This is a genomic window from Pseudomonas sp. KCJK9000 (genome assembly GCF_046230725.1).
In the GTDB taxonomy this organism is placed as follows: Bacteria; Pseudomonadota; Gammaproteobacteria; order Pseudomonadales; family Pseudomonadaceae; genus Aquipseudomonas; species Aquipseudomonas promysalinigenes.
In genome coordinates this window covers 173,015-285,284 of record NZ_JBJJLN010000001.1, presented here as the reverse complement: position 1 = coordinate 285,284, position 112,270 = coordinate 173,015, and the positions used below count along the sequence as shown (strand labels likewise).

102 protein-coding genes, 2 tRNA genes and 3 pseudogenes (1 of these 107 only partly in view) are annotated in these 112,270 nt (G+C 61.8%); 55 read left to right on the top strand and 52 right to left on the bottom strand.

The window, feature by feature from the left end:
- Nucleotides 1-36: 36 nt before the first annotated feature.
- The 4 genes from speA to ACK59H_RS01245 form a co-directional block, all read right to left on the bottom strand.
- Nucleotides 37-1,950 (bottom strand): arginine decarboxylase, encoded by a 1,914-nt coding sequence (gene speA / locus ACK59H_RS01260; RefSeq protein ID WP_060480529.1) that lies wholly within the window; start codon nucleotides 1,948-1,950, stop codon nucleotides 37-39.
- Between the two features lie 151 nt (nucleotides 1,951-2,101).
- Nucleotides 2,102-2,473: a translation initiation factor Sui1 gene (locus ACK59H_RS01255; RefSeq protein ID WP_060480530.1), complete on the bottom strand. Its 372-nt coding sequence runs from the start codon at nucleotides 2,471-2,473 to the stop codon at nucleotides 2,102-2,104.
- 262 nt (nucleotides 2,474-2,735) lie between these two features.
- Nucleotides 2,736-3,272: an NUDIX hydrolase gene (locus ACK59H_RS01250; RefSeq protein ID WP_060480531.1), complete on the bottom strand. Its 537-nt coding sequence runs from the start codon at nucleotides 3,270-3,272 to the stop codon at nucleotides 2,736-2,738.
- Nucleotides 3,273-3,274: 2 nt separating this feature from the next.
- On the bottom strand, nucleotides 3,275-4,342 hold the full coding sequence (locus ACK59H_RS01245; protein WP_060480532.1) for a DUF2333 family protein: 1,068 nt from the start codon (nucleotides 4,340-4,342) through the stop codon (nucleotides 3,275-3,277).
- 246 nt (nucleotides 4,343-4,588) lie between these two features.
- Between ACK59H_RS01245 and ACK59H_RS01240 the strand changes: the two genes are divergently transcribed.
- The 6 genes from ACK59H_RS01240 (at nucleotide 4,589) to accC (ending at nucleotide 12,554) form a co-directional block, all read left to right on the top strand.
- A complete protein-coding gene (locus ACK59H_RS01240; protein WP_060480533.1) occupies nucleotides 4,589-5,968 on the top strand; it encodes a diguanylate cyclase in 1,380 nt (459 codons plus the stop codon).
- A 98-nt stretch (nucleotides 5,969-6,066) separates the two neighbouring features.
- Nucleotides 6,067-8,028 carry a methyl-accepting chemotaxis protein gene (locus ACK59H_RS01235; RefSeq protein WP_060480534.1) on the top strand — a complete coding sequence of 654 codons (1,962 nt, stop codon included), beginning with the start codon at nucleotides 6,067-6,069 and terminating at the stop codon, nucleotides 8,026-8,028.
- Nucleotides 8,029-8,210: 182 nt separating this feature from the next.
- A complete protein-coding gene (locus tag ACK59H_RS01230) occupies nucleotides 8,211-9,986 on the top strand; it encodes a protein-disulfide reductase DsbD (RefSeq protein ID WP_409264173.1) in 1,776 nt (591 codons plus the stop codon).
- 179 nt (nucleotides 9,987-10,165) lie between these two features.
- Complete coding sequence (gene aroQ / locus ACK59H_RS01225; RefSeq protein ID WP_027920816.1) at nucleotides 10,166-10,618, top strand: type II 3-dehydroquinate dehydratase; 453 nt, start codon at nucleotides 10,166-10,168, stop codon at nucleotides 10,616-10,618.
- Nucleotides 10,619-10,719: 101 nt separating this feature from the next.
- Nucleotides 10,720-11,181: an acetyl-CoA carboxylase biotin carboxyl carrier protein gene (accB, locus tag ACK59H_RS01220; RefSeq protein ID WP_060480536.1), complete on the top strand. Its 462-nt coding sequence runs from the start codon at nucleotides 10,720-10,722 to the stop codon at nucleotides 11,179-11,181.
- A gap of 17 nt (nucleotides 11,182-11,198) precedes the next feature.
- On the top strand, nucleotides 11,199-12,554 hold the full coding sequence (gene accC, locus ACK59H_RS01215) for an acetyl-CoA carboxylase biotin carboxylase subunit (RefSeq protein ID WP_009685761.1): 1,356 nt from the start codon (nucleotides 11,199-11,201) through the stop codon (nucleotides 12,552-12,554).
- A gap of 348 nt (nucleotides 12,555-12,902) precedes the next feature.
- On the opposite strand, the gene ACK59H_RS01210 is transcribed toward accC, so the two are convergent.
- Nucleotides 12,903-14,756 (bottom strand): sigma-54-dependent Fis family transcriptional regulator, encoded by a 1,854-nt coding sequence (locus ACK59H_RS01210; protein ID WP_409264172.1) that lies wholly within the window; start codon nucleotides 14,754-14,756, stop codon nucleotides 12,903-12,905.
- A gap of 279 nt (nucleotides 14,757-15,035) precedes the next feature.
- On the opposite strand from ACK59H_RS01210, the gene ACK59H_RS01205 reads away from it, so the two are divergent.
- From ACK59H_RS01205 to ACK59H_RS01145, 13 genes are all read left to right on the top strand, one after another.
- The gene (locus ACK59H_RS01205; RefSeq protein WP_060477886.1) at nucleotides 15,036-16,091 is read left to right on the top strand and encodes an NAD(+)/NADH kinase; all 1,056 of its coding nucleotides are present in this window, start codon (nucleotides 15,036-15,038) and stop codon (nucleotides 16,089-16,091) included.
- 22 nt (nucleotides 16,092-16,113) lie between these two features.
- Nucleotides 16,114-17,091 (top strand): thiamine pyrophosphate-dependent dehydrogenase E1 component subunit alpha, encoded by a 978-nt coding sequence (locus ACK59H_RS01200; protein WP_060477887.1) that lies wholly within the window; start codon nucleotides 16,114-16,116, stop codon nucleotides 17,089-17,091.
- 32 nt (nucleotides 17,092-17,123) lie between these two features.
- Complete coding sequence (locus ACK59H_RS01195; protein ID WP_060477888.1) at nucleotides 17,124-18,146, top strand: alpha-ketoacid dehydrogenase subunit beta; 1,023 nt, start codon at nucleotides 17,124-17,126, stop codon at nucleotides 18,144-18,146.
- On the top strand, nucleotides 18,143-19,249 hold the full coding sequence (locus tag ACK59H_RS01190; protein ID WP_409264171.1) for an acetoin dehydrogenase dihydrolipoyllysine-residue acetyltransferase subunit: 1,107 nt from the start codon (nucleotides 18,143-18,145) through the stop codon (nucleotides 19,247-19,249). The genes ACK59H_RS01195 and ACK59H_RS01190 overlap by 4 nt, the downstream gene beginning before the upstream one ends.
- A 55-nt stretch (nucleotides 19,250-19,304) precedes the next feature.
- A complete protein-coding gene (locus tag ACK59H_RS01185; RefSeq protein ID WP_230849749.1) occupies nucleotides 19,305-20,366 on the top strand; it encodes a 2,3-butanediol dehydrogenase in 1,062 nt (353 codons plus the stop codon).
- A 143-nt stretch (nucleotides 20,367-20,509) separates the two neighbouring features.
- A complete protein-coding gene (gene prmA, locus ACK59H_RS01180) occupies nucleotides 20,510-21,388 on the top strand; it encodes a 50S ribosomal protein L11 methyltransferase (protein ID WP_060477890.1) in 879 nt (292 codons plus the stop codon).
- A 42-nt stretch (nucleotides 21,389-21,430) separates the two neighbouring features.
- A complete protein-coding gene (locus ACK59H_RS01175; RefSeq protein WP_060477891.1) occupies nucleotides 21,431-22,723 on the top strand; it encodes a DUF3426 domain-containing protein in 1,293 nt (430 codons plus the stop codon).
- Between the two features lie 206 nt (nucleotides 22,724-22,929).
- On the top strand, nucleotides 22,930-23,943 hold the full coding sequence (dusB, locus tag ACK59H_RS01170) for a tRNA dihydrouridine synthase DusB (RefSeq protein ID WP_060477892.1): 1,014 nt from the start codon (nucleotides 22,930-22,932) through the stop codon (nucleotides 23,941-23,943).
- Nucleotides 23,940-24,260 carry a DNA-binding transcriptional regulator Fis gene (gene fis, locus ACK59H_RS01165; protein ID WP_008093076.1) on the top strand — a complete coding sequence of 107 codons (321 nt, stop codon included), beginning with the start codon at nucleotides 23,940-23,942 and terminating at the stop codon, nucleotides 24,258-24,260. Before dusB ends, fis begins: the two co-directional genes overlap by 4 nt.
- An 80-nt stretch (nucleotides 24,261-24,340) precedes the next feature.
- Nucleotides 24,341-25,948 carry a bifunctional phosphoribosylaminoimidazolecarboxamide formyltransferase/IMP cyclohydrolase gene (gene purH / locus ACK59H_RS01160; RefSeq protein WP_409264170.1) on the top strand — a complete coding sequence of 536 codons (1,608 nt, stop codon included), beginning with the start codon at nucleotides 24,341-24,343 and terminating at the stop codon, nucleotides 25,946-25,948.
- Between the two features lie 182 nt (nucleotides 25,949-26,130).
- Nucleotides 26,131-27,426, top strand: coding sequence for a phosphoribosylamine--glycine ligase (purD, locus tag ACK59H_RS01155; protein WP_060477894.1), 1,296 nt, complete (start codon nucleotides 26,131-26,133; stop codon nucleotides 27,424-27,426).
- Between the two features lie 144 nt (nucleotides 27,427-27,570).
- Nucleotides 27,571-30,339, top strand: a complete 2,769-nt coding sequence (locus tag ACK59H_RS01150) for a hybrid sensor histidine kinase/response regulator (protein WP_060477895.1) — start codon at nucleotides 27,571-27,573, stop codon at nucleotides 30,337-30,339.
- Between the two features lie 51 nt (nucleotides 30,340-30,390).
- Complete coding sequence (locus ACK59H_RS01145; RefSeq protein ID WP_060477896.1) at nucleotides 30,391-30,987, top strand: MarC family protein; 597 nt, start codon at nucleotides 30,391-30,393, stop codon at nucleotides 30,985-30,987.
- A gap of 9 nt (nucleotides 30,988-30,996) precedes the next feature.
- Here ACK59H_RS01145 and cobJ read toward each other — a convergent pair whose 3' ends face one another.
- The 4 genes from cobJ to cobG are packed head-to-tail and all read right to left on the bottom strand — an operon-like array spanning nucleotide 30,997 to nucleotide 35,372.
- Nucleotides 30,997-32,703, bottom strand: a complete 1,707-nt coding sequence (cobJ, locus tag ACK59H_RS01140; protein ID WP_060477897.1) for a precorrin-3B C(17)-methyltransferase — start codon at nucleotides 32,701-32,703, stop codon at nucleotides 30,997-30,999.
- Nucleotides 32,691-33,425: a precorrin-2 C(20)-methyltransferase gene (locus ACK59H_RS01135; RefSeq protein ID WP_060477898.1), complete on the bottom strand. Its 735-nt coding sequence runs from the start codon at nucleotides 33,423-33,425 to the stop codon at nucleotides 32,691-32,693. Before ACK59H_RS01135 ends, cobJ begins: the two co-directional genes overlap by 13 nt.
- A complete protein-coding gene (locus ACK59H_RS01130; protein WP_060477899.1) occupies nucleotides 33,422-34,048 on the bottom strand; it encodes a precorrin-8X methylmutase in 627 nt (208 codons plus the stop codon). Before ACK59H_RS01130 ends, ACK59H_RS01135 begins: the two co-directional genes overlap by 4 nt.
- Nucleotides 34,041-35,372, bottom strand: coding sequence for a precorrin-3B synthase (gene cobG, locus ACK59H_RS01125; RefSeq protein WP_060477900.1), 1,332 nt, complete (start codon nucleotides 35,370-35,372; stop codon nucleotides 34,041-34,043). The genes ACK59H_RS01130 and cobG overlap by 8 nt, the downstream gene beginning before the upstream one ends.
- A 210-nt stretch (nucleotides 35,373-35,582) precedes the next feature.
- On the opposite strand from cobG, the gene ACK59H_RS01120 reads away from it, so the two are divergent.
- The 14 genes from ACK59H_RS01120 to urtA all read left to right on the top strand — a co-directional run bounded on the left by ACK59H_RS01120 (nucleotide 35,583) and on the right by urtA (nucleotide 48,929).
- On the top strand, nucleotides 35,583-36,794 hold the full coding sequence (locus ACK59H_RS01120; protein WP_060477901.1) for a bifunctional cobalt-precorrin-7 (C(5))-methyltransferase/cobalt-precorrin-6B (C(15))-methyltransferase: 1,212 nt from the start codon (nucleotides 35,583-35,585) through the stop codon (nucleotides 36,792-36,794).
- Nucleotides 36,787-37,881 carry a cobalt-precorrin-5B (C(1))-methyltransferase gene (locus tag ACK59H_RS01115; RefSeq protein ID WP_060477902.1) on the top strand — a complete coding sequence of 365 codons (1,095 nt, stop codon included), beginning with the start codon at nucleotides 36,787-36,789 and terminating at the stop codon, nucleotides 37,879-37,881. Before ACK59H_RS01120 ends, ACK59H_RS01115 begins: the two co-directional genes overlap by 8 nt.
- Nucleotides 37,878-38,612: a cobalt-precorrin-6A reductase gene (locus ACK59H_RS01110; protein WP_060477903.1), complete on the top strand. Its 735-nt coding sequence runs from the start codon at nucleotides 37,878-37,880 to the stop codon at nucleotides 38,610-38,612. The genes ACK59H_RS01115 and ACK59H_RS01110 overlap by 4 nt, the downstream gene beginning before the upstream one ends.
- A gap of 76 nt (nucleotides 38,613-38,688) precedes the next feature.
- Nucleotides 38,689-38,919 (top strand): type II toxin-antitoxin system VapB family antitoxin, encoded by a 231-nt coding sequence (vapB, locus tag ACK59H_RS01105; RefSeq protein ID WP_060477904.1) that lies wholly within the window; start codon nucleotides 38,689-38,691, stop codon nucleotides 38,917-38,919.
- Complete coding sequence (gene vapC / locus ACK59H_RS01100) at nucleotides 38,919-39,305, top strand: tRNA(fMet)-specific endonuclease VapC (protein ID WP_060477905.1); 387 nt, start codon at nucleotides 38,919-38,921, stop codon at nucleotides 39,303-39,305. Before vapB ends, vapC begins: the two co-directional genes overlap by 1 nt.
- A gap of 155 nt (nucleotides 39,306-39,460) precedes the next feature.
- Nucleotides 39,461-39,898, top strand: a complete 438-nt coding sequence (locus ACK59H_RS01095) for an NfeD family protein (protein ID WP_060477906.1) — start codon at nucleotides 39,461-39,463, stop codon at nucleotides 39,896-39,898.
- Between the two features lie 27 nt (nucleotides 39,899-39,925).
- Entirely contained in the window at nucleotides 39,926-40,780 is an 855-nt protein-coding gene (locus tag ACK59H_RS01090; protein WP_060477907.1) for an SPFH domain-containing protein, read from the top strand.
- A gap of 112 nt (nucleotides 40,781-40,892) precedes the next feature.
- Nucleotides 40,893-41,282, top strand: coding sequence for a DUF2946 domain-containing protein (locus tag ACK59H_RS01085; RefSeq protein WP_060477908.1), 390 nt, complete (start codon nucleotides 40,893-40,895; stop codon nucleotides 41,280-41,282).
- A 46-nt stretch (nucleotides 41,283-41,328) separates the two neighbouring features.
- A complete protein-coding gene (locus ACK59H_RS01080) occupies nucleotides 41,329-41,808 on the top strand; it encodes a copper chaperone PCu(A)C (RefSeq protein WP_060477909.1) in 480 nt (159 codons plus the stop codon).
- 24 nt (nucleotides 41,809-41,832) lie between these two features.
- On the top strand, nucleotides 41,833-42,264 hold the full coding sequence (locus ACK59H_RS01075) for a DUF2946 domain-containing protein (RefSeq protein ID WP_060477910.1): 432 nt from the start codon (nucleotides 41,833-41,835) through the stop codon (nucleotides 42,262-42,264).
- 66 nt (nucleotides 42,265-42,330) lie between these two features.
- Nucleotides 42,331-44,388 carry a TonB-dependent copper receptor gene (locus ACK59H_RS01070; protein ID WP_060477911.1) on the top strand — a complete coding sequence of 686 codons (2,058 nt, stop codon included), beginning with the start codon at nucleotides 42,331-42,333 and terminating at the stop codon, nucleotides 44,386-44,388.
- 58 nt (nucleotides 44,389-44,446) lie between these two features.
- Nucleotides 44,447-45,814 carry a PepSY-associated TM helix domain-containing protein gene (locus tag ACK59H_RS01065; protein WP_409264168.1) on the top strand — a complete coding sequence of 456 codons (1,368 nt, stop codon included), beginning with the start codon at nucleotides 44,447-44,449 and terminating at the stop codon, nucleotides 45,812-45,814.
- 166 nt (nucleotides 45,815-45,980) lie between these two features.
- Nucleotides 45,981-47,387, top strand: coding sequence for a D-serine/D-alanine/glycine transporter (gene cycA, locus ACK59H_RS01060; RefSeq protein WP_060477912.1), 1,407 nt, complete (start codon nucleotides 45,981-45,983; stop codon nucleotides 47,385-47,387).
- Between the two features lie 276 nt (nucleotides 47,388-47,663).
- Nucleotides 47,664-48,929 (top strand): urea ABC transporter substrate-binding protein, encoded by a 1,266-nt coding sequence (urtA, locus tag ACK59H_RS01055; RefSeq protein ID WP_186476406.1) that lies wholly within the window; start codon nucleotides 47,664-47,666, stop codon nucleotides 48,927-48,929.
- A 13-nt stretch (nucleotides 48,930-48,942) separates the two neighbouring features.
- On the opposite strand, the gene ACK59H_RS01050 is transcribed toward urtA, so the two are convergent.
- A complete protein-coding gene (locus ACK59H_RS01050) occupies nucleotides 48,943-49,068 on the bottom strand; it encodes a hypothetical protein (RefSeq protein ID WP_269057872.1) in 126 nt (41 codons plus the stop codon).
- Here ACK59H_RS01050 and urtB point away from each other — a divergent pair.
- From urtB to ACK59H_RS01025, 5 genes are all read left to right on the top strand, one after another.
- The gene (gene urtB, locus ACK59H_RS01045; RefSeq protein ID WP_060477914.1) at nucleotides 49,067-50,560 is read left to right on the top strand and encodes an urea ABC transporter permease subunit UrtB; all 1,494 of its coding nucleotides are present in this window, start codon (nucleotides 49,067-49,069) and stop codon (nucleotides 50,558-50,560) included. The two genes, ACK59H_RS01050 and urtB, sit on opposite strands and share 2 nt — an antisense overlap.
- Nucleotides 50,560-51,639 (top strand): urea ABC transporter permease subunit UrtC, encoded by a 1,080-nt coding sequence (urtC, locus tag ACK59H_RS01040; RefSeq protein WP_060477915.1) that lies wholly within the window; start codon nucleotides 50,560-50,562, stop codon nucleotides 51,637-51,639. The genes urtB and urtC overlap by 1 nt, the downstream gene beginning before the upstream one ends.
- Nucleotides 51,636-52,493 carry an urea ABC transporter ATP-binding protein UrtD gene (urtD, locus tag ACK59H_RS01035; protein WP_186476404.1) on the top strand — a complete coding sequence of 286 codons (858 nt, stop codon included), beginning with the start codon at nucleotides 51,636-51,638 and terminating at the stop codon, nucleotides 52,491-52,493. Before urtC ends, urtD begins: the two co-directional genes overlap by 4 nt.
- A 123-nt stretch (nucleotides 52,494-52,616) precedes the next feature.
- On the top strand, nucleotides 52,617-53,315 hold the full coding sequence (urtE, locus tag ACK59H_RS01030; protein WP_060477916.1) for an urea ABC transporter ATP-binding subunit UrtE: 699 nt from the start codon (nucleotides 52,617-52,619) through the stop codon (nucleotides 53,313-53,315).
- A 31-nt stretch (nucleotides 53,316-53,346) separates the two neighbouring features.
- Nucleotides 53,347-53,865: a GNAT family N-acetyltransferase gene (locus ACK59H_RS01025; RefSeq protein ID WP_060477917.1), complete on the top strand. Its 519-nt coding sequence runs from the start codon at nucleotides 53,347-53,349 to the stop codon at nucleotides 53,863-53,865.
- 4 nt (nucleotides 53,866-53,869) lie between these two features.
- Here the strand turns inward: ACK59H_RS01025 and ACK59H_RS01020 are convergent, their stop codons facing one another.
- The 3 genes from ACK59H_RS01020 to cbpA form a co-directional block, all read right to left on the bottom strand.
- Entirely contained in the window at nucleotides 53,870-54,202 is a 333-nt protein-coding gene (locus tag ACK59H_RS01020; RefSeq protein ID WP_060477918.1) for a thioredoxin, read from the bottom strand.
- An 86-nt stretch (nucleotides 54,203-54,288) separates the two neighbouring features.
- Nucleotides 54,289-54,594, bottom strand: a complete 306-nt coding sequence (locus ACK59H_RS01015) for a chaperone modulator CbpM (protein WP_060477919.1) — start codon at nucleotides 54,592-54,594, stop codon at nucleotides 54,289-54,291.
- A gap of 2 nt (nucleotides 54,595-54,596) precedes the next feature.
- Nucleotides 54,597-55,565 carry a curved DNA-binding protein gene (gene cbpA / locus ACK59H_RS01010; RefSeq protein WP_060477920.1) on the bottom strand — a complete coding sequence of 323 codons (969 nt, stop codon included), beginning with the start codon at nucleotides 55,563-55,565 and terminating at the stop codon, nucleotides 54,597-54,599.
- Nucleotides 55,566-55,728: 163 nt separating this feature from the next.
- On the opposite strand from cbpA, the gene ACK59H_RS01005 reads away from it, so the two are divergent.
- The gene (locus ACK59H_RS01005) at nucleotides 55,729-57,000 is read left to right on the top strand and encodes an Hsp70 family protein (RefSeq protein WP_060477921.1); all 1,272 of its coding nucleotides are present in this window, start codon (nucleotides 55,729-55,731) and stop codon (nucleotides 56,998-57,000) included.
- 36 nt (nucleotides 57,001-57,036) lie between these two features.
- On the opposite strand, the gene ACK59H_RS01000 is transcribed toward ACK59H_RS01005, so the two are convergent.
- The 3 genes from ACK59H_RS01000 to ACK59H_RS00990 all read right to left on the bottom strand — a co-directional run bounded on the left by ACK59H_RS01000 (nucleotide 57,037) and on the right by ACK59H_RS00990 (nucleotide 59,393).
- Nucleotides 57,037-58,044 carry an AI-2E family transporter gene (locus ACK59H_RS01000; protein ID WP_060477922.1) on the bottom strand — a complete coding sequence of 336 codons (1,008 nt, stop codon included), beginning with the start codon at nucleotides 58,042-58,044 and terminating at the stop codon, nucleotides 57,037-57,039.
- 70 nt (nucleotides 58,045-58,114) lie between these two features.
- Nucleotides 58,115-58,402, bottom strand: a complete 288-nt coding sequence (locus tag ACK59H_RS00995) for a PsiF family protein (protein WP_060477923.1) — start codon at nucleotides 58,400-58,402, stop codon at nucleotides 58,115-58,117.
- Nucleotides 58,403-58,502: 100 nt separating this feature from the next.
- Nucleotides 58,503-59,393 (bottom strand): triacylglycerol lipase, encoded by an 891-nt coding sequence (locus ACK59H_RS00990; RefSeq protein ID WP_060477924.1) that lies wholly within the window; start codon nucleotides 59,391-59,393, stop codon nucleotides 58,503-58,505.
- Between the two features lie 124 nt (nucleotides 59,394-59,517).
- On the opposite strand from ACK59H_RS00990, the gene osmE reads away from it, so the two are divergent.
- Both osmE and ACK59H_RS00980 read left to right on the top strand, forming a co-directional pair.
- On the top strand, nucleotides 59,518-59,859 hold the full coding sequence (osmE, locus tag ACK59H_RS00985) for an osmotically-inducible lipoprotein OsmE (RefSeq protein WP_060477925.1): 342 nt from the start codon (nucleotides 59,518-59,520) through the stop codon (nucleotides 59,857-59,859).
- 48 nt (nucleotides 59,860-59,907) lie between these two features.
- On the top strand, nucleotides 59,908-60,438 hold the full coding sequence (locus ACK59H_RS00980) for a bacterioferritin (protein WP_060477926.1): 531 nt from the start codon (nucleotides 59,908-59,910) through the stop codon (nucleotides 60,436-60,438).
- Nucleotides 60,439-60,658: 220 nt separating this feature from the next.
- Here the strand turns inward: ACK59H_RS00980 and ACK59H_RS00975 are convergent, their stop codons facing one another.
- Complete coding sequence (locus ACK59H_RS00975) at nucleotides 60,659-62,725, bottom strand: AsmA family protein (protein WP_060477927.1); 2,067 nt, start codon at nucleotides 62,723-62,725, stop codon at nucleotides 60,659-60,661.
- A 337-nt stretch (nucleotides 62,726-63,062) separates the two neighbouring features.
- On the opposite strand from ACK59H_RS00975, the pseudogene ACK59H_RS00970 reads away from it, so the two are divergent.
- The 4 genes and pseudogenes from ACK59H_RS00970 to ACK59H_RS00955 form a co-directional block, all read left to right on the top strand.
- Nucleotides 63,063-63,359: pseudogene (locus ACK59H_RS00970) on the top strand (phage infection protein); the annotation flags it as partial.
- 143 nt (nucleotides 63,360-63,502) lie between these two features.
- Nucleotides 63,503-64,138: a TetR family transcriptional regulator gene (locus ACK59H_RS00965; RefSeq protein ID WP_060477929.1), complete on the top strand. Its 636-nt coding sequence runs from the start codon at nucleotides 63,503-63,505 to the stop codon at nucleotides 64,136-64,138.
- 43 nt (nucleotides 64,139-64,181) lie between these two features.
- A complete protein-coding gene (locus tag ACK59H_RS00960; protein WP_060477930.1) occupies nucleotides 64,182-65,279 on the top strand; it encodes an AGE family epimerase/isomerase in 1,098 nt (365 codons plus the stop codon).
- A gap of 73 nt (nucleotides 65,280-65,352) precedes the next feature.
- A complete protein-coding gene (locus ACK59H_RS00955) occupies nucleotides 65,353-65,607 on the top strand; it encodes a hypothetical protein (protein ID WP_060477931.1) in 255 nt (84 codons plus the stop codon).
- Nucleotides 65,608-65,612: 5 nt separating this feature from the next.
- Here the strand turns inward: ACK59H_RS00955 and ACK59H_RS00950 are convergent, their stop codons facing one another.
- The 6 genes from ACK59H_RS00950 to ACK59H_RS00925 all read right to left on the bottom strand — a co-directional run bounded on the left by ACK59H_RS00950 (nucleotide 65,613) and on the right by ACK59H_RS00925 (nucleotide 72,070).
- On the bottom strand, nucleotides 65,613-66,380 hold the full coding sequence (locus ACK59H_RS00950) for an SDR family oxidoreductase (RefSeq protein ID WP_060477932.1): 768 nt from the start codon (nucleotides 66,378-66,380) through the stop codon (nucleotides 65,613-65,615).
- A 595-nt stretch (nucleotides 66,381-66,975) separates the two neighbouring features.
- On the bottom strand, nucleotides 66,976-67,692 hold the full coding sequence (locus ACK59H_RS00945; protein WP_060477933.1) for an ABC transporter ATP-binding protein: 717 nt from the start codon (nucleotides 67,690-67,692) through the stop codon (nucleotides 66,976-66,978).
- Nucleotides 67,689-68,564: an ATP-binding cassette domain-containing protein gene (locus ACK59H_RS00940; RefSeq protein WP_060477934.1), complete on the bottom strand. Its 876-nt coding sequence runs from the start codon at nucleotides 68,562-68,564 to the stop codon at nucleotides 67,689-67,691. The genes ACK59H_RS00945 and ACK59H_RS00940 overlap by 4 nt, the downstream gene beginning before the upstream one ends.
- Complete coding sequence (livM, locus tag ACK59H_RS00935) at nucleotides 68,561-69,862, bottom strand: high-affinity branched-chain amino acid ABC transporter permease LivM (protein ID WP_060477935.1); 1,302 nt, start codon at nucleotides 69,860-69,862, stop codon at nucleotides 68,561-68,563. The genes ACK59H_RS00940 and livM overlap by 4 nt, the downstream gene beginning before the upstream one ends.
- 2 nt (nucleotides 69,863-69,864) lie before the next feature.
- Nucleotides 69,865-70,779 (bottom strand): ABC transporter permease subunit, encoded by a 915-nt coding sequence (locus ACK59H_RS00930; RefSeq protein ID WP_060477936.1) that lies wholly within the window; start codon nucleotides 70,777-70,779, stop codon nucleotides 69,865-69,867.
- Between the two features lie 154 nt (nucleotides 70,780-70,933).
- The gene (locus ACK59H_RS00925; protein WP_060477937.1) at nucleotides 70,934-72,070 is read right to left on the bottom strand and encodes a branched-chain amino acid ABC transporter substrate-binding protein; all 1,137 of its coding nucleotides are present in this window, start codon (nucleotides 72,068-72,070) and stop codon (nucleotides 70,934-70,936) included.
- A 467-nt stretch (nucleotides 72,071-72,537) separates the two neighbouring features.
- Here ACK59H_RS00925 and pncB point away from each other — a divergent pair, with 467 nt between their 5' ends.
- Both pncB and nadE read left to right on the top strand, forming a co-directional pair.
- A complete protein-coding gene (gene pncB / locus ACK59H_RS00920) occupies nucleotides 72,538-73,743 on the top strand; it encodes a nicotinate phosphoribosyltransferase (protein WP_060477938.1) in 1,206 nt (401 codons plus the stop codon).
- A gap of 3 nt (nucleotides 73,744-73,746) precedes the next feature.
- Nucleotides 73,747-74,574, top strand: a complete 828-nt coding sequence (gene nadE / locus ACK59H_RS00915; RefSeq protein ID WP_060477939.1) for an ammonia-dependent NAD(+) synthetase — start codon at nucleotides 73,747-73,749, stop codon at nucleotides 74,572-74,574.
- A 44-nt stretch (nucleotides 74,575-74,618) separates the two neighbouring features.
- Here the strand turns inward: nadE and azu are convergent, their stop codons facing one another.
- Nucleotides 74,619-75,065: an azurin gene (azu, locus tag ACK59H_RS00910; protein WP_060477940.1), complete on the bottom strand. Its 447-nt coding sequence runs from the start codon at nucleotides 75,063-75,065 to the stop codon at nucleotides 74,619-74,621.
- A 347-nt stretch (nucleotides 75,066-75,412) separates the two neighbouring features.
- Here azu and ACK59H_RS00905 point away from each other — a divergent pair, with 347 nt between their 5' ends.
- On the top strand, nucleotides 75,413-76,000 hold the full coding sequence (locus tag ACK59H_RS00905) for a TIGR00730 family Rossman fold protein (RefSeq protein WP_060477941.1): 588 nt from the start codon (nucleotides 75,413-75,415) through the stop codon (nucleotides 75,998-76,000).
- Nucleotides 76,001-76,115: 115 nt separating this feature from the next.
- Here the strand turns inward: ACK59H_RS00905 and ACK59H_RS00900 are convergent, their stop codons facing one another.
- The 8 genes from ACK59H_RS00900 to rnr all read right to left on the bottom strand — a co-directional run bounded on the left by ACK59H_RS00900 (nucleotide 76,116) and on the right by rnr (nucleotide 85,719).
- A complete protein-coding gene (locus ACK59H_RS00900) occupies nucleotides 76,116-78,419 on the bottom strand; it encodes a YgiQ family radical SAM protein (protein WP_060477942.1) in 2,304 nt (767 codons plus the stop codon).
- Nucleotides 78,420-78,526: 107 nt separating this feature from the next.
- Nucleotides 78,527-79,924 carry a replicative DNA helicase gene (dnaB, locus tag ACK59H_RS00895; RefSeq protein ID WP_060477967.1) on the bottom strand — a complete coding sequence of 466 codons (1,398 nt, stop codon included), beginning with the start codon at nucleotides 79,922-79,924 and terminating at the stop codon, nucleotides 78,527-78,529.
- Between the two features lie 111 nt (nucleotides 79,925-80,035).
- Nucleotides 80,036-80,482: a 50S ribosomal protein L9 gene (gene rplI, locus ACK59H_RS00890; protein WP_012316464.1), complete on the bottom strand. Its 447-nt coding sequence runs from the start codon at nucleotides 80,480-80,482 to the stop codon at nucleotides 80,036-80,038.
- 20 nt (nucleotides 80,483-80,502) lie between these two features.
- A complete protein-coding gene (locus ACK59H_RS00885) occupies nucleotides 80,503-81,366 on the bottom strand; it encodes a hypothetical protein (RefSeq protein ID WP_060477943.1) in 864 nt (287 codons plus the stop codon).
- 33 nt (nucleotides 81,367-81,399) lie between these two features.
- Nucleotides 81,400-81,630, bottom strand: coding sequence for a 30S ribosomal protein S18 (gene rpsR, locus ACK59H_RS00880; protein ID WP_003249563.1), 231 nt, complete (start codon nucleotides 81,628-81,630; stop codon nucleotides 81,400-81,402).
- 28 nt (nucleotides 81,631-81,658) lie between these two features.
- Nucleotides 81,659-82,084, bottom strand: a complete 426-nt coding sequence (gene rpsF, locus ACK59H_RS00875; RefSeq protein ID WP_013974420.1) for a 30S ribosomal protein S6 — start codon at nucleotides 82,082-82,084, stop codon at nucleotides 81,659-81,661.
- Between the two features lie 303 nt (nucleotides 82,085-82,387).
- Nucleotides 82,388-83,134 (bottom strand): 23S rRNA (guanosine(2251)-2'-O)-methyltransferase RlmB, encoded by a 747-nt coding sequence (rlmB, locus tag ACK59H_RS00870; RefSeq protein WP_060477944.1) that lies wholly within the window; start codon nucleotides 83,132-83,134, stop codon nucleotides 82,388-82,390.
- Complete coding sequence (gene rnr / locus ACK59H_RS00865) at nucleotides 83,131-85,719, bottom strand: ribonuclease R (protein WP_060477945.1); 2,589 nt, start codon at nucleotides 85,717-85,719, stop codon at nucleotides 83,131-83,133. Before rnr ends, rlmB begins: the two co-directional genes overlap by 4 nt.
- Nucleotides 85,720-85,992: 273 nt before the next feature.
- Between rnr and ACK59H_RS00860 the strand changes: the two genes are divergently transcribed.
- The 4 genes from ACK59H_RS00860 to ACK59H_RS00845 all read left to right on the top strand — a co-directional run bounded on the left by ACK59H_RS00860 (nucleotide 85,993) and on the right by ACK59H_RS00845 (nucleotide 89,011).
- A tRNA-Leu gene (locus ACK59H_RS00860) sits at nucleotides 85,993-86,079 on the top strand.
- 86 nt (nucleotides 86,080-86,165) lie between these two features.
- Nucleotides 86,166-86,252 (top strand) — tRNA-Leu (locus tag ACK59H_RS00855).
- Between the two features lie 180 nt (nucleotides 86,253-86,432).
- Nucleotides 86,433-87,446 (top strand): extracellular solute-binding protein, encoded by a 1,014-nt coding sequence (locus tag ACK59H_RS00850; RefSeq protein ID WP_060477946.1) that lies wholly within the window; start codon nucleotides 86,433-86,435, stop codon nucleotides 87,444-87,446.
- Nucleotides 87,446-89,011 (top strand): iron ABC transporter permease, encoded by a 1,566-nt coding sequence (locus tag ACK59H_RS00845; RefSeq protein WP_060477947.1) that lies wholly within the window; start codon nucleotides 87,446-87,448, stop codon nucleotides 89,009-89,011. The genes ACK59H_RS00850 and ACK59H_RS00845 overlap by 1 nt, the downstream gene beginning before the upstream one ends.
- Nucleotides 89,012-89,267: 256 nt before the next feature.
- On the opposite strand, the gene ACK59H_RS00840 is transcribed toward ACK59H_RS00845, so the two are convergent.
- The 16 genes and pseudogenes from ACK59H_RS00840 to ACK59H_RS00765 all read right to left on the bottom strand — a co-directional run bounded on the left by ACK59H_RS00840 (nucleotide 89,268) and on the right by ACK59H_RS00765 (nucleotide 105,942).
- Entirely contained in the window at nucleotides 89,268-89,642 is a 375-nt protein-coding gene (locus ACK59H_RS00840) for a hypothetical protein (protein ID WP_060477948.1), read from the bottom strand.
- Entirely contained in the window at nucleotides 89,639-90,610 is a 972-nt protein-coding gene (locus tag ACK59H_RS00835) for a hypothetical protein (RefSeq protein WP_060477949.1), read from the bottom strand. The genes ACK59H_RS00840 and ACK59H_RS00835 overlap by 4 nt, the downstream gene beginning before the upstream one ends.
- 9 nt (nucleotides 90,611-90,619) lie before the next feature.
- A pseudogene (locus ACK59H_RS00830) lies at nucleotides 90,620-91,107 on the bottom strand (Hcp family type VI secretion system effector).
- A gap of 430 nt (nucleotides 91,108-91,537) precedes the next feature.
- Nucleotides 91,538-92,242: a methyl-accepting chemotaxis protein gene (locus tag ACK59H_RS00825; protein ID WP_409264178.1), complete on the bottom strand. Its 705-nt coding sequence runs from the start codon at nucleotides 92,240-92,242 to the stop codon at nucleotides 91,538-91,540.
- Nucleotides 92,243-92,443: 201 nt separating this feature from the next.
- Nucleotides 92,444-92,656, bottom strand: a pseudogene (locus ACK59H_RS00820) (methyl-accepting chemotaxis protein); the annotation flags it as partial.
- A gap of 1,002 nt (nucleotides 92,657-93,658) precedes the next feature.
- A complete protein-coding gene (locus ACK59H_RS00815; protein WP_028688256.1) occupies nucleotides 93,659-94,951 on the bottom strand; it encodes an adenylosuccinate synthase in 1,293 nt (430 codons plus the stop codon).
- 56 nt (nucleotides 94,952-95,007) lie between these two features.
- Nucleotides 95,008-96,195, bottom strand: a complete 1,188-nt coding sequence (locus tag ACK59H_RS00810) for an ATP phosphoribosyltransferase regulatory subunit (protein ID WP_060477951.1) — start codon at nucleotides 96,193-96,195, stop codon at nucleotides 95,008-95,010.
- A 301-nt stretch (nucleotides 96,196-96,496) separates the two neighbouring features.
- Nucleotides 96,497-97,366, bottom strand: coding sequence for a protease modulator HflC (gene hflC, locus ACK59H_RS00805; RefSeq protein WP_060477952.1), 870 nt, complete (start codon nucleotides 97,364-97,366; stop codon nucleotides 96,497-96,499).
- Nucleotides 97,366-98,544 carry an FtsH protease activity modulator HflK gene (gene hflK, locus ACK59H_RS00800; RefSeq protein ID WP_060477953.1) on the bottom strand — a complete coding sequence of 393 codons (1,179 nt, stop codon included), beginning with the start codon at nucleotides 98,542-98,544 and terminating at the stop codon, nucleotides 97,366-97,368. The genes hflC and hflK overlap by 1 nt, the downstream gene beginning before the upstream one ends.
- A gap of 96 nt (nucleotides 98,545-98,640) precedes the next feature.
- Nucleotides 98,641-99,942 (bottom strand): ribosome rescue GTPase HflX, encoded by a 1,302-nt coding sequence (gene hflX, locus ACK59H_RS00795; RefSeq protein WP_060477954.1) that lies wholly within the window; start codon nucleotides 99,940-99,942, stop codon nucleotides 98,641-98,643.
- 12 nt (nucleotides 99,943-99,954) lie between these two features.
- Complete coding sequence (gene hfq, locus ACK59H_RS00790; protein ID WP_027920748.1) at nucleotides 99,955-100,215, bottom strand: RNA chaperone Hfq; 261 nt, start codon at nucleotides 100,213-100,215, stop codon at nucleotides 99,955-99,957.
- Nucleotides 100,216-100,310: 95 nt separating this feature from the next.
- Nucleotides 100,311-101,282 (bottom strand): tRNA (adenosine(37)-N6)-dimethylallyltransferase MiaA, encoded by a 972-nt coding sequence (miaA, locus tag ACK59H_RS00785; RefSeq protein ID WP_060477955.1) that lies wholly within the window; start codon nucleotides 101,280-101,282, stop codon nucleotides 100,311-100,313.
- A gap of 1 nt (nucleotide 101,283) precedes the next feature.
- On the bottom strand, nucleotides 101,284-103,182 hold the full coding sequence (gene mutL, locus ACK59H_RS00780) for a DNA mismatch repair endonuclease MutL (RefSeq protein ID WP_261744244.1): 1,899 nt from the start codon (nucleotides 103,180-103,182) through the stop codon (nucleotides 101,284-101,286).
- Nucleotides 103,179-104,609, bottom strand: coding sequence for an N-acetylmuramoyl-L-alanine amidase (locus ACK59H_RS00775; RefSeq protein ID WP_060477957.1), 1,431 nt, complete (start codon nucleotides 104,607-104,609; stop codon nucleotides 103,179-103,181). Before ACK59H_RS00775 ends, mutL begins: the two co-directional genes overlap by 4 nt.
- 11 nt (nucleotides 104,610-104,620) lie before the next feature.
- Nucleotides 104,621-105,079: a tRNA (adenosine(37)-N6)-threonylcarbamoyltransferase complex ATPase subunit type 1 TsaE gene (gene tsaE / locus ACK59H_RS00770; protein ID WP_371326767.1), complete on the bottom strand. Its 459-nt coding sequence runs from the start codon at nucleotides 105,077-105,079 to the stop codon at nucleotides 104,621-104,623.
- Nucleotides 105,080-105,081: 2 nt separating this feature from the next.
- Nucleotides 105,082-105,942, bottom strand: coding sequence for an NAD(P)H-hydrate dehydratase (locus tag ACK59H_RS00765; protein ID WP_060477959.1), 861 nt, complete (start codon nucleotides 105,940-105,942; stop codon nucleotides 105,082-105,084).
- 63 nt (nucleotides 105,943-106,005) lie between these two features.
- Here ACK59H_RS00765 and queG point away from each other — a divergent pair, with 63 nt between their 5' ends.
- The gene (gene queG / locus ACK59H_RS00760) at nucleotides 106,006-107,070 is read left to right on the top strand and encodes a tRNA epoxyqueuosine(34) reductase QueG (RefSeq protein WP_060477960.1); all 1,065 of its coding nucleotides are present in this window, start codon (nucleotides 106,006-106,008) and stop codon (nucleotides 107,068-107,070) included.
- A 104-nt stretch (nucleotides 107,071-107,174) separates the two neighbouring features.
- Here the strand turns inward: queG and ACK59H_RS00755 are convergent, their stop codons facing one another.
- Together ACK59H_RS00755 and orn are read right to left on the bottom strand one after the other, a co-directional pair.
- Nucleotides 107,175-107,786, bottom strand: coding sequence for a trimeric intracellular cation channel family protein (locus ACK59H_RS00755; protein WP_021783871.1), 612 nt, complete (start codon nucleotides 107,784-107,786; stop codon nucleotides 107,175-107,177).
- Between the two features lie 91 nt (nucleotides 107,787-107,877).
- Nucleotides 107,878-108,420: an oligoribonuclease gene (orn, locus tag ACK59H_RS00750; RefSeq protein ID WP_060477961.1), complete on the bottom strand. Its 543-nt coding sequence runs from the start codon at nucleotides 108,418-108,420 to the stop codon at nucleotides 107,878-107,880.
- Nucleotides 108,421-108,561: 141 nt separating this feature from the next.
- On the opposite strand from orn, the gene rsgA reads away from it, so the two are divergent.
- Nucleotides 108,562-109,593, top strand: a complete 1,032-nt coding sequence (gene rsgA, locus ACK59H_RS00745) for a small ribosomal subunit biogenesis GTPase RsgA (protein WP_060477962.1) — start codon at nucleotides 108,562-108,564, stop codon at nucleotides 109,591-109,593.
- A gap of 33 nt (nucleotides 109,594-109,626) precedes the next feature.
- Here the strand turns inward: rsgA and motB are convergent, their stop codons facing one another.
- Both motB and motA read right to left on the bottom strand, forming a co-directional pair.
- Complete coding sequence (motB, locus tag ACK59H_RS00740) at nucleotides 109,627-110,646, bottom strand: flagellar motor protein MotB (protein WP_060477963.1); 1,020 nt, start codon at nucleotides 110,644-110,646, stop codon at nucleotides 109,627-109,629.
- A gap of 3 nt (nucleotides 110,647-110,649) precedes the next feature.
- Entirely contained in the window at nucleotides 110,650-111,501 is an 852-nt protein-coding gene (gene motA / locus ACK59H_RS00735; RefSeq protein WP_060477964.1) for a flagellar motor stator protein MotA, read from the bottom strand.
- 130 nt (nucleotides 111,502-111,631) lie between these two features.
- Between motA and ACK59H_RS00730 the strand changes: the two genes are divergently transcribed.
- Nucleotides 111,632-112,270 carry the 5' end (the start) of an HDOD domain-containing protein gene (locus ACK59H_RS00730; RefSeq protein ID WP_261744247.1) on the top strand. Its footprint extends 897 nt past the window's final position, so the window shows 639 of its 1,536 coding nt (coding positions 1-639); the start codon lies at nucleotides 111,632-111,634; the stop codon falls past the right edge of the window.

Here is a 112,270-nt window from a genome sequence, read left to right as displayed (position 1 = left end):
CCAGGCGCTAAAGGTGCCGCGCCAAACACCCCCCAATCACGAAGAAAGGTAAGAGGACCGGGTCAACCCCAAACGCAGCGCATCCAGAAACTGGGTTCGCTCCCGCGGGCTGATCTTGGCGCTGGCTACCTTGTCGCGGTAGTGGGTCATCAATTCCTCAGGAGACAGGTGCACGTAGCGCAGCATGTCTTCGATGGTGTCGTGGGTTTCGATGCCCGCGTGGTAAACACTACCGTCGGCATTCTGGTAGATATTAACCGAGTCGGTATCACCAAACAGGTTGTGCATGTCACCCAGAATTTCCTGGTAGGCGCCCACCAGGAATACGCCCAGCAGATAGTCCTCGCCTTCGTTGAGCGCATGCACCGGCATGCTGGTTTCGATGCTCTGTTCGTCGACGTACTGGTTGATCTTGCCATCGGAGTCGCAGGTCAGGTCCTGCAGCACTGCACGGCGCATCGGCTCCTCGTCCAGGCGGTGCAACGGGATGATCGGCAGCACCTGGCCGATGGCCCAAGTATCTGGCAGGCTCTGGAACACCGAGAAGTTGCAGATGTACTTGTCGGCCAACTTGTCGTTGAGCTCGTCCAGCACCTGGCGGTGCGAGCGCTGGCGGGCTTTGAGCGAGTTGTGCAGGCGACGGCACACGGCAAAGTAGCACTGCTCTGCCAGGGCCTTCTCAGCCAGGCTGATCTTGCCATCGGCATACTGCGCTGCTACGTCACCCATGTAGTGGGTCGCGCGCCAGTAGGTCTCGGTAACCATCTCGATGTCGGTCGGGCCCAGCAGGTCCACCAGCCATTGCACGGTTTCAGGCAAGGCTTCTTTGTTCTCGATGGTTGGCACTTCGTCGTTGTGCCGCTCCACGTCGGTGACTTGAATCACCAGCATGGCGTGGTGTGCAGTCAGCGAGCGGCCGCTCTCGGAGAAGATGTGCGGGTGCGGCAGGCCCTGCGCGTCGCAGAATTCCTTGAGCATGCCGACCACCACGCCTGCGTAGTCGTCCATGTCGTAGTTGATCGAACTGGCATTGCGCGAATGGGTACCGTCGTAGTCGACGCCCAGGCCACCGCCCACGTCGATATGGTCGACCGGCAAGCCCAATGCGCGCAGTTCGCCATAGTAGCGGATGGCTTCCTTGAAGCCGTGCTGGTAGTCGGCCAGGTTGGCGATCTGCGACCCCATGTGGAAGTGCAGCAAGCGGATACCTTGGTCCAGACCGGCATCGCGGAAGCGCTGCACCACCGAAATCAGCTGAGCGGCGGACAAGCCGAACTTGGACTTCTCACCACCGGTATCGGCCCATTTGCTCGAGGCCAGCGACGACAAACGCACGCGCAGGCCGACCTGCGGCTTGACCTTGAGCTCGGCTGCCTCATCGATCACCAGGGCAACTTCCGACTCTTTTTCGATAACGATGAACACGTTGTGGCCGAGCTTTTGCCCCATCAGCGCCAGGCGGATGAATTCACGGTCCTTGTAGCCATTGCAGACGATGGTGCCGCCCTTGGGTGCCAGGGCCAACACCGCCAGCAATTCGGGCTTGGAACCGGCCTCCAGGCCAATCGAGACGTTCTGCGTGGCAATGATGTTTTCCACCACGGCTTCTTGCTGGTTGACCTTGATCGGGTACAGCGCGGTGTACTGGCTCTGGTAGTCCAGGCGCGCGATGTTGGCGTCGAACGCGCCGGTCAGCTGGCGCACACGGTCTTGCAGAATGTCGGGGAAGCGCACCAGCAATGGCAGCGACAAACCGCTCTTGCGCAACTCATCGACCTGTTCGTACAGGTCGATCGGCGAGCTGTCTGGGCCATTGGGGCGCACTTCGACGCGCCCGGCCTCATTGATGGCGAAATACCCTGCGCCCCAGTGGCGAATGCCATACACACTGCGGCTGTCGGCCACAGTCCACTGGCTACCATCGTCTTTGCGTGTGCGTCGTACGGACATTCAAGTCCCCTATAGATAAGTGCAAGACACTGCCCCACAAGCAGGCGGGCGCAGTGTAAAAGCCAAAAATGACGATTAGTCCGTGCCCCCGGGGTAGACCCTGGTCACGACAACGAGTTTAGAAAGCGTTGGGCAAAAAAGCGTGGGCTGGTCAGCCGCCGGACTTTTTCGCCTTGAAACCCTGCTTGATCAGCTCGGCAATCAGCAGCTCGACGTGGTCGCCCTGGATCTCGATCACACCCTCCTTGAGTGCGCCGCCGGTACCGCAGCGGCGCTTGAGGGTGCTGGCCAGTTCCTTGAGCTGGTCGAGCGGCAGCGGCACCCCGGTGACAGTCGTCACAGTCTTGCCACCACGGCCTTTGCTTTCACGGCGCACGCGGGCGATGCCGTCCCCCTCGGGGATGACCTGCTGCTTGCAGGTGCAGGCGTCCACGGGCTGGCTGCAGTCAGGGCAGTGCCGACCGGCATCGGTGGAGAAAACGAGACCGCCAAGGGCGGCGAAGGAAGAAGCTTTCTTGGCCACTTTTGTTCCTCTGTGCTGAGGACAAAAACTGGTCGGCGGGTGCCGACCGCGAAGCCCCACTCTGGCAGGGGCGGCGCTACTGTCGCAAGATCCTGCGACAGCCCGAAAAGGGCGCGCAGTGTAACGATAAATCAGGCTGTTGTGTAGAAGTGGCTAGACCTGCCAATCAAGCGACGCGATGTATGGCATCGCCAGCGCCGGTATTGGGCTGAAAAGCCGCGCTTACAGGGGCTGCGCACACCCCAGGTATGGGCTTTAGCCGTCAACAAAGGCTGGCTTTGTAGCGCTGCAAGGCCGCCAGCGAGTCCGGGCAATAGGGCTTGGTCAGGCTCTCCTGCTCGGCACGCTCGAGGCTGATGAATTTCGCCTCGCTCACTTCTTCGGGCTGCAACCGCAGCGGCGCATCCGAAACGGCCGAATACACCGCACACCACAGGTGGTTGTCGGGCTGGTTGAAATAGAAGCGCTCGTGAAAACGCAAGGAGACGCCCTCGATGCCTAATTCTTCCGCCAGCTCACGGGCCGCCGAATCGGCATAGGCCTCACCTGCTGCGACCATGCCGCCGGCCGCCACGTCCCAATACCCAGGGTACAGCGCCTTGCTCAAGGTGCGCCGGTGCACGCACAACTCACCGGCACCGTTGAACAGCAGGATGAACGTGCAACGGCCGATCAAGCCGCGCTCACGCAGCTCGGCCCTGGGCAAAGCGCCAAGCACCTGGTCTTGTGCATCCACCCAAGTCACCAGTTCGCGGTCGGAGGCCGCCCGGTGGGCGACCTCGTTGGCGCCGATGGCCATGCTCAACCCTGCGAAAGCAGTTGGCGCAGGTCGATTACCGCAGCGTTGGCCCTGGAAATGTAGTTAGCCATGACCAGCGAGTGGTTTGCCCACATGCCAAACCCACTGCCGTTGAGCACCATCGGGCTCCACAGCGGTTCCTGGGACGCTTCCAGCTCGCGAATGATCTGACGCACGCTGACAGTCGCGTTCTTCTTGGCCAACACGTCGGCGAAATCGACCTCGATGGCGCGCAGCAGGTGCGACAGCGCCCACGCCTGGCCTCGGGCTTCGTAGAACACGTTATCGATCTGCAGCCACGGCGTTTCCACCACCTCTTCATCGACCTGCGGCGCTTGGCCTGCGACGACCGATTCGGTCTTAAGGTTGGTGTTGAGTTTGACACGGCCAACACTGGCCGAAAGGCGCTGCGACAGCGAGCCCAGGCGCGTGGCGACATCGCCCAGCCAGTTGTTCAGGTTGTCGGCACGGGTATAGAAAATCGCCCCCTTGTCACCAGCAGCCAAGCGGGCCTGGTAGCGCGACAGCGACTTGATGCCCTCTTCGAACTCCGATTCGCTCGAAGGCAGAATCCAGCTTTTATTGTCGAAGTTAAAGCGTGGCTCGGCCTTGGCCAAGTCGGCGTCTTCGGTGGACTGCGACTGCGAGCGGGCGAAATCCTTGCGCAGGGCACGGGACAGGTCGCGCACCTGCACCAGCACGCCGTATTCCCAGCTCGGCATGTTGTCCATCCACAGGCCAGGCGGGAAGCGGTCGTTGGAAATGTAGCCGCCCGGTTTGTCCAGCAGCGTACTGGCCACGGTCTTGAGGGTTTCCACGGTGGTGTAACCGATCACCATCTGCTGGCCGTTGCGCTCGGCGGCAGCCTGGGCATTCTGCTGCACCGGGAACAACGCCGGCTCCTCGCTCCAATACCAGCCCAGGCCAATGCAGACCAGCAGATACAGGCCGATCAACGTGCCAAGGGCGCGGCTCCAGAGGCCACCGAAGTAGCTACGGGCTGCAGCGCTACGGCCATCCACACGCTCACGGGGCTCGGCTTTGGCCTCGCGGTTTTTCCAGTCCAGCATGGCTTTGTCCTTAATCAGTCACGACGGTTAGGGGCTTTGACCACAGGCCTGTGCCAGGGTGCCACGACAAGCCCGCATTGCAGCACTATAAAGCAGACACTGCCTTACGCATAAGCGACCAATCGGTCAATAACTGAATATTGATTCTTGAAGCTTTGTTGACCCGGAGCACGTGCAAGAGCAAAAAGGAGTGCTAGCATGGAGCCATCATCGCCCCTGCATAGCCCACTAATAAGTAGTCAGGACATGACCCCAGCAGCCGAGCCGAGCAAGGACCGCCTCCCACGGGAGCTCGAACAGCTATTGCAGCGCCTGTCGCGCACCCGCCTGCGCCACGGCGACCAGCCTGATCGGCTGGACCTGCTGCCTGTGCGCAAACCCATCTATCTGTTGCTGCATGACCATGAACGCGCCGAGCGCCTGGCTCAGCAACTGGAGTTTTTTGGCCTGAGCGCCCAGCCGCTGGCGTGCGCCGATGCATTTCTGGCATCCCTGGCCGAACAACCGCCTGCGGCGATCGTCATGGATGTCGATTACGCAGGCCCCGGCACTGGCCTTGAGCTGGCCGCGCGGGCTCAACTAGGGCAAGAGGCACCCATACCGTTATTGTTCTTCAGCCTGCACGAAGCGGACACACCCACCCGCCTTGCTGCGGTGCGGGCCGGCGGCCAAGCGTTTTTGACCGGTACGCTGGAGGCCTCCAGTCTGCTGGAAAAACTCGAAGCCATCACCTGTCACGCCCAGCAAGATCCGTTGCGCGTGCTGATCGTCGATGACTCACGTACCCAGGCCTTGCACACAGAACGGGTACTGACAGGTGCCGGGATGCTGACCCGCACTTTGAACGACCCGATTGGCGCCATGGCAGAGCTTGCCGACTTTCAACCCGACCTGATCATTCTCGACCTTTACATGCCGACCTGTTCAGGCCCTGAACTGGCCAAGGTGATCCGCCACAACGACCGGTACGTCAGCCTACCGATCATCTACTTGTCTGCCGAAGATGATCTGGACAAGCAACTGGACGCCATGAGCGAAGGCGGCGACGATTTTCTTACCAAGCCGTTCCGCTCGCGCCACCTGATCACCACCGTGCGCAACCGTGCAGCCCGTGCCCGCCACCTGAAGGCGCGCATGGTCCGCGATAGCCTGACCGGGCTGTACAACCACACGCATATTCTGCAACTGCTCGAAGACTGCACCTACCGCGCCCGCCGCGAAGGGCGCCCGCTAAGCTTCGCCATGCTCGATATCGACCATTTCAAGAAGATCAACGACCGCCACGGCCACCCCATGGGTGATCGGGTGATCAAAAGCCTGGCGCTGTTTCTCAAACAACGTTTGCGCAAAACCGATTTCATTGGCCGCTACGGTGGTGAGGAGTTCGCCATCGTCATGCCCAACACCTCGCTCAGGGACGCGCACAAAGTGCTGGACGAGATTCGCCGGCGCTTCGCCGAGATTCTGTACCCCGCGCAGCCCAAGGATCTGCAATGCACCTTCAGCGCTGGGGTCGTGCAACTGGACGCTGACCTGGACGCACTGAGCATGGCCAGTACTGCCGATGAGGCGTTGTACCGGGCCAAGCATGCAGGGCGCAACTGCGTAGTGCGGGTTGAACCTTAGGCGGCAGTAGCGCAAGGCCATCATCGTCATCACTCGGTAACAAATTCGCCATAAATTCAGGCACCTATCTCTCGACTCCCTGCAGGAAGTTCGTGGCTATGCGCCTGAAGTGGCTGACCAATTTCAACACCTTTTTGCTGGTAACCGTGTGCATTGCCCTGGGGGCAACGTTGTGGTGGTCGCAACGTGCCCTGGAGCGCCCTTACCAGCTGATGGAGCGCTACCTGTTGCTTTCGCAGCAGTTCCAAAACCAGAGCGTACGCAATGTTCAGGCGTACCTTGCCAGTGGCGATGCCTTGCGCCACGCAGCGGCCGTCGAGGCCAATACCCAACTTGAAGCCTCATTGGCCCAATGGCCACCAGCGCTTGCCGACCAGTTGCGACCTAGCCTGAGCACCCTGCAAGCCTTCACTGCCAACGAGTTGCTCGCCGCCGGCAAACTGGCCGGCGACCCGCAAGCGCTGCTGCTGCAGGCCGAACGTGAGCTGGGCGCCAACCTCGAACAGCTAGCCGCCTATGCCCGCGACAGCGCCAGCAGCGATGCCGCGCGCTATCTGCTGCCAGTGCTCGACGCCAGCGTGCACCTGGGCCGCTTGTCGCTGGCCCGGGACAAACTGGTCAGCAGCGGCCGCGCCGAGCTGGCTGAAGAGGTCGAGCGCGAACTGCAGCTGATCCGCAGCCAGGCCAGCGTCATCGAAGGCCTGCCACTGCTGGGGGTAACCCGCAGCGCCGAGTCAGGCAGCGACGACTTCGCTGCCATGATGGGCTTGCAATCCCAGGCCAGCGAGCAGCAGGAAGACGTGGCGGTCGGCCTCAAGCGCGAGCTGCAGAGCCTGCTGAACCGCTACCCCGCCGAGCTTCAGCGTACCCGCCAGCAAATCGAGCGCCGCACGGCATTGGCCGACAGCACCACCCAGCACCTGGCTGCCGTGCAACAGGCCATTGCCAGCCTAGAGCCCCAAGTGCGCGCCCAACACGGCAAGATTGCCAGTGAAGTACGCATGATTCAGGCTGCGATGATTGGCCTGATCCTGCTGATCGCCCTGCTCATCGACAGCCTGCAACGGCGCTTGGCCCGCACCTTGACCAGCCTGGCCCCGGCACTGTCGCTCTGGGCAGAAGGCGACTTCGCGGCGCCCATCGCATTGGGCAAGACCAACCGCGAGCTGCGTGACATTCAGGAATCGCTCAACCGCTTACGCCAGTACCTGGTGGAGCTGGTCGGCACCATCCGCCACAACGCCGAGCAGGTCGCTGGCAGCAGTCATGCCCTGGCCGGCATGAGCGCCGCCCTGCACCAGGGTGCCGAGCGCCAGGCCGGCGATACTGGGCAGATTCGCGACGCACTGGGGGAGCTGGAAGCGACCATTGGGCAGGTGGCAGGCGACGCCAGCTCTGCCGCCGACGCCAGCCGCGATGCCGGGCGCGCCGTGGAACAGGGGCAGGCAGTGATCGGCCAAAGCCTTTCGGGGCTGCGAGCGCTGGTCGACGAAGTGCAGGGCAACGCGCGGATGATCGAGCAGTTGGCCGAAGAATCCGCCACCATCGGCAGCGTGCTGACGGTAATTCGCTCGATCGCCGAGCAGACCAACCTGCTGGCACTCAATGCTGCCATTGAGGCTGCGCGTGCGGGCGAGATGGGCCGTGGCTTTGCGGTAGTGGCCGACGAGGTGCGCTCACTGGCCCAGCGCACCACTGGCGCGACAGGTGAGATCCAGGCGTTGATCGACCGCCTGCAATTGGCGGCGCGAGAGTCAGTGGCGGGCATGCGCGCCCAACTGCAACACGCTGAGGCTACCGCCGACCAGGCCCAGGCAGCAGATGGCGCACTGGATGAGATCGTCAATGCCATCCGCACGATCGCCGATACCGCAGTGCGCATCGCTGATGTCACGGCACAGCAAAGTGACGCGGTGAGCGAGATTCGAGATCACAGTGAGCGCATCCACACATTGGGCGAAGACAACTTGCAGCAAATTGCTGAAGGGCGCGAGCAAGGTGAGCAGTTGCTGAGCCTGGGTGGTGAGCTGAACAAGGCGGTGCGCGCTTTCAGGGTCTGAGGTTGCCTCTTCGCGGCTAAAGCCCCAGAGGTTGCCCACTGCGTGAGGGCGGCTTCAGCCGCGAATAGACCGGAACAGGCGATGAATTCACCAGCGGCCATGTGTCGCCCTGCCATCCACTTCACTGCCAACCTTCGCCAACTCCGTTATCATGCGGCCACGTTCCACCTCGCGAGTCCGCCATGCGCCGCCTGTTTTTCGTTCTGCTCCTGCTGCTGGCCAGCCCTGTTTTCGCGTCGGGCCTGCTCGACAACCGCCCCAGCGCCACCCTCGGCGCCGCTTCGCTGTCCAACAATGCCGACTTCTTGCCGGTACACGAAGCCTTCAAACTCAGCTTGGTCGAGGCCGGCGAAAAAAACCTCAAACTACGCTTCGTCGCCACCGATGGTTACTACCTGTACCGCCACCGCTTCCACTTCCAGACGGAGCCGGCCGATATCGCCCTGGGCGCACCGAACATCCCAAAAGGTGAGGCCAAGCACGACGAATTCTTCGGCGATGTGGAGGTTTACCACGGTGTGCTCGACATCGAAATCCCTCGCACCGATGACCGCGCCTTCACGCTGCTGGTCGGCTACCAAGGCTGCGCCGACAAGGGCTTGTGCTACCCGCCGCAAACCGAACGCCTGAGCATCGATGGGCAGGGGCCTGCGCCAACCACTGCGGCGCAGGCAGGCAGCGAACCGGGCTGGTCCTGGAAGTCGCTGCTGCTCTTCCTGCTCGCCGGCGTAGGCCTGACCTTCACCCCCTGCGTCCTGCCGATGCTGCCGATTCTTTCTGGCGTGGTCCTGCGTGGCCAGGTCGGTGGCATGCGTGGCCTTGCATTGTCGCTGGCCTATGTGCTGCCGATGGCCGCAAGTTTCGCCGTGCTGGGCGCGCTGATGGGCCTTTTCGGTGCCGGCCTGAATCTGCAGGCTCGCCTGCAATCAGCCTGGGTGCTGGGGCCATTCGCGCTGTTCTTCGTGGTGTTCGCCCTGGCCATGTTCGGCCTTTTCGAACTGAGGCTGCCGCATGCCTTGAGCCAGCGCCTGGACAACGTCGCCAACCGCACGCAAGGCGGGTCGCTGCTTGGCGCAGCGGTGCTCGGCGTGCTTTCCAGCCTGTTGGTTTCACCCTGCGTGTCGGCACCCCTGGCTGGGGCTTTGCTTTATATCAGCGCCAGCGGCGATGCACTGGGTGGCGCACTGAAACTGTTCGCCCTTGGGCTGGGCATGGGGGCACCTTTGCTGCTGATCGCCACGGGCGGAGCAGCTTGGCTACCCAAAAGCGGGCCCTGGCTGAACACCGTGAAAAACGCCATCGGGGTGTTGCTGCTGGGCCTGGCCATCGGCCTGCTCAGCCGCGTGCTGCCAGGCCCTGCCACCTTGCTGCTGGTGGGGTTGCTGGCAGCTGGCGTGGCGCTGTTCCTCGGCGCCTTGGAGTTGGTGGTCAAAACACCGCGTCAGCGGCTGGCGCAACTGCTGGGCCTGGCGTTGCTGGTCTATGCCCTGGCTTGCTGGTACGGCGCCCTGAGTGGCCAAGGCGATCCTTTGCGCCCGTTGCCAGCCTCCGCTGGCAACAACAGCACGGTCGCGACCACTACGAGCGCATGGCAAACGGTGACTACCCCAGCCGCCCTGGACAATGCGCTGGCCCAAGCCAAGGCCGCCGGCCAGCCAGTGCTGCTGGACTGGTACGCCGATTGGTGCATCAGCTGCAAGGTGATCGAACATGAAGTGCTCAATGCACCGCAGGTGCAAGGGCAACTGGCCGCCTTCAAACTGCTGCGTTTCGATATCACCCAAAGCAACGACGAACAGCGCGCGTTACTTGATCGCTATCAGTTGTTCGGGCCTCCGGCGCTGCTTTTCTTTGCGGCGAACGGCAGCGAAATGACCACCGATCGGGTGATAGGCGAGATCAACGCCGGCGAATTCGCAAAAATTCTGGCGCGCGTGCGCGGCAAACTGAGTCTATAACTTCCCGGGTGCCGGGAAGTTTCCCCCACTGAGTGACCAGATTAGATTATTTGGTCACATACTTCGCGCGAAACTCGGGCAACGTGCTGGCTATTGCCGGGAACTGGACACTTGCCGTCGCTTTGCGGCACACTCGCCGCGCTGTTTCGAATTGCCCTACAAATCCAAGGAAACCGCAGATGGCAACCCTACTGGTGCTTCACGGCCCCAACCTGAACCTGCTCGGGACTCGCGAACCGGGCCACTACGGCGCCGTGACCCTGGCCCAGATCAACCAGGACCTGGAGCAGCGTGCCCGTGCCGCTGGCCACCATTTGCAATACCTGCAGAGCAATGCCGAGTACGAACTGATCGAGCGTATTCATGCCGCACGCAACGAGGGTGTGGACTTCATCCTGATCAATCCGGCTGCTTTCACCCACACAAGCGTCGCATTACGTGACGCATTGCTCGCGGTGAGCATCCCATTCATCGAAGTGCACCTGTCCAACGTGCACAAACGCGAACCGTTCCGTCACCACTCCTACTTTTCAGATGTCGCCGTAGGGGTGATCTGCGGCCTGGGCGCCAGCGGTTATCGCCTGGCCCTGGAGTCCGCGCTGGAACAGCTGGCTGCCAACGCACAGCCCTGATAACGAAAACCCCGGCCTGAGCAGGCCGGGGTTATAGAGAAACGTTCAGATACGTTTTTTATATTCCGCCCCCTGACCGAACCTTTGGGAGTTGATGATTAATGGATATCCGTAAAGTCAAGAAACTGATCGAGCTGCTGGAAGAGTCTGGCATCGACGAGCTGGAGATCAAGGAAGGCGAAGAGTCGGTTCGTATCAGCCGCCACAGCAAAACCCCTGCTGCCCAGCAGTACTTCGCACCGGCTCCGGTCGCCGCTCCTGCTGCTGCCCCGGTTGCCGCTGCTGCTGCCCCTGCCGCCGAAGCCGCCGCTGCCGCACCAGCGCTCAAAGGCACCGTGATCCGTTCGCCGATGGTCGGTACCTTCTACCGCAAGCCTTCGCCGACCTCGCCGAACTTCGCTGAAGTTGGCCAGAGCGTGAAGAAAGGCGACACCCTGTGCATCGTCGAAGCCATGAAGATGATGAACCACATCGAAGCCGATGTTGGCGGTGTCATCGACGCCATCCTGGTTGAAGACGGCCAGCCGGTTGAGTTCGACCAGCCGCTGTTCACCATCGTTTGAATCGCGGAGAGCCAACGATGTCTGGGAAGCTCGAAAAAGTCCTGATCGCCAACCGTGGGGAAATTGCCCTGCGCATCCTGCGTGCCTGCAAAGAACTGGGCATCAAGACCGTCGCCGTGCACTCCACGGCCGACCGTGAACTGATGCACCTGGGCCTGGCAGACGAGTCGGTCTGCATCGGCCCTGCATCGTCCAAGGATTCCTACCTGCACATCCCGGCGATCATCGCTGCCGCCGAAGTCACCGGCGCCACCGCGATTCACCCGGGTTACGGCTTCCTCGCGGAAAACGCCGATTTCGCCGAGCAGGTGGAAAAGTCCGGCTTCGCCTTCATCGGCCCGAAAGCTGACACCATTCGCCTGATGGGCGACAAGGTTTCGGCCAAGGACGCGATGATCAAGTCGGGCGTACCGACCGTGCCGGGCTCCGATGGCCCGCTTCCGGAAGACGAAGAGGTCGCCCTGGCGATCGCCCGTGACGTCGGCTACCCGGTGATCATCAAGGCCGCAGGTGGCGGTGGTGGCCGCGGCATGCGCGTGGTGCACAAGGAAGAGGACCTGATCGCCTCGGCCAAGCTGACCCGTACCGAAGCCGGTGCTGCCTTCGGCAACCCGATGGTCTACCTGGAGAAGTTCCTGACCAACCCACGTCACGTGGAAGTTCAGGTACTGTCCGACGGCCAGGGCAACGCCATTCACCTGGGCGACCGTGACTGCTCGCTGCAACGCCGTCACCAGAAAGTGCTGGAAGAAGCCCCGGCCCCAGGCATCGACGAGAAGGCCCGTCAGGAAGTCTTCAAGCGTTGCGTCGACGCGTGCATCGAAATCGGCTACCGCGGTGCCGGTACCTTCGAATTCCTGTACGAAAACGGCCGTTTCTACTTCATCGAAATGAACACCCGGGTGCAGGTTGAGCACCCAGTGTCGGAAATGGTCACCGGTATCGACATCGTCAAGGAGATGCTGAGCATCGCCGCTGGCAACAAGCTGTCGTTCCGCCAGGAAGACGTGGTGATCCGTGGCCACTCGCTGGAGTGCCGGATCAACGCCGAGGACCCGAAGAAGTTCATTCCAAGCCCAGGCAAGGTCAAGCACTTCCATGCCCCAGGTGGCAACGGCGTGCGCGTCGATTCGCACCTGTACAGCGGCTATTCGGTTCCGCCGAACTATGACTCGCTGATCGGCAAGCTGATCACCTACGGCAAGGACCGCGACGAAGCCATGGCGCGCATGCGCAATGCCCTGGACGAGATCGTCGTCGACGGCATCAAGACCAACATCCCATTGCACCGTGACCTGGTGCGTGATGAAGGTTTCTGCAAAGGCGGCGTCAATATCCACTACCTCGAGCACAAACTGGCCAACCAGGAGTGATCGCGTTAGCGTGATGAACAAAACCCCGGACCTGTTCCGGGGTTTTTTATGGCCTGGCTTCAGGGGTTTGGCGCCTGTGGGATCGAGCGCCGCCCGCGCGGCGCATCGCGAGCTGCGCTCGCTCCTACGTTTGTTTCGGGCCAATCAATCCTGCGGGATTTGCGCGCGAACGCTTTGGCGCATGGCACGATATCGCGTCGTTCAAACAAGGCGGTCGCGCGCGCCTGCCACAGGCGTTACTGGCCTGAAACAAACGTAGGAGCGAGCGCAGCTCGCGATGCGCCGCGCGGGCGGCGCTCGATCTCACAGGCGCTAAAATGTTGCGGCGAACACCTGCCAGCCCCGACACTAGCCCTTCATTCGCGGCATTTCGATCCGATGCTCATGCACCCGCCGATACAAAGTCGCCCGCGATATCCCTAACGCCCGTGCCGCTTCCGCTGGCTTCCAGCGGTGCCGTATCAAAGCATCGAGCAGCAGCTGCCGCGCCGGACTCGAAGCGCCCACAACAGCCGCAGGCACGACATCACCCCGCACCTCCTGTGGCAGGCTTTCCAGGCACACCTGCCCACCCTCGCTGACCGCACAGGCATAACGCAGCACCTGCCGCAGCTGGCGCAAATTCCCCGGCCAGCGGTACACCAGCAGCGCCTGCAGCGCATCGTCGCCCAGCACCACCTCAACCCCACATGCCTCGGCTTCCTCAGCCAGCACTTGATGAATCAGACCTAATCGGTCTTCCCGCTCCCTTAGCGGCGGCAACTCGAAACGGGCATTGGCCAGACGGAAAAACAGGTCTTCACGGAAGCGCCCTTCACTCACCATCGCCGCCAGGTCGCGGTGCGTCGCACAAATCACCTGGATATCCACCTGCTGCCGACGCGCGGCGCCCAACGGCGCAACTTCACCTTCAGCCAACACTCGCAGCAGCCGAGTTTGCAGGTTCAACGGCATGTCACCGATCTCGTCGAGAAACAAAGTCCCGCCATCGGCCTGCTGCAACAGGCCCTGCATCCCTTTGCTCGATGCGCCAGTGAACGCGCCAGCGACATAGCCGAACAACTCACTTTCGATCAGGCTTTCGGGTATGGCCGCGCAGTTCAACGTGACGAACGGCCCGTCCCGGCGCTGGCTCTGCTGATGCAACTGGCGTGCAAACACTTCCTTGCCGGCCCCCGTCTCACCCAGCACCAGCACCGCCAGATTGCAGTCCTTGACCCGTGTGGCCAAGCGCAGGTGCTGCTCGATGCGTGGGTCCTGCACCTGCTGCAATGATTGCGCTCGGCTTCGCTGCCCAGGTGCGCTGATTCGCCCGTACAGCCCACCCCAACCCGGCAGGCGCTGGGCCGAACCTTCATTGGCGCGGCGCAATTGGTCCATGTCGAACAGCTCGCCGATGTGCTCAGGCATACGTCCATGGCGCGCAAGCAAGCGCTCGCGGGCCAGGCTGTTGATTGCCTGCAACCGGCCATCGGCATCCCAGGCCAGCAGATAATCGGGCTGGCTATCCACATAACCTGGCGTGCTGTGGGCGCGCATCACCCAGTGGCCCTGAGCGCTTTGCATGAAGAAAGCGTTTTCGATCTCTCGCGCCGTCTGCTCCACCAACTGCAGGATCAGGTGCTGGCTGCGACGGTCGTCCGGCGATTGCAGGGCCGATACATCCACCACGCCGAGCAACTGGCCTTGCGGGTCGAAAACCGGCGCTGCAGTGCAAGTCAGGCCTATGAAGGCAGCACGAAAATGGTCGCGCTTGTGCACCGTGACCGCAGCCTTGCTAGTCAGCACCGCCGCCACGCCACAGGTCCCCTCCTCACCTTCGGACCAGCAGGTGCCCAGGTACAAGCCCGCTTTGCGGCAATCACTTCGGATGGCCGATTCGACCCGGTAATCGATGGTGTGCCCAGAAGCATCTGTCAGCAGTACACAGTAATCGGCACCACGCACCCGACCATGCAGGCGGGCAACGGCATCGCTGGCAATGCGCAGGAACAGCTCGGCACGTTCTCGGCATTCGTTGAGCAGGCTTTGGGAAAGGATGCGCGGCCCCTGCTGCGACCCAGGATCGAGACGGTACAGCTCCATGGAGCGGCGCCACGAGTCGAGGATCAGCGCTGGCACCGGCGCCTGAGGCAGCCGCTCGGCGTTCTTCACTACCCGGCTGACGCAATCGACATGGGCTCGGGAGTTCGCGGCAAGCATGAGGCCTCCGGTTACTGTTTGTTCTTGTCGTTGTGCGCCCATTAAGCGCCTGCCGGCATGGCTGGACAAGCACTGCGTGATTACCGGTTGGCTTGAGACGCAGCGTCTCAGCCCGAGCCCCGGACCCTACCCATGCTGGCACGCAGCGTCTCGGGAAGCGGCCCGCCCCGAGGGCTCTGATAGCCACCGGGGCGCTCTGCAACAGCCATTAGCGCTGCGACGCACAAAGCTGGCATCTGCCTTGCTCAAGCCTTGGCAAACAAGAACACGAGGTGTGCCATGCCGCAGCCCGCCCCAATCATTGGGATCATTGCCAACCCTGCCTCTGGGCGCGACCTACGTCGCCTGACCAGCAATGCAGGGCTCTATTCCAGCACCGACAAGGCCTCGGCCATCCAGCGCCTGCTCGCAGCCTTCGGTGCCACGGGCGTGGCCACGGTGCTACTGCCCACCGACATGACCGGGATCGCCGCCGCCGTACTCAAAGCCAGCCAGGGGCCAGTGGCACGGGACATGCGTTGGCCAGCCCTGCAAGTGCTCGACCTGCCCCTGACCCAGACGGTCAGCGATACCCGGCTGGCCGCCCAACAAATGGTCACGCGCGGTGCATCGATGATTGCCGTACTGGGGGGTGACGGTACACACAAGGCTGTCGCCGCCGAGGTTGGCGACACGCCCTTGCTGACCTTGTCTACCGGCACCAACAACGCGTTCCCGGAACTGCGCGAAGCCACCACTGCCGGCCTGGCCGGGGGCCTGGTCGCCTGTGGCCGGGTGCCGGCGAGCATCGGCCTGCGGCGCAACAAACGCCTGATGGTGAATGTGCCACAACAGGGGCTTTGCGAGTGGGCACTGGTCGAAGTGGCGGTTTCCCCACAGCGGTTTGTCGGTGCCCGTGCACTGAGCCGCAGCGAGGACCTGAGTGAAGTGTTCGCCTGCTTCGCCGAACCCCACGCCATTGGCCTGTCTGCCCTGTGCGGGCTGTGGCGGCCCGTCACTCGGCACGCGCCTTATGGCAGCTGGGTGCGCCTGAACCCTGGCGCCGAACAGGCACTGCTCGCCCCGCTGGCTCCAGGCTTGCTGCAAGCCTGTGGGATCAGCGCCAGCGGCTCACTCGAACCCGGCGTGCCGCACCGCCTAAGCCTGGCCGCCGGCACCCTGGCCCTGGATGGCGAGCGGGAGATCGAGTTTTGCGAACGCGACACCCCAACCATCACCCTCGACCTGCAAGGCCCATTGACCGTCGACGTCGAGGCCGTGCTCGCCCACGCCGCCCAGCATCACTTGTTGGCCGTTTCGCGCGGCCATCGGCTGCACCCTGCAACCCTGTGTTGAGACAACCCTGGAGAACAACAAGATGTCCACTCACCTCAGTTCCGCGCAACTGCTGCATGCCTATGAAGTCATGCGCACCATCCGTGCTTTCGAAGAACGCCTGCACGTAGAGTTCGCCACGGGCGAAATTCCCGGTTTCGTCCACTTGTACGCCGGCGAGGAAGCCTCTGCGGCCGGGGTCATGGCACACCTGCGCGACAGCGACTGTATTGCCTCGACCCACCGTGGTCATGGCCATTGCATCGCCAAGGGCGTCGATGTGTACGGCATGATGGCCGAGATCTATGGCAAGAAGACCGGCGTATGCGGCGGCAAGGGCGGCTCGATGCACATTGCCGACCTTGAGAAAGGCATGCTCGGCGCCAATGGCATCGTTGGCGCAGGCGCGCCGCTGGTGGCGGGCGCTGCATTGGCCGCCAAACTCAAAGGCCGCGACGACGTCGCCGTGGCGTTCTTCGGCGACGGCGCCTCCAACGAAGGCGCAGTCTTCGAGGCCATGAACCTGGCTTCGATCATGAACCTGCCCTGCATCTTCGTGGCCGAGAACAATGGGTACGCCGAAGCCACTGCCTCGAACTGGTCCGTGGCCTGCGACCATATCGCCGACCGCGCCGCAGGCTTCGGCATGCCAGGGGTCACCATCGATGGCTTCGACTTCTTCGCAGTGCATGAGGCTGCAGGTGCAGCCATCGAGCGAGCACGTTCAGGCCAAGGCCCGTCGCTGATCGAGGTCAAGCTCAGTCGTTACTACGGCCATTTCGAAGGCGACGCACAAACCTACCGCGCCCCGGACGAGGTGAAGAACCTGCGCGAAAGCCGTGACTGCCTGCTGCAGTTTCGCAGCAGAGTGACCCGCGCCGGTCTATTGCAAGCCGCCGACCTGGACGCCGTGGATGCCCGCGTCCAAGACCAGATAGAAGACGCGGTACGTCGTGCCAAGTCCGACCCCAAGCCACAGCCCGTTGACCTGCTCACCGACGTGTACGTCGCCTACCCCTGAGCCCAGACAACAAGAACAACAGGAGAACCACCATGGCTAGAAAAATCAGCTATCAGCAGGCTATCAACGAAGCCCTGGCCCAGGAAATGCGCCGCGACAATACCGTGTTCATCATCGGCGAAGACGTCGCCGGTGGCGCCGGGGCACCTGGCGAAGATGATGCCTGGGGCGGCGTGCTGGGTGTGACCAAGGGCCTTTACCATCAATTTCCCGGACGGGTACTGGACGCCCCACTGTCGGAAATCGGCTACGTCGGCGCAGCGGTCGGCGCTGCCACTCAGGGCCTGCGCCCGGTGTGCGAACTGATGTTCGTCGACTTCGCCGGCTGCTGCCTGGACCAGATCCTCAACCAGGCGGCGAAGTTTCGCTACATGTTTGGCGGCAAGGCCGTCACACCGCTGGTGATGCGCACCATGTACGGTGCCGGGTTGCGGGCCGCGGCCCAGCACTCGCAGATGCTTACCTCGTTGTGGACTCACATTCCGGGCTTGAAGGTGGTCTGCCCCTCCTCACCCTACGACGCCAAGGGCCTGCTGATCCAAGCGATTCGCGACAACGATCCGGTCATCTTCTGTGAGCACAAACTGCTTTATGGCATGCAAGGCGAGGTGCCGGAGGAGGTGTACACCGTGCCCTTTGGCGAAGCCAACTTCCTGCGCGATGGCGACGACGTGACCCTGGTGACCTATGGCCGCATGGTCCATGTGGCGCTGGAGGCCGCCAACAACCTGGCACGTCAGGGCATCGATTGCGAAGTGCTGGACTTGCGCACCACCAGCCCACTGGACGAGGACAGCATCCTCGAGAGTGTGGAGAAAACCGGCAGGTTGGTCGTGATCGATGAGGCCAACCCGCGCTGTTCCATGGCCACCGACATCAGCGCGCTGGTTGCGCAAAAGGCCTTTGCTGCGCTCAAGGGCCCCATCGAGATGGTCACAGCACCGCACACTCCGGTCCCGTTCTCGGACGCCCTGGAAGACCTGTACATCCCCGACGCGGGGAAAATCGAAGCTGCCGTGCGCAAAGTGATCGAAGCCTCAAGGAGTGCCGCATGAGCCAGATCCATACCTTGACCATGCCCAAGTGGGGTCTGTCGATGACCGAAGGCCGGGTCGATGCCTGGCTCAAGCACGAAGGCGACCCAATCGCCAAAGGTGATGAAGTTCTGGACGTTGAGACCGACAAGATCAGCAGCAGCGTCGAAGCCCCCTTCAGTGGCGTGTTGCGCCGCCTTGTCGCCCAGCCGGACGAGACACTGCCGGTGGGCGCATTGCTCGGCGTTGTGGTGGAAGGCGAAGCAGACGAAGCCGAAATCGATGCCGTTGTGCAACGTTTTCAAGCCGACTTCACCGCTCAAGGCAGCGCCGAGCTGGCCCAAGGCCCTGCCCCGCAGAAGGCCGAGGTGGGCGGCCGCCTGCTGCGCTGGTTCGAGCTGGGTGAAGGGGGAACGCCACTGGTACTGGTACATGGGTTTGGCGGCGACCTCAACAACTGGCTCTTCAATCACCCTGCGCTGGCCACTGAACGCCGCGTGATCGCTTTGGACCTGCCCGGCCACGGCGAGTCCGCCAAGACGCTGCAGCGCGGCGATCTGGACGAGCTCAGCGAGGCTGTGCTGGCACTGCTCGAGCACCTGGATATCCAGGGCGCTCACCTGGCTGGGCATTCCATGGGGGGTGCCGTGTGCCTGAACCTGGCGCGCTTGCAGCCGCACAGGGTGGCTAGCCTGACCCTGATCGCCAGTGCCGGGTTGGGCGAGGCGATCAACGGCGGCTACCTGAAGGGCTTCGTCGCGGCTGCCAACCGCAATGCACTCAAGCCACAGCTGACGCAATTGTTCGCCGACCCCAGCCTGGTCACCCGGCAGATGCTCGAAGACATGCTCAAGTTCAAGCGCCTGGAAGGGGTCGACACCGCCTTGCAGCAGCTCGCTGCTTCCCTGGCCGACGGCGACCACCAGCGCCTGCAACTGCGCAGCGTTGTGCATCAGCAGCCGACGCTGGTGGTGTGGGGAGCCGCTGACGCGATCATCCCCGCCAGCCATGCCCAGGGCCTGGATGCTCAAACCCTGCTCGTGCCTGCGGTTGGCCACATGGTGCAGATGGAGGCGGCCGAACAGGTGAACGAACAACTCTTGGCCTTTTTGCGCAAGCACTGAGCCCCTTCCCATGAGCCTGGAGACAATCAGCATGAATGACCTCTGCCCTACCCACATGCGCGCAGCCGTCTGGCACGGCCGCCACGACATCCGCGTCGAACAGGTGCCCTTGCCTGGCGACCCGCCGCCCGGCTGGGTGCAGATCAAGGTGGACTGGTGCGGCATCTGCGGCTCCGACCTGCATGAATACGTCGCAGGCCCTGTGTTCATCCCCGTTGAAGCACCACACCCGCTCACCGGCATTCAAGGGCAGTGCATCCTCGGCCACGAGTTCTGTGGCGAAATCGCCAAACTCGGCGATGGCGTCGAGGGCTATGCGGTGGGCGACCCGGTCGCTGCAGATGCCTGTCAGCACTGCGGCACCTGTTACTACTGCACCCATGGCCTGTACAACATCTGCGAACGCCTGGCGTTCACTGGCTTGATGAACAACGGCGCCTTCGCCGAGCGGGTGAATGTGCCTGCCAATCTGCTGTATCGCCTGCCAGAAGGCTTCCCCCGCGAGGCGGGGGCGTTGATCGAGCCACTGGCGGTGGGCATGCACGCGATGAAAAAGGCCGGCAGCCTGCTGGGCCAGAACGTCGTGGTCATAGGCGCGGGCACCATTGGCCTATGTACCATCATGTGCGCCAAGGCTGCTGGCGCCGCGCAGGTAATCGCCCTGGAGATGTCCTCGGCACGCAAGGCCAAGGCCAAGGAGGTTGGCGCCAACTGGGTGCTGGACCCAAGCCAGTGCGATGCCCTGGCCGAGATTCGCGCACTGACAGGTGGGCTTGGTGCGGATGTGAGCTTCGAATGCATCGGCAACAAAAACACCGCCAAGTTGGCCATCGACACCGTTCGCAAAGCCGGCAAGTGTGTGTTGGTAGGCATTTTCGAAGAACCCAGCGAGTTCAACTTCTTCGAACTGGTGTCCACCGAAAAACAGGTAATGGGCGCCTTGGCGTACAACGGCGAATTCGCTGATGTCATCGCCTTCATCGCCGATGGCCGCCTCGACATTCGACCACTGGTGACAGGGCGGATTGGGCTGGAACAGATTGTCGAGCTGGGGTTCGAGGAGCTGGTCAACAACAAAGAGCACAACGTCAAGATCATCGTATCCCCTGGCGGCTAGGGTTTTGCTGCACGCAACAGGCCGTCGGGCGCCAAGGCCCGGCGGCTTTCGTTGCTGTACCACAAAGCCTATGCACTCGCGTAAACTGCCAGCCTTTACGCAGCCCTGGGCTGCCCCTGTCAGATTTACCAAAGGTGCCCGCCATGCCTTGGCTGCAAGTACGCCTGGCCATCAGCCCGGAACAAGCCGAAACCTACGAAGACGCTCTGCTCGAAGTAGGCGCCGTATCGGTCACGTTCATGGATGCCGAAGACCAGCCGATCTTCGAACCCGACCTCAACACCACCCCGCTGTGGTCGCACACCCATTTGCTGGCCCTGTTCGAAGCAGATGCTGAGCCTGAGGCGGTGTTCGCCCACCTGAAATTGCTCACCGGCGCCGAGCTGCCCGAGCATCAGGCCGAGGTGATCGAGGATCAGGACTGGGAGCGCAGCTGGATGGACGGTTTCCAGCCAATGCGCTTCGGCCAGCGCCTGTGGATCGTGCCAAGCTGGCACGATGCACCGGAGAAAGACGCGGTCAACCTGCTGCTGGACCCAGGCCTTGCCTTCGGCACCGGCACCCACCCGACCACTGCGCTGTGCCTGGAGTGGCTCGACGGCCAGCAACTGCAAGACACCCAGGTGCTGGACTTCGGCTGTGGTTCCGGCATTCTTGCCATCGCTGCCCTGCTGCTGGGGGCTCGCGAAGCGGTCGGTACCGACATCGACGTGCAAGCCATCGAAGCCTCGCGCGACAACGCCCAGCGCAATGGCATCGCCGACCACAAGCTCGCGCTTTATCTGCCCGAGCACATGCCGGCCATGCAGGCTGACGTCTTGGTCGCCAACATCCTGGCAGGCCCGCTGGTTTCGCTGGCGCCGCAGCTTTCTGGCCTGGTTCGCCCAGGTGGCCTGCTGGCGCTGTCGGGCATTCTCGCCGAGCAGGGTGAGGAAGTGGCCGCAGCCTACGCCGCCGATTTCGACCTGGACCCGATCGTCGTGCGCGACGGTTGGGTGCGCATCAGTGGTCGGCGCCGCTAAGCGGGCCTAAAATATTCCTCTGCACAGCTCCCGGATCGCCGCATGACCGACAGTTTCGTCACCCAGTGCCCGCATTGCCAGACCAGCTTTCGCGTCACCCATCACCAGTTGAGCGTGGCTCGCGGCGTCGTCCGCTGCGGCCATTGCCTGCAGGTGTTCAATGCGGCCAAGCAGCTGCTGGAACAACACCGCGCCGCAGCCGGCGCTGCCCCTGTTGAGCCACCGCCGGCGCAGCAGGAGCCGGTCGCTGCAGCCGAGCCAGTGGCCAGCAACGCGCCGTCTGTGCCCGAGAAAGAGGATTGGGCCGCCACTGCCCAGGCGTTGGATGAGCTCGACCTGGACCAGGAGCTCGCTCGCCTGGAGCGCCGCGGCGAACCTGCCGAACCGGGTTTTGACGCCAAGGCCGATGCCCTGCAGGCTCGCCGCGACGAACCGGTTGCCCAAGCCCATGACGACGTACCCTTCGGCACCGCAACGGACGACCACCATGAGCCTGACCAAGCCCATGAGCCCATGCCGATACTGCTGGACGAGCAGCCATTGGAAGCGGAACCGAACGCGCGTTCCGAACCCACCCTGGGTCGCAGCCTGGACCTGGACTTCGATGACCAGGCGCACACTCGACTCAGCATCGAGCCCGAGCCTGTAGAGCGCGTGGGCGAGCCCGACGAGGTGGTACACGCCATGGGCCTCAGTGCCCGCGACGACGACGATAGCGACCCGCTCGAGCCAGTTGCCGGCGAACGCCTGGAGCCTGGTTTCGCCGCCAGGTCCGAACGCCCGGCGCGCAAGGAACCGCTGGTCGAGGTGGTCGATGACCCGCTGCAACTGGGTTGGGAAAAACCACAGCCTAACTGGGGCAAGCGCTTGCTTTGGGGCATGCTCAGCCTGCTGGCCGCCGGCCTGCTGGCATTCCAGTACGTATGGTTCCACTTCGACGAACTGGCCCGCCAGGACCAGTACCGGCCAATCTTCCAGCAACTGTGCCCGACGTTCGGCTGCCAGGTACCGACCCGTGTCGATATCGCCCGCATCAAAAGCAGTAACCTGGTCGTGCGCAGCCACCCGGACTTCAAAGGCGCGCTGATCGTCGATGCGATCATCTACAACCGCGCTCCGTTCGCCCAGCCGTTTCCTTTGCTGGAGCTGCGCTTCGCCGACCTCAATGGCCAGTTGATCGCCAGCCGGCGCTTCAAGCCCAGCGAGTACTTATCGGGTGAGCTTGCCGGGCGCGGTGAAATGCCGAGCCAGACACCCATCCATATCGCCCTGGACATTCTCGACCCAGGCCCCAAGGCGGTGAACTACAGCCTCAGCTTCCGCTCCCCGGATTAGCCGACAAGCGGCAATGTCGGCAACCTGCGAGCCGCTAAGCGGCCAGGTTGCTGCTGGGGCCTGAGGCTTGCTGCATCAGGCGCCCTGCTACCGGTCGCAGCTGTTCAGAATTTATCCAAATCCTTCTTTATCCGGTCATCGAGAGCGGGTATCATGCCAACCCTTTTTCGAACTCCAATGATTCGGCCCCACAACAGGGAACACCTATGTCGGCGGTACGCATCGGCCCTTACACACTACGCAACAACCTGATCCTCGCGCCCATGGCCGGGGTCACGGACCAGCCTTTCCGAACACTTTGCAAGCGCCTGGGCGCCGGCATGGTGGTGTCGGAGATGGTCAGCAGCGACATGAGCCTGTGGAACAGCCGCAAGTCCAGCCTGCGCCGCATCCACGAAGGTGATCCCGAGCCACGCTCGGTGCAGATCGCCGGCGGTGATGCGCAGATGATGGCAGCGGCCGCCCGGGCCAATGTCCAGGCAGGCGCCCAGATCATCGACATCAACATGGGCTGCCCGGCGAAAAAAGTCTGCAACAAAGCTGCAGGCTCTGCTTTATTGAGAGATGAAGCTCTGGTCGCTGAAATCCTCCACGCCGTAGTGGGCGCGGTGGATGTACCAGTGACCCTGAAAATCCGCACGGGCTGGGACCGGGCGAACAAGAACGGCCTGAACGTGGCGAAGATCGCCGAACAGGCCGGCATTCAGGCGCTGGCGGTGCATGGCCGTACACGCGCCGACCTGTACAAAGGCGATGCCGAGTACGACACCATCGCGGCCATCAAGCAGGCGGTGTCGATCCCGGTTTTCGCCAATGGCGATATCACTTCGCCGGAAAAGGCCCGGGCAGTGCTCGATGCCACCGGCGTCGACGGCTTGCTGATCGGCCGGGCTGCCCAGGGCCGGCCCTGGATCTTTCGCGAGATCGAACATTTTCTTGGGACTGGCCAGCATTTGCCGGCCCCGCAGTTGGACGAAGTGGAACGCATCCTGCTGGAGCACCTGGCCGCGCTGCATGCCTTCTATGGCGATGTGATGGGCGTACGTATCGCCCGTAAGCACGTGGGCTGGTACCTGGCAACGCGACCCGGCGGCAAGGAGTTTCGCGCCCGGTTCAACGCTTTGGAAGACACACAAGCGCAGTGCGCCAACGTTCGCGAGTATTTCAGCGAACGTCGACAGAGCCTTGAGACAGAGGACGGACAAGGGGTGGCCGCATGACGATGATGACTGAGACATTAGTGAGTGGAACAACGCCCGTGAGCGACAACGCCAACCTCAAACAGCACCTCAACACGCCGAGCGAAGAGGGCCAGACCCTTCGCGACAGCGTCGAGAAGGCGCTGCACAACTACTTCGCACACCTGGAGGGCGCGACGGTCACCGACGTGTACAACCTGGTGCTCTCCGAAGTCGAGGCGCCCCTGCTCGAAAGCGTGATGAACTACGTGAAGGGCAACCAGACCAAGGCCAGCGAGATGCTCGGGCTCAACCGTGGCACCCTGCGCAAGAAGCTCAAGCAGTACGATTTGTTGTAAGCCAGAATCCCAATCAGAAAAGGCGGCCTCTGCAAAGAGACGCCTTTTTTGCTGACTCCACCGCGTTATTGGAACCCGAAATGACCGACCAGACTACCCGCCTGCCAGTCCGCCGCGCCCTGATCAGCGTCTCCGACAAGACCGGTATCCTCGAATTCGCCCGTGAGCTGCAACAGCTCGGTGTCGAGATCCTGTCCACTGGCGGCACCTACAAGCTGCTCAAGGACAACGGTGTGAACGCGGTGGAAGTGGCCGACTACACTGGCTTCGCCGAAATGATGGATGGCCGGGTCAAGACCCTGCACCCGAAGATCCACGGTGGCATCCTCGGCCGCCGCGGCACTGACGATGCCATCATGAACGAGCACGGCATCAAGCCGATCGACCTGGTTGCAGTGAACCTGTACCCCTTCGAAGCCACCATTTCCAAACCCGGCTGTGACCTGCCGACCGCCATCGAGAACATCGACATCGGCGGCCCGACCATGGTCCGCTCGGCTGCCAAGAACCACAAGGACGTCGCCATCGTGGTCAATGCCAGCGATTATGCCGGCGTTCTGCAGGGCCTGAAGGCCGGTGGTCTGACCTACGCCCAGCGCTTCGACCTGATGCTCAAGGCATTCGAGCACACGGCTGCCTACGACGGCATGATCGCCAACTACATGGGCACCATCGATCAGGCCAAAGAAACCCTGAGCACAGAAGCGCGCAGCGAATTCCCACGTACGTTCAACAGCCAGTTCGTCAAGGCGCAGGAAATGCGCTACGGCGAGAACCCGCACCAGAGCGCGGCGTTCTACGTCGAAGCGAAAAAGGGCGAAGCCAGCATCTCCACCGCCGTGCAGCTGCAAGGCAAGGAACTGTCGTTCAACAACGTGGCCGATACCGACGCTGCACTGGAGTGCGTCAAGAGCTTCGTCAAGCCGGCCTGCGTCATCGTCAAGCACGCCAACCCGTGCGGCGTGGCCGTGGTGCCTGAAAACGAAGGCGGCATCCGGAAGGCTTACGACCTGGCCTATGCCACCGACACCGAGTCGGCGTTCGGCGGCATCATCGCCTTCAACCGCGAACTGGATGGCGAAACCGCCCAGGCCATCGTCGACCGCCAGTTCGTCGAAGTGATCATCGCGCCGAAAATTTCCCAGGCTGCCCGCGACGTGGTCGCGGCCAAGCAGAACGTGCGCCTGCTCGAATGCGGTGAGTGGCCAGCCGAGCGCGCTGCCGGTTGGGACTTCAAGCGCGTCAACGGCGGTTTGCGGGTGAAAGGCCGCGATAGCGGAATGACCACCGCCGATGACCTGAAGATCGTCACCAAACGTGCCCCGACCGAGCAAGAGATCCACGACCTGGTGTTCGCCTGGAAAGTGGCCAAGTTCGTCAAGTCCAATGCCATCGTCTATGCCAAGCAGCGCCAGACCATCGGTGTTGGCGCCGGCCAGATGAGCCGCGTCAACTCCGCCCGCATCGCCGCCATCAAGGCCGAGCATGCTGGCTTGCAGGTACAGGGCGCGGTCATGGCCTCGGATGCGTTCTTCCCGTTCCGTGATGGCATCGATAACGCGGCTAAAGTGGGTATCAGCGCCGTTATCCAGCCAGGTGGTTCGATGCGTGACGCCGAGGTGATCGCTGCCGCTGATGAAGCCGGCATCGCCATGGTCTTCACCGGTATGCGCCACTTCCGCCACTGATTTATGGCAATCGGCCGCACTGAAGCAGGCATCTGCTGAGGTGGGGCCAGTTCCACTGATGCTGACTGCCAGCAGGCATCCGCGCTCATCGGAACCGGCCCCGCCTTGCAGCTCCCGGCTTCAGTGCGACCGCGTACAGTGTGAGGCCTAGCCTCCCGTCCGAAAGAATTCGAGGTTATGACATGAAAGTTTTGATCATCGGCAGCGGCGGCCGTGAGCACGCCCTGGCTTGGAAAGTCGCTCAAGACCCGCGCGTGGAGAAGGTGTTCGTTGCCCCAGGCAACGCCGGCACCGCCACCGAGGCCAAGTGCGAGAACGTTGCCATCGACGTCTGCGCCCTGGAGCAACTGGCAGACTTTGCCGAAAAGAACGTTGACATGACCATCGTCGGTCCTGAAGCGCCTCTGGTGATCGGCGTGGTCGATCTGTTCCGCAGCCGTGGCCTGGACTGCTTCGGCCCAACCAAGGGCGCGGCTCAGCTGGAAGGCTCCAAGGCTTTCACCAAGGATTTCCTGGCCCGTCACAAGATCCCGACCGCCGACTACCAGAACTTCACCGAAATCGAGCCGGCCCTGGCCTACCTGCAGGAAAAAGGCGCACCGATCGTGATCAAGGCCGACGGCCTGGCTGCAGGTAAAGGCGTAATCGTCGCCATGACCTTGGAAGAAGCCGAAGCCGCCGTGCGTGACATGCTGGCCGGCAACGCTTTCGGTGATGCAGGTTCCCGCGTGGTCATCGAAGAGTTCCTCGATGGCGAAGAAGCCAGCTTCATCGTCATGGTCGACGGCCACAACGTGCTGCCCATGGCCACCAGCCAGGACCACAAGCGCGTTGGCGACCAGGATACCGGCCCCAACACCGGCGGCATGGGCGCCTACTCGCCTGCACCGGTGGTCACCGCCGACGTTCACCAGCGCGTGATGGATCAAGTGATCTGGCCGACCGTGCGTGGCATGGCCGAGGAAGGCAACGTGTATACGGGCTTCCTGTATGCCGGCCTGATGATCGACAAGGCGGGCAACCCTAAGGTCATCGAATTCAACTGCCGCTTTGGCGACCCAGAGACTCAGCCGGTCATGCTGCGCCTGGAGTCGAGCCTGGTATTGCTGGTCGAGGCCGCGTTCGCCAAGGCCCTGGACAAGGTCGAGGCCCAGTGGGACCCCCGCCCGAGCCTGGGTGTGGTGCTGGCTGCCGGCGGTTATCCCGGCGACTACGCCAAGGGTGAGGTGATCAACGGCCTGGAAGCTGCGGCCAAGATCGAAGGCAAGGTGTTCCATGCCGGTACCTCCCTCAAGGACGGCCAGGTCGTCACCAATGGCGGGCGTGTGCTCTGCGCAACCGCCATGGGCGCCAGCGTTGCCGAGGCCCAGCAGCAGGCCTACCGCCTGGCCAAGGAAGTGAGCTGGAACGCCAGCTTCTATCGTACCGACATCGGCTACCGGGCCATCGCCCGCGAGCGCGGTGAGCACCAGCAGTAAGTGGTACCGGCTTGCCGCAGCACGCTCTAGCACTGTGCGCCTGCGGCATCCGGCTCGTCGGCAGGGCCCTCGCGGGCCTTGCCTTCGGCTTGGCGCGCCGCGCATAGTTAGCATCTGGCACATCGGCTAGGAAGGGATCTCGTAGTGCGTCGGCTTCGGATTGCCACAGCTCTTATCGTCAGCTTGCTGACCTTGCTCTGCGTGCTCCCGGCTGCGGCCGAACAGGGCGCAGGATGGACTGCATTGCTCGATGAACAGGCCAGCCTGCAATTGAGCGATGTGCGCTCTGATCGCTACCGCACCCAATTCAGCCCAACCACCCTCGACGAGCTCGATGCCGCACCGGCCGGCCAGGCCTTGTGGTTGCACTATCGCCTGGAACCTGGCGAGCAGGAGCAACTGCTGCGCATCTTCGCCCCCGACCTGTCCCGCCTGGACCTTTACGCCCTTGACGGCGACCAACTGCTGCGCCAGATGCACCATGGGCGTCAAGCCGGCAATGCCAGCCCTACCCTGCGCGGCAGCGATCACGTATTACCCTTGCCCAACAGCCAGCACGTACTGGACATCTACCTGCGCCTGGTTTCCGAACACCAACTGCGCCCGGCCATCAGCCTGGTGCCGGCCGGTATCGCGGCATCCAACCAGGCCCAGCCGCTGCTGTTCGGCATGCTTTTCGGCGGCCTGGTGATGCTGATCCTGCACAACCTGATCCGCTTCCTGTACACCCGCTCCAGCACCACCCTGTACCTGGCCTTGTACCATGGCTTGATGATGCTCAGCGGCCTGATCCTGCTCAACCTCAGCGGCCCCTGGTGGCACCTGTGGCACAGCGCTCAAACCCCAGCTGCCTACCTGACCCTGGTGCTGGCGGGGCTGTCGGGGCTGTACTTCACCCAGCATTTCTTCAGCCCATGCAACTCGCCACGGCTCAACCGCCTGCTGCACGGCGAAATGCTGGCGGCGGCGGTCAGCGGGCTGATCCTGCTGTTCGTCGACACCCTGCCGCTGAACCTGATGACCTACGCCCTGCTGGCCTTGGGCAGCGTCACCATGCTGCTGGTCAGCAGCTACCAATGGTACAAGGGCTATGCACCGGCTCGGCTATTCTGCATCGCCATGCTGGTGTTCAACGTGGGTGGTTTGGTGCTGCTGCCGGCCTTGCTCGGCTTGACCCGCACCACCACACCCTGGTTGCTGTGCATCCTCCTGGGCTTGACCGTGGCCAGTGGCCTGCTGCTCAACCTGGCGGTCAGTGAACGCCTACGGCGGATGAACGAAGAACGCTTCAGCGCCAGCCGTGCGCTGGCAGCCAGCGATGCGGAAATCAACGCCAAGGCCGAGTTTCTGGCGAAGATCAGCCATGAAATACGCACCCCCATGAACGGCGTGCTGGGCATGACCGAACTGCTGCTCGGCACACCGTTGTCGGTCAAGCAGCGCGACTATGTGCAGACCATCCACAGCGCCGGCAACGAGCTGCTGACACTGATAAACGAAATCCTCGACATCTCCAAACTCGAATCCCGCCAGATCGAGCTGGATGACGTGCAGTTCGATCTCAATGCCCTGATCGAAGATTGCCTCAACATCTTCCGCGCCAAGGCCGAACAGCAGAACATCGAGCTCATCAGCTTCACTCAGCCCCAGGTGCCTCGGGTGATCAGTGGCGACCCCACGCGTCTGCGTCAGGCGCTTTCGAGCCTGTTGGAAAATGCGCTGAAGAACACCATCGAGGGGGAGATCCTGCTGGTGGTCGCCCTGGACCAGCGCGGCGAAATCCCGCGCTTGCGCATTGCCGTGCAGGACAGCGGCGAGCCGCTGCCTCCCGCCGAGCGTGAAGCGCTTTTGCAGGCCGAGTTGCACAGCCATCACTTCTTATCCAGCAACAAGCTAGGCGGCCACCTGGGGCTGGTCATCGCCAAGCAACTGATCGGCCTGATGCAGGGCGAATTCGGTATCAAGAGCAGCACCACCACGGGTAATACCCTATGGTTGACCCTGCCGCTCGACCCATCACGCCTTGAGCAACCTCCGGCGGACCTCGACGGCCCGTTGCGCGACGCCCGGGTACTGGTGGTGGACGACAATGACACCTGTCGCAAAGTCCTGGTGCAACAGTGCAGCGCCTGGGGGATGAATGTCAGCGCGGTGGCATCGGGCAAGGAGGCATTGGCCTTGCTGCGTACCAAAGCGCACCTGCGCGACTATTTCGATGCCGTACTGCTGGACCAGAACATGCCCGGCATGACAGGTATGCAGCTGGCGGCCAAGATCAAGGAAGACCCGAGCCTGAACCACGACATCCTGGTGGTGATGCTCACGGGCATCAGCAATGCGCCCAGCAAGGTCATCGCGCGCAATGCCGGGGTCAAACGGATACTCGCCAAGCCAGTGGCCGGCTACACCCTCAAGACCACCCTGGCCGAAGAATTAGCCCAGCGTGGCCGTGAACAGGCAGCCCCGCCGCCGCCGGGCACGCCCGTCGCGCTGGAGCTGCCGAGCGATTTTCGGATACTGGTGGCCGAAGACAACAGTATCTCGACCAAGGTCATCCGCGGCATGCTTAGCAAGCTCAACCTGGAGCCCGATACCGCCAGCAACGGCGAAGAGGCGTTGCAGGCGATGAAGGCACAGCGTTACGACCTGGTACTGATGGACTGCGAAATGCCCGTGTTGGATGGGTTTTCCGCGACCCAACAATTGCGTGCCTGGGAATCCACCCAGCAACGCCCGCGTACCCCCGTGGTGGCGCTCACCGCGCATATACTGGCAGAGCACAAGGAGCGCGCACGGCTGGCCGGCATGGACGGGCACATGGCCAAGCCTGTAGAGCTGTCGCAATTGCGCGAGTTGATCCAGTATTGGGCCCACCAGCGCGAAGCCAAAGCTGACGCGGCGCCTACTTCCTAATCCGACTGGTCGCTGTGTGACGGAGCGGCCCTCACCCGCAAGGACCCTCCCATGCTCCACGCGTTGTTCAGTGTCTACCTGAAGATGCTGGTGCTCTATAGCCCGTTCTTCGTCTTGTCGTGCTTCATCAGCCTCACCCGTGGTCATTCCAGCAAGGAGCGCAAGCAACTGGCCTGGAAGGTGGCGTTCGCCGCACTGGTGGCCAGCGTATTACTCTATCTGTTCGGGCGAGCGATCTTCGGTATTTTCGGCATCACTGCCGATGCCTTTCGCATCGGTGCCGGCAGCGTGCTGTTCATCTCGGCGCTGAGCATGGCCCAGGGCAAACCGGCCGTGCAGGCCGACAACGTGCAGCAGGACGTGACCATCGTGCCGCTGACCATCCCTCTTACCGTAGGCCCGGGCACCATTGGTGCGCTGCTGGTCATGGGCGTCGGCCAACCCCACTGGGACGACAAGCTGCTGGCCATCGTCAGTATCGCGATGGCCAGCTTTACGGTCGGCCTGGTGCTGTACCTCTCCCACGGCATCGAAAGGCTGCTCGGTGACCAGGGCCTGCAGATCGTCAGCCGTTTGATGGGCTTGTTCGTCTGCGCCCTGGCAGCGCAGATCATCTTCACCGGGATCAAGGGCTACCTGGTCGGCTAGCCCTCGGCTTCACGGCGCCTCTGGATACCAACGCGGGGTGTAGACCCATTGGCTGCCGTCTGCGCGGTCGAAGGTACAGGTGGTGGATGAACCGATCAGCACCATGGTACGCATGTCGACCATCTCTGGAGTCAGCTCGGCCAGGGTCACCACCCTGAGCGTCTGCCCTGGCCGGCCGATGTCACGCCCCAGCACCACCGGTGTCTGCCCGCTGCGGTGCCAGCGCACCACCTCCAGGGCCTTGCCCAGCTGATGTGGCCGGGACTTGGAGATGGGGTTGTAGAAGGCCAGCACCAGGTCGGCCTGTGCCGCCAGGTCCAGGCGCTTTTCGATGATCGACCAAGGCTTGAGGTTGTCCGACAGGGACATTACGCAGAAGTCGTGGCCCAGCGGTGCGCCCGCTTGCGCCGCGGTGGCAAGCGAAGCCGAAACCCCCGGCAGGATTTGCAGGTCGACGCGCTGCCAGGCAGGGTCGCTGGAAGCATGCAGCGCCTCGAGCACTGCTGCAGCCATCGCGAACACCCCCGGGTCGCCGGAAGATACCACCACTACCGAACGGCCCTGGGCTGCCAGTTCGAAGGCATGCCGTGCACGCTGCATTTCTTCGCGATTGTCGGTGCAGTGCTGCACTTGATCGTCACGAAACGGCCCGGCCATGCGCACGTAAGTCTCGTAGCCAAGGATGTCCTGGGCTCGGGACAGTTCGGCCTTGACCGCTGGCACCATCAGCTCGGCAGCGCCAGGGCCCAGGCCGATCACCGCCAGGCGACCACGCTTGCGGCCCAGGCGCGCGGGGTCGACCGGCTGCGGCGCCCTGGCGATGACCATGTCAGGCTGTTCGATCAGCTGCGCATCGGGCAATACATCGGCCACCATGCTGGCCAACGTGCCCTGCAGGGGCGCGAAGCGCAGCTCGACGCCGAGTTCAGTAGCGGCCTGGTGCAAAGCAGGTTCGGCCATGGCTTGCTCGGCCACCAGCAGACACGCCAGTGAACGCTCGGCAATCCCGGCCGCACCGAGGGCGCCACGCACGTGCTCGGCCAGCCCAGCCCTGGCAGCTGCCACCGCCACCACCACAGCCCGCGGGTGGATCAGCAACTCGTCGCGGCTGGCCTGGCGGGCCTCGCAGCCTACATGGATGGTGCGCCGGGCTGCGTCACTGGCCGGCAGCTGAACATGCGCAAGCCAGGGCGCGTCGCCTTCGATGCGCACGCCTTCACCGGCCAGCAGGTCGGAAACGAAGCGCTTGCCTTGCTCGATATCCGCCAAGGTATAGCCCTCAGGTGGGTTGAGCAGGCAGGTGCCAAAGCGCAGTTCGCCACTGGTGGTGATCGCCGCTGTCACACCCAGCGCCTCACCCAACTCGCGCGCCATCACGTTGACCCCGCTCAGGCCGCCCAGCAACGGCACTACCGCGCTGCCGTTCTCGGCCACCGCCAGCACCGGCGGTTCTGCGCCTTTCTCATCCAGCAGGCTGGCCAGGCTGCGGATGACAATGCCAGCGGCGCATAGCGCAATGATTGGTACCGCCTGTTGGTACAACGCTCGCAAGCTGTCGCCGAAGCTGTCGTAGTACTGATCGGCACCCTCGACCCTGCCACGCAGGCCATGAATCGTCGCTTGTGGATAACGCAGTTGGATACGCTGCGCCGTGGCCAGACTGCCCGGCCCAAGAATGACGATGGCCGGTGCCTGCTGCCTGTTCAGCCCTGCCATTTTTCCCCCGGCACGATAATCAGCGAGAAATACGGCGACGACTGCGGGTCGACCTCATCCAACGGCACGATCTTCTGGTTGGCCATGGTCGCCCGTTCCACATACAGCGCGCGCCGGTCCAGGCCCAGTTCGCCGAGCACCTGGCGTACTTTGGGGAAGTTGCGGCCCAGCTTCATGATCACCGCGGCATCGGCATCAGCCAGGCGGCGCTTGAGCTCTTCGGCAGGCAACACACCGGACAGCACCGACAGGCTCTGGTTGCGATACACCAGCGGTGCACCCAATACCGAGGCGCCACCGAGCATCGAGCAGACACCTGGCACCACTTCGGCAGCATGCTGCTGGGCAAGGCGGTCGTGCAGGTACATGTAGGAGCCGTAGAAGAACGGGTCGCCCTCGCAGATAACCGCCACATCACGGCCTGCATCCAGGTGTTCGGCCACCTGCACCGCCGCCTCGTCGTAGAAGTCGCTGATCACCTGTTCATAGGACAGCGGCGCCGGCAGCAACTCGGTGGTCACCGGGTACACCAGCGCCAGTAAAGTCTGCTCGGGCTGCAAGTGCGCCTCGATGATGCCGAAGGCATTACCGCGCTTGCCCTTGGCCACGAAGTACGCCACCACCGGCGCTTCGCGCAATAGGCGCAGCGCTTTGACGGTGATCAACTCAGGGTCTCCAGGGCCAACGCCCAGGCCTAGCAAACGTCCGCGCGGCGCCATCATTCCACCTCCGTGGCCAGGGCGTTGACTGCTGCAGCGGCCATGGCGCTGCCCCCCAGGCGGCCCTGCATGATCACGAACGGCACGCCACGGCTGTCGGCGGCCAGCATCGCCTTGGACTCGGCAGCGCCGACGAAACCGACTGGAAAGCCGAGGATCAGGGCAGGCTTGGGAGCGCCAGCATCGATCATCTCGAGCAGGTAGAACAGCGCCGTCGGCGCATTGCCGATCACCACGACACTTCCTTCCAGGTACGGGCGCCACAGCTCCAGGGCCACCGCCGAACGCGTGTTGCCAGCGTCTTTGGCCAGCGCTGGCACGCTGGGGTCGCGCAGGGTGCAAATCACTGGGTTGTTGGCGGGCAGGCGTGCGCGGGTGATGCCCTCGGCCACCATGTGCGCATCGCAGAGGATCGGTGCGCCATTGGCCAGCGCTTCACGCCCGGCACGACCGGCGCCCTCAGAGAACTGCAGACCATCGATGGCATCGACCATGCCGCAGGCATGGATCACGCGCACGGCGAGCTTTTCCAGGTCTGCGGGAATCCGCTCGAGCCGTGCTTCCTCGCGGATGATCCGGAAGGAGTTGCGATAGATCTCCTGACCATCGCGGATGTAGTCAATCATCAAGGTGCTCCGTCGGCAGGGCGAGCATGGCGCCTGCTTCATTCAAGGTAAGGTCGGTGGCGCGCAGGGCACCCAGGCCCGGCAGGTGCGCGTCACGCAGATACAGGTCATAACGGCCCGGTGAGCGGGCCAGCAACGTGGCCGGTGCAACGTGGGCCAATGCGCAAGAGCGCGGGCAGCCGGACAGGTGCACACTGCCCGGCGCGCCACTGCCGATCAGGGCGGCCAACTGCGCGGCATCGGCTTTGGTGTCAGCCTGGCCCTTGGCACAGCCACGGCTGCCGGTGCAGGCGACCATACGCGCCAGTGGCTGGGTGGGGCTGCACAGCAGGCCCAGCGCCGCCAGCTCATCAATGGCTTGGTCAAGCACGGCAGGGTCGATGTTGGTGAGCATGAGGCTTTGCCAAGGGGTCAGGCGCAGGCTGCCGTCCCCCCATCGGCGAGCCACAGCGCCAGCACCTCGCAGCATGGCAACCGATAGCCGGCCCAACGGCGGTGCCGCGCCCAAGGCCATACCATGCTGTTGCCGCACGGCCCCCAACCATGGGCTTGAGACGTTCTCACGCTGCCACTCAAGCACCGGGGCGTCGCGGCGCACCGGCAGCGCCAGGCCATCGATGAAGGCATCCACCGGGCAGGTTTGCAGTAACTGGCGCATACGCGATTGCTCGGGGCTGGCCAATTCAAGGAAGCGCTCAAGCACGGCGCGCACCAGCGCCAGCCCCTGTTCCACCGGCACCGCACCCACTACGTGGCCATCAGCCGGGCAACTGGCCAGGCCAAATGCCAACCAGCCGCGCTGCTCCAGGTGCATTGACGACAGCCACAGATCATGGGGGTGCTCCAGCATCGCCACACCTTCACCACCGTCCAGTTGTAGGGCGAACTTGGCCGACAACTGGTGCAAGCGCGGCGTACCCTGTAGCAGATCAAGGATCTGCCCGGCCAACGGGCGCACATCCATCGCCATCGCCGGATCAAGCCCTGCCAAGGGGCTGAGCATCAGGTTGCGCACATCATCGCCGGCCGCCTCCCGTGGCCCGAGGCCCGCCGCCAGCAGACTTTCGATCAGCCCGGCATGGTCGCTGCCTATGCCGCGGATCTGCAGGTTGGCACGGTTGGTCGCCTCGATCACCCCGCCCGCGAAGCGCTCGGCTGCCAGGGCAACCGCGTCGGCCTGATCGGCCAACAACAGGCCGCCAGGCAGCTTGATTCGGCAGATGCCGCCGTCACGGGCGCTGACGATGCGCCACAACCCCGGGCAGGCCGAGGGACGTAGTGATGCTGGAGGGGTGTTGGCTGGCGTCAATGGGGCGTCCGGCAATCGCTGAAAATGCGCTTGAGTGTAGAAGGCGCGGTATTATGCCTGCTTTGTCCGGCGGCATGAAAAGCCGGTGGTCGAGCTTCAACTGCGATCGAGCAGAAAATCAGGACCGCACCGCCTTATTCGCGGGTTAACACGTTTGCACCTGCAGAGGCGGGTTCACCCACAGCGAGGCACGCAGCGGCCCCAAAAAATGGCGGAATGAGACACATGACCCCCTGGCTGACAGTAGTAGGTATCGGCGAAGACGGCTTCAGCGGCCTGGGCAAACAAGCCCGGCGCGCCCTGCTGGGCGCCTCGCGGATCATAGGCAGCCCACGCCAGCTGGCCCTCCTGCCGCGCTGCATCAGAGCACAACGGCAGGACTGGCCCACACCCTTCTCTCTGGCCCCAGTGCTGGCCCTACGCGGTAAGCCAGTTTGCGTGCTGGCCAGCGGCGACCCGATGTTCTTCGGCGTTGGCGCCAGCCTGGCGCGGCAGGTGCCGGCTGCGCAGATGCAGGTGCTGTCCATGCCCTCTTCCTGTGCGCTGGCCGCAGCGCGCCTGGGCTGGCCATTGCAGGACGTTCAGGTGGTGTCGGTGGTGGCACGCCCCCTGGCAGCGCTCAATGCCCACCTGCACAGCGGCCAGCGTCTGTTGGTATTGAGCAATGATGGCAGCAGCCCAGCGGCCATCGCCGCGCAGTTGCGTGAGCGCGGTTTCGGGCCTAGCCGCCTGCACGTGCTGGAGCACTTGGGTGGCGAGGCCGAGCGCCACCTGCACGGCACCGCCGATGACTGGCCGGACAGCGAAGTGGCCGCGCTCAACCTAGTAGCCATCGAATGCCTGGCCAGCCCCGCTGCCATGCGCCTGCCCCGTGTGGCCGGGCTGGCGGACAGTGCCTTTCGCCACGATGGCCAACTGACTAAGCGTGACGTACGCGCCATCACCTTGGCACGCCTGGGGCCACAGCCGGGCGAGCTGCTGTGGGACGTCGGCGCCGGCTGCGGTTCGATCGGCATCGAATGGATGCGTGCCCACCCAGCCTGCAGGGCCCTGGCCATCGAAGCCGATGAGGGCCGCCAGGGCTTCATTGAATACAACCGTGATGCGTTGGGAGTGCCTGGGCTGCAATTGGTCCGTGGTAAGGCCCCCGAAGCCCTTGCCGAGCTGGAACGCCCGGATGCCATCTTCATTGGCGGCGGCGTCACCCGCGACGGCGTACTGGCGTTGTGCTGGGAACGCCTGCGCCCTGGCGGGCGGCTGGTCGCCAATGCGGTCACCCTGCAAAGCGAACTGGCCTTGGCGCATTTTCGTGAACGGCACGGCGGTGAGCTGACCCGTATCCACATCGCCCAGGCGCAACCGTTGGGCAACTTCGACACCTGGCGCCAGGCTTTGCCGATCACCTTGCTCGACGTGGTGAAGCCCCTCGATGCGTGAAGAAACCCGCGAACAGCCCGCCCCGTTGCGCAGCGGCCTGACCACCGGCAGCTGCGCCACGGCCACCAGTCTGGCGGCGGCCAGGCTGCTGCTGACCGGGCAAAGCCACGATGCAGTCAGCATCACGTTGCCCAAGGGCAAGGTGGTACAGATGCGCTTGGAGTTCTGCCGGCTGCTAGGAGAGCGCGCCGAAGCGGGCACGCTAAAGGATGCCGGCGATGACCCTGACGTCACCCACGGCGCCCTGCTCTACAGCCAGATCCGTTTGCAGACGCAACCTGGCATACGCTTCATGGCCGGAGAAGGCGTCGGGACCGTCACCCGCCCAGGCCTGGTGCTAGCGGTGGGTGAGCCTGCCATCAACCCTGTGCCGCGGCGGATGATCAGCGAGCACTTGCAGCAGTTGGCCGAGGAGTGCGGCTATCAGGGCGGTTTCGAGGTTACCGTCAACGTACAAGGGGGCGAGGCACTGGCGCTCAAGACCATGAACCCGCGCCTGGGCATTCTTGGCGGCCTGTCGATTCTGGGTACCAGCGGCATCGTCCGGCCGTTCTCCTGCTCGGCCTACATCGCCTCCATTCACCAAGGCATCGATGTCGCCCATACCAACGGCTACACCCATATCGCTGCCTGCACCGGCAATGCCAGTGAAGACACCATGCGCCGAATCTACCAACTGCCCGAAATCGCCTTGATCGAGATGGGCGACTTCGTCGGCGCCGTGCTCAAGCACGTACGCAAAGTACCCGTGCCACGCCTCACCCTGTGTGGAGGCTTTGGCAAGATCAGCAAGCTGGCGGCAGGCCACATGGACCTGCACAGCCGTCATTCGAGCATCGATCTGCCGCAGCTGGCCGGCTGGGCTGCAGACATCGGCGCCGACGCAGAGCTGCAGGCAGCCATCATTGCGGCCAACACCAGCCAGCAAGCCTTGGCCCTGGCACACACCGCCGGCATTGCCCTGGGCGATGCGGTGTGCGATCACGCGCTGGCCTTCGCTCGTAGCGTGGTGCCGGCACAGGTGCAAGTGGAAGTGTTCGCCATCGATCGCCAGGGCGGCGTGGTCGGCAAGGCTGGTGTGCAATGAGCCAGCGCATCCTACTGCTCGGCGGCGTCACAGAAGCGTTGGCCATCGCCCGCCAGCTCGGCCCCGAGCACATCTATAGCCTGGCCGGTGTCGGGCGTGTGCCCCAGGACCTTACGTGCCAGGTAAGGGTTGGTGGCTATGGTGGCGCACAAGGCCTGGCCACTTACCTGCGTGAAGCGGGTATCACCTTGTTGATCGATGCCACGCACCCTTATGCCGCACAGATCAGCCATAACGCGGCCAGCGCCGCGCAAGCCGTTGGCATCCCGTGCTGGGCCTTGCGCCGCCCGGCCTGGCAGGCACAGCCAGGGGACGACTGGCGCGAGGTGGATGACTGGGCCGGGCTGATCGAGGCGCTCAAGCCGTTTCGGCGGCCACTGTTCACCCTCGGGCGCGAGCCGCTGCAGCATCTTGAGGAGATTCCACCGGAGCAGTTCTGGACGCTGCGGGCGCTGGAAGCCTGCCCTGGCAATGAGCGCTGCGAAGTGATCGGCGCGCGCGGGCCGTTTCAGATCGAAGACGAGCGGGCACTGTTCCAAAGGCGGCGCATCGATGTGCTGGTGAGCAAGAACAGCGGCAGCGTGGCGACCGAGCCGAAGCTTGAGGTGGCCAGGGAGCATGGAGTGCCAGTGCTGATCCTGAAACGCCCCTCGTTAGCAAAGGTAGACCTTGAGTTCACCCATGCGAGCCTGCTGCAGGCCAAGATCAAAGAGATGCTTGAAATGCCATGAGAGCGTATATCCCTTTGACATATACGCTCTGCGTTTTAACTTCAGTCACAGTTCGCTGCTTCCAAGGAGGCCCATCATGGAGCAAGGTGCAGTCTTCAAAAGTAACCGCAGCCAGGCCATCCGTTTGCCGAAGTCCGTCGCCCTTCCTGATGAAGTGACCCGCGTAGACATCGTTGCCGTGGGACGTACCTGCATCATTACGCCTGCTGGAGAGTCATGGGACAGCTGGTTCGACGGCAGTGACGCAAGTACGGACTTCATGGCCAGCCGCGATCAACCTGCCGAACAGGAACGCGAAGGGTTTTAATGCTCAGGTACATGCTCGACACGAACATCTGCATCTTCACGATCAAGCACAAGCCACAGTGGGTTCGCGAGGCCTTCAACCGCCATCACGGTCAAATGGCCATCAGTACCGTTACGTTAATGGAACTGGTATACGGCGCAGAGAAGTCAACCCAACCAGAGCACAACCTTTCGATAGTGGAAGGCTTCGCAGCCCGCCTGGAAGTGCTCGATTACGACAGCCAAGCCGCGGAGCACAGCGGGCAATTACGTGCAGGACTGGCGCGGGCTGGTAAACCGATGGGTCCATTCGACCAAGTGATAGCGGGGCATGCCCGCGCTCGGGGGATGGTGCTCGTAACCAACAACGTGCGTGAATTTCAACGCGTTCCTGGTTTGCGTATTTAAGACTGGCTGGTAAGTCCTACAGGCCAGGCCTAACGCAGCGAAATTTCCTACTGATCACGCCCTAATCGACAACAATACAATCAAGAACCTTCGGGTGGCCATTCGCCCACTGAGCGTTTTAGACTCTGTCCTCCTCTATGGAAGGCGCCCCTCATATGGAAATGCAATGGTGGATCTGGCTGGTCTTCGGCATCGGCCTGATCCTGCTCGAACTGGTCCTGCCCACGTTCTTCATCCTCTGGTTCGGCATCGGCGCGGTGCTGGTATCGCTCATCGCCCTGGCCGCTCCAGGCTTGCAGCTGGACATGCAAGGGTTGCTGTGGGTGCTGCTCTCCTCGGTCACCACGTACCTCTGGTTCAAACTGTTCAAGCGCAAGCAACCGGACGTGCGCTGGACTGCCGACAGCGTGATCGGTGAAGTCGGGCTGCTGACCGGCAGTGTCTCCCCTTTCCAGAAAGGCCGCGTGCGTTTCCAGAAGCCACTGCTGGGCAACGAGGAATGGACCTGCGTCGCCGACAGCGACATCGCAGCCGGCGAGCGTGTACGGCTCGTCGCCATCGAAGGCAACATTGCCCGGGTGATCCGGGCCTGAATTGGCAAACAACAGGAAGTTTTCATCATGACCAGTCTCATCGTCGTCGGCGCCCTCGCCGTGTTCGTCCTGATCACCGTGTTCAAAGGGGTGCGGATCGTCCCCCAGGGCGAGGAATGGATCGTCGAACGCCTTGGCCGCTACCACAACACCCTCAAGCCTGGGCTGAACATCGTCATCCCGTACATGGACGTCGTCGCCTATCGTCTGCCGACCAAGGACATCATCCTCGATGTGCAGGAGCAGGAAATCATCACCCGTGACAATGCAGTCATCGTCGCCAACGCCCTGTGTTTCGCCAAGGTGGTCGACCCGCAGAAAGCCTCCTATGGCGTGCAGGACTTCTCGTTCGCCGTCACCAGCCTGACCATGACTTCGCTGCGCGCGATCGTCGGTGCGATGGACCTGGACGAAGCGCTCTCCAGCCGTGAGCAGATCAAGGCCCGGTTGCGTGAAGCGATGTCCGAGCAGACCGAAGACTGGGGTGTAACCGTGCGTTCGGTGGAAATTCAAGACATCAAACCGTCCCAGAACATGCAGTTGGCCATGGAGCGCCAGGCCGCCGCCGAGCGTGAGCGTAAGGCCGACGTGACCCGGGCTGAGGGTGCCAAACAGGCGGCGATCCTTGAGGCCGAGGCGCGGCTGCAGTCGGCCAAACTGGATGCCGAAGCGCAGATCAACCTGGCAGAAGCCTCGGCCCGTGCGATCTCGCTGGTCAAGGAAGCGGTAGGCAACGAAACCGTACCGGCCATGTACCTGCTTGGCGAGCGCTATGTTGGGGCCATGGAGAACCTGGCCAGCAGCAACAATGCGAAGCTGGTGGTATTGCCAGCGGATTTGCAAGAGACGGTGCGGGGCTTGATGGGCCGCACCAAGGCCTGAGCCAGGCGGGGCCGGCTTTGCAGCCCCCGGCTGCGTCACTTCACCGCACCCCGGCTTTTTTACCTATACTGCGCCGTACAATAGCCGCCACGATTCCTGACCGGATCTCTCCATGCCCCCACGTCGGCACATTGCCTGGATCGCCTGCCTTGCAGTGCTGTTCAACCTGCTGGCCATGCCGTTGTCTTCTGCTGCGCCAAAGGGCCCGGCAGAGCAACTGCTGTGGGGGGCTTTCTGTTCCAGCATGGCCGGCAAGGCCAAGGTCGATGTCCAGGCCCTGGCCAAGATCGACCTCGGTAGCCAAGGCGATCAGCACTCCAACATGCAGCACTGCTGGTGCTGCTCAGGCGCCGCCCCGCTGTTGGCCCTGCCGGGTTATTCGCCACAACTGCACAACCCGCCCAGTTCGCTGAGCAGGCTTGCGCCGACACTGCGCGACTACCGGCCCACGCCCCGCCAGCTCTGGCCTGCACTCAATCCCCGTGCCTCTCCCCTGGTCTGAGTTCATCATGCTGTGTGCCTGAACCTGAACAGATCGGAGAACCACCATGCTCAAGCAAGCTCTCGTACTGGCTGCCCTGCTGCTGCCAGGCGTCTACGCCAATGCCCATGAATACACCGTTGGCGACCTGCACATCGCTCACCCCTGGTCGCTGCAACTGCCGCCGAACGCGCCCAACGTCGCCGCCTACTTTGTCGTGCACAACAACGGTAAAGCCGATGACCGCTTGCTGAGCGTCGACAGCCCGATCAGCGATGACGCGCAACTGCACGAACATGCCATGAGCGCCAGCGGCGCCATGAAGATGCAACAGGTCAGCACCGTGGTGGTGCCCGCCGGCAAGGATCTGGTCTTCGCCCCAAGCGCCTACCACGTGATGCTCATGCAGCCCAAGGACCGCAGCCTGCTCAGCGACGGCAAGCGCTTCCCGCTGACCCTGCACTTCCAGAAGGCTGGCGACATTACCGTGGAGGTAGCCGTACAGAAGCAGGCGCCAGCGGACCAGGCCCACGAACACACGCACTGACACCCGCTCACAGCCACTGCCCCCATGAGCCTGCCGCGTAACAGCCGCAGCCGTACCACCCGCCCTGCTAGCAGGTGCGTCGGTGGCGGCTGGCTGAGCCTGTTCGCCATGTGGATGATTTTCATCGGCCCGCTTATTTCCCAGGCGATGCCGATGAACCACCACGCCGGCATGAGCATGCCGATGGACATGGCCATGCCGGCGGCTCACGCCCATGGCAGCGACGGCCATCACGGCCACGGCAACGATGGCCAGCTGCATGTGATGTGGGAGAAGTGCGGCTATTGCAGCCTGCTGTTCAACTGCCCCGCCCTGCCACAGGCCCTAAGCCCACTGGGCGTGGCCAGCGCAGTCCCTGCCACGCATGCCCTGACTGCCACGCGTTTGGGGCATGCCCGGCAGGCGGTTTTCCCCGGTGCGCGTAGCCGCGCGCCGCCCCTTTCGATCAGCGTCTGAATCCACTGCTATCGCCCGGAGCCACGAGGCTTCGGGCCCCCTCATGACTGATCGACTGGAATCACTATGTCTGGCTGCACCCGTGTTTTTCCACCCGCCCTGCGCGGGACGTTCGCCGCGTTATGCGGCTCGCTGCTTGCCCCCATGGCCCTGGCCAGCGACCTTGGCCCCGAGGCCAACGAAGCCGAGCTGAGCCCTACGGTGATCACTGCCATCGCGCCAAGCTCGCCACTGACCGTGGTCACCAACCCCAAAGATCCGCGCCAGCCGGTGCCGGCCAGTGATGGCGCCGACTACCTGAAAACCATACCTGGCTTTTCAGCGATCCGCGCCGGTGGCACCAATGGCGACCCGGTACTGCGTGGCATGTTCGGCTCACGCCTGAACATTCTCACCAACGGCGGTGTAATGCTCGGCGCCTGCCCCAACCGTATGGATGCCCCCACCTCCTACATCGCCCCGGAAACCTACGACCGCCTGACTGTAATCAAAGGCCCGCAAAGCGTGATCTGGGGGCCGGGGGGCTCGGCCGGCACGGTGCTCTTCGAGCGTGAGCCGGAGAAGTTCGGCACCCTTGGCAGCCGGGTCAATGCCAGCTTGCTGGCCGGGTCCAATGGCCGCTTCGACAAGGTGCTCGACGCCGCCGCCGGCAATAGCCAGGGCTACGCACGCTTTATTGGCAACCAGTCGCGCTCGGACGATTACCAAGACGGCAATGGCGACACCGTGCCGTCGCGCTGGGAAAAGTGGAACGGCGACGTCACCCTGGGCTGGACGCCCGACCAGGACACCTTGCTCGAACTCACCGCCGGTAAGGGTGACGGCGAGGCGCGTTATGCCGGGCGGGGCATGGACGGCGCGCAATTCAAGCGCGAAAGCCTGGGCCTGCGCTTTGAGAAGTCCAACATCGGCGAGGTGCTCGACAAGGTCGAGGCGCAGGTCTACTACAACTACGCCGACCATGTGATGGACAACTACAGCCTGCGTACCCCCTCAGGTACCGGCATGATGGCAGGCCCCATGGCCGCTGCAGTGGATCGCCGCACCTTGGGCGCACGTATCAAGGCCACCTGGCGCTGGGCTGACGTGCAGCTGATCAGCGGCATCGACGCGCAGACCAATGAGCACCGTGCGCGCAGCGCCATGGGTGTCGACACCTACAGGAGCGAGCCATGGACCAAGGACGCCGACTTCCACAATTACGGTGCCTTTGCCGAGCTGACCTGGTACGCCACCGGTGACGATCGGCTGATCACCGGCGCCCGCCTGGACCGTGCCACGGCGCGGGACTTTCGTGACGACAGCGCCACCAACGGCAACACCCGTGCCGATACCTTGCCCAGTGGCTTCGTGCGCTATGAGCATGACCTGGCAGCCCTGGCGGCGACCACGTACATTGGCCTGGGCCATGCCCAGCGCTTCCCCGACTACTGGGAGCTGTTCTCTCCCGATCAAGGCCCGGCAGGCGCGGTCAATGCCTTCGACAGCATCAAGCCAGAGAAGACCACTCAGCTCGACTTCGGTATCCAGTACCGCGGCGAGCGTCTGGAAGCCTGGGCATCGGGCTACATCGGCCAGATTCGTGACTACATCCTGTTCGACTACCGCAGCGCGATGATGGGCATGAGCAGCACCCAGGCGCAGAATGTCGACGCCCGCATCATGGGCGGCGAGCTGGGCGCGGCGTACAAACTCAGTGATCGCTGGAAGGCCGATGCCACTGTGGCCTATGCCTGGGGCAAGAACAGCAGCGACGGCAAGGCATTGCCGCAAATGCCGCCGCTGGAAAGTCGCCTGGGGCTGACCTACAGCCGCGACAGCTGGAGCGCCGGTGCCTTGTGGCGCCTGGCGGCGGCGCAGAACCGCATCGCCCAGAACCAGGGCAACGTGGTAGGCAAGGACTACGACAAAAGCGCAGGCTTCGGCGTGTTCTCGCTCAACGGCGCCTACAAGGTCAATCACAACCTCAAGCTCAGCGCGGGGGTCGACAATCTGTTCGACAAAACCTACGCCGAGCATCTGAACCTGGCCGGGAATGCCGGGTTTGGCTACCCGGCCAGTGACCCACAGCCGGTCAACGAGCCGGGCAGGACCTTCTGGACCAAGGTCGATTTCAGCTTCTGACAACAACGACGGGCGCAACAGCGGTTGCGCCCACATGCTGGTCAAACAGGAGGTTCCCATGAGAGGAACGCGCATCACCTTCTACAACCTGGCCTGGCGATGGCATTTCTATGCAGGGCTGTTCGTGGCCCCCTTCATGATTCTGCTGGCGATCACCGGGATCATCTACCTGTTCAAGCCGCAGCTGGACCCGCTGATGTACCGAGACCTGATGGTGGTCGAACAGGGCCACCACCGACAAAGCGCCGACGCCTTGCTTGCCGAAGTGCGCCAAGCCTACCCCAATGGCCATGTCGGCCAGTACCTGCCGCCGATCGATGCCAAGCGCAGCGCTCAGTTCGTGGTACACGATGCAGGCCGAGAGCTGAACGTGTTTATCGACCCCTACAGCGGCAAGTTCCTGGGCGAACAGGACGCCAAGCAGAACCTGCAAGCCATCGCCCGCGCGCTGCACGGCGAGCTGATGGTCGGTACGGTCGGTGACCGCCTGGTGGAGCTGGCCGCTGGCTGGGGCATCGTGCTGGTGGTGTCGGGGCTGTACTTGTGGTGGCCCCGCGGGCGCAGTGGCGCAGGCGTGCTATGGCCACGCCTGGCTGCCAAGGGCCGGCTGTTCTGGCGTGACCTGCATGCGGTCACCGGGTTCTGGGGCTCCGCCCTGTTGTTGCTGATGCTGATCAGCGGCATGACCTGGACCGGCCTGTGGGGCAAACAGTACGCCGACCTGTGGAATCGCTTCCCGGCAGCCATGTGGAATGACGTGCCCAAATCCGACCAACAGGCCCGCGAGCTGAACAGCGCGCACCGCCAGACCGTGCCGTGGGCGCTGGAAAACACGCCGATGCCGCAGTCCGGCGCCCATGCCGAGCATGCCGGGCATCACATGATGGACAGTGCACCGGCTGCACCCCAGGTGAGCCTGCAGCAAGTGCAGGACATCGCCACGGCACGCCAGGTAACGCCGGGCTACAGCATCACCGCGCCGACCACGGCGCAGGGGGTGTATACGATCGCCGTATTCGCCGACGACCCGCGCAACGATGCCACCCTGCATGTGGACCAGTACACCGGCAAGGTTTTGGCCGATGTGCGCTGGCACGACTATAGCCCGGTCGCCCGAGCTACCGAACTGGGCGTGATGCTGCACGAAGGCAAGATGTTCGGGCCGCTGAACCAGGTCATCATCCTGCTGGTTTGCCTGATGATCCTGCTGGGCTCGGTGAGCGGGTTGGTGATGTGGTGGAAGCGCCGGCCACAGGGTGGGCTGGGCGTACCGCCGCTGCGCCATGACCTGCCGCGCTGGAAAGCGGCGGTGGGGGTAATGCTGGTGCTGGGGGTTATGTTCCCCCTGGTGGGCGTGTCGATGCTGGTGATGTGGGTGTTGGACAGCCTGGCGGTGAAGCGCCGCCGAGCGCTGGTCAGCGCCTGAGGCATTCCAGCCTGTTCGCGGGTTCACCCGCGAACAGGCCAGTACAGCAGGCATGCCTGCTACGCAAAAGTCGAGTCGATCTGTCGCGCACCAATCTGGCACGAGCGTGTTAGCCTAGCCGGCTACCTCTGACAAGAAGACTGTCCTTCCAAGGGAATGCCGCTTGATGACGCAAACCTCACCAACCACGCCAGATGACCAGCATCTGCAGCGCAACCTGACCAATCGACACATTCAACTGATCGCCATCGGCGGCGCCATCGGTACTGGCCTGTTCATGGGTTCGGGCAAGACCATCAGCCTGGCCGGGCCGTCGATCATTTTCGTCTACATGATCATCGGCTTCATGCTGTTCTTCGTCATGCGCGCCATGGGCGAACTGCTGCTGTCGAACCTTAACTACAAATCGTTCATCGACTTCTCTGCCGACCTGCTCGGTCCATGGGCCGGCTATTTCACCGGCTGGACCTATTGGTTCTGCTGGGTGGTGACCGGCATCGCCGACGTGGTGGCCATCGCCGCCTACACGCAATTCTGGTTCCCCGACCTGCCGCAGTGGATACCGGCGCTGACCTGCGTTGCCGTACTGCTGTCGCTGAACCTGGTGACGGTGAAAATGTTTGGTGAACTGGAGTTCTGGTTCGCCCTGATCAAGATCGTCGCCATTCTCGGCCTTGTGGCTACCGGCCTGTACATGGTCATCACCGGGTTCACTTCGCCAAGCGGGCGCACAGCACAACTGGCCAACCTGTGGAACGACGGCGGCATGTTCCCCAATGGCCTGATGGGCTTCTTCGCAGGCTTCCAGATCGCCGTGTTCGCCTTCGTCGGTATCGAATTGGTAGGCACCACGGCTGCTGAAGCGAAGAACCCTGAGCGTACCCTGCCACGGGCGATCAACTCGATCCCGGTGCGGATCATCGTGTTCTACGTGCTGGCACTGGTCGCGATCATGGCGGTAACCCCATGGCGCGACGTGGTGCCGGGCAAGAGCCCGTTCGTGGAGCTGTTCGTGCTGGCCGGCCTGCCTGCGGCGGCGAGCATCATCAATTTCGTGGTACTGACCTCGGCCGCCTCCTCGGCCAACAGCGGCGTGTTCTCCACCAGCCGCATGCTCTACGGTTTGTCCCAGGAAGGCGATGCGCCAAAGGCATTCGAGAAACTTTCAAGCCGCTCGGTGCCAGCCAACGGCCTTTACTTCTCCTGCATCTGCCTGTTGCTGGGCGCGGTGCTGATCTACCTGGTGCCGAATGTGATCGAGGCGTTCACCTTGGTGACCACGGTGTCAGCGGTGCTGTTCATGTTCGTCTGGACGCTGATCCTGCTGTCGTATCTGAAGTACCGCAAGCATCGCGACGCGCTGCACCAGGCCTCGACCTACAAGATGCCGGGCGGGCGCTTGATGTGCTACGTGTGCCTGGCGTTCTTCGCATTCATTCTGGTGCTGCTGAGCCTGGAGGCCGATACCCGCTCGGCCTTGGTGGTCACGCCGTTATGGTTCCTGCTGCTGGCGGTTACTTACCAGTTCCTTCGTGGCAAACGCTCCCCTCGTACCACAGTGCGTAACGGCTGATCCCGCCCGGGCTACTGTGCTGCCCTTACGCAATACGACTCACTCACCTATTGGTGCAAGGCGCTGAAGCGCCTTCACTCAACAGGTGAGTGACGGTAGCCCCCCTGAGCAAGCCCCACTATTGTGCGAACGATCGCACCAAGCACCATGCTGGGCCGCCAAAACGCCCCAACACCTCGCACAACCCGTCTGCCATGCACCTTCCGCCACTCGGCACACCCCTTGCAAAGCCCTTCCCGCTTGCCCAACACATAAGAAACCTAGCGGAGAGAGCACATGAAGCGTCGCAGTCTGATCAAGGCATTCACCCTCAGCGCATCGATTGCGGCGATGGGCCTGAGCTGGAGTATCCAGGCCGCCGAGACCATCAAGGTCGGCATCCTGCATTCGCTGTCCGGGACCATGGCGATTTCCGAAACCTCGCTCAAGGACATGGCGTTGATGACCATCGACCAGATCAATGCCAAGGGTGGTGTGAACGGCAAGATGTTGGAGCCGGTGGTGGTCGACCCGGCCTCCAACTGGCCACTGTTCGCTGAGAAGAGTCGCCAGCTGCTGACCCAGGATAAGGTCGCGGTGGTGTTCGGCTGCTGGACCTCGGTATCGCGCAAGTCCGTGCTGCCGGTGTTCGAGGAGCTCAACGGCCTGTTGTTCTACCCCGTGCAGTACGAAGGCGAAGAGATGTCGCCGAACGTGTTCTACACCGGGGCAGCGCCCAACCAGCAGGCCATTCCAGCGGTCGAGTACCTGATGAGCGAAGACGGCGGCAGCGCCAAGCGCTTCTTCCTGCTGGGCACCGACTACGTCTACCCGCGCACCACCAACAAGATCCTGCGCGCCTTCCTGCACAGCAAGGGCGTGGCCGACAAGGACATCGAAGAGGTTTACACCCCGTTCGGCCACGCCGATTACCAGACCATCGTCGCCAACATCAAGAAGTTCTCCGCAGGCGGCAAGACGGCAGTGATCTCCACGGTCAACGGCGACTCCAACGTGCCGTTCTACAAAGAGCTGGCCAACCAGGGCCTGAAGGCCACCGATGTGCCGGTGGTGGCGTTCTCGGTTGGTGAAGAAGAGCTGCGAGGCATCGACACAAAACCGCTGGTTGGGCATCTGGCAGCCTGGAACTACTTCGAGTCGGTGGATAACCCTGTCAATCAGAAGTTCGTCGCCGACTGGAAAGCCTACGCCAAGGCCAAAGGCCTGCCCGGCGCCGACAAAGCGGTAACCAACGACCCGATGGAAGCCACTTACGTGGGCATCCATATGTGGGCCCAGGCTGCTGAAAAAGCTAAGTCGACCGATGTCGACAAGGTACGCGAGGCGTTGGCCGGGCAGACCTTCAAGGCGCCGTCGGGCTTCACCCTGACCATGGACAAGACCAACCACCACCTGCACAAGCCGGTGATGATCGGCGAGATCCAGGATGACGGGCAGTTCAGCGTGGTCTGGGAGACCGAGCAACCACTGCGTGCCCAGCCATGGAGCCCGTTCATTCCGGGCAACGACAAGCGCCCTGATTACGCTGTGAAAGGCAACTGATGCGCGGGGCCGCCTAGCGGCCCATTCGCAGGTAAGCCCGCTGCAACAGGGACGTTTCAGGGTTCAGCCCTTGCTTCTTACCTGTGGGCGTGGGTTCACCCACGAAGAATCCACCGTCGATAGCCAGGATTGCTCGCATGCTCAGACTCCTGTTCACTGTGCTTTTGCTCTTGCTATTACCCTTGGCCACTCAGGCCAGCGAGGGCGAATTTTTCCTGTCCGCCAAGCCCGCCGAGCAGGCCCGGCTGCTGGAAAGCTGGGCGGCACAACCCGATGCAGCGCGTTTGCCGTTGCTGGAAAACCTTCGCCAGGGCCGCATCGGGCCCGATGACACGCGCAAGGTGCGCCTGAACAACCGCCTGCGCGGCCTGATCGACAATGCGCTGGCCAGCCACCAACTGCTCGGCCAGAGCAGCGCCACCCGGCTGGCCGCCGCTCAGCAGCTGCAAAAGAGTGCGCAGCCGGCACAGATGGCTTTCCTCGACCGGCGCTTTGCCAGTGAGCCGGATGCCGCGGTGCATGCGGCCCTTGGCCTGGCTTTAGCCAACCTGCAACTGAGCGCCAGTGAGCCAGCGGTGCGCTTGGCTGCCGTACGCCTGCTGGGCGAGACCGGCGACCCGCTGGCACGTACCCGCCTCGAAGCCTTGCTGCAAGCGGATGCCGAAGGCGACCCTGGGGTGCGCACCGCTGCCGAAACCAGCCTGACCCAAGTCAAGCGCAAGCTGTTGATAGGCGAGCTGCTGGGCCAAGCCTTCAGTGGCCTGTCGTTGGGTTCGATCCTGCTACTGGCAGCGCTGGGCCTGGCGATCACCTTCGGTTTGCTTGGGGTGATCAACATGGCCCATGGCGAGATGCTGATGCTGGGCGCCTACAGCACCTACATGGTCCAGGTGTTGCTGCAGCGCTATGCCCCTGGCGCCATCGAGTTCTATCCATTGATCGCCTTGCCGGTAGCCTTCGCGGTCAGCGCCGGGGTCGGCATGGCTCTGGAGCGCACGGTGATTCGCCACCTGTATGGCCGCCCACTGGAGACCCTGCTGGCAACCTGGGGCATCAGCCTGATTCTGATCCAGGCCATTCGCCTGCTGTTCGGTGCGCAGAACGTCGAGGTCAGCAACCCAGCGTGGCTCTCCGGCGGCGTCCAGCTGCTGCCCAACCTGGTACTGCCCTACAACCGCTTGGTGATCATCGGCTTCGCCCTGGCAGTGGTGCTGCTTACCTGGCTGCTGCTCAACCGCACACGGCTGGGCCTGAACGTGCGCGCCGTGACCCAGAACCGCAACATGGCAGCCTGCTGCGGCGTCTCCACCGGCCGGGTCGATATGCTCGCCTTCGGCCTGGGCTCTGGCATCGCCGGGCTGGGTGGTGTGGCGCTGAGCCAGGTGGGCAATGTCGGCCCGGACCTGGGCCAGAGCTACATCATCGACTCGTTCCTGGTTGTGGTACTCGGTGGCGTCGGGCAACTGGCCGGCAGCCTTTGGGCCGCATTTGGCTTGGGTATCGCCAACAAGCTGCTGGAACCGCAGATCGGTGCGGTACTCGGCAAGATCCTCATCCTTGCGTTGATCATTCTGTTCATTCAGAAGCGCCCGCAAGGCTTGTTCGCCCTCAAGGGACGGGTAATCGACTGATGAACCAGCCACTGCTTGTCACCGCTTCGCAAAAAGCTGGCCCACGCTTGTCACTGGCCATTGGGGCGGTCGTCGTGCCGCTGCTGGTGGCCCTGGCGTTGCTGTCGCTGCTGCCGGCCGATCATCCACTGCACGTTTCAGCCTACATCCTGACGTTGGTCGGCAAGATCCTGTGCTACGCCATCGTCGCCCTGGCGCTGGACTTGGTATGGGGTTACGCCGGGCTACTATCGCTGGGCCATGGCCTGTTCTTCGCACTCGGCGGCTACGCCATGGGCATGTACTTGATGCGCCAGGCGGCCGGTGATGGGCTGCCGGGGTTCATGACGTTCCTGTCCTGGAGCGAACTGCCCTGGTACTGGGTGGGCACCGAGCATTTCGCCTGGGCCCTGTGCCTGGTGGTGCTGGCGCCCGGCCTGCTGGCACTGGTGTTCGGCTGGTTCGCCTTCCGCTCGCGGATCAAGGGCGTGTACTTCTCGATCATGACCCAGGCCCTGACCTTCGCCGGGATGCTGTTGTTCTTTCGCAATGAGACAGGCTTTGGCGGCAACAACGGCTTCACTAGCTTTCGAACGATCCTTGGCTACGACATCGCCGCACAAGGCACTCGCGCGGTGCTGTTCCTGTGCACCGTCGGCCTGTTGTTGGCCAGCCTGTACCTGTGCTGGCGCCTGACTCAAAGCAAGTTCGGCCGTCTGCTCACCGCCGTGCGCGATGCAGAAAACCGCCTGATGTTCTGTGGCTACGACCCGCGCGGTTTCAAGCTGCTGGTGTGGGTGCTCAGCGCCGTGTTGTGCGGCTTGGCAGGCGCGTTGTACGTGCCGCAGGTGGGCATCATCAACCCCAGCGAGATGTCACCGACCAACTCCATCGAGGCCGCCGTATGGGTAGCCCTGGGCGGGCGTGGCACCTTGATCGGCCCACTGCTGGGCGCCGGCCTGGTCAATGGCATGAAGAGCTGGTTCACCGTGGCATTCCCAGAGTTCTGGCTGTTCTTTCTCGGGGCGTTGTTCATCCTGGTCACGTTGTACCTGCCCAAAGGCGTAGTCGGCCTGCTGAAAAAAAGGAGCCAGCCATGAGAGGCGTGCCCCCGGTACACCCCGAATTCATGCTCGAACCGGTTTTCGACCAACTTGGCAGCGGCCGCGAGGCGATAGGCCTGGGCCAAACCCGCAAGACCGGGCTCGATACCCGTCATGGCACGGTGCTGAGCCTTGAGGACATCAGTGTCAGCTTCGACGGTTTCAAAGCCCTCAATGCCCTGAACCTGTACATCGGTGTGGGCGAGCTGCGCTGCATCATTGGCCCCAACGGCGCCGGCAAGACCACGATGATGGACGTGATCACCGGCAAGACCCGGCCCGACACCGGCAGCGCCTTCTTTGGCGATACCCTCGATTTGACCCGCATGAGTGAATACCAGATCGCCCAGGCAGGTATCGGCCGCAAATTCCAGAAGCCCACTGTGTTCGAAGCATTGACGGTCTTCGAGAACCTCGAGCTGGCCTTGAAGACCGACAAGTCGGTATGGGCCAGCCTGACCGCGCGCCTTTGTGATGAACAGCGCCAACGCATCGAGCAAGTGCTGACGACACTGCGCCTGCTGCCCTTGGCCCAGCGCCAGGCCGGCCTGCTGTCGCACGGGCAGAAGCAGTTCCTGGAGATCGGCATGCTGCTGGTGCAGGAGCCGCAACTACTGCTGCTCGACGAGCCAGTGGCGGGTATGACCGATGCCGAAACCGAATTCACCGCCGAGCTGTTCAAGGGCCTGGCCGGCAAGCATTCGCTGATGGTGGTGGAGCACGACATGGGCTTCGTCGGCAGCATTGCCGACCATGTGACCGTGCTGCACCAGGGCAGCGTGCTTGCGCAGGGCTCGCTGGAGCAGGTGCAGGCGGATGAGCGGGTGGTCGAGGTGTACCTGGGCCGTTAGACACCAGGCCCGTTCGCGGGTGAACCCGCTCCCCAAGGCCTTGAGATCAGCTACAACATGGGGGGAGCGGCTTTGGCCGCGAAGGGGCCGCTACAGGCAAAGCAGATTTCCCTGGAGTTGCACATGCTGAAAATCGACACCCTGCACCAGTACTACGGCGGCAGCCACATCCTGCGCGGCCTGTCCTTCGAAGCCAAGGTCGGTGAAGTCACCTGCTTGCTCGGGCGCAATGGCGTGGGCAAGACCACTTTGTTGCGCTGCCTGATGGGCCTGGTGCCGGCCCGCGAGGGGAGCGTCGAGTGGGAAGGCAAACCGATCACCACACTCAAGCCTCAGCAACGCGTCCACGCAGGTATTGCCTATGTGCCCCAGGGCCGCGAGATTTTCCCGCGCCTGACGGTCGAGGAAAACCTGCTGATGGGCCTATCGCGTTTCCCGGCCCGTGCAGCGCGAGAAGTGCCCGCTTTCATCTATGAGCTGTTCCCGGTGCTGGAACAGATGAAACAACGCCGTGGGGGCGACCTGTCCGGTGGCCAGCAGCAACAACTTGCCATCGGCCGGGCACTGGCCAGCCGGCCCCGCTTGCTGATCCTCGATGAGCCGACCGAAGGCATTCAACCCTCGGTGATCAAGGAAATCGGCGCGGTGATCCGGCGCCTGGCAGAACGTGGCGATATGGCGATCCTGCTGGTCGAGCAATTCTACGACTTCGCCGAAGCGCTAGCCGACCAATACCTGGTCATGGCCCGCGGCGAGATCATCCAGCGCGGGCGAGGTGAAAACATGCAGGCCGAAGGTGTGCGCGGGCTGGTAACCATTTAATCTGCAGCCATCGACTTTGCGAGACGCTGCCATGAGTTACCACATACGCGACGCCCTGTTCACCGATGTGCCGGGCATCCTCGACATATACAACGATGCCGTGTGCAACACCACGGCGATCTGGAACGAAACCCCGGTAGACCTGGGCAACCGACAGGCGTGGTTCGAAGCAAGGGGTCAGCAAGGCTACCCGATACTGGTGGCCGCAGATCAGACCGGGGTGCTGGGGTACGCATCGTTTGGCGACTGGCGCCCGTTCGAAGGGTTTCGCCTGACCGTGGAACACTCGGTGTACATCCGTGGTGACCAACGCGGGAAAGGCCTTGGCCCGGCGCTGATGGCCGCCCTGGTCGAGCGGGCGCGGGCGTGCGGCAAGCATGTGATGGTTGCCGCCATCGAAAGCGGCAATGCTGCCTCGGTGCGCATGCATGAGCGGCTGGGCTTCGTGGTGACCGGGCAGATGCCTCAGGTCGGGGTGAAGTTTGGCCGCTGGCTGGATCTGACGTTCATGCAGCTGATGCTCCAAGATGATAGCCAGCCAACGGCCTGAATGCTTAAGCCTGGGCGTCAACGTCGCGCAGTTTGTCCTTGAACCAGTTGCTGGTGGAATAGTTGCCTAATACCTCAAGCACACACTTGCCATCCTTGAAATAGCAAATAGTGGGTGCACTGGCGACGTGGTTGAATGTTGTGGGATCGTCCTTCACCAGCGCCAGCGGCACTCGCAGAAATGCGACTTTCTGCTCCTCGACGGCCCACTTTTCAACATACTCGGTCACCGCCCTGCTCGCCGAGCTACCCTCGCGAAAGACCTCGACCACAACGATCCCTTTGCGATTGATAGCAGCTCGATAATCTTGCTGGGTACCAGCAACTTGAACGCTCATCTGTAAAGCCCTCTTGGAAGGATTAAACACGACGCGTTCAAAATATGGAGTCGGGCCGGGGCTCGTCTACTGGCAGAATTAACAGGTCAACCCTGCACAAAACGCCCCAACCGCTGCCTGAGCATTGTGTTCTCGCTACGCAGTTGCTGCACTTCCTGCAGCAGCTCCAACGCCAGCGCTACGCCTTCCCACTCCAGTTCCAGCTCCCGATGCAGCTTCGCTGCACGCCTGGCCAACAGCGGCGCCTGATCGTCGAACAACCAGTCTTCCGGGGTTTGCCCGGAGGGCTCGACAATGCCGTGCTCGACGATTTCGATCACGTAGTCAGCCGTGATATCGGCTTCCTGACACAAGGTACGCATGTCCAGTTGAACGATCAGGGTGCTGCTCATGATCACTTACTCCATTGTGTCCTCGGGTCGAACGCAGCCTTCTCGGAAAGCTGGGTCCACAGTTCACGGGTTGCAGGGTCCGAAGCCGGTGGCATTACCACCTTGAGCTGAGCGTAAAGGTTGCCACGCTCACCGTGCTTGTTGGCCAGGCCCATGCCCGGCACGCGCAGGCGCTGGCCGCTTTGGCTGTCGGGGCGAATGGTCAGGTTGATCTTGCCGGTCAGGGTCGGCACGGCCACCTTGGTGCCCAAGGCTGCCTCCCACGGTGCCAGCGGCACGGTGATGATCAGGTCGTGGCCTTCGACATCGAACAGCGGGTGCGGCGCCATGCGCACGGTCAGGAACAGGTCGCCATTGGCACCGCCACCAACGCCCGGCGCCCCCTGGCCCTTGAGGCGAATACGCTCGCCATCGGTGACCCCGGCCGGGATCTTCACGTTCAGGGTCTTGGTGGTGAACCCGGTGCGTTGGCCGGCCGCATTGGTTTGCGGAACCTGGAAGCTGATCTGCTTGGATTCCTTGCTCAGGGTTTCTTCCAGGAAGATCGCCAGTTCCAATTCCACGTCCTGCCCTCGCCTGCCGGCACTGCGTTGTTGTTGCCGGCCGCCGCCACCGAACGGGTTACCGCCGCGAGCACCGAAGATCGAACTGAAGAAGTCGGAGAAGTCGCCGCTTTCGAAGCCCCCGCCAGGCCCGCCATCACCACCGCGGCTTTGCCACCCGGGCGGCGCCTGGAACGGCCGGCCATGCTGGCCGCCATACTTGCGGATTTCGTCGAATTCGGCGCGTTTCTGCGCGTCGCCCAACACCTCGTAGGCCTCGTTGGCCTCTTTGAATTTTTCCTCGGCGTCACGCTCCTTGCTGACGTCAGGGTGATACTTGCGCGCCAGCTTGCGGTAAGCGGCCTTGATCGCCTTCTCGTCCGCCGTGGGCTCTACGCCGAGTATCTTGTAATAGTCTTTGAAGTCCATCGTTGGATCACCAATGTGAATTTTCGTATTGCAGCTGTAGATAGGGGTCAAGCATAGCCTTTCAAGGTTCGCTTGGGGTTGCTTCAAGGCAGACGATCGGTCTTGATTCTGTAGCCAACTGGCATAAACTGCGCGGCCGTTTTGCCTCCGGAAGCTTTTTCCCATGTCTGACGTATCGCCGGCCCGCGCGCTGGGTATCGACTTTGGCACCTCCAACTCCACGGTCGGCTGGCACCGCCCAGGCGTCGAAACGCTGATCGCCCTGGAAGATGGCAAGATCACCCTGCCATCGGTGGTGTTCTTCAATATCGAGGAACGTCGCCCCGTGTATGGCCGCCTGGCGCTGCACGAGTACCTGGAGGGCTACGAAGGCCGCCTGATGCGCTCGCTCAAAAGCCTGCTGGGCTCCAAGCTCATCAAGCATGACACCAGCGTGCTGGGCAGCGCGCTGCCGTTCAAGGACCTGCTGGGCATGTTCATCGGCGAACTGAAAAAGCGCGCCGAAGCCGCCGCCGGTCGTGAATTCGACCAAGTGGTACTGGGCCGCCCGGTATTCTTCGTCGACGAAGACCCGGCTGCCGACCAGGAGGCCGAAGACACCCTGGCAGAGGTCGCCCGCAAGATCGGCTTCAAGGACGTATCGTTCCAGTACGAACCGATTGCCGCAGCGTTCGACTACGAGTCCGGCATCAGCCGTGAAGAGCTGGTGCTGATTGTCGATATCGGCGGCGGTACGTCCGACTTTACCCTCATCCGCCTGTCACCCGAACGGCACCTGGTGGCCGAGCGTCAGAGCGATATTCTCGCCACCGGTGGTGTGCACATTGGCGGCACCGACTTCGACAAGCAGCTGAGCCTGCAGGGCGTAATGCCGCTGTTCGGCTATGGCAGCCGGATGAAAAGCGGCGCCCTGATGCCCACCAGCTACCACCTGAACCTGGCTACCTGGCACACCATCAATGCCCTGTACTCGCAGAAATCGCAGCTGGCACTAGGCAGCATGCGTTATGACATCGAGGACACCTTGGGCATCGATCGCCTGTTCAAGCTGATCGAAGAGCGAGCTGGGCACTGGCTGGCAATGGAGGTGGAAACCAGCAAGATCGAGCTGACCGAACAGCTCAGCCGCCGCATCGACCTCAGCCGCGTGGAACGCGAACTGGGCGTCGACCTGACCCGAGCGCTGTTCGAGGAGGCCATCGAGGGGCTGCTAGAACGCGTGCGCGGCAGCGTGACCGAGTTGCTGGCCAAGGCCGGGGTGAATGCCGGCCAGGTCGACACGGTATTCTTCACAGGCGGCTCAAGCGGGATCCCGGCCTTGCGCAACAGCGTGGCAGCAATGCTGCCCAATGCGCAGCACGTGGAAGGCAACATCTTCGGCAGTATCGGTAGCGGCCTGGCGATCGAGGCACGCAAGCGCTACGGAGCGGCCTGATTGCAAGGGGGGCCGCCAAGCGGCCCCAGCCTTCGATCAAACCAGCTCGGCCCGCCTCAACTCACTTTTCAGGTACGCGTAATACACCGGGCCCGCTACCACACCGGGTAAGCCGAACGCTGCCTCGAACACCAGCATCGCCAGCAGCAGTTCCCATGCCTTGGCCCTGATCTGGCCACCGACGATCTTGGCGTTGAGGAAATATTCGACCTTGTGGATCACGATCAGATAACCCAGCGCAGCAGCCGCCACCCAGATCGACAGCGACATGCCGACGATGGTGATCAGGGTGTTGGACATCAGGTTGCCGATTACCGGCAGCAACCCCAGCAGGAAGGTCAGCACGATCAGCGTCTTGGTCAGCGGCAAGTGTACGCCGAACAATGGCAGCACCACGGCGAGGAAGATGCCGGTGAAGGTGGTGTTGAGCAGCGAAATCTTGATCTGCGCGAAGACGATGTTGCGAAATGCCTGCACCAGCAGGCTCAAACGCTCGAACAACGCCGCGGCCAGAGGCTTGCGCCGTGAGATGTCAGGGATGCGCTGCAAGGCGATGATCGCCCCCAGGATCATGCCGATCAAAAGCGTCACGAACATGTGCGCCATGCCCTTGCCCACCAGTTGCAGGTCGCTCAGGTGGCTCTTGATCCAGTCGCCGATGGCCACCTTGAACTCCGCCGCACTGGCCGGCAGGTAGGCCTCGATGAACGGTGGTAACTGGCTGCGGGCGCGCTCGACCAGCACCATGAACTTGTCCAGCGATGCGCCAGGGTTCTCGGCTTCGTGCAACAGGAAACTGAAGGCGCCGGCGATCAACAGGGTCAGTGCACTGACCACCAATGTGCCGAGCAGCGCCACCGCCAGCCAGCGCGCACGCTGCCCGGCGATCAGCGGCTGCAGCCGCGGGGTGAGCATGTTGACCAACTCGAACACCAGCAGTCCGGCCAGCAGGCTGGGCAGTAATTTCAGGGGCAAGGCCAAGAGCAGCCCGGCCATGACGATGACCAGGCTTGCCAGGGTGATCTGACGGGGGGTGAAAGTCATACAGCCTCGAAGGCAGACGGCGGGAATGCCCGCAGTCTGCCAGCCTTCACGACATAGGCATAGGCGCAGGTCACTTCTTCTTCAAGCAGTCGCTCATGAACGCTTTGCGCGCATCCCCCTTCAACGCTTGACTGGAAGCGTCGGCATTGCAGGTTTTCATCTTCTGCTGCTGGGTCTGGGGCATGTCTTTTTTCAGGCAGGTGCTCATGAACGCTTTGCGCTCATCACCCTTGAGTGATTTGGCGGTGGCGTCGGCGTTGCAGGTCTTCATTTTTTCCTGTTGCGCCGTGTTGGCGGCAAAGCCTTGCGCGCTGAACAGAAGCGCCAACGCCAGCAGTGGCATGTGCAGCAATTTCATGGAGAGGTCTCCTTGTCTCCGCGCCCGATGCACGGACATGGGCCTGAGTGTAGACAAGAATTTTTACACGCATCCGCGCAGGCTTCAGGCCAGGCGGCCACTAAAGCCCGGCAGCCTTGAGCCGCGCCGCGTGCTCAGTGAACAACCTTAGTGGTTCGGCGCCCTTGCCAACGGCGCCCAGCGAATGGTTGACGATATCCAGGTGGTCGAGGGGAAAGTCATCGCCAATCACCTGCCCCAGGTGCGAGCTGAAACGCCCGACCATGCCGTCGCAATGGCCTTTTTCCTTGACGAAACTGCGTGCGAACAGGCGGCAGAAACGGTTGCTGCCGTCAAACCGGTTGCGGCCTTTGTCAGTCAGGCCGGGCTGCAAGGTGCCGGACCAGGAGTAGTAGCGCACGCCGTTGACTTCGTAGGCGCCCTCCCCGCCCCACGTTTCGGGCAGCCCTTGAGGATAGGCCTGATTGAACAGCGCCACGCCGGCGCTGGTCAGCGATTGATGGGAAGCGTGCACGTCTATTGGCAGTGGCTGACGGCGCCAGCCCGTTTCCAGCCATACCAGCATAATCGCCAAGCCATGCAAGATGGCCTTGAGAACGCGACCTTGGGGCGAATCGCCGGGGGCTGTGCGCTCCAGGTGGTCAGCCAGCTCCGAGCCATGGTTAGGGCCAGCCACGGAAGTGACCGAAGCCACTCGGTCAGGGCGGCGGGCAGCGGCGTAACGTGCACTCAGCGCCCCTTGGCTGTGGCCGATGAGGTTGACCTTGGCCGCTCCGGTGCGCCGGCAGATGTCCTCGATGATTGCCAGCAGTTGTTCACCGCGCACCTCGCTGGAGTGCAAGGGCGAAACCTGCACGGCAAATACCTGGGCGCCCCCGTCGCGCAGCGCCCGAACGATGCCGAACCAGTAGGGGTAAAGCAGCACGCGGACGAAACCGAGCATGCCTGGCACCAACACCAGTGGGTACCGCGTTGCCAGATCCTGCGCCATTGCATGGCCCCTCTGCCTAGACGATCTCGCCAACACTACAGAAGCTTGAATGACCATCGCAATCGAACTCCCGGCGCGCCGCGAGGTTCCAAACCAAACAGACCCTTAGCAAGGAGCGGGACCTATGTACAAACAGACCCTGGCTATACTTCTGGCCAGCGCCACGCTGGCAGCGTGCAGCAACCGCCCGGAAAACCCTGTGGACTACGTGACTTACCGAAACGAGCCGCTGGTCAAGCAGGTGGAGAACGGTATGACCATGCAGAAAGTCATTGCCATTGGCGGCAGCCCGTCGAATGTCATCGACCTGCCAAACGGTGGCACCTGCAACGACTACATTCTTAACCGTGACGGCCACCAACAGCCGTACTACGTGCGCTTCGATGCCACCGGCCACGTCGATGCCAAGGGCTTCAAAACCTGCAAACAACGAGAAGAAGACCGCAAGGCCGCCAACGGCGCCTGAGCCTTACGCCTATCCAGACCATCCGTTTTCAGCTGATTGGAGAGCATCATGAGCAATGTTGAACTGACCGATGTACAAACCTTGCGCAAACGTGCTCGCGAGCACGTCGAACAAGGTGCAGTGACTGAGGGTTACGACGCCGACCGTCAGGAAGTCCTGCGCTTGCTGAATGAGTCGCTGGCTACCGAATTGGTATGTGTCCTGCGCTACAAGCGCCACTACTTCATGGCTAGCGGCATCAAAGCCAGTGTTGCGGCGAGCGAGTTCCTCGAGCATGCCACTCAAGAAGCCGAGCATGCCGACAAACTGGCCGAGCGCATCGTGCAACTTGGTGGCGAGCCGGACTTCAATCCGGACAACCTGACCAAGAATGCCCATGCCCAGTACGTCGAAGGCAGCACGCTGAAGGAAATGGTGCTGGAAGACTTGGTGGCAGAGCGTATCGCCATCGATAGCTACCGCGAAATCATCCAGTACATCGGCGATAAAGACCCAACCACTCGCCGCCTGTTCGAGGACATTCTGGCCCAGGAAGAAGAGCACGCGGACGACATGTCCGATCTGCTCGAAGGGCTGTAATTGAGTTTCCAGCTTGCTACTAGGGCTGCTTTGCAGCCCCAGTAGCATTGGCGCACAGCGCCAATCTGCCCTCCCCTAAGCCGGCCTTGTGCCGGCTTTAGTTTGCCGCAGCTATAGCGTGTACAGCGGCGAGCGCAGTCAGGGTAGGAGCGGATTTACCGCGAAGGGCTGCAAGCAGCCCTGATAGGCGCACCTCACTGGCATCAGGGCACTACGCCCTTTATTTTTTCGCCTTCACCGCAGCAGGCGCTTTGCCAGCTCTCATTTGCTGCAGCAATGGCGTGCATTGGTTGGGCTCATCGCCGCTACTAGGCGCTACCAACGCCAGCAACCCTGCAGCAGGGCCCGCTACCACACCCAGCGCTACCATCCCCGCACCTCGCAATGCCAGCGGCACTGCCTGGACCCCAGCACTTGGCTTGGCGAAGGCCCCGCGTACATACAGCGGCGAGCGCAGCGAGAACAACCGCACGCCCTTGGACTCCGGATTGATCTTCAAGTCCAACTGCTCAGTGGCGAAGTTGGCCGTCCCATTGACATAGATGATCGCGTTCTCGGTATCGAAGATGAACAGGCGCGTGCTCGCCAAGCCGTCCTTGATGCCAACATCCGCTGCGGCGCAGTTGATCTGCACGTCCTCGTCGCCGAATAGCTTGCCAACCACGTAGTTACCGACATTAAGCCCGGCAATCTCCATCAGGCTGCGGCTGATGGCGCCATCGTTGATCAGCATGCGAAGGTTGCCATTGGCCGTGCCCAGCAAGGCAGCCACCGAATTGCCGCGGCCAGTGATGTCGGCATCGCCGTTGAGCTCACCGAAGCTGGTTTGCATCGGTGCGAAGGTTGGGAACAGCTGCTTGAGTTTGAAACCGCGGGCCGTGAGTTGAGCGTGGCCTTGGAGCGGCACGTTTCGGCCGTCTAGGCGGATGTTGGCTGCCAGGTTCCCTCCCGCCACGCCAAAGCGCAGCGGTTCAAGGCGCAGCAGCCCATCTTCGAGGATTACGTGGGCCGACAAGTCGCTCAATGGCAGCTGTTCACTGTGCACGATGCGTTTGCCGGCGAAGCTTACGTCGGCATCCATGGCGCGCCAGCGCTCGGTGCGGAACTCCTCCACAGGCAGCACCTTGTCGGCGGGTTGCTTGCTGGCACCGCCGCGTGCCTTCTGCTCGGCATTGGAATCGGCACCGATCAGCGGAGCCAGGTCCTTGAACAACAGTTGATTGGACACCAGCTTGCCGGCCAGCTTCGGCCGCGGCTTGCTGGCGACGAAGCTCAGGTCGCCATGGATGTCACTGTTGCCGATTTTGCCGTTGAAATTCTGGTAGTTGAAATTGGCACCTTCCGGTGCGTGCAGGTTGACGCTAAGCCGACCATCGGTGGAGTAAGCCGGCGTATCGGGCAACGTTACCCCGGTCAATGGATACAGATTGCCCAGGCTGGCCCCAGACAGACGCAGACGCAGGTCCAGAGCGCCAAGATTGCGAGGATCAGTCAGGGTGCCAGCCAACACGACGTGGGTATCGGCGATACGCACGTCGGCCTGCAGCGGGAATGGCTGGCTGGCATCCTGCAAGGCCAGCAGCCCGCCGATTTTGCCGGTGCCTGATACTGGCTGGCCCTTGTAGCGACCTTGAGCTTTGAGACCAAATGCATAGTCTTGAGCCCCGCCCGCCTTCTCAGCGTTGGCCTTGCCGACGATCTCACTGAAGGGGATCGGTTTGCCGAGCGGATCGATCTGCACCTTCATGCTGGTTTTCAACGTCTGATCGTCGAAGCTGACGTTGCCTTGGTCAAAGCCAATGGCACCGATATCCAACTCCCATTTGGACGGTGTTTGGTCTTCGTCTTTGGGCCCGAAGTCAAACGTCCAATTGGCGCGGCCATCGGCCAGGCGCGTAAGGCTCGCATTGGGCTTGGTGAGGTCGATGCGCGGGATGCTGATCTGCTGGTACAACAGCGGCAATGGCGCCAGACGAAATTCCACCCGCTCAAGCCCAACCATCTGGGGCTCCTTGAGCCAGTCGGGGTTGCCCAAGGTCAGGTCTTCTGCGATGAAGTGCGGCCATGGCACCCAGGCTCGCCAGCCTCCCTGGTCCGGTTCGGTACGCCAATGCACGGCGAGGTTGCCGTTGATCGCGAATGGCCGGTGAAGCGCTTCGGACACCTTTTCGTTGATCAGCGGCTTGACGCGGTTCCAGTCGAAGGTGGCAATGATGATCACCAGGATCGCCAACAGGGTCAGCAGAGTGGAAAGGGTCCAGACGATGATTCTGGCGGGGCGCGTCATTGCGTGAGTCTCCTGATGGCAAGGCACAAAGCAGGCGTAGCGATGGCATTCATTATTTCGGACTGATGAAAACCCGTCGGGTTTAATCGGCCTGTCCATGCTAGCGAGTTTTTTCAGCCTTCGTGCCCAGCTTGTGGCGTCGGCCATTCCCTACTGTTACCGCTAACGGTACTGGCGAGCGTCGGCTTCACACCCGGAAACTGCCGCAATAGAGCCATCGCACCTGCTATCAATCGCATCGATTGTTACCATTACCCGTATGAACTTCTCTCTGGCGTCACCGGGCGTAGCATTGGCTCCGTACCCACTTTCCAGCCCCCGAGAGGAGCACCGAATCATGAAACGCACTCTGCTGACCCTGACCCTGTCCATCCTTGCTGCCAACGCATTCGCCCTTCCAGCTGCCGACCAGCATCTGACTGCCGAGTCGCGCTCCAGCGCCGCAGAAATTGCTCAACCGCTCAAAACCGTCGCCGAAGGTGGCTCTGACCGTCTGATCGAGCGTAGCGGCCGAGTTGCCGAAGGTGGCTCCGACCGTCTGATCGAGCGCAGTGGCCGGGTTGCCGAAGGTGGCTCCGACCGTCTGATCGAGCGTAGCGGCCGCATGGCTGAGGGTGGTTCCGATCGTCTGGTTGCCATCAGCCACGTGAGCTGATCACCATGACCGAAAACAACAACCGCTGTCACACCGTTTGCTCCCCTCCCAGCCCGGTCCATTGACCGGGCTTCGTTTTTTTATCTAGAGTGCCCAGCCTCACCTTCACAGAAACCAGCCAAATGCTGCCGCGCGCCGAACAGAAGCTACAGACCCGCCAGGCCCTGCTGGATGCTGCTTGCCAGCTGATGGAGAGTGGCCGGGGCTTTGGCAGCGTTAGCCTGCGCGAAGTGGCCAAGGCGGCCGGCATCGTCCCTACCGGTTTTTATCGGCATTTCTGCGACATGGACGCGCTGGGCCTGGCACTGGTCGCCGAGATCGACGCCACGTTCCGCCAGACCATCCGCCTGGTGCGGCATAACGAATTCGAACTGGGCGGTATCACCGATGCATCAGTGCGCATCTTCCTCGACGTGGTCACCGCCCACCGCGCGCAGTTTCTGTTTCTGGCCCGTGAGCAGTACGGTGGCTCGCACGCCGTCCGTCAAGCCATCGCCTGCCTGCGCCAGAACATCAGTGACGACCTGGCCACGGACCTTGCGCGAATGCCGCGCTGGCAACACCTGGACAACGCCGCGCTGGCGGTGATGGCCGACCTGGTGGTCAAAACCGTGTTCGCGACCCTGCCGGAGCTGATCGATAACCCGCAGCCAGGTTATCCACAGTCGCTGAGCGCCCAGGAGAAAATCACTCAGCAATTGCGCTTCATCTTCGTGGGCGCACGCCACTGGCAAGGGCTGAGCAACCCGCATCCCTAGTTCTGCTACCATGGCGCCCTGCCCGAAAGTGACGAGCGCCAACATGCCCAGCCCCCTTCCTGCCCTGCCTGAATTGGCCCGATTCAACCAGCATTTTGCCGACTGCATCGTGCCTCTATGGCAAGGCCCTGGCTGGAATGCCGAGATGGCCCTGCCCTACGAGGCGCTCGACGCCGAACATCGGCCACTGCCGGTGCAGCGCTACCGCGCCATGGCCTGTGCTCGGCAGTTATACCTGTTCAGCAGCCGCATCGAGCAACCCGGCGCGGCCGAGCGGGCAGCGGCACTGCTGCGCTCGTTGCAAAAGCACTTTCACGACCCCGAGCATGGCGGCTGGTTTTACAGCATCGACGCCCAGGGCAAGCCACTGGACCGGCGCAAGGACCTCTACACCCACGCTTTCATCGTCTTCGCCTGCGCCCATTACTGGGGCAAGGTCGGTGACGGGCTGGTCGAAGCCACCCTCAACGCCGCGCTGGAAGTGGTGGATCAGCAATTTGCCCGGGACGACGGCCTATACGAAGCCAGCCTTGGCGAAGATTGGGCAGATCTTGGCAGCGGCCCATTGCAGAACCCGCAGATGCACCTGGCCGAAGCTTTTCTGCAAGTGCTGGCGGTGCGCGAGGACGCGCAGGTTCAGCATGCGTTGCTGCAATTGTGCCAGGCATTGCAGGAGCACTTCATCGAGCCACAGCATGGCCTGATGCTGGAAAAACCGCTGGGGTCTGTGGATAACTGGTTCGAGCCAGGCCATCAGTTCGAATGGTTCTACCTGCTGGAAACTTCGTCATTGCTACAAGGCACGCCCTTGCATGCATCATTGTCGCGGGCCTTCGGCTATGCGGAGCTTTGCGGGGTAAACAACGCCGCCGTACTGGCCATGCTCGATGTGGATGGCAACGTGCTGGATGCGACCCAACGGATCTGGGCCCAGGCCGAATACCTGCGGGCACTGGCGCTGCGCCCTGAGCATCAGGCAAAACTGCTGGTTCAGCTGAAAGCGATGGAGCAGCAGTTTCTGCATGCTCGGGGCTGGTATGAGTGCCGCAACGGTGAAGGCGTGGTGAGCCGGCATGATATGCCGTCGACCACACCCTACCATCTGGCGACGTGTCTGAGCGGCCTTCTCAGCGCTGGCTGACCTAGCATTTTTACCAGTTTCGGCCACGTCATGGCGCTGCTAGGTTGGAACCTCCATCAACGAGGTGCCCATCATGGAAAGATCAGCGTTCAAAGACTTCCTCGAAGCTCAGATCAATGGGGCCGCGAAGCAGATATTCGACAAACAGAAGGCCGACCTCGATCACATTGCCTTCGGCAAGCTGAGCTTTTTACTCAGCCTTCGCCGCGTGGTGGACGGCACCGCGACCCGAGAGGACCTCGGGATGCATGATGCCGTCAACGATGTGCTGCAGACACTTGGCTTGATCGATTCCAAATCCACGTATCTGAAAATGATCCCCAAGTAGCCGGCTCAGGCTTTCGCTGAGCGATCGATCGACAGCCCAGCGAAGTCCTGACGCACTGGCATCAACTCGAGGCTATTGATGTTGATGTGCGCAGGCTGGTTGAGAATCCAGAAAATGGTCTCGGCTATGTCCTGCGGCTGGATGGGCTCTGCGCCGGCGTAGGTCGCATCGTATTTGGCCTGGTCGCCGCCATGGCGCACCAGCGAGAATTCGCTCTCGCACAGGCCAGGTTCGATGTTGCTCACCCGCACACCCGTGCCGCGCAGGTCGCAGCGCAGGCTCAAGGAGAACTGGCCGACGAAGGCCTTGGTGCCACCGTACACATTGCTGCCTGGATACGGGTAATTGCCCGCCACCGAGCCCACATTGAGGATCGACGCCCCGCGGCCATGGGCAATTAGGCGCGGCAACAGCAGGCGTGTGGTGTACATCAGGCCTTTGATGTTGGTATCGACCATGGTGTCCCAGTCATCCAGGCTGCAGTTCTGCGCTGCATCCACGCCAAGCGCCAGCCCGGCGTTATTGACCAAACCACGCAATTTGTCGAAGCCGGCCGGCAGGCCGGCGATGGCCTGCTCCATGGCCTTGCGGTCACGTACATCCAGCACCAGACCATGCACTTGGGTTTTGGCCGAAAGTTCGGCGCACAGGGCATCCAAGCGCTCCTTGCGGCGCCCGGTGAGCACCAGCTGCCAACCAGCTTCAGCGAAGCGACGGGCGGTGGCCTCGCCAAAGCCGGAAGTGGCGCCAGTGATGAATACGGTGGACGTCATGCTCTGTTCCTCACGGTAGGTTGTCATCGACAGCTTCGCAGCATGCCCGCGCCAGGTGCAGGCAGCAAGCCGCCAGAGCTACTGGTCATTTTTTGGTCATGTGCACGAAACCCTTGTGTCAGCAGGCCCGGAGCCAGCTATACGCATGTTATCCACAGGGCTTTCCCCATTGATTGGGGGCAAGTTACCTCAGGCGGGCCCGGTGAATTGCGGGCCAGATCTGGAGATTGCTTTCAAGGTGATGGCTTAAAGCTTTCATCCATGCCGCCTACAGCCGTCTGTCCAAGGCTTTCCCACAGACTTATCCACAAACAATCAAGCGCTGACGCAAGTAGCCGGTATCTTGTAAAAGCCCTGCAAATCCATGCCAAAACAGCGCCTGATCAAATTATGATCAGAAGCTTGTAAGCCACGGATTAAGAGGGCTTGAGCGTAATGCCACCATGTTTTCCACAGGCGGTTCCACATTATCCGTGGAAAACATCAAGCCTGTGGAAACGGGGTTGGGATGCAGCGATCGGCATCGTCGGCAAGATCCATGCGACAAGTTGTCCACATGGCAACAGGGCTGCTACTGCAGCCCCTATTGCGCGGCTCAGTGGCCGCCAAGGTAGGCGTTGCGCACCTCTTCGTTTACCAGCAGCTCCTGACCCGTGCCGCTCATGCGGATTTGCCCGTTGACCATCACATAGGCTCGATCCGACAGCTTCAGGGCGTGGTTGGCGTTCTGCTCCACCAGGAAAATGGTCATGCCCGTCTTGGCTAGCTCGCGCAGGGTAGCGAAGATCTGCTTGACCACGATCGGCGCCAGCCCCAGTGACGGCTCATCCAGCAGCAATAGCTTCGGCCGGCTCATCAACGCCCGGGCGATGGCGAGCATTTGTTGTTCGCCACCAGACATGGTCATTGCACGCTGGTTACGCCGCTCCTTCAAACGTGGAAACAGTTCGAACATGCGCTGCATGTCCTCGGCTGCATGTTTGTCGCCGATGGGGATGGTGCCCATCATCAGGTTTTCTTCGACCGTCATGTCCGGGAACACACGGCGCCCTTCCGGCGACTGGGCGATGCCGTTGGATGCGATGTAGTGCGAGGTCTTGCGGGTGATGTCGGTGCCACGGTAGACGATCTGCCCCGAAGCTGCCCGGGGCTGCCCGAAGATCGACATCAGCAATGTCGACTTGCCGGCGCCATTGGCCCCGATCAGGCTCACCGTCTCCCCCTCGTTGATGTGCATCGAAACTTTCTTGAGGGCCTGGATGGGGCCGTAGAACACGTCCAGGTCTTTGAGTTCGAGAATGGGTGCAGTCATACCAGCTCCTCTTCGTCAGCACCCAGGTAGGCGGCGATCACCGTTGGGTTGTGGCGGATTTCCTGCGGTGCGCCTTCGGCGATCACATTGCCGTGGTCGAGCACGACAATATGGTCGGAAATGCTCATCACCATGCCCATATCGTGTTCGATCAGCACCACGGTGATGTCGTGCTCGTCACGCAACACCCGGATCATGCCGCTCAGGGCTTCGGTTTCCTGGGGGTTGAGGCCGGCGGCCGGTTCGTCCAGGCAGATGATCTTCGGCCGTGTGCACATGGCCCGGGCAATTTCCAGGCGGCGCTGCTGGCCATAGGACAACTCGCCAGCCAGACGATTGGCGCAGTCGACCAGGTCGACCACCTCCAGCCAGTAAAACGCATGATCCAGAGCATCGCTCTCGGCCTTGCGGTAGGCCTTGGTATTGAGCACCCCAGCCAGCAGGTTGCGGTTTACCCACATGTGCTGGGCGACCAGCAGGTTTTCCACCACCGACATTTCCTTGAACAGCCGGATGTTCTGGAAGGTACGCGCCAGGCCTGCACGGTTGACCAGGTGGGTACCGCCGAACATCTTGTAATACAGGCGGCTGGCAAAGCGCGCTGGGGATAGGAAGTCCGCGGCCTGGAAGCGTTCGCCGAGCAACTGGATGACATTGGTGTGGCTGCCGCGCACGTTAAGCTCGATGCGCCCGCCACTGGCCTTGTAAAAACCGGTCAAGCAGTTGAACACGGTGGTCTTGCCGGCACCGTTGGGGCCGATCAAAGCGAAGATCTGATTGCGTTTGACCTTCAGGCTGACATCGCTGAGCGCCTTGATGCCACCGAACTGCATCATCAGGTTATCGACCGACAGAATGATTTCGTCGCTCATGGCGCCACTCCTTTACGTGGGGTCACGCCGCTGCGGCTGATGCGGATCAAGCCTCGCGGTCGCCAGATCATCATCAGCACCATCAGCACGCCAAACAGCAGCACGCGGTATTCCGAGAAGCTGCGCAGCAGCTCTGGCGCAACGGTCAGCACGAACGCCGCGATCACCACGCCGACGGTCGAGCCCATGCCGCCAAGCACGACGATGGCAAGAATCAGCGCCGACTCGAAGAAGGTGAAAGATGACGGGTTGACGAAACCTTGGTAGGTAGCGAAGAACACCCCTGCCAGGCCCGCAGTAGAAGCACCGAGGGTGAAGGCCGAGAGTTTCACCAGCACGTGGTTCAGGCCCATCGAGCGGCAGGCGATCTCGTCTTCGCGCAGCGCCTCCCAAGCGCGGCCGACCGGCATGCGGGTAAGCCGGTGTTTGATGTACAGCACCGCCAGCACCACCAGGAACAACACGGCGTAGATGAACACGAACTTGAGGTTGGCGTTGTAATCGATGCCAAGGAACTCGTGGATCGGCACACCGCCATCCTTGGCCCTGCGGCCGAACTCCAGGCCGAAGAAGGTCGGCGCTGGCGCCGGCATACCGTTCGGGCCACCGGTGAAGGACAACCAGTTGTTCAGTACCAGGCGAATGATCTCGCCAAAGCCCAGCGTCACGATGGCAAGGTAGTCACCGTGCATTCGCAATACCGGGAAGCCGAGAATGCACCCGGCCAGCGCCGCAGCGATGGCCGCCAGCGGTAGCACGCTCCAGAAACCCAGGCCCAGGTACTGGTAACCCAGCGCCAGACCGTAGGCACCAATGGCATAGAACGCCACATAGCCAAGGTCGAGCAAACCGGCCAGGCCGACCACGATGTTCAGGCCAAGCCCCAGCAATACGTAGATCAGGCCGAGGATGACCACAGTCAGCAGGTATTTGTTGGCGAACACCGGGAAAATGATGGCGATCACCACCAGCGCCGGGATGATGTAGCGCAGCCGCGAGGTGTAGCCCGGCTCGCGCACATGCACGCCTGATCCACCGCTCTCGAAGCCTGCCAGCATACGCCGCCCGGCAGCGGTCTGGACGTAAAGGCTGAGCAGAAAGCGCCCGAGCATCACCCCGCCAACCAGCCACGCTACCCGGCGAGGCTCGGCATTGAAGGAGTAACCGTCGAGCACCACGCCGACGATCGGGCCGAACACGATCAGCGCCAGCAAACCGGCGACGATGGTTTCGAGCAGGCTGCGTTTGATATCGAAACCTTTGGTTTCGGAGGCAGAGGCAATTTTGGCAATCGACATGTTCACACCTTAGCCACGAGCGGGCGGCCCAGCAGGCCTTGCGGGCGGAAGATAAGGATCATCACCAGCAGGGAGAAACTGAACACATCCTTGTAATCGGAGTTGATCAGGCCAGAGAACAGCGACTCGGAAATCCCCAGGATGATCCCGCCGAGCATGGCGCCAGGCAGCGACCCGATGCCGCCCAGTACCGCGGCGGTGAAGGCCTTGATACCGATGATGAAGCCGGCGTAGAAGTCGAAGGTGCCGTAGTTCAGGGTGATCAACACGCCGGCCAGTGCCGCCATCACCGCACCGATGACAAATACATAGGAAATTACCCGATCGGTGTTGATGCCAAGGATCGAGGCCATCTTGCGGTCTTGCTGGGTGGCGCGGCACATGCGGCCGAGCTTGGTGTACTTGATCACGTAGGTCAGCAGCCCCATGCCAAGGAACGCCGCTACCAGGATGAAGATCTTGGTGTAGGTCAGTTGCACGAAGCCGGTGCCGACCTCGATGCGCATGGCACCTTCGAGCAGGGTCGGCACGCCTTGCTGGCGGGCGCCCTGGCTGATCTGCGCGTAGTTCTGCAGGATCAACGAAATGCCGATGGCACTGATCAGCGGTGCCAGGCGGGTGGAGTTACGCAGGGGTTTGTAGGCGATGCGCTCGATGGTGAAGCCATAGACGCCCGTCACGACGATGGTGAACAACAACGTGCCCAGCATCAGCAGAGGAAACGATTCGATACCGAAGTACGCCAGCAATGCCAGGCTGATCGCCGCGAGGTACGCGGAGATCATGTACACCTCGCCGTGCGCGAAGTTGATCATGCCGATAATGCCATAAACCATTGTGTAGCCGATGGCGATCAGGCCATAGACCGACCCTAGGGTCAGGCCATTGACCAGTTGCTGCAGGAAAATACCATCCATAACGCAATCTCACCTGAGCGAGGCTGCACGCGCGCAGATGCCCACGAGCTACCGATGAGGCAGCCTTGGCAGCGCAGCACGATGCAGGCCTCCGAATAAGGACAGGTACCGCAGGGGCAATGGCCCGGACGAGCGTCCGGGCCGGCTGCCGTTATTATTTTTGTTTTTCCAGCTGGTGGTACTTGCCTTGAGCATCCCACTGGTAGACCACGTAATCGGAGACGGTCAGGTCGCCCTTTTCATCCCACTTCTTCTGGCCCATGACGGTTTGCACTGGGTTGGCCTTGAGCCACTTGGCAGCGTCTTCGCCTTTGTTCGACTTGGCACCGTTGAACGCAGCGGCCAGCGCCTGCAGCGAGGCGTAAGCGTAGAGGGTGTAGCCTTCAGGCTCGGTACCTGCTTTGCGGAACTCTTCCACCACAGCCTTGCTGTCAGGCAGCAGGCGCGGGTCGGCGCCGAAGGTCATGTAGACGCCATCGACGTACTGCGCACCACCGGCGGTGGACACCAATTCGTCGGTGACGATGCCATCATCGGACATGAACTTGACGTCCTTCAGACCCTGCTCGCGCAGTTGACGCACCAGCGGGCCGGCTTCAGGGTGCAGGCCACCGAAGTACACCACGTCGGCACCGGCAGCGCGGATCTTGGTGACCACGGCGCTGAAGTCTTTCTCGCCACGGGTCAGGCCTTCGTACAGCACCGGCTTGACGCCGCGTTTCTCAAGCTGCGCCTTGGTGGCATCGGCCAGGCCTTGGCCGTAGGTGTCCTTGTCGTGCAGCACGGCGACTTTCTTGCCTTTGAGTACGTCGACGATGTAATCACCGGCGACGATGCCCTGCTGATCGTCACGGCCGCACATGCGGAACATGGCGCCAAGACCGCGCTCGGTGACCTGTGGGTTGGTGGAGCCTGGGGTGATGGCGATCACGCCGGCTTCGTCATAGACCTCAGAAGCGGGGATGGTGTTCGAGGAACAGAAGTGCCCCACTACGCCGATCACCTTGTCCTGGTCGACCAGGCGGTTGGCCACGGCTACGGCCTGCTTGGGCTCGCAGGCGTCATCGCCTTTGACCAGCACGATCTTCTCGCCATTCACGCCGCCAGCGGCATTGATCTTGTCGGCCGCTGCCTGCGCGCCTTTCATGTACTGCTCGCCAAACGCTGCGTTAGCCCCGGTCATGGGGCCCGCGACGCCGATCTTGACGTCGGCCTGAACATACGAAGAAACACCCAGTGCCGTAGCGACGGCCAGAGCCAGGAAACCTTTCTTGTAAAACGTCTGCGACATGAGGCGGTGCTCCTAGAGTTTTTTTGGTTGGCACTACAACTTCTCAGCCCATTGCTCCGAGCAAGCGCCGTGCCATCGGTTTTGTATTCCGGGAAATCACAGGGTCAAGGTCGCCTGCGAGCGACCGATGGGCGTCTCTTTATTGAGCGTGCAACCGTCTGCGACGCCAAAGGCGCCACCACACGTAAAGACAAGGCGCAACCAAACAGTGCCATCATTGCAACCATGCCAAGTGTTAACGTGCAACCATGCTGTAACAGTAGACGTCACCGAAGTGCACACCGCTGGTGCGCAAGTGCTACAGCCAGCACCGTTTCAAGGCTCGCCTGTGCACGAAAACCTCGCCTGGTTTGGCAGTAAAGGCACTTAAGCCAACTTGAGTCCCATCCATAAAGGCCGGCGCAGACACTACGGCGGGCAAAAGACTGGCACAATGTGCAGCATTCGCCGCTTCTGGAGTCACCTTGATGAGCGAGAGCGCATTCGCCGAGCGCATCGTGCACAACCTGCTCGACACTGATTTCTACAAGCTCACCATGATGCAGGGCGTGCTACATAACTACCCGGATGCTGATGTGGAGTGGGAGTTTCGCTGCCGCAACGGTGAGGATCTACGCCCCTACCTGGCTGACATCCGCCACCAGCTCGAACTGCTAAGCGACCTGACGCTCGATGATGGCCAACTGGGTTTTCTGGAACGCATCAGCTTCCTCAAGCCAGACTTCCTACGCTTTCTGCGCCTGTTCCGGTTCAACCTGCGCTATGTGCACGTTGGTATCGAGAACGATCAATTGGCCCTGCGGCTCAAAGGCCCATGGCTGCACGTGATTCTCTTCGAAGTACCGTTACTGGCCATCATCAGCGAAGTGCGCAACCGCCACCTGCACCCGCGCATGCGCCTGGCCGAAGCCCGGGACCAGCTCTATCGCAAGTTCGATTGGCTGCGCGCCAATGCCAACGAGGACGAGCTGGCAAGCCTGCAAGTGGCTGATTTCGGCACGCGCCGGCGCTTTTCCAGCCGTGTCCAGGAAGAGGTGGTGCGGGTATTGCGCGATGAATTCCCTGGCCGCTTCGTCGGCACCAGCAATGTGGACCTGGCATGGAAGCTGGATATCAAACCGCTGGGCACCATGGCCCATGAATGGATAATGGCCCACCAACAGCTCGGCCCGCGCCTGATCGATAGCCAGATTGCCGCGTTGGATTGCTGGGTCCGCGAGTACCGTGGGCTGCTTGGCATCGCCCTGACCGATTGCATCACCATGGATGCCTTTCTCAACGACTTCGACTTGTACTTCGCCAAGCTGTTCGACGGCCTGCGCCATGACTCTGGTGAGCCGCTGGCCTGGGCGGAAAAAGCCATCGTCCACTACCAGAAGCTGGGTATAGACCCAATGACCAAAACCCTGGTGTTCTCTGATGGCCTCAACCTCACCCGCTCGCTGGAAATTTTCCGTGCGCTGCGCGGGCGCATCAATGTCAGTTTCGGCATCGGCACCAACCTGACCTGTGACATCCCAGGGGTGGCGCCGATGAACATCGTGCTTAAAATGACCGACTGCAACGGCTCGCCGGTTGCCAAAATCTCCGACGAAGCCGCCAAGACCCAGTGCCGCGACGAGAACTTCGTCGCTTACATGCGTCATGTTTTCAACGTCCACAGCAAGGAGTAACCCATGCAAGCGGTTCAGCAAGAAATTGCCCAGGCGCTGAAAGTGCAGCCGCCGTTCGCCGATGCCGCTGCGCTCGAGGCCGAAGTCGCCCGCCGCGTGGCGTTCATCAAGGACTGCCTGGCCAATGCCCGGCTCAAGACCCTGGTGCTGGGCATTAGTGGGGGGGTCGACTCATTGACCGCAGCCCTGCTCGCCCAACGCGCGATCAACGAACTGCGCGCAGAAACCGGGGACAAGGCCTACACCTTCATCGCAGTGCGCCTGCCCTACCACGTGCAGCATGACGAGCATGACGCCCAAGCCTGCCTGGAGCTGATCAAGGCCGATGAGGTGCACACTGTCGACATCGCACCGGCAGTCAAAGCCCTCGCCGCAGAAGTGGTGGAGCTGAAGAATGGCTCACCGAGCCTGGTGGACTTCGTGGTCGGCAACGTGAAGGCGCGCACGCGCATGGTGGCCCAGTACACCATCGCTGGAGCCCGCGCAGGCCTAGTGATCGGTACCGACCATGCCGCCGAGGCGGTGATGGGCTTCTTTACCAAATTCGGTGATGGCGCCTGTGACCTCGCGCCGTTGAGCGGCTTGGTGAAAAACCAGGTGCGAGCGATCGCGCGCAGCTTTGGTGCGCCAGAGGCGCTGGTGGAGAAGGTGCCGACGGCCGATCTCGAAGACCTCGAACCCGGTAAACCCGACGAGGCTTCCCATGGCGTGACCTACCAGCAGATCGATGACTTCCTGCATGGGCTGCCGGTGGATCAGGCCGCGTTCGACATCATCGTCGCCACCTACCGCAAGACCCAGCACAAGCGCGAACTGCCGTTCGCCCCGTGAAAAACAACCGGGGCCGCATGGCGGCCCCGGCCTTATCTGCGCGCTTACTTGAGCGTTACAGTGCCTTTCATCATCGAGATGTGGCCCGGGAACGAGCAGAAGAAGCCGTACTTCTGATCAGCTGCAAGCTTGGACACATCGAACGTAAGCTTGTCGGTCTCGCCTGCACCGATGATCTTGGTGTGGGCGATGACTCGCTCATCACCGTCTTTCAGGTAGCTTTTCTCGATCCCGGCGGACAGACCGTCGGTTGCGATTGCCTGCATGTCAGCTTCCTTGCTGATCACCACGTTGTGCCCCATGACATTCTTCGGCAGGTTGCCGGAGTGGGTCAGGGTGACGGTGAATTCTTTGCAGCTTTTATCGACGACGATGTCCTTGGTGTCGAACGACATCTGGTCGGTCGAGTCAACGGTCACCGAGCACTCGGCGGCGAAGACAGAAGCGCTGGCGAGGGTCAGCAGGGATACCGCTACAGCTTTCGCAAACATCATGAATCTCCTTGGCAGGGTTTTATCAATTGCGATACTGCCTGAACCCTTTCAGCCCTGCATGATGTGGGTCAAGGGCATGTCAAGTGGCCAGCCAGTAGAATTGTTCAATGGATTGTATACAACTAATCTAAGGGCACATCATGCACTTTTAATAGACGATGGGACAACATTTGAATTAGGAGCCATCGCTATGTCCCTCTCAAGTTTCATGAACAGCTTGCTCGCCGCCTACGCCCAGGGCGCCACCGGGGCCAGTTGTGAATTCTCGCGGCCGGAGTAGATCCACAATTGGAGGGATCGGACCATTGGCATTACCCTGTCGGCCATCTGACTGGAGAAGCAGGATGTCCGTACGTTCCATTTGTGTTTTCTGTGGTGCCAGCATCGGCACCAACCCCGCCTACCGTGAAGCCGCTGTGGCACTGGGCGAGGCGATTGCCCGGCGAGGCATGACATTGGTCTATGGCGGTGGCGCGGTAGGCTTGATGGGTACAGTGGCTGATGCAGCCATGGCGGCCGGTGGCGAAGTGATCGGGATCATTCCCGAAAGCCTGATGAATGCTGAAATTGGCCACAAAGGCCTGAGCCGATTGGAAGTGGTCGACGGCATGCACGCCCGCAAGGCGCGCATGGCTGAATTGAGCGACGCCTTCATAGCGCTGCCGGGTGGCTTGGGCACACTGGAGGAGCTGTTCGAGGTATGGACCTGGGGGCAATTGGGCTACCACGCCAAGCCGCTGGGGCTGCTCGATGTGAACGGCTTCTATGAAAAGCTCGGCGGGTTCCTCGACCACATCGTCGAAGAAGGCTTCGTGCGGCCTGCGCATCGGGCAATGTTGCTGCTGGCGCAGCAAGCAGATCAGCTGCTGGACGCCATGGCGCGTTTCGAGTCGCCCGTAGTGCCGAAGTGGGTCGACAAGCAGCCAGATTGATCGCGACGGCGATCCTGGCTACTTGCCCCCTGCTGAAGCGGCTTTAGCCACGAAGAGGCCGTCACCGCAAAACAGGTCCGCCGCTCTCAGGAGGCTCTGTGGAGCACTTGGGAGCTTAGCGTGGTATCACGGGTTGCCGTGGCTTCTTACCCTTTCCGCCACCACCCTTGGCCGCTTCTTTGCGCTCCTTGGCCGCTTGCTGGTTACGGGCAAACGCCTCGGCCTTGGCTTTCTCGCGCTTGTCCCACGGCTTGCTGCCATCGCTACCACGCGGCGGCAGGCCAGTGTGCTGGGTCAGGATCTTCTGGTCCTTGCCCACCTTGTGGCTGCCAGCTGGGGTAGAGTTCTTGCGGCGCGCGCTCTGGTAGCTATCGGTCTGCGGCTGGTGCAGCGGGATCAGCTGGTGCTTGCCCGGGCCGATCAAGTCGGCACGGCCCATGCGCTGCAGCGCCTCACGCAGCATCGGCCAACCCTTGGGGTCGTGATAGCGCAAAAACGCCTTGTGCAGGCGGCGTTGCTCATCGCTCTTGACGATCTCGACGCCTTCGCTCTTGTAAGTGACCTTGCGCAGCGGGTTCTTGCCCGAGTGGTACATGGCCGTGGCAGACGCCATCGGCGACGGATAGAACGCCTGCACCTGATCGGCGCGGAAGCCATTGCCCTTGAGCCACAGGGCCAGGTTCATCATGTCTTCATCGGTGGTGCCTGGGTGCGCTGCGATGAAGTACGGGATCAGGTACTGCTCCTTGCCCGCCTCTTTGGAGAACTTCTCGAACATACGCTTGAAGCGGTCATAGGTGCCGATGCCCGGCTTCATCATCTTGTCCAACGGACCACGCTCGGTGTGCTCCGGGGCAATCTTCAGGTAACCGCCAACATGGTGGGTGACAAGTTCCTTGACGTACTCCGGCGACTCCACGGCCAGGTCGTAACGCAGGCCCGAAGCGATCAGGATCTTCTTCACCCCCGGCAGGGCACGGGCCTTGCGGTACAGCTCGATCAGCGAGCTGTGGTCGGTGTTGAGGTTTTCACAGATGCCCGGGAACACGCACGATGGCTTACGGCAGTGCTTCTCGATGTCGTGGCTCTTGCAGGCGATGCGGTACATGTTGGCGGTTGGCCCGCCTAGGTCGGAGACCACGCCGGTGAAGCCCGGCACCTTATCGCGCATCTCCTCGATTTCGTTGAGGATCGACTCGTGGGAGCGGTTCTGGATGATGCGGCCTTCATGCTCGGTAATCGAACAGAAGGTGCAGCCACCGAAGCAGCCGCGCATGATGTTGACCGAGAAGCGGATCATCTCGTAAGCCGGGATGCGCTGCTTGCCGTAGGCCGGGTGTGGCACTCGCGCGTAAGGCATGCCGAACACGTAGTCCATCTCTTCGGTGCTCATCGGAATGGGTGGCGGGTTGAACCACACATCCACTTCGCCGTGCTTCTGCACCAGGGCGCGGGCATTACCCGGGTTGGTCTCCAGGTGCAGCACGCGGTTGGCGTGGGCGTAGAGTACCGGGTCATTACGCACCTTCTCGAACGACGGCAGCCGAATTACCGACTTCTCTCGGGTCACGCTGGGGCTGTCGAGAATTTGTACGACCTTGGCTTCGTTCGGGTCGTCCTGCTCGCCCTTGGCCTGCTCGATGGCACAGGCTTGGGTGTCCTGGGTGTTCACGTAGGGGTTGATGATCTTGTCAACGCGCCCTGGGCGATCGATACGGGTCGAGTCGATCTCGAACCAGCCTTGCGGTGTATCGCGGCGCACGAATGCGGTGCCGCGCACGTCGGTGATGGTTTCGATCTTCTCGCCATTGGACAGGCGCTGGGCCACTTCGACGACCGCGCGCTCAGCGTTGCCGAACAGCAGGATGTCGGCGCTGGCGTCGATCAGGATCGAGTGGCGAACCTTGTCTTGCCAATAGTCATAGTGGGCGATGCGGCGCAGCGAAGCCTCGATGCCGCCGAGCACGATCGGCACATGCTTGTAGGCTTCCTTGCAGCGTTGGCTATAAACAAGGCTAGCCCGATCCGGGCGGCTACCGGCAAGGCCACCGGGGGTGTAGGCGTCGTCGGAACGAACCTTTTTGTCCGCGGTGTAGCGGTTGATCATCGAATCCATGTTGCCGGCGGCCACCCCGAAGAACAGGTTCGGTTCGCCTAGCTTCATGAAGTCGTCTTTGGACTGCCAATTGGGCTGGGCGATGATGCCCACGCGAAAGCCCTGGGCCTCCAGCAGGCGGCCAATGATGGCCATGCCGAACGACGGGTGGTCGACGTAGGCATCACCGGTCACGATGATGATGTCGCAGGAATCCCAGCCGAGCAGATCCATCTCCTCCCTGCTCATTGGCAGGAAAGGTGCTGGCCCGAAGCATTCGGCCCAGTACTTGGGATAGTCGTAGAGTGGTTTGGCTGCTTGCATGTCAGTGACCGGTTCTGGTGTGCAGGGAAATCGCGGGCGCGGAATATAGCACAAATTTTGACCAAATCCGACGATGGTTGTCGGATTCATGGGTTCAGCCCAGCGGCTTATTCGTCGTCGTCGAAGTTGTACATGCCCGGCGCGAGGTTCTCGAAGCGGGTGTACTTGCCGATGAACGCCAGGCGCACGAAGCCGATGGGGCCGTTACGCTGCTTGCCGATGATGATTTCCGCCACGCCCTTGTGTTCGGTTTCGGGGTGGTACACCTCGTCGCGGTAGACGAACATGATCACGTCGGCGTCCTGCTCGATCGCACCGGACTCACGCAAGTCGGAGTTCACCGGGCGCTTGTTCGGCCGCTGTTCCAGGGAGCGGTTGAGCTGCGACAGCGCAATCACCGGGCAGTTGAATTCCTTGGCCAAGGCTTTCAGGGAGCGGGAAATTTCGGAAATTTCGTTGGTCCGGTTGTCACCGGCCGACCCTGGGATTTGCATCAGCTGCAGGTAGTCGACCATGATCATGGCGATCTCGCCATGCTCTCGGGCCAGGCGCCGGGTGCGCGCGCGCATCTCGGACGGGCTGATGCCCGCAGTATCGTCGATGAACAGCTTGCGGTCGTTGAGCAGGTTGACGGCCGAGGTCAAGCGCGGCCAGTCGTCGTCGTCCAGCTGACCGGAACGCACCTTGGTCTGGTCGATGCGGCCGAGGGACGAAAGCATACGCATGATCAGCGATTCGCCTGGCATCTCTAGGGAGAACACCAGCACCGCTTTGTCGGTGCGCAGAACGGCGTTCTCCACCAGGTTCATGGCAAAGGTGGTCTTACCCATCGATGGGCGGCCCGCGACAATGATCAGGTCGGCTGCCTGCAGTCCGCTGGTCTTTTCATCCAGATCGGTGAAGCCGGTGGACACGCCGGTGATGTCGCTGTCGGAGTTGAACAGCGTGTCGATACGGTCGATGGCCATGGTCAACAGTTCGTTGACCCCCACCGGGCCGCCGGTCTTCGGCCGCGCCTCGGCGATCTGGAAGATCTGCCGTTCAGCATCGTCGAGGATTTCTTCGGCGTTGCGCCCCTGCGGGTTGAAGGCGTTGTCGGCGATATCGGTACTGATGCTGATCAGTTGGCGCAGCGTCGCACGCTCGCGAATGATCGCGGCGTAGGCCTTGATGTTGGCTACCGAGGGCGTGTTCTTAGCGAGTTCTGCCAAGTACGCAAGGCCACCGACCTGGGACGAAAGGCCTTCCTTGTCCAGTTGCTCGTGCAGGGTGACGACGTCGAACGGTTGGTTGGCGTCGGCCAGTTTATGCACGGCACGGAAGATCAAGCGGTGGTCATGCCGGTAGAAGTCGCCATCCGACACTTGGTCCAGCACCCGCTCCCAGGCGTTGTTGTCCAGCATCAGGCCACCGAGCACGGCCTGTTCGGCCTCGATGGAATGCGGCGGCACCTTCAGGGCTGCGGTTTGCAGGTCGAGCTGTTCGGAGTTGGTGATCTCGTTCATGGCCACGAAAGAATTCTGGAGGATGAAAAAGACAAAGGGCACGGCCTGAATGAACAGGACCGTGCCCGATGTTAACCGGCTATCCCGTCAGGGACCACCGGTCAGCGCAGCTTAGGCAGCTACGACGACCACACGTACGGTGGCTTCAACGTCGCTGTGCAGGTGCACGGCTACGTCGTATTCGCCAACTTGACGGATGGTGCCGTTCGGCAGACGAACTTCAGCTTTGGCCACTTCAACGCCGGAGGCGGTCAGGGCGTCAGCGATGTCGTGGGTGCCGATCGAACCGAACAGCTTGCCTTCGTCGCCAGCGGTGGCAGTGATGGTCACTTCCAGCTCGGCCAGTTGGGCAGCACGGCTTTCAGCCGAAGATTTACGGTCAGCAGCTGCTTTTTCCAGCTCGGCGCGACGCTCTTCGAACGCAGCCAGGTTGGCGGCGTTGGCAACGGTGGCCTTGCCGAATGGCAGCAGGAAGTTACGGCCGTAACCAGCCTTAACTTTTACTTTGTCGCCCAGGTTGCCCAGGTTAGCGACTTTTTCCAGCAGGATCAGTTCCATTTGGTAAAACCTCTTAACTTTTAACCTTCACCGTTCGCGGAGTCTTTCCCCGGAGGGGACTTGCGACCGCGAAAATCAATCAGGCTGTCGACAATGGCCAGGACCATCAGCAACGGGTAGATCAGCTGCATGATCAGCGGCAACGTCACGTACATGCCCACCAGCCAGAAACCGGCCAGTCGCCCCTGTGCCACCAGCCCATGCATCAAAGCGATGCCGGCCAGCACCAGAACCAGGCTGGATGCCGATGCCAGGATGATGAATTGCGACCCGATGAACGGAGCCACCACCATCACTGCCACCAATACCGCCATGGTCTGCTTTGGCAACCTCAACGCGCGAAACTCGCGGCCGAAGCCTCCAGGGTTGTACAACGCTGCCTGCCAATAACGCGCCAGCACCAGGGCCAACACGCTGAACAATTGCACCGTCACTGCTGTAGAGGCGACCAGCACAGGGCGGATCAGCTCACCGGAGAGCACCGGCTGCCCTTCGATTTTCGGCATGGCTTCGGCAAATGCCTTGGCCAGCACATCGAAGGTTTGCGCCAGCGCCATGTCGAGCACGAGGCTGAAAACCACGGCGAACACGGCACTGGCAAGCAGCACACGGCTCCAGGGATGCTCGGCGCGCAGCAGCGCGGCCAGGCCCAGGGCACCGGTGATCACCAAAAAGGTGATCGGATCGCCCATGACCCACACGGCCAGCCCGGCCAGCAGGCCGCCAGCGACGACCGTTGAAGCATCCTTGAACCCACGCCGCAGCAGCACAAGGCTGCCGGCAGCGGCACTCAACCAGAACAGCAGCGGCAGTACCGCGCTGATGACCACCACCAGGGTGGCCTGCACACGACCGCGCATGATGAAACTTGCTAACGCTCGCATGCTAATCCCTTACTGCTTGTCGACGACCCGGTCTCAGCGGCCGTGGCTGTCGGTGTAGGGCAGCAGGGCCAGGAAGCGGGCGCGCTTGATAGCGGTAGCCAGCTGACGCTGATAACGAGCTTTGGTACCGGTGATACGGCTTGGAACGATCTTGCCGGTTTCGGATACGTAAGCTTTCAGGGTGTTGAGATCTTTGAAGTCGATCTCTTTCACGTCTTCAGCAGTGAAGCGGCAGAATTTACGACGACGGAAGAAACGTGCCATTTAATAGGCTCCTCTAAAGGTCCGTGGATTACTCGTCAGCGTTATCGCTGGAGTCGCTGTCATTGCTGTCGTCGCCATCGGCGGATTCAGCATGCTCAGGACGCTCACGACGCTCACGGCGCTCGCTGCGGTTTTCTTCAGCCTTCAGCATCTCGGATTGGCCGGTTACGGCTTCGTCGCGACGGATGACGAGGTTACGGATAACGGCATCGTTGTAGCGGAAGTTGTCTTCCAGCTCGGCCAGGGCCTTGCCGGTGCACTCAACGTTCAGCATCACGTAGTGAGCCTTGTGAACATTGTTGATTGCGTAGGCCAGTTGACGACGGCCCCAGTCTTCCAGGCGGTGGATTTTGCCGCCATCTTCTTCGATCAGCTTGGTGTAACGCTCAACCATGCCGCCGACTTGCTCGCTCTGGTCCGGGTGAACCAGGAAGATGATTTCGTAATGACGCATGAATGCTCCTTACGGGTTAGTAGTCTGCCAGCGAATCTGGTCAGACAAGGAGTGAATGACACTGTATGTCTTGCACGGAGGGAAGGCACATGGGCGCCTGCCAGCTCGGCAAGGGGCGCAATTGTAGAGAAGGCTTGGCGCACAAGCAAGGTGATTGGTGATTATTTGAACAGCCTGATACATATTCACAGGCTGATGGCCCGTTCGCGGGTGAACCCGCTCCTACCACAACCGCGCAAGGCATGAGCCTACGCGATAGTGATCGGAGCGGATTGACCCGCAAGGGCAGAAGCAGGCTGGATATCAGCGCTTGGCCTGACGCTGGCGCACGGCTTCGAACAGGCAGACGCCTGTGGCCACCGACACGTTCAAACTGCTGACGCTACCACTCATGGGCAGTTTCACGAGGAAATCGCAATGCTCCCGGGTCAACCGGCGCATGCCCTTGCCTTCTGCACCCATGATCATCACCAGCGGGCCGGTAAGGTCCTGCTGATAAATCTCCTGCTCGGCCTCGCCGGCAGTCCCGACCACCCAAAGGCCACGCTGCTGCAGCTTCTCCAGTGTGCGCGCCAGGTTGGTCACCGCTACCAGCGGGATCACCTCGGCTGCACCGCAAGCGACCTTGCGCACCACCGGTGTCAGGGTGGCCGACTTGTCCTTGGGCACAATCACTGCCGTTGCACCGGCAGCGTCGGCGGTGCGCAGGCAGGCGCCAAGGTTGTGCGGGTCGGTCACGCCATCGAGCACCAAAATCAGCGGCGGCGTTTCAGTACGCTCAAGCAACTCCTCGAGCATCAATTCGCCCCACACCTGGCTCGGGCTGACCTCGGCAACGACGCCTTGGTGCACACCCTCGACCCAGGCATCCATCTCACGGCGCTCGGCTTGGCCGACCGGCACCCGGTTTTCTGCGGCCAGTGCCAACAGCGCCTGCATGCGCGGCTCGCTGCGCCCCTCAGACAGCCAGATCTGCTTGACCCGCTTGGGATGATGCTGCAGCAATGCCTGCACGGCGTGTACGCCGTAGATTTTTTCCAGCTGACTCATGACTTGTTCTTGCTCTTGCGTGGCGCGCCGGACTTCGACGGGCCTTTACGGTGCTTGGTCGGCTTGCCGGACGTTTTGGCACCCTTGTCAGACTTGCTGCTGGCGTGGCCACCACTGCGCGCCTCGCTCATCAGTGCCTTTTTCATCTCGCGGCTCTTGCGCACTTCAGCATTACGCTGCACGGCGTCTTTGGGGAAGTACGCTTCGGCCGCTTCGCTTTTGCGGCTGCGCGGCTTGGGAGTGGCCCTGGCTCCGACTGGCGCTTGAGGCGCGGCTTCGCCCGCTTCACTCTGCGGCGTAGCGCTACCACGGCCTTTACGGCCGACAGGCGCACTGAGCTGCTGCTCAGAGACTTCGAAGTCGATCTTGCGCTCGTCGAGGTCAACGCGCATGACCTTGACCTCGATGGTGTCGCCCAAACGGAAACTGCGACCCGTACGCTCGCCGGACAGGCGGTGGTGTACCGGATCGAAGTGGTAATAGTCACCGGGCAGCGCACTGACATGCACCAGGCCTTCGACATAAATGTCAGTCAGTTCGACGAACAGACCAAAGCCGGTGACCGCTGTGATCACACCTGGGAAGGTCTCGCCCACGCGGTCTTTCATGAACTCGCACTTGAGCCAGTTGACCACATCGCGGGTAGCTTCATCAGCGCGGCGCTCGGTCATCGAGCACTGCTCGCCAAGCTGGTCCAGAGCATTCACATCGTACGGGTAGATACGCGCCTTGGGGATGCTCATGGCACCGGCACGCTTGACGTGCGGGGTGTCGACCTTGGAGCGGATGACGCTTCGGATTGCACGGTGCACGAGCAAGTCCGGGTAACGGCGGATCGGCGAGGTGAAGTGCGTGTACGCCTCGTAGTTCAAGCCGAAGTGGCCGTTGTTGTCGGTGCTGTACACCGCCTGGCTCAACGAACGCAACATCACGGTCTGGATCAGATGGAAGTCCGGGCGCCCTGCAATGCTCGCCAGCAGTGCTTGATAGTCCTTCGGCGATGGGTCCTTGCCCTTGTGCAGGGTCAGCCCAAGTTCGCCGAGGAACGCGCGCAGTTTTTCCAAACGTTCCGGTGGCGGGCCGTCATGCACCCGATAAAGAGCCGGGACTTCGTGCTTTTGCAGGAACGCTGCAGTGGCAACGTTCGCCGCAAGCATGCACTCTTCGATCAGTTTGTGCGCATCGTTGCGCACCGTCGGGCGGATTTCCGCGATCTTACGATCTTCCCCGAAGATGATCCGGGTTTCCTGGGTTTCGAAGTCGATGGCACCACGGGCATGACGAGCATCTACCAGCACCTTGTACAGGTTGTACAGGTTCTTGAGGTCCGGCAGAACCGCTTTGTACTCTTCACGCAGCGCCTTGCCCTCGCGGGTACGGGCATGCTCAAGCATGCTGCTGACCTTGTTGTAGGTCAGCCGGGCATGGGAGTGGATGACGCCTTCGTAGAACTGATAGTCGACCATCTGGCCGGCTTTATTCATGGTCATTTCGCAGATCATGGCCAAGCGATCGACGTGCGGGTTCAGCGAGCAAAGACCGTTGGAAAGCTCCTCAGGCAGCATCGGCACCACACGCTCGGGGAAATAGACCGAGTTGCCGCGTTGCTGGGCTTCGTTATCCAGGGCAGAACCCAGGCGCACGTAGCTGGACACGTCGGCGATTGCCACGTAGAGGCGCCAGCCACCGGAGAACATGCGCAGCTTGCCCAAGGGTTCGCAGTACACGGCGTCATCGAAGTCGCGCGCGTCCTCGCCGTCGATGGTGACGAATGGCAGATGGCGCAGGTCGATACGCTTCTCTTTGTCCTTCTCCTGGACTTCGGAGCGGAACTTGCGCGCTTCCTTGACCACATCGTCTGGCCAGACATGGGGGATATCGTAGCTGCGCAGGGCAACGTCGATTTCCATGCCCGGGGCCATGTAGTTGCCGATCACCTCGACCACATCACCCTGGGGTTGGAAGCGCGGCGTAGGCCAGTGGGTGATCTTGATCTCGACGAACTGGCCAATCTTGGCCCCCCCGTTGCGCCCGGCGGTTACCAGCACTTCCTGCTGGATCTTCGGGTTGTCCGGAGTGACATAGCCGATGCCGCCTTCTTCGAAGTAGCGGCCGACTACGCTTTCATGCCCACGGGAGACGACTTCGACCAGCACGCCTTCGCGACGGCCACGGCGGTCGACGCCAGAAACACGGGCCAGGGCGCGGTCGCCGTCGAACACCAGGCGCATCTGCGCAGGGCTCAGGAACAGGTCTTCACTGCCGTCATCAGGGATCAGGAAACCAAAACCGTCACGGTGGCCGGAGACGCGGCCGCAGATAAGGTCGAGCTTGTCCACCGGGGCATAAGTGCCGCGCCGGGTATAGATAAGCTGGCCGTCGCGCTCCATGGCGCGCAGTCGGCGGCGTAGCGCTTCGATCTGGTCTTCCTCATGAAGACCGAATTCTGCCGCCAGCTCCTCACGCGCGGCCGGTTCGCCACGGTCGGCAAGGCGCTGCAGGATCAGCTCACGGCTGGGGATAGGGTTGTCGTATTTTTCCGCTTCGCGAGCGGCCTCGGGATCGAGGGATTGCCAATCGGCCATCAGAAGGGGTTCACCTTGGTATATATAGATAGGAATTCTGGCATGTGCGTATTGAAACCGGAAATGTCAGCCTTGGACAGCCCCCGCTGCTGCATATAAAGAGGGGCAAATGGCCTTCGGAATCAACAAGTTGAATTTTTTGAAATTTTTTTTGCTTGGGGGGTTTACAGCCCCCGAGGCCGTCCGTATAGTGCGCACCACAACGACGGACAACCCCGAAGTTGTAGTAGAGATGAGCGGCGCTGTAAAGCATCAGGTAATCTCGAAATGTGTGCCCAGGTGGCGGAATTGGTAGACGCGCTGGTTTCAGGTATCAGTGGCTTAACGGCCGTGGAAGTTCGAGTCTTCTCCTGGGCACCAAGTATTTCAAGTAACAGATGACCAAGGATCTGTTACTACTGTGTGAAGCGAACGATAGTCGCATTCAGCAGATGATGTAAAGCTTTGCCCAGGTGGCGGAATTGGTAGACGCGCTGGTTTCAGGTATCAGTGACTTAACGGTCGTGGAAGTTCGAGTCTTCTCCTGGGCACCATACAAAAACCCACTAGCTTGCTAGTGGGTTTTTTCTTGCCTGCATTTCTTATCCCCTCCCCTGGCAGCGGCGGCATTGCCCATCGGTCTGCCCATGAATTTCTCGTCAGCCGGCCACATGAGAAACGATTTCGTTTACCATTGTTTCCGAATATGTAGCCGTAAGCGAGGAAGTACCCGCATGACGATCCGCCCGCAACCGCTGATGCGCACCCTGGCAGCCGCAATTCTGAGCCTGGTGATCGGCGCCCCGGCCGCCATGGCAGATGAGCCGGTCACCCTGACCCTGTACAACGGCCAGCACAAGGAAATCGGCGAAGCCATCGCCAAGGCCTATGAGGCCAAGACCGGCATCCACATCAATATCCGCAAGGGCAGCAGCAACCAGCTGGCTAGCCAGGTCATCGAAGAAGGCGACCGCTCGCCAGCCGACCTGATCTACACCGAAGAATCCCCACCATTGAACAACCTGGGCGAACTGGGCCTGCTGGCTAAGATCGATGACGCCACAGCCAACATGGTGCCCAAGGAATATGTAGGCGCCAACGGCACTTGGATGGGTATCACGGCGCGTACCCGTATCGTGGTCTTCAATCCGAAAAAGGTGGACGAAAAAGACCTGCCGACAACGGTCATGGACTTCGCCAGCCCGGAGTGGGAAGGTCGCGTAGGCTATGTGCCGACCAGCGGCGCTTTCCAGGAGCAGGCCGTGGCCATCTTGAAGATGCACGGGCGTGAGGCCACCGAAGAATGGCTGACTGGACTCAAGGCCTTCGGCAAGACGTACACCAACAACATGGTCGCCATGAAGGCCGTCGAAAAGGGTGAAGTCGCTGCGGTCCTGGTGAACAACTACTACTGGTATGCACTTGAGCGCGAGCGCGGCAAGCTGGACAGCAAGCTCTACTACCTGGCCGATGGCGATGCCGGCAACCTGGTCACCATCTCCGGCGCCGCCGTGGTCAAGGCCAGCAAACACCCGAAAGAGGCACAGGCGCTGCTCAACTGGATGGCCAGCGAAGAAGGCCAGCGCGTGATCACCCAGACCACCGCCGAGTACCCGCTGCACAAGGGCATGGTTTCCGATCGCGGACTGAAACCGTTCGAAGACCTGCGCCCACCGAAAATCTCGCCTGCCGATCTGGGCAATGCCGAGGAAGCGATCGAGCTTGAACGCGAGGTCGGCCTGCTCTGATGACTGCCGCCCTGTCCCAGCCGGTGCCGGTACGCTTCGTACCGCGCCGCAAGCGCCCATCGACCTGGGTGGTGCTGCCTGTGCTGTTCCTGGTGGCGATGAGCCTGCTGCCGTTGCTGTACGTCGCCATGAAGGCCTGGGAAGCTGGGTGGCGGGAAGCACTGCACCTACTCTGGCGTCCCTTCGTCTGGGGCCTGATGCGCAATACCCTGCTGCTCATGGCTGGGGTGACGCTGGCGTGCATGGTCGTAGGCCTGGCTCTGGCCTGGCTACTGGAGCGCAGCAACCTGCCCGGCCGCCGGCTATGGGGCGTGGTGCTGTGCCTGCCGTTCGCAGTGCCGTCGTTCATCAGCAGCTTCACCTGGGTGTCGCTGAGCTCGGACTTCGAAGGGCTGGGCGGGGCGATCATGGTCATGGCGCTGTCCAAATACCCACTGGTATTCCTGCCGGTGGCCGCTACCCTGCGCAATCTCGACACTTCGCTGGAAGAGTCTGCACGCACACTGGGCTACAGCCGCTGGGGCGTGTTCCGCAAAATCACTCTGCCACTGTTGTGGCCGTCGATACTTGGCGGCGCGCTGCTGATCGCATTGCACATGCTGGTCGAGTTCGGTGCCTTGTCGATCCTCGGGCTGCAGACTTTCACCACGGCGATCTACCAACAGTTCGAGCTGGAATTCAGCAACGCCAATGCGGCCATGCTCTCAGCAGTACTGCTTGCACTGTGCTTGCTGATGCTGTGGCTTGAACTGCGAGTGCGCGGCAAGGCTCGCCATGTGCGTATTGGCCAGGGCGTAGCACGCCGCGGGCAACCTGTGCGCCTGCGCGGCTGGATGCCTTTGGGGCAACTGTTCTGCCTGGGCCTGGCCATTCTCGGCAGCGGGATTCCGCTGGCGATGCTGGGTTACTGGCTGAGCGTGGGCTCTTCGGCAGCCTTCCCGGTGGCCGCGATCAGCAAGGCTCTGCTGACCTCGTTGTCGGTTTCACTGGGGGGGGCGGGCGTCTGTGTGCTGTTGGCGTTGCCGGTCAGCTTCCTGGTGGTGCGCTACAAAGGCCGCCTGGCCATGTGGGCAGAACGCCTGCCGTACCTGCTGCACGCCCTGCCCGGCTTGGTGATCGCCCTAGCGCTGGTGGTGTTCTCGTTGCACTACGTGCCAGCGCTGTACCAGACCACCGCACTGCTTCTACTGGCCTATGCACTGCTGTTCCTACCGCTGGCCCAGGCCCCCGTGCGTACCGCGCTGAACAAAGCTTCGCCGACCCTCGAAGAGGCTGCCCGCACCCTTGGGGCCAGTAGCTTCGCAGCATTCTGCCGGGTGACCCTGCCGATCATCTTCCCGGCGATGGCGGCGGCCTTTGCTTTGGTGTTTCTTGATGCCATGAAGGAGCTCACTGCCACTCTGCTGCTCAGCCCGACTGGCATGACCACCCTGGCCACCGAAGTTTGGGCCCATACGGCCAACGTCGAGTTCGCGGCGGCTGCGCCTTATGCGGCGTTGTTGATTGTGGTGTCGGGGTTGCCCGTGTATTTGCTGACTACGCGGATGTATTTGAATAAGGCTTGAGATCAGCCCCGGGCTACTATCAGGTACGGGGCAGGTTCCTGCAAAACTTGAAAATACTCTCAGTACTTCTGATGTAAATTGCCCACTTCTACTGGACATTGATAAAAATCAGAAACGAATCTAAGTGACCGAGCACTGACTATCGTGTTACGGCATCCAACACCTTACCGCAGACACAACAACGACCGAAGAAAAAATAAGGCTTGAAAATGGCTCTAGGCGGGGAGCATTCTGAATCTCTGAACAACACACGGCCTCAACCCCCGTATTCTATCCAAACAAAAAACAACACAATCAGTGCGATCAAAAAAATTTGTGCAGCCCATAAACGCACCAGCAGCCTCTGCAGATCGGCGGGAGTCTTATTAACATCATCGTCATCTAACAACCCTTTTCTGACACTAAAATGCTTCATAGATAGCATTGCAGAAATGGAACCTAGACGCATGACCCTTCCGAGCAAGCCAGCATGGGTATAGATTTCTCTATTTACAGCCACCATTCGGCTTTTTGACAAAATTGATTCAATACGATCCAGATATCTATACGCAACAAATACCCAAACACCCAACATAAGAAAAGGCGAGATGATTACAAGCACACTAAGTGCTACCAGGTGCATGTTAATCATTTCGCTGCCTCATAAAAAATCTCTCCAACCCTTTCTCCCAAAAGCTCGCCAAACTCACCGCCGGCAATCCCTCCGGCCGCGCCCCCAAATACTACGCATGCAACAGTTGCCGTTCCACCAGAGGGGATACCCATCGCAACACATGCTATTGGCCCTATTACGCCCCCAACGTATCCAACTATTCCTCCTAACCCCAAACTCGAAACTAGCGAACTCCTCTCGACATACTGAGCCTTTCTACACTCATCCTCCCGCCCAAGCAAACAAGCATTACGAATGGACAATTCCGTTGACGCCACATCAAGCGCCACTCCCAAATACGTACCTTTCTTTATCCAATTAGCCGCCCTTGCCACACCTGATATCTTTTCTGCATAGCCTTTGATCTCACCACTATTAAGATATCTTTTTGTAGATATATCCAGCGCATGCTTTATTTTACCCTGACTGCGTAAGCCCGCCCCATATGCAGCCATACTGTCTAGCTGACCCTCCAACCTCAAAAATAAAGAAGTGCGCTTCGCGTAAAACTCATCACGCGCCGCCAAGGTGCCTCGATGCAGGTAGTGTTGGTGTAGCAGCTCAATTTCCTGTAACGTTTTCTTGATTGCTTCAAGGTGCTTGCTCCAAGCGTCAGAAGATGTGCCAGCGCCGATAGAGGCATGGGCCAGAAAGTTCTGCAGCAGCTCAAAATTCTCCAGAAGAAACCCATCAACTCCACCACCATTTAATTCGATATCGAGGTGTATGCGTAGCGCCTTATCCATGAGAAATGCCTCATAGGCAGTACAGGATGGTGTGCTCGGATCACCAACGATGATCAGTTCGCCAGGAAAAACAACGGTGTTGGCGATATGGGCATTCAACACATCAAATTTGGCGCGCTGGTTTGCGTTCATAGGTGTGTCGCTCTTTAGCGACTCATAGGACTGCGCTTGTGTATTGATGTAGCTGCGCGCTTCGGACATGCTCGCACCTCACGCGTACTTTTTATTGTTGATACGGTCCCATCCGCCCGTGACGTTGCCGCCGGCACTGCCGTCATGACGTTTCTGACGCGTGTAGGTGGTTCTGATACGCCCATAGTCCAGCTGTATCACTTCCACCGGCACACCAGCGCTGGCGCTCTGGGCGTAGTCGGCGATGATCACTTCTTCCAGAACGACTTCGTAGTACTTAAGCTTGTCACCACTCGCACGGCACAGCACAAGCTTCACTTCCTTCAGGTGCTGCCCGGCACAGCTCGCCTCCAGCAGCTTGCAGCTGGCACTGTCAAGGTACTTGGTGAAGGAGAAGTTGGTAAGGGTTGTGCGACCTGATGATGCACCACCCGCGGAGCTAGCGGTGGCAGAGGTGCTCTGGTTGGCCCGAACTTGTAGCCGATGATTTCGATCCAGTTGGCGTACTGCTCATCGAGCGCTTCGCCAGTGATCCCTGCGATTTGAATATAGGCATCGAAAGCCATCTTTACCTCTCCTTGGTAAATATTGGGCCCATACGACGATGGTCCATGATCATCATCATACTAATGTGGTTTACGAAGCGAGTTGCGGATGACAGCTCCCGGCTTCGGATTCAATCGACACTAGCTCCACCTGACTGCCCACGCAACATCAGAGTCTTTAAAAAGGCATATTTGCGACGTTTCCTACAGTTTGGAAATGATGTCGACTCAATTGGGAAATTTTTTAAAGTGCTAGATTCGGCGTTGCTCAGTAGTAGTCTAACCCCTCGTGCAAGGCCCGTTCATGAACCTTCAGGACCAGCAACGTGCCTCTTTATCAGTGTCACCCAGAAACTAGCAGCTCTCGCTGGATAGCAGGGCTTCGCCCGTGTTAGCGGGCAAGTCCGCTAACACGGGGATCCAGGGCTCGTGCGCTGTGCAGTAACTGCAATTAAGCGCGGAACTGGCCAAGGCTCGCCCGCAACTGCGCCGCCAGGTCATCCAGCACCTTGCTGCTGGCCGTGGTCTGCATGACCACCTCTGCCGAACGCTCGGCCTGGGCATGGATGTTCTCGACACGTCCGCGCACCGCCTGGGCGCCGTGCGCCTGTTGTTCTGCGGCGCGGGTGGCAAGGCCAATGGCGGCGTGCACTTGCTCCACGGCAGCCTGCACCGACTGCTGACGCCGCTCGTTGTCACGCAACACCAACAGCCCTTCGCTCGCTTTCAGCCCGGCTTGCCCGATGGTCGCCACCGCCTCTTTCGCGCCTTTCTGCAAGGCGGCGATATGCGCCTGGATATCGCCCGTCGAGCTCTGCGTCTTGCTCGCCAGTGCGCGCACCTCGTCGGCTACTACCGCAAACCCACGGCCAGTCTCACCAGCGCGCGCGGCTTCGATTGCCGCGTTGAGGGCCAGCAAATTGGTCTGCTCGGCAATGCCATGAATGACGGTCAGCACCACCTCGATCTGTTCGCTCTGCTTGGCCAGGCGCTCGATCACCTGGGAGCCCGTGTCGACCTGGCCGGCAAGGTTCTCGATCAGGCTTGCCAGCTGCGTCGAAGATCGGCTGTTTTCGTCGGTCGCCTGACGAATATCCACAACCTGCTGCAATGCCGCCTGCATGGCGTGGCTTTCGGCTTGGGCCTCGTCAGCCATGCTCGACAGGTCAAGTAGGCTGGCGGCCACTTCGTCACGCTGCAAAGCAGCAGCGGCATCGGCACCGGCGTTGCGCTGGGCCATCGCGTCAATTTCGACACCCGTACGCTGTGCCACTTCGCCGGCCTCGCGCACGATCGGCTGCAACTTGTCGACGAAGCGGTTGACCGCCGAAGCCATGTCGCCAATCTCGTCACGGCTGTCGAGGGGCACCCGCTTGGTCAAGTCGCCCTCCCCGGCCGCCAGGTCATTGAGGGCAGTGATCAACAGGCGCAACTTGCTCAACACCCGGCGCCCCAGTACCACGGCCACCACCAACAGCACGCCCAGCCCCACCACGACCAAACCTAGGCCAATGCGCCAGCGCAGCTCGGCCGCCGCCTCGCGCACGCTCTGTGCGGTGTTGGCTTGCATGGCACTGGCGCTGGCCTGCGCGGTTTCCAGGCGCTCGCGAAGGGCCTTGCCGCTATCGGCCGCCGCAGCGCCGAGGCTGTCGCCCACCAGTTGCTCGCCACTGGCGATCAAAGCGCTGAAGCGCTGGTCGAGCGCTTTGAGCTCTTGGTCAACGCCCGCCGTTGAAACGCCCATCAGCACTTTGCCTATCTCGGCACCGTTGGGGTTGATGGAGGCTTCGACGTAATACACCGCCGGGTCGCGGCGTGCCGCCTCCAGCACCTTGTCCAGTGCCCGCTCGCCCTGGCCCTTTTCGATCAAGGCCTGGTTGATCGGGTTCTGCCGGTTCAGATACCGAGTCAGGTGCTGGCCCTGAGCATCGTCGTAGATCACGAATAGAACATTGGGGTTGCGCTGGGCGCGGCGGGCGAACTCGGAAAGCACCGGTACATCGTTGTCCCAGATCGCCCGTGGGGCCACCGAGGCCAGCAGCTCAGCCATATCGTTGGCCGAGTCCTTGAGGTTTTTTTCCAAGGTGGCACGCAGTTGTCGCTGCTCGTCCTGCAAGCGGGTGGAAAGCCCCGCGCTCAAGCGCTGGCGGGTGCTGCTGGAAAGGCTCAGCAGCCCGGTGCGCACGTCTTCTCCTGCCTGCTCCAGTTCGTTGGCGAGCTGGCGGCTGTCATGGCCCAGACGCTCGCCCAGGTCAGCCTCCAAGGCCGTAACGGTGCTTCGGGTCAGCGCAACGGCAACCAGTACCTGCACCAAAAGGGCGATACCAAGGGCAACAAACACAGGCCGCAAGAGGCGGCTTCGTAACAATGAAAGGATTGCAGACACGGTGTAACCCTCGTGTTTTCTGGCGCCACTACTTTGATGGCATCTACAGAGACTTCTTACAGCAAGGGTTGTGCCGCAGGCAGCGGGGAGATACGCCAAGGTCTAGGAGGCCGACCAATCGCCTACCCAAATGAAAACGCCGCGCTCCTTTTCAGGAGCGCGGCGTTGGCTCAACCTGGATGAGGATCAGGCGAACGGATGGCGCAGAACGATGGTTTCGTTGCGGTCAGGGCCGGTCGAAATGATATCGATCGGGGCGCCTACCAGCTCTTCGATACGCTTGATGTAGTTACGCGCAGCTTGCGGCAGCTCTTCCAGGGTTTTCACGCCCAAGGTCGATTCGCTCCAGCCCGGCATCTCTTCGTACACCGGCTCTAGGCCGATGTAGCTGTCAGCATCGGACGGGGCATCGATGACGGCACCGTTCTCGTTTTTGTAGCCAACGCAGATGTTGATGGTTTCCAGGCCGTCGAGCACGTCCAGCTTGGTCAGGCAGATGCCCGAAATGCTGTTGACGTCGATGGCGCGGCGCAGGATGACGGCGTCGAACCAGCCGCAACGGCGAGCACGGCCGGTGGTCGAACCAAACTCATGGCCACGCTTGGCCAGGGTGGCGCCGGTTTCGTCGAACAATTCGGTCGGGAACGGGCCGGAACCCACGCGAGTGGTGTAGGCCTTGGTGATGCCCAGGATGTAGTCCAGGTACATCGGGCCAACGCCGGAACCGGTGGAGATGCCACCTGCAGTGGTGTTGGAGCTGGTGACGTACGGGTAGGTACCGTGGTCGATGTCCAGCAGCGAACCCTGAGCACCCTCGAACATGATGTCCTTGCCGGCGCGGCGCAGGTTGTGCAGCTCGGCGGTGACGTCGAGCATCATCGGTTTGAGCTGTTCGGCATAGGCCATGCACTCGTCCAGGGTCTGCTGGAAGTCGATTGCCGGCTCTTTGTAGTAGTTCACCAACTGGAAGTTATGGTAGTCCAGCAGCTCACCCAGCTTGGCGGCGAAGCGCTCGCGGTGGAACAGGTCGCCAACGCGCAGGCCGCGACGAGCAACCTTGTCTTCATAGGCTGGGCCGATACCGCGGCCGGTGGTGCCGATCTTGGCTTCGCCACGGGCTTTTTCACGGGCCTGGTCCAGGGCCACGTGGTACGACAGAATCAGCGGGGCTGCCGGAGAGATACGCAGGCGCTCGCGCACCGGTACGCCTTTCTCTTCCAGCTTGGTGATTTCACGCATCAAGGCGTCTGGAGCAACGACTACGCCGTTGCCGATCAGGCACTGGACGCCTTCACGCAGGATGCCCGAGGGAATCAGGTGCAGAACGGTTTTTTCACCGTTGATCACCAGGGTGTGGCCAGCGTTGTGGCCGCCCTGGTAGCGCACTACAGCGGCAGCATGTTCGGTCAGCAGATCGACGATCTTGCCTTTGCCCTCATCACCCCACTGGGTGCCCAGGACGACGACATTCTTACCCATTACATTGGTCCTCATTCACGCAAACTTGGTTGCCGGCCTACTGCCGACGCAGAAACTCACTGGGTCAGCGGCAGAACCTGCCAGCGCCCGTCTTGCTGAATCAATTGCCGATCACAATCCGCCTCGAGAGCAGCACTCAACGGCTGGCCAGGCAGAGCCTGGACCACACGCTGGCCCTCGCTGCGCAACTGGCAGACCTGCTGCCAGAGGGCCGCGTCGCCACTGTCCGGCATCCAGATGCCGCCAGTTGGCAATACGACCTCCGCTCGCCCCAGTGTGACCAGGGTCTTCAAATCCGTGGAGAAACCGGTAGCCGGACGCGCCCGGCCAAAGTCGGCCCCGATGTCATCGTAGCGCCCACCCTGAGCGATCGATTGACCCTCGCCCGGCACGAATACAGCGAACACCACACCGGTGTGGTAGTTGTATCCGCGCAGCTCGCCAAGGTCGAAGTACAGCGGCAGCTGCGGGTAGCGCGCGGCCAGGCGGTCAGCGATCGCCAGCAGGTCGTCCAACGCAGCCAGCACGCTGGCTGGCGCACGACCCAAGCGCACACGGGCTTCGGCCAGCACTTCACGACCACCGCACAGCTCGACCAGAGCACGCAGCATGCTGCCCAGATCCTTGGGCAGGTCGGCAGTCAGCGCCTGCACTTCATCGACCGACTTGCGCTGCAGGGCGTCGAAAAGTTGCTGCTCGACCGCACCCGACAGGCCAGCCGCACGCGCCAGGCCGCGGTAGATACCGACGTGGCCCAGGTCCATGTGCACATCGGCAACATCGGCCAGCTGCAGCGTGGCGAGCATCAGGCTGATGACTTCGACGTCGCTGGTAGGGCTGGCGTCGCCGTACAACTCGGCACCCAGCTGGATTGGGCTGCGCGAGGTGGACAGGGCGCGGGGCTGGGCGTGCAGCACGCTGCCTGCGTAGCACAGCCGGCTCGGGCCTTCACGTCGCAGGGTGTGGGCGTCGATGCGCGCAACCTGCGGGGTGAAGTCGGCGCGGAAGCCCATCAGGCGGCCCGACTGCGGGTCGACCACCTTGAAGGTGCGCTGATCCAGGTCCTGGCCGGCGCCGGTCAGCAGCGACTCCAGGTACTCGATATGCGGGGTGACGACCAGCTCGTAGCCCCAACTCTGGAACAGGTCCAACACCTGGCGGCGCGCGATCTCGATACGCGCAGCCTCAGGTGGCAGTACTTCCTCGATGCCATCTGGCAGCAGCCAGCGGTCTACCGTTGCCATTACGCCATTTCCCCTCTGGTCCGGGCGGCTCGCCAGCTGGCTAGCCGTCAGTAAAGCCGGTATCGCGCACAGCAACGGGCAGCACTGATCCCAGCGCAGCCACCGTACCCGATACCCTCGAATTGCCTTGCGAGCTGACCAAACCGTCAACTGGCGCTAGGCCAATCAACCTTGCAGACGCAAAAAAGCCGGGAAATTTCCCGGCTGCCGCATCATACACCCCTTTTCATTCAGGATGCACCCCGCCTGGTGTTTTAGCTGCCAGGCGGGGTGCCGCTGGATGAAGATCAGGGCCTGAGCATCAAGGCTTGCTCTTGTCCAGGAAGCGGAAGAACTCGTTCTTCGCGTCCAGAACCAGCACGTCGCTCTTGCTGGAGAAGCTTTCACGGTAGGCCTGCAGGCTACGGTAGAACGCGTAGAAATCAGCGTCCTGGGTGTAGGCCTTGGCATAAATGGCGGCCGCCTGGGCGTCGCCGTCACCGCGGGTCTCTTCCGCTTCGCGATAGGCTTCGGCCAGCAACACACGGCGCTGGCGGTCGGCATCGGCGCGAATACCTTCGGCCAACTCGTTACCCTTGGCACGGTGCTCGCGGGCTTCACGCTCACGCTCGGTGCTCATGCGGTCGAACACGCTGCGGTTGACTTCTTTGGGCAGGTCGATGGCCTTGACGCGTACGTCGACGACTTCGATACCCAGCTCCTTATTGGCCATGCGGTTCAGCGATGCAGTGATGTCAGCCATCAGCGCATCGCGCTCACCCGAAACCACCTCGTGCAGGGTACGCTTACCGAACTGGTCACGCAGGCCGCTTTCCAGGCGACGCGACAGACGCTCGTCGGCAATCTGTTTCATGCCGGAAGTAGCGGTATAGAAGCGCTCGGCATCCTTGACGCGCCACTTGGCGTAGGCGTCGACCATCACCGCTTTCTTCTCCAGAGTCAGGAACCGCTGGGTCGGTGCGTCGAGGGTCATCAGGCGTGCATCGAACTTACGCACCTGGTTCACGTACGGGACCTTCACGTGCAGGCCAGGCTGGACATCGGCCTGTACCACCTTACCGAAGCGCAGCAGCACTGCCCGCTCGGTCTGGGACACGATGTAGAAGCTGTTCCAGGCCACGATAGCCAGTACCACTACGGCAATCAGGGCGATCAGCGATCGGTTGCTCATCAGCGGCTCTCCCTAGTGCGCAGCGGCTGCTGTTGCTGTTGCAGGTCTTGCGCCGTACGCGCGGCCGCATCGTTGGCCGACGGGCTGACGCTGCTGCCCGGCGTGGCGGCTTTGCGGCTGCCTTCGACCATTTTGTCCAGCGGCAGATAGAGCAGGTTGTTCTGCCCATCCTTGGCCGTGACCAGGACCTTGCTCGAATTGCTGTAGACCTCTTGCATGGTCTCCAGGTACAAGCGCTGACGGGTGACGTCAGGGGCCTTGCGGTACTCGCCGACCAGTTTGGTGAAGCGGTCGGCCTCACCTTTGGCACGGGCGATGACCTCATCGCGGTAGCCGTTGGCGTCCTCGATGATGCGCTGCGCCTGACCGCGGGCTTCGGGCACCACGCCGTTGGCGTAGGACTCGGCCTGGTTGCGGGCACGCTGCTCGTCTTCGCGGGCGCGGATCACGTCATCGAAGGCTTCCTGCACTTCACGCGGGGCTGCCGCGCTCTGTACGTTGACCTGGGTGACGGTGATACCGGTGCGGTAGTTGTCGAGGAAGCGCTGCAGGCGTTCGCGGATATCCACGGCCATCTGCTCACGGCCCTCGGTCAGCACCTGGTCCATCGAGGTGGAACCCACCACATGGCGCAGGGCACTGTCGGTCGCATGCTGCAGGCTGACCTCAGGCTGGTCGACGTTGAGCACGAAATCCTTCAGGTTGCTGATCTTGTACTGGACGGTCAGCGGCACCTCGACGATGTTCTCGTCTTCGGTGAGCATCTGCCCCTGCTTGGTGTAGGCACGCTCGCGCGTGACGTTTTCCATGTATTTGCGATCGATTGGCGGGAAGTAGATGTTCAGGCCGGGACCGACCGTCTCATAGTACTTGCCGAAGCGCAGCACCACGGCCTGCTCCTGCTCGTCGACCACGTACACGGCGCTGTACAGCCAGATTGCAGCAAGCACCGCCAGGCCGATGCCCAGCAGCCCGAAGCCACCACCCTTGCCGACATTGCGGTCACCGCCGCCACGTTTCTTGCCACTGCCGAACATGCCGTTGAGGCTGTCCTGCAGCTTGCGGAAGGCCTCGTCCAGATCCGGTGGACCCTTCTTGTCGCCACCACCGCCGCCACCGCGACGGCCGCCCCAGGGATCCTGATTGTTCGAGTTGCCACCCGGCTCGTTCCAAGCCATAGCGCTCTCCATCTGATAAAGCAAAGACGCGCCCACGGCGCGCCGTCCAATGCTACAGAATGCCTGCCACTGCTGCCCGACGACCTCACCGGGCATTTATTGCAAAGTGTGTTGCTCGACAAACACTTGCGGCTCCATGCCTTCCCGACTGACCAGGCGATTCAATTCGACCCTGGGCAGACGAACACTCAGCAGACTGCGCCCTTCTTCGTCATGCTCTTCACTTTGCACGGCACCCAAGGCAAAGAATTGCGCGCGCAAGCGGGCAAAACGCTGCTCAAGACACAGGGTACCGACAAACAGATCATCCCCCAGCAACTCGGCAATCGCCTGGCCGACAAGCTCCAGGCCACGTCCATCTCGTGCAGATACCCAGACCCGCTGCGGCTTGCCATCGGCATCGCGTTGAATCTGCGGCTCGACATCTTCAAGCAGGTCGAGTTTGTTATAGACCTCGAGTATCGGCAAGCCTTCGGCACCGATCTCTCCCAACACCGCCAGCACCTGCTCGATCTGCTCCATGCGCTCAGGCTCATGGGCGTCGATCACGTGCACCAGCAGATCGGAGTTGCTCGACTCTTCGAGCGTAGCCCGAAATGCCTCAACCAGCTTGTGCGGCAGGTGGCGAATGAAGCCCACGGTGTCGGCCAGCACGATCGGGCCCAGGTCGGCCAATTGGAGCCGGCGCAGGGTCGGGTCCAGGGTGGCGAACAACTGGTCGGCCGCGTATACCGCTGATTCGGTCAGCGCATTGAACAAGGTGGACTTGCCGGCGTTGGTGTAGCCAACCAGCGACACCGAAGGAATGTCTGCGCGCTTGCGGCCGCGACGGGCCTGCTCACGCTGGCTGCGCACCTTTTCCAGGCGCCCCTTGATCTGGCGGATACGCACCCGCAGCAGACGGCGGTCGGTCTCCAGCTGGGTTTCACCCGGCCCGCGCAGGCCAATACCACCCTTTTGCCGCTCCAGGTGCGTCCAGCCGCGTACAAGCCGCGTGCTCATGTGATCAAGCTGTGCCAGTTCGACCTGCAGCTTGCCTTCATGGGTACGCGCCCGCTGGGCGAAGATGTCGAGAATCAGCCCGGTGCGGTCAAGCACGCGACACTCGAAGACGCGTTCGAGGTTACGTTCCTGACTGGGCGTGAGGGTGTGATTGAAAATCACCAGGTCTACCTGTTCGGCTTTGACCAGGTCGCGCAATTCCTCGACCTTGCCGCTGCCAATCAGGTATTTGGCCGTAGGCTGATGCCTGGCTACCGTGGCCAAGGAGACGATGTCGGCTCCGGCCGATAATGCCAGTTCCTGAAACTCCTGCGGGTCTTCGCGCGCCTCAGGGTTCTGACCTTCCAAGTGAACGAGCAACGCCCGCTCACCACCACCGTGGCGCTCAAAGAACAATGCAGGCTCCTATCAGGCGTTGCCTGGCTCGCTGTCACCGTGTTCGGAATCGGACGGGCTTGGCAGGCGAACCGGACGAGCAGGGACGACGGTCGAAATGGCGTGCTTGTAGACCATCTGGCTGACAGTGTTCTTCAGCAGTACCACGAACTGGTCAAAAGATTCGATCGAGCCCTGCAGCTTGATCCCGTTGACCAGGTAGATCGAAACCGGGACCTTTTCTTTTCTCAGTTGATTCAAGTAAGGGTCTTGTAGCGAATGCCCTTTTGACATATGCCGCACTCCTGTAAGGATAAATATTGGAAAATCACAAAAATCGATAAGTTCAGGCCGCCTCTTCGCAAGAATAGACGGCTATCAGCAGGGACTCAGCTCAATATGGAGACGGCCCCAAGGTATTTCAAGGTGCGGGACAGATTGTCGCAGGCCAGGCTGTCGAGCCAGTGCACGTCAGGCCAGCCACGCAGCCAGGTGAACTGCCGCTTGGCCAGCTGTCGAGTAGCAATGATACCGCGTTCGCGCATCTCATTCTCAGTCAGCTTGCCGTCCAGGTAATCCCAGACCTGTCGATACCCCACAGCCCGTATAGACGGCAGCCCGGCGTGCAAGTCACTTCTGGCCCGCAGCGATCGGACCTCGTCGACGAAGCCCTGTTCCAACATTTGCGAAAATCGTAACGCAATTCGCTTGTGCAGAATGTGACGGTCAGCCGGGGCGATCGCCAAACTCGCGACAGTATAGGGCAAATGCCCGCCAGCGCCTGCGTCTGCGGCGCTACTTTCAGCGAATTGACGCTGGCGGTGAGCGGTCATGCTCTGGCCGCTGACCCGATAAACTTCCAGCGCTCTGATAAGCCGCTGCGGGTCGTTGGGGTGGATACGCGCTGCCGACTCCGGGTCCACCAGTGCCAGTTGCCGGTGCAGCTCAACCAAGCCCAGCGCCTGGGCCTCGGCCTCAAGGGCCGCGCGCACGGCAGCATCGGCCGCCGGCATGTCCGCCAGGCCTTCGATCAACGCCTTGTAATAGAGCATGGTGCCGCCCACCAGCAGCGGGATTTTGCCGCGCGCGCTGATGTCGGCCATCGCCTCCAAGGCGTCGGTGCGAAACTGAGCGGCCGAATAGCTTTCGGCCGGGTCGCGGATATCGATCAAACGGTGCGGATAGGCCGCCAAGGTTTCTTTGGAAGGCTTGGCCGAACCGATGTCCAGGCCGCGGTACACCAGCGCCGAGTCGACGCTGATCAGCTCGCAAGGCAGCACTTTGGTCAGCTCGATGGCAAGGTCGGTCTTGCCGGCAGCCGTCGGGCCCATGAGAAAAATTGCAGGTGGCTTGCCGCTCATGTCATCGACCGCGCAGGAAAAGTTTGTCCAGATCGTCCAGGCCCATCTGGGTCCAGGTCGGGCGACCATGGTTGCACTGACCGCTGCGCTCGGTGTTTTCCATGTCGCGCAGCAGGGCATTCATCTCGGGGATTGCCAGGCGCCGGTTGGCACGCACCGCGCCGTGGCACGCCATAGTGCCGAGCAACTCGTTGAGATGCGCCTGGATTCGGTCGCTGGTGCCGTACTCCATCAGGTCGGCGAGCACGTCTTGCACCAGGCGATTGGCCTCGGCCTGCTTGAGCAGTGCTGGGATCTGGCGGATCGCCAGGGTTTCTGGCCCCAGCCGCTGCAGCTCGAAGCCCAAGCGCTGAAACCACTGGCCGTGTTCCTCGGCGCAATCAGCCTCGCGCTGGCTCAACGCCAGGGTTTCCGGCACGAGCAGTGGCTGGCCACTGAGCCCTTCGCTGGCCATCGCCACCTTCAAGCGTTCGTACATGATTCGCTCATGGGCCGCATGCATATCCACCAGCACTAGCCCTACGGCGTTTTCGGCAAGGATGTAGATACCCTTGAGCTGTGCCAGGGCGTAGCCAAGGGGCGGGATGTCGCCCTGGCTTTCTGGCAACCCCGTGGATGCTGGCGCAGCATCGTTGAGCGGCTTGAAGAACTCGCGATAAACCGCCTGGGCCTCGGCGGCTGGCAACGGCTGCGAGGGGCGCGGGGTGTACTGGTACTGATAACCTGCGCCACTGCCGCCATTGGAAATGCCATGCTGCGGCGCCTGCGGCTGCTCGAGCACAGGCGAGGCCAGGCGCATTTCACCCTGGGGGCCGAACTCGCCGGCTTGCTGGCCGGTCGCTCGGGCCAGCTCGGGAACAGCGGCTGGGGCGGCCAGCTGGTCTTCTGGACGTACGTCAGCCAGGGCCCGGTGCAGCGTGCCGTAGAGAAAGTCATGCACCGAACGGCCTTCGCGAAAGCGCACTTCGTGCTTGGTCGGGTGCACATTGACGTCGACGCCGTTGGGCTCTAGTTCCAGGAACAGCACGAAAGTCGGGTGCCGACCGTTGAACAGTACATCCCGGTAGGCCTGCCGCACGGCGTGGGCGACCAGTTTGTCCCGCACCGCGCGGCCATTGACGAAGAAATACTGAAGGTCCGCCTGGCTGCGCGAGAACGTCGGCAGGCCAACCCAGCCCCACAGGCGCAAGCCATTGCGCTCGACATCGATCGGCAGCGCCTGCTCCATGAACCCCGGGCCACATATGGCACCAACCCTTCGCGCACGGGCGGTTTCATCATGGGCCTCATGCAGGCTGAGAATACTCTTGCCGTTATGGCGCAGATGAAAGCCCACATCGAAGCGGGCCAGAGCCAGGCGCCGGATGACTTCCTGCAGGTGATCGAATTCGGTCTTTTCGGCCTTGAGAAACTTGCGCCGGGCCGGGGTATTGAAAAACAGGTCGCGCACCTCGACCGAGGTACCGACTGGGTGCGCAGCGGGCTGCACACGGGGTGTCATGTCACGGCCTTCGGTCTCGACCTGCCAGGCTTCACCTGCACTGGCGGTGCGCGACGTCAGGGTCAGCCGCGCCACCGAACTGATCGAGGCCAGCGCCTCGCCTCGGAAACCCAGGCTCAAAACGCCTTCAAGGTCTTCGAGTTCGCGAATCTTGCTGGTGGCGTGACGGGCCAAGGCCAGGGGCAAGTCATCTGCGGAAATACCGCTGCCATCGTCGCGCACACGCAGCAACTTCACCCCGCCCTGCTCGACCTCGACATCGATGCGCCGGGCCCCGGAGTCCAGGCTGTTTTCCAAAAGCTCCTTGGCCACCGACGCTGGGCGTTCGACCACCTCACCTGCGGCAATCTGGTTGGCCAGCCGCGGGCTTAGCAGCTGTATGCGCGAGCCGCCACTCATTGTGCAGCCAGCGTGGTAGCAGGAATGTCGAGCTGCTGGCCAACCTTGAGCTCATCGCTCTTGAGGTTGTTGGTGCTGCGCAGGCTGGTCACGCTGACTTGATAGCGCACAGCGAGCATCGCCAGGGTTTCGCCCGGACGCACGGTATGCTCACGCGGCCCTTGGGCGATCTTGCCACTGTCGCGCAGCCACGCCACGTAGGTACCCGGCGGCGGGTTCTGCTGGAAGTACTGGCGTACACCCGTATGGATCGAGCGGGCCAGGGCTTGTTGATGGCTGGCGGTGGCCAGTTTGGCCGCTTCGCTGTTGTTCGAAATGAACCCGGTTTCCACCAGAATCGATGGAATGTCGGGCGATTTCAACACCATGAAGCCCGCCTGCTCCACCCGCTGCTTGTGCAGCGATGTCACCCGGCCCATGTTGCCGAGCACCTTCTGCCCCACGTTCAGGCTTGAGCTGAGCGTGGCAGTCATCGACAGGTCGAGCAGCACGCCTGCGAGCATGCGGTCCTTGTCATCAAGGCTGACGTTGCCGGCGCCGCCGATCAAGTCAGAGCGGTTTTCAGTGTCGGCGAGCCAGCGCGCCGTCTCGGACGTGGCACCCCGATCGGACAGGGCGAACACCGAGGCGCCGAATGCGGCACGCGATGGCGCGGCGTCTGCGTGGATGGAAATGAACAGGTCGGCGCCCTTCTTGCGGGCGATCTCGGTGCGCTTGCGCAACGGGATGAAGTAGTCACCGGTACGTGTCAACTCGGCGCGGTAGCCCTTTTCGGTGTTGATCTGGCGCTGCAACTCCTTGGCGATCTGCAGCACGATGTCTTTCTCGTGCTGGCCGCGCGAGCCGGAGGCGCCTGGATCTTCACCACCATGGCCGGCGTCGATGGCGACGACGATGTCGCGCTTGCCACTCGGCACCGGTGGCAGCTTGATCGCCGGTTGAGCCGGGCTCACCGGAACGGCTGGCGTGGTCGCCGGGGTTGGCGTTGGAGTAGGCGGTGGCGTCGGTGCAGTAGCCGCGATGGCGTCGGCTTCCTGATCGTACAGGTCGACTACCAGGCGGTTGCCATACTGGGCATTGGGCGCCAGTGTGAAGCTCTTGGGCGTGACCGACTTTTTCAAGTCGACCACCACGCGCAGATCGGTTGGCGTGCGCTGGGCGGAACGCACACTGCTGATTGGCGTGTTGGCTGTGGATACCTTCAACGGTGCGCCCAAGGTCGCGCCATTGATGTCGATCACCAGGCGATCGGGCGCGCTGAGGGTGAAGACACTATGCTGCACGGGGCCAGAAAGATCGAAGACCAGCCGCGTGTTGTCCGGCGCGCGCCACAGGCGCACGCTCTTGACTTGTGTGACGGCCAGAGCGTCAACGGTCACCGCTGCCAGCAGCAATCCAACCACAGCGACCAGTGCGCGTATGCGCATACCTACCCCACTTACTGTTTATAGTGTTCGGCCAGTGCAGTGCACCAGGCCTCGCCGCGAGCCCCCTGCGGCCTAAGGACAAGCGAGCGGCCGCCCGCTTGGGGGCTTATGGTAATGGTCAGGTCAGGCTTTGGCAAAACGCCCGCACCCTTTTGTGGCCACTCGAACAGGCACAGTGGGTCGCCTTCGAAATAATCGCGAATCCCCATGAACTCCAGCTCTTCCGGATCGACCAGGCGATACAGATCAAAATGGTAGGCGCGAACTTCACCGATTTCGTAAGGTTCCACCACTGTGAACGTAGGACTTTTCACTGCACCAGTATGGCCCAGACCGCGGATCAAGCCACGGGAAAGCGTGGTCTTGCCAGCACCCAGGTCACCTTCCAGAAAAATCACGCCACGACCGCCGGTCACTTCGGCAAGCTTTGCGCCGAAATCGACCGTGGCCGCTTCATCGGCCAGAAACAGGGTTAAGCCAGACACGCAGAATGCTCCTCCAACAACTCTCGAATGACCGGCGCCAGATCGCTGGCTGCCAGGCCTCTGCCTTTGACGCCCAATCGCTCGCCGGCGCAGGCATGCAGCCATACGCCAAGGCCTGCAGCGCTCCAGGCGTCCAACCCCTGGGCCAGCAAAGCTGCCAGCACGCCGGTCAGCACATCGCCCAAGCCGGCACCGGCCATCGCCGGATGGCCCCGCTCACACACCAGCAACCGGCCGGCGGGGTCAGCCACCAAGGTACCGGCGCCCTTGAGCACGCAGATACTGGCATAGCGGCGGGCCAATTTGCGCGCCGCGCCGGGACGGTCGGCTTGCACCGCCTCGGTGGAAATGCCCAGCAATCGCGCCGCCTCGCCGGGGTGCGGGGTGAGGATGCTACCACTGGGCAGCGCCAAGGGTGTGCTGGCCAGCAGGTTCAGAGCATCGGCGTCCCAAACCTGCGGCCGCTCGGCCTTGGCCACCGCCGACAGCAAGCTGCGCCCCCAGGCCGCTTGCCCAAGCCCCGGGCCCACCACCAGTACCGTCGCACGCTCTAGTACCCCGACCAACTGGTTGGCCGATTCGACTCCCAGGCACATGCTTTCCGGCAGGCGCGCCAAGCTCGCAACCACATGCTCCGGGCGAGTCGCTAAACTGACAAGCCCCGCGCCGCAGCGCAGCGCCGCCTCGGCGCTGAGCAAAACGGCGCCAGCAGTGCCCAGGTCTCCACCCACAACCAGCACATGGCCAAAGTCACCCTTGTGGGCTTGGGAATCACGTGCCGGCAGGTGTGCGACCGTCAGGCTGCTCAGCAGTTCAGGGGCATTGCTTGGGTGTTTGGTCTGCGCCATAGGGTCAAAGGCTCCAATGTCTGGCAGAATTATACGCACCTGAGCCTGTATTGCCTGCCCACCATGTCCGCCTTGACACCTGACCTTGCCCAACTGGCCCAATCCATCAAGATCTGGGGCCAAGAACTCGGCTTTGCCCACGTAGGCATTGCCGGCGTCGACCTTGGGGAGCACGAACAGCATCTGCAACGCTGGCTCGACGCCGGCTATCAGGGCGAGATGGAGTACCTGGGCGCCCATGGCAGCAAGCGCGCCCACCCCGACCAACTGATTCCCGGCACTGTGCGCGTGGTTTCGCTGCGGATGGATTACCTTCCCGGCGACACGCAAATGGCCCAGCGCCTGGCCCAGCCTGAAAAGGCCTATATATCGCGTTATGCACTGGGCCGTGATTATCACAAACTGGTTCGCAAGCGCGTGCAGTTTCTGGCCGATCGCATTCAGGAGGCCATCGGCCCATTCGGCTACCGCGCCTTCGTCGACAGCGCCCCGGTGCTGGAAAAAGCCCTGGCCGAACAGGCGGGGCTAGGTTGGATAGGCAAGAATACCCTGCTGCTCAATCGCAAGGCCGGCAGCTACTTCTTTCTGGCCGAGCTGTTCGTCGACCTGCCGTTGCCGGTGGATCAAGCGCACACCAGCGAACACTGCGGGCGCTGCCAGGCCTGCCTGGACATCTGCCCAACCAAGGCGTTCGTGGGGCCCTATGTGTTGGATGCACGGCGCTGCATTTCCTATCTGACCATCGAGCTACGTGGGCCAATCCCGGTGGAATTGCGCGCCATGATGGGCAACCGCGTATTCGGCTGCGATGACTGCCAGGTCGTCTGCCCGTGGAACCGCTTCGCCAACTACAGCAAGGAACAGGATTTCCAGCCACGCCATGGGCTGGAAAACGCCGAGCTGGCTGAAATGTTTCTGTGGGACGAACGCACGTTCTTGCGCAAGACCGAAGGCGGGCCACTACGCCGGGCGGGGTATGAGCGCTTCTTGCGCAACCTGGCGGTGGGGCTGGGCAATGCGCCCTCGACGATCCCGGTGATCGAGGCGTTGAAGGCCAGGCGCGAAGATGAGTCGGAGCTGGTGCGCGAGCATGTCGAGTGGGCATTGGCCCGGCATGGCCTCAGATAGCCAAACCCATAGTGGGGTGCCAACCTTTGGCGGTGGGTCCTCGCGAAGAGGCCATCGCGATTGAGGGTTCAGGCGCGCCAGTGATCGCCAGCACCCACCACAAGCTACTGCTGATCGTTATAGTGAAACTTGGGCATTTCCCAATGGAAGCGAATGGCCAGCAAGCGCACCAGAAAGCCACCGAACAAAGTCAGCAGCATCGCCTGCTCCGCCGGCACTTTGAAGTAAACGCAGCCTAGGTAGAACCACGCCGCAGCGAACGATACGCTGGCATAGAGTTCGCGACGGAACACCAGTGGGATGTCGTTGCAGAAGATATCCCGCAGAATCCCGCCGAATACACCGGTGATCACGCCACTGATCGATGCCACCAACATGCCCTGCCCCATTTCCAGCGCAGTCATGCAGCCGATAAGCGTGAACGCCACCAGGCCCAACGCATCGAGCACCAAAAACAGCGAGCGCAAGCGGCGCATCATAGGCGCGATGAAAATCGTCAAGAGCGCTGCCAGGCTGGTCAGCACCAAGTACTCAGGGTGTTTTACCCAGGTCAGAGGGTAGTGCCCAAGCAGCACGTCGCGCACCGAGCCACCCCCCAGGGCGGTCACGCAGGCGATCAGCACCACGCCAAACCAGTCCATGCCGCGCCGGCCGGCAGACAGCGCACCGGTCATCGCTTCGGCGGTAATGGCTATCAGGTAGAGCATCAGCAACATGGTGCGGGTCCGTGCGAGAAAGGCGCGCAGTCTAACCAGTTGCTTCGGGCACCAAAAGAGGGCGCAGGCACATTATCCGCGCCCTTTGGGTTCACACCTTGATGAAATGCTCGCGGTAGTGGCGCAGCTCAGCGATGGACTCGCGGATATCATCCAGGGCCAGGTGGGTGCCGCCCTTCTTGAAGCTGTCACGAACCTCCGGCGCCCAGCGCGCAGCAAGCTCTTTGAGCGTGGAGACATCGAGGTTGCGGTAGTGGAAGTAGTTTTCCAGTTCGCGCATATGGCGGTAAAGGAAGCGGCGATCCTGGCAGATGCTGTTGCCACAGATGGGCGACTTGCCTTTGGGCACCCATTGTTCGAGGAACGCGATGGTCTGTGCTTGGGCTTCTGCCATGCTGACCTTGCTTTCGCGCACGCGCTGGGTGAGGCCCGAGGCGCCATGGGTGCGGGTATTCCACTCGTCCATGCGCGCCAGCACTTCGTCACTGTGGTGGATGGCTATCACCGGCCCTTCGGCCAACGTGTTCAGCTCACTGTCGGTGACGATGGTGGCCATCTCGATGATGACGTCGTGGTCCGGGTCCAGACCGGTCATTTCCAGATCGATCCAGATCAGGTTCTGTGGGTTATGCATGAAAAGGCTCCTCGTATAGGCCGTCATAGTAGCCTAGCGAGGTCGACCTGCGCATGCCTGGCGCAAAGGTAACCAGAATGGTCATCGGCCTGGCGTGCTAAACTGCCTGCCGTTTTCAATTTGCCCCTCCTTGGAAGGTCCATGGCCAAACGCCAGCTCAATCGGCGCCAGAACTGGCGTATCGAAAAAATCCAGAACGAACGCGCAGCTCGCGCCGCCAAACGCGAACAGCACGTGCTGCAGGAGCTGGAGGGTGGCGATCTGGGGCCGGAACAGCTGGGCCTGGTAATCGCGCACTTCGGTGTGCAGGTGGAGGTCGAGGCCCAGGACGGCGAGGTCGCCGGCCAGGTATTCCGCTGCCACCTGCGGGCCAACTTGCCAGCACTGGTCACCGGCGACCGGGTCGTCTGGCGCGCTGGCAACCAAGGCATCGGCGTGATCGTCGCGCAGATGCCACGCAGCACTGAGCTGTGCCGGCCGAACAACCACGGCCAGCTCAAGCCGGTCGCAGCCAACGTCGACCTGATCGTCATCGTCTTCGCCCCGGCACCGGAGCCACATCCGAACCTGATCGACCGCTATCTGGTGGCCGCTGAGCATGCCGGCATCCGCCCGCTGCTACTGCTGAACAAGGCCGACCTGATCGACGCCGACAATGGCCCCGGCCTGCACGCGCTGCTCGAGGTCTACCGCGACCTGGGCTACCCGCTGCTGGAGGTTTCCGCCCATCAGGGCGACGGCATGCAGCGCCTGCAGCAGATGCTGGACGGGCACATCAGCGTGTTCGTCGGCCAGTCGGGCGTGGGCAAGTCGTCATTGGTCAACAGCCTGCTGCCTGAAGCTGGCACCCGGGTGGGCGACCTGTCCGAATGGTCCGGCCAAGGTCAACACACCACGACCACCGCGCGTCTTTATCATTTCCCCAACGGGGGCGACCTGATCGACTCGCCGGGCATCCGCGAATTCGGCCTTGGCCACGTCAGCCGCGACGACGTCGAGGAGGGGTTCATCGAGTTTCGCGACCTGTTCGGAACTTGCCGCTTCCGCGATTGCAAGCATGATCGCGAGCCGGGCTGCGCACTGCTAAAGGCCCTTGAAGACGGCCGCATCAAGCCGCAGCGAATGAACAGCTACCGCTCGATCATCGCTAGCCTGCCCGAAGACAGCTACTGATCCGAAGGGGCTGCCAAGCAGCCCCAACGCTCGCTACTGATCCTTCTGCTCATCCATCTTCAAAGTGCCATCTTCGAAGATGTTCAGCTTTTGCCTGAGTTCACGCGGCTGCATCGGGACCGGGGCTTCCTGCGCCCCGGCTGGGGCGGGCGGTGCGTCAGCTGGGGCTGGCGAAGCCGGTTGGCTGGAAGCTTCAGGTGTACCCTGCTCGCCTTCGATGTTGCGCTGGGCTTTCTTGGTCAGCACGATGATGTCGATGCGACGGTTGACCGGGTTGAACGGGTTCTTGCGGTCGAACAACGACGACGAGGCATAGCCCACCACTCGCGCCACCTGGCCATCCGGATAGCCCCCTGCAACCAGCGCTCGCCGTGCTGCGTTCGCGCGGTTGGCCGACAGCTCCCAGTTACCGAAATCGCCAGTGCCCGAATACGGCTTGGCATCGGTGTGGCCACTGATGCTGATCTTGTTCGGCACCGCTTTGATGGTATCGGCCATGGCCAGCAGGATGTCCTCGAAATACGGCTGCAGACGCGCGCTGCCGATGTCGAACATCGGCCGGTTCTCGGCATCCATGATCTGGATACGCAGGCCGTCCTGGGTGATTTCAAACAGGATTTGATCCTTGAACTTCTGCAGTTGAGGGTTTTCCTCGACCTTGTTCTGCAGCTCCTGCAACAGCAACTCCAGACGCTCGCGCTCGACCTGCTCGGCCATGGTTTCGACCTGATCCTTGTCCAGCTGAATGCTGGTATCAGGCGTAGGCTCGGATTTCACTTCCGGATTGATGGTCTTTTCCGGCGCCAGTTGCGGCGAACCGCCCAGGTCGATCACATAAGGCGTGCCACTATCGGAGAAGCCGATCGGGTCCTTGAAGTAACCGGCGATGGCAATCTTCTGTTCAGGTGTAGCAGTGGACAGCAGCCACAACACCAGGAAGAACGCCATCATCGCCGTGGCGAAGTCGGCAAAGGCGATCTTCCAGGCCCCACCATGGTGCCCGCCACCGAAGCGCTTGACGCGCTTGATGATTATCGGCTGATTGTTCTCCATGACTCAGCGACCACGAACCGCTTGTTCCAGCTCGGCAAAAGTCGGGCGGTGCTTGGGATAGAGCACCTTGCGCCCGAACTCCACGGCCAGCGAAGGCGGCATGCCGGAGGCAGAAGCCACCAGCGAGGCCTTGATCGACTCGTAGAGGTTGAGCTCTTCCTTGGCATCGTGCTCCAGGCACTTGGCCAGCGGGCCGAAGAAGCCATAGGCAGCCAGAATACCGAAGAAGGTACCGACCAGCGCCGCACCGACGTGCATGCCGATCGCCTTCTGGTCGCCATCGCCAAGCGAAGCCATGGTCACCACGATACCCAATACGGCTGCAACGATACCGAAGCCAGGCATGCCGTCGGCGACCCCTGTGACCGCATGTGAAGGGTGCTCGAGCTCTTCCTTCATGCTCAGCAACTCCATGTCGAACAGCCCCTCGAGTTCGTGGGGCGCCATGTTGCCGGTGGACATGATGCGCAGGTAGTCACAGATGAACGCGGTCATGCGCTCGTCACCCAGCACTGCCGGGTATTTGGCGAAGATCGGGCTGGCTGCGGCGTCTTCGATATCACTCTCGATCGCCATCATGCCTTCGCGGCGGCTCTTGTTGAGGATTTCGTAGACCAGGCCCAGTACTTCCAGATAGAAAGCATGGGAGAAGCGCGAGCCGAACATCTTCATCGACTTCTTGATTACATGCATGGTCATGTAACCGGGGTTGGCCTGCATGAAGGCGCCGAAGGCCGCACCGCCGATGATCAGCACTTCGAACGGCTGGATCAGTGCCGCGATCTTGCCATGGGAAAGCACATATCCGCCGAGCACGCTCGCGAATACGACGATGATGCCGATAATTTTAGCCATAGGTTCAAAGCACTTGCTGTCGTGGTCAGGGTGAGGGGCGGGAGCTTTAAAACTCTTCTTCTACTTATCGGCAGAACTGCGCCAGACTATAGCCACTCAAAGCGAAAAGCCAGTTCGGACTGATGTCAAAATGCCAATGGAATCCAAGGTGCCCTCTCAGAATCCGCGTACGGTAGAAGCCTGGATCAAGCTGCTCGACGGCGTGCGTGTACCGGTGCCCAAGCCCAGCTACGACCGAGTCATGAGCGCCATCAATGACAGCCGTCGCTCGTTGCGCGACATCGCCGAACTGATGCAGGACAGCCCGGCGCTGGTGCTGTCGGTGATGCGCGAGGCCAACCACCCCGGCAACGCCAGCCAGGCCGAACCCGCTGAAAGCCTGGAAATTGCCCTCAACCGCCTGGGCCTGGTACGCAGCAAGGAGCTACTGATGCGTCTGCCGGCCTTGCCGGAGCACGACATCCCCCCGGTGCTGCGCCAGTTCCTGCTGATCAGCCAACACGCAGCGCAACAGGCCAGCGGCCTGTTCGCCAGCCGCCTGGCGCGCCTGTGGCAGGAAATCCACTGGGGCAGCCTGCTGTTCCTGGCACCGCTGTGGCCGCTGGCCCTGGCCTACCCCAAGCTGCTCGATGCCTGGGAACTGCGGGTCATCCACAAAGGCGAGGCGGCCGCCGAGGTGGAACAGGAACTGTTCGGTGTACGCATCTTCGCCCTGTGCCAGGCCGTGGCTGAGCACTGGCGCCTGCCGAAGTGGGTCACCCAGGGTTAT

Coding starts and splice junctions, on each gene's coding strand:
- speA (WP_060480529.1), bottom strand. CDS start 1,950: ATGTCCGTACGACGCACACGCAAAGACGATGGTAGCCAGTGGACTGTG.
- ACK59H_RS01250 (WP_060480531.1), bottom strand. CDS start 3,272: ATGGCCATCGGCGCCAACGAGGTCGCCCACCGGGCGGCCTCCGACCGC.
- ACK59H_RS01245 (WP_060480532.1), bottom strand. CDS start 4,342: ATGCTGGACTGGAAAAACCGCGAGGCCAAAGCCGAGCCCCGTGAGCGT.
- ACK59H_RS01240 (WP_060480533.1), top strand. CDS start 4,589: ATGACCCCAGCAGCCGAGCCGAGCAAGGACCGCCTCCCACGGGAGCTC.
- ACK59H_RS01235 (WP_060480534.1), top strand. CDS start 6,067: ATGCGCCTGAAGTGGCTGACCAATTTCAACACCTTTTTGCTGGTAACC.
- ACK59H_RS01230 (WP_409264173.1), top strand. CDS start 8,211: ATGCGCCGCCTGTTTTTCGTTCTGCTCCTGCTGCTGGCCAGCCCTGTT.
- aroQ (WP_027920816.1), top strand. CDS start 10,166: ATGGCAACCCTACTGGTGCTTCACGGCCCCAACCTGAACCTGCTCGGG.
- accB (WP_060480536.1), top strand. CDS start 10,720: ATGGATATCCGTAAAGTCAAGAAACTGATCGAGCTGCTGGAAGAGTCT.
- accC (WP_009685761.1), top strand. CDS start 11,199: ATGTCTGGGAAGCTCGAAAAAGTCCTGATCGCCAACCGTGGGGAAATT.
- ACK59H_RS01210 (WP_409264172.1), bottom strand. CDS start 14,756: ATGCTTGCCGCGAACTCCCGAGCCCATGTCGATTGCGTCAGCCGGGTA.
- ACK59H_RS01205 (WP_060477886.1), top strand. CDS start 15,036: ATGCCGCAGCCCGCCCCAATCATTGGGATCATTGCCAACCCTGCCTCT.
- ACK59H_RS01200 (WP_060477887.1), top strand. CDS start 16,114: ATGTCCACTCACCTCAGTTCCGCGCAACTGCTGCATGCCTATGAAGTC.
- ACK59H_RS01195 (WP_060477888.1), top strand. CDS start 17,124: ATGGCTAGAAAAATCAGCTATCAGCAGGCTATCAACGAAGCCCTGGCC.
- ACK59H_RS01190 (WP_409264171.1), top strand. CDS start 18,143: ATGAGCCAGATCCATACCTTGACCATGCCCAAGTGGGGTCTGTCGATG.
- ACK59H_RS01185 (WP_230849749.1), top strand. CDS start 19,305: ATGCGCGCAGCCGTCTGGCACGGCCGCCACGACATCCGCGTCGAACAG.
- prmA (WP_060477890.1), top strand. CDS start 20,510: ATGCCTTGGCTGCAAGTACGCCTGGCCATCAGCCCGGAACAAGCCGAA.
- ACK59H_RS01175 (WP_060477891.1), top strand. CDS start 21,431: ATGACCGACAGTTTCGTCACCCAGTGCCCGCATTGCCAGACCAGCTTT.
- dusB (WP_060477892.1), top strand. CDS start 22,930: ATGTCGGCGGTACGCATCGGCCCTTACACACTACGCAACAACCTGATC.
- fis (WP_008093076.1), top strand. CDS start 23,940: ATGACGATGATGACTGAGACATTAGTGAGTGGAACAACGCCCGTGAGC.
- purH (WP_409264170.1), top strand. CDS start 24,341: ATGACCGACCAGACTACCCGCCTGCCAGTCCGCCGCGCCCTGATCAGC.
- purD (WP_060477894.1), top strand. CDS start 26,131: ATGAAAGTTTTGATCATCGGCAGCGGCGGCCGTGAGCACGCCCTGGCT.
- ACK59H_RS01145 (WP_060477896.1), top strand. CDS start 30,391: ATGCTCCACGCGTTGTTCAGTGTCTACCTGAAGATGCTGGTGCTCTAT.
- cobJ (WP_060477897.1), bottom strand. CDS start 32,703: ATGGCAGGGCTGAACAGGCAGCAGGCACCGGCCATCGTCATTCTTGGG.
- ACK59H_RS01135 (WP_060477898.1), bottom strand. CDS start 33,425: ATGATGGCGCCGCGCGGACGTTTGCTAGGCCTGGGCGTTGGCCCTGGA.
- ACK59H_RS01130 (WP_060477899.1), bottom strand. CDS start 34,048: ATGATTGACTACATCCGCGATGGTCAGGAGATCTATCGCAACTCCTTC.
- ACK59H_RS01120 (WP_060477901.1), top strand. CDS start 35,583: ATGACCCCCTGGCTGACAGTAGTAGGTATCGGCGAAGACGGCTTCAGC.
- ACK59H_RS01115 (WP_060477902.1), top strand. CDS start 36,787: ATGCGTGAAGAAACCCGCGAACAGCCCGCCCCGTTGCGCAGCGGCCTG.
- ACK59H_RS01110 (WP_060477903.1), top strand. CDS start 37,878: ATGAGCCAGCGCATCCTACTGCTCGGCGGCGTCACAGAAGCGTTGGCC.
- vapB (WP_060477904.1), top strand. CDS start 38,689: ATGGAGCAAGGTGCAGTCTTCAAAAGTAACCGCAGCCAGGCCATCCGT.
- vapC (WP_060477905.1), top strand. CDS start 38,919: ATGCTCAGGTACATGCTCGACACGAACATCTGCATCTTCACGATCAAG.
- ACK59H_RS01095 (WP_060477906.1), top strand. CDS start 39,461: ATGGAAATGCAATGGTGGATCTGGCTGGTCTTCGGCATCGGCCTGATC.
- ACK59H_RS01090 (WP_060477907.1), top strand. CDS start 39,926: ATGACCAGTCTCATCGTCGTCGGCGCCCTCGCCGTGTTCGTCCTGATC.
- ACK59H_RS01085 (WP_060477908.1), top strand. CDS start 40,893: ATGCCCCCACGTCGGCACATTGCCTGGATCGCCTGCCTTGCAGTGCTG.
- ACK59H_RS01080 (WP_060477909.1), top strand. CDS start 41,329: ATGCTCAAGCAAGCTCTCGTACTGGCTGCCCTGCTGCTGCCAGGCGTC.
- ACK59H_RS01075 (WP_060477910.1), top strand. CDS start 41,833: ATGAGCCTGCCGCGTAACAGCCGCAGCCGTACCACCCGCCCTGCTAGC.
- ACK59H_RS01070 (WP_060477911.1), top strand. CDS start 42,331: ATGTCTGGCTGCACCCGTGTTTTTCCACCCGCCCTGCGCGGGACGTTC.
- ACK59H_RS01065 (WP_409264168.1), top strand. CDS start 44,447: ATGAGAGGAACGCGCATCACCTTCTACAACCTGGCCTGGCGATGGCAT.
- cycA (WP_060477912.1), top strand. CDS start 45,981: ATGACGCAAACCTCACCAACCACGCCAGATGACCAGCATCTGCAGCGC.
- urtA (WP_186476406.1), top strand. CDS start 47,664: ATGAAGCGTCGCAGTCTGATCAAGGCATTCACCCTCAGCGCATCGATT.
- urtB (WP_060477914.1), top strand. CDS start 49,067: ATGCTCAGACTCCTGTTCACTGTGCTTTTGCTCTTGCTATTACCCTTG.
- ACK59H_RS01050 (WP_269057872.1), bottom strand. CDS start 49,068: ATGCGAGCAATCCTGGCTATCGACGGTGGATTCTTCGTGGGTGAACCC.
- urtC (WP_060477915.1), top strand. CDS start 50,560: ATGAACCAGCCACTGCTTGTCACCGCTTCGCAAAAAGCTGGCCCACGC.
- urtD (WP_186476404.1), top strand. CDS start 51,636: ATGAGAGGCGTGCCCCCGGTACACCCCGAATTCATGCTCGAACCGGTT.
- urtE (WP_060477916.1), top strand. CDS start 52,617: ATGCTGAAAATCGACACCCTGCACCAGTACTACGGCGGCAGCCACATC.
- ACK59H_RS01025 (WP_060477917.1), top strand. CDS start 53,347: ATGAGTTACCACATACGCGACGCCCTGTTCACCGATGTGCCGGGCATC.
- ACK59H_RS01020 (WP_060477918.1), bottom strand. CDS start 54,202: ATGAGCGTTCAAGTTGCTGGTACCCAGCAAGATTATCGAGCTGCTATC.
- ACK59H_RS01015 (WP_060477919.1), bottom strand. CDS start 54,594: ATGAGCAGCACCCTGATCGTTCAACTGGACATGCGTACCTTGTGTCAG.
- cbpA (WP_060477920.1), bottom strand. CDS start 55,565: ATGGACTTCAAAGACTATTACAAGATACTCGGCGTAGAGCCCACGGCG.
- ACK59H_RS01005 (WP_060477921.1), top strand. CDS start 55,729: ATGTCTGACGTATCGCCGGCCCGCGCGCTGGGTATCGACTTTGGCACC.
- ACK59H_RS01000 (WP_060477922.1), bottom strand. CDS start 58,044: ATGACTTTCACCCCCCGTCAGATCACCCTGGCAAGCCTGGTCATCGTC.
- ACK59H_RS00995 (WP_060477923.1), bottom strand. CDS start 58,402: ATGAAATTGCTGCACATGCCACTGCTGGCGTTGGCGCTTCTGTTCAGC.
- ACK59H_RS00990 (WP_060477924.1), bottom strand. CDS start 59,393: ATGGCGCAGGATCTGGCAACGCGGTACCCACTGGTGTTGGTGCCAGGC.
- osmE (WP_060477925.1), top strand. CDS start 59,518: ATGTACAAACAGACCCTGGCTATACTTCTGGCCAGCGCCACGCTGGCA.
- ACK59H_RS00980 (WP_060477926.1), top strand. CDS start 59,908: ATGAGCAATGTTGAACTGACCGATGTACAAACCTTGCGCAAACGTGCT.
- ACK59H_RS00975 (WP_060477927.1), bottom strand. CDS start 62,725: ATGACGCGCCCCGCCAGAATCATCGTCTGGACCCTTTCCACTCTGCTG.
- ACK59H_RS00965 (WP_060477929.1), top strand. CDS start 63,503: ATGCTGCCGCGCGCCGAACAGAAGCTACAGACCCGCCAGGCCCTGCTG.
- ACK59H_RS00960 (WP_060477930.1), top strand. CDS start 64,182: ATGCCCAGCCCCCTTCCTGCCCTGCCTGAATTGGCCCGATTCAACCAG.
- ACK59H_RS00955 (WP_060477931.1), top strand. CDS start 65,353: ATGGAAAGATCAGCGTTCAAAGACTTCCTCGAAGCTCAGATCAATGGG.
- ACK59H_RS00950 (WP_060477932.1), bottom strand. CDS start 66,380: ATGACGTCCACCGTATTCATCACTGGCGCCACTTCCGGCTTTGGCGAG.
- ACK59H_RS00945 (WP_060477933.1), bottom strand. CDS start 67,692: ATGACTGCACCCATTCTCGAACTCAAAGACCTGGACGTGTTCTACGGC.
- ACK59H_RS00940 (WP_060477934.1), bottom strand. CDS start 68,564: ATGAGCGACGAAATCATTCTGTCGGTCGATAACCTGATGATGCAGTTC.
- livM (WP_060477935.1), bottom strand. CDS start 69,862: ATGTCGATTGCCAAAATTGCCTCTGCCTCCGAAACCAAAGGTTTCGAT.
- ACK59H_RS00930 (WP_060477936.1), bottom strand. CDS start 70,779: ATGGATGGTATTTTCCTGCAGCAACTGGTCAATGGCCTGACCCTAGGG.
- ACK59H_RS00925 (WP_060477937.1), bottom strand. CDS start 72,070: ATGTCGCAGACGTTTTACAAGAAAGGTTTCCTGGCTCTGGCCGTCGCT.
- pncB (WP_060477938.1), top strand. CDS start 72,538: ATGAGCGAGAGCGCATTCGCCGAGCGCATCGTGCACAACCTGCTCGAC.
- nadE (WP_060477939.1), top strand. CDS start 73,747: ATGCAAGCGGTTCAGCAAGAAATTGCCCAGGCGCTGAAAGTGCAGCCG.
- azu (WP_060477940.1), bottom strand. CDS start 75,065: ATGTTTGCGAAAGCTGTAGCGGTATCCCTGCTGACCCTCGCCAGCGCT.
- ACK59H_RS00905 (WP_060477941.1), top strand. CDS start 75,413: ATGTCCGTACGTTCCATTTGTGTTTTCTGTGGTGCCAGCATCGGCACC.
- ACK59H_RS00900 (WP_060477942.1), bottom strand. CDS start 78,419: ATGCAAGCAGCCAAACCACTCTACGACTATCCCAAGTACTGGGCCGAA.
- dnaB (WP_060477967.1), bottom strand. CDS start 79,924: ATGAACGAGATCACCAACTCCGAACAGCTCGACCTGCAAACCGCAGCC.
- rplI (WP_012316464.1), bottom strand. CDS start 80,482: ATGGAACTGATCCTGCTGGAAAAAGTCGCTAACCTGGGCAACCTGGGC.
- ACK59H_RS00885 (WP_060477943.1), bottom strand. CDS start 81,366: ATGCGAGCGTTAGCAAGTTTCATCATGCGCGGTCGTGTGCAGGCCACC.
- rpsR (WP_003249563.1), bottom strand. CDS start 81,630: ATGGCACGTTTCTTCCGTCGTCGTAAATTCTGCCGCTTCACTGCTGAA.
- rpsF (WP_013974420.1), bottom strand. CDS start 82,084: ATGCGTCATTACGAAATCATCTTCCTGGTTCACCCGGACCAGAGCGAG.
- rlmB (WP_060477944.1), bottom strand. CDS start 83,134: ATGAGTCAGCTGGAAAAAATCTACGGCGTACACGCCGTGCAGGCATTG.
- rnr (WP_060477945.1), bottom strand. CDS start 85,719: ATGGCCGATTGGCAATCCCTCGATCCCGAGGCCGCTCGCGAAGCGGAA.
- ACK59H_RS00850 (WP_060477946.1), top strand. CDS start 86,433: ATGACGATCCGCCCGCAACCGCTGATGCGCACCCTGGCAGCCGCAATT.
- ACK59H_RS00845 (WP_060477947.1), top strand. CDS start 87,446: ATGACTGCCGCCCTGTCCCAGCCGGTGCCGGTACGCTTCGTACCGCGC.
- ACK59H_RS00840 (WP_060477948.1), bottom strand. CDS start 89,642: ATGATTAACATGCACCTGGTAGCACTTAGTGTGCTTGTAATCATCTCG.
- ACK59H_RS00835 (WP_060477949.1), bottom strand. CDS start 90,610: ATGTCCGAAGCGCGCAGCTACATCAATACACAAGCGCAGTCCTATGAG.
- ACK59H_RS00825 (WP_409264178.1), bottom strand. CDS start 92,242: ATGGCTGACGAGGCCCAAGCCGAAAGCCACGCCATGCAGGCGGCATTG.
- ACK59H_RS00815 (WP_028688256.1), bottom strand. CDS start 94,951: ATGGGTAAGAATGTCGTCGTCCTGGGCACCCAGTGGGGTGATGAGGGC.
- ACK59H_RS00810 (WP_060477951.1), bottom strand. CDS start 96,195: ATGGCAACGGTAGACCGCTGGCTGCTGCCAGATGGCATCGAGGAAGTA.
- hflC (WP_060477952.1), bottom strand. CDS start 97,366: ATGAGCAACCGATCGCTGATCGCCCTGATTGCCGTAGTGGTACTGGCT.
- hflK (WP_060477953.1), bottom strand. CDS start 98,544: ATGGCTTGGAACGAGCCGGGTGGCAACTCGAACAATCAGGATCCCTGG.
- hfq (WP_027920748.1), bottom strand. CDS start 100,215: ATGTCAAAAGGGCATTCGCTACAAGACCCTTACTTGAATCAACTGAGA.
- miaA (WP_060477955.1), bottom strand. CDS start 101,282: ATGAGCGGCAAGCCACCTGCAATTTTTCTCATGGGCCCGACGGCTGCC.
- mutL (WP_261744244.1), bottom strand. CDS start 103,182: ATGAGTGGCGGCTCGCGCATACAGCTGCTAAGCCCGCGGCTGGCCAAC.
- ACK59H_RS00775 (WP_060477957.1), bottom strand. CDS start 104,609: ATGCGCATACGCGCACTGGTCGCTGTGGTTGGATTGCTGCTGGCAGCG.
- ACK59H_RS00765 (WP_060477959.1), bottom strand. CDS start 105,942: ATGGCGCAGACCAAACACCCAAGCAATGCCCCTGAACTGCTGAGCAGC.
- queG (WP_060477960.1), top strand. CDS start 106,006: ATGTCCGCCTTGACACCTGACCTTGCCCAACTGGCCCAATCCATCAAG.
- ACK59H_RS00755 (WP_021783871.1), bottom strand. CDS start 107,786: ATGTTGCTGATGCTCTACCTGATAGCCATTACCGCCGAAGCGATGACC.
- orn (WP_060477961.1), bottom strand. CDS start 108,420: ATGCATAACCCACAGAACCTGATCTGGATCGATCTGGAAATGACCGGT.
- rsgA (WP_060477962.1), top strand. CDS start 108,562: ATGGCCAAACGCCAGCTCAATCGGCGCCAGAACTGGCGTATCGAAAAA.
- motB (WP_060477963.1), bottom strand. CDS start 110,646: ATGGAGAACAATCAGCCGATAATCATCAAGCGCGTCAAGCGCTTCGGT.
- motA (WP_060477964.1), bottom strand. CDS start 111,501: ATGGCTAAAATTATCGGCATCATCGTCGTATTCGCGAGCGTGCTCGGC.